The sequence below is a fragment of the Falsihalocynthiibacter sp. S25ZX9 genome, assembly GCF_041205405.1.
GTDB lineage: Bacteria > Pseudomonadota > Alphaproteobacteria > Rhodobacterales > Rhodobacteraceae > Falsihalocynthiibacter > Falsihalocynthiibacter arcticus.
The window spans coordinates 169062-281006 of sequence record NZ_JBGFCD010000003.1 but is presented as its reverse complement, the minus strand read 5'-3'; the positions used below and the strand labels follow the sequence as shown (position 1 = coordinate 281006).

Below are 111945 nucleotides of genomic sequence, written 5' to 3'. Positions count from 1 at the left end.
CCGCCGCCAAAGGCGAGCAATCAATCGCCAGACGTGGACGTAAACGGGCGCGGCTGGGGGTTTCAGGTTCTGCCGTGCGCGTCAGCATCAGGGGCAAAAGCGCCGCACAACAGAGGATAGCAAGCAGGTTGTAGGATATGTATGACGCAGGGGACAGGATTCCGATAATCATTTGCGCGGCCAGCGATCCCGTCATGTCCACGACGCGGTACACCCCCATCGTGCGGCCGCGTGTTTCATTGGTGACTCGCGCCTGCAACCACGCTTCGATCACGGTATAGCATCCCGCCACACAAAGCCCCGAGGCCACGCGCATCAAGGCCCACGCGTAGGGATCCAGCACCATCATATGTGCCATCAATCCGATGGAACCGCTGGCCGTGAAAGCGGCAAACGCGCGCGAGTGACCCACGTTGCCCATCAGGCGCGGTGCCCACCAGCAGCCTATGAAAAACCCCAGAAAATGGGCCGAGCCCAGCATTCCGATTTCCTGCTTGGAAAAGCCAAGGGTGAGCCCAGACAACACATCAAGAGGCCCCACGCCGCCGGACGAAAGTTGTAGCAAAATAACCGAGAGAAAAAGGGCGGCAAAAGAGATGAGTAATCGCATGTCGGGTTGAACTTGCCGCTTTTGTTTGAGCAATCCAAGAGGGATTGTGTGCTGTGATGAATTATTATGACGCGGAGTGCGAATTAGTAGAATTTCACCAAATCAGCTGACCAATACGAATACCCCTCGAACCCGCGCAAGCAACGGCTCACGTACCAGTAGAAACAAACTCCGTTATGGCCTTCGACAGCGCGTCCCAATCGGTAAACTCGCGGTCTTCCTTGCGTGGATCAATTGCCTGATGACGCAAGATCGCGTGCCGCAGTATTTGGGTTTCATAATAGCCATAGCTGCTGGGGTGCACCGCTCCGGCAACTAGCAACTCTGCATTTGGCTCAAGACCAGTTCGCAATTTCATTTCAACCAAATATTCCTGCGCCTCCTCGATTAACTCGGGAAATGCAGCGCCAAGGCTGACGGAGATCATAAATGTGCGACGGGTCGCCAAGGAGTCTTGGCTTGCGGTCAACAGCAGTTCAAAATTCGGGGGATGCCGACGCTCATGGACAGGCGCGGCCAAAATGACAGTATCAAACCCCGCAAACGTTACTTCCGCCATCTTGTCAGATGCATCCACCAACGTGGCCTCATACCCCGCATTGCGCACTTCGGCTTCAACAAACCGAGCAATCTTGCGAGTCTGCCCTTCGAGAGATGCAAACAGAATAAGTACCGACATTCGGTTTCTCCTTATCTCTAGTCGCGGCGCTCAAACATCAGCGCCACTCAAACGGTATCAGTGTCACGCTCGGCTGGCCTTGTCCGAAATCAAATGTGGGTGATTAATTATGACCTTACCTATCGCTGCCATCCGCACGGGCTAAATATTTCGACCAGAGTTGACCAACGTCAAATTAAAGAAAGAGCAGGGTTGATAGGGACATCTCAAGCAGTCTTGGGGTCCGATATCCGCAGTTTACCCACCTTTATTGATCTACGTGCCTTCCTTGCTTGGACCAAGGAAAAGGGCGATTTTCTTTGTCTCCCTGACAAGATCAACCTGCAACATGAAATGACCGCCGTGCAAATGGCAGCGTTGCGCGCCAAGGGTCCGGTTTTGCGCTTTGATGCTGCCATCGGAGCGGAGAATACTGCGTCTGCCATGCCTGTGATCGGCAATCTTTTCGGCACCTCAGAACGTGTCGCCGCCGGACTAGGACTTGCGCTTGATGAGGTTCCTGCCTTTGGCGACTTTCTCGCGGCCTTGCGCAGCCCGCCTCTAGTGGATGGCATGCGCGATGCGCTGTCCCGCTGGCCGATGCTCAAGGCGGCCCTGACGACACGCCCGAAACTTCTGCGCACAGCACCTGTGCAAGAAATTGACGCGCCGATTGATATGCATATGATCCCCGTCCAAACGCCGTGGCCCGAGGATGCGGGGCCGTTGATCACATGGCCAGTTGTCATCACGCGGCCCTATGGCACGACGCTGGACAGTTTGGCACAGTATAACTTGGGGGGTTACCGCGCTCAAGTTATTGGAGCAGATCGCTTAATCCTGCGCTGGCTGGCACATCGCGGCGGGGCGGCCCATGCCCGCAGCTGGGCGCAAGCTGGTGCGCCGATGCCGGTTGCAATTGCCCTCGGAGCGGACCCTGCAACGCTGCTTTCTGCGGCGCGTCCCCTACCCGAAAATATCTCGGAATTGATGTTTTCGGGCGTATTGCGCGGCGCGCGCACGCAACTTGTTCCCGCCCGCAGCGTACCGCTTTTGGTGCCCGCCCATGCGGAAATTATGATCGAAGGCTGGGTTCACCCCAATGATTTCGCCCCAGAGGGGCCGTTTGGCGATCACACCGGTTATTACAACTCAGTCGAAAACTTCCCTGTGTTGCGGATCAGCGCGATCACCCATCGCCGCAATCCGCTTTATCTGAGCACGGTTACGGGGCGCCCTCCTGATGAGCCGTCGGTAATTGGCGAAGTGTTCAATACTCTCGCCCTGCCCGTGATCCGCGCGCAAATCCCTGAAATCCGCGACCTTTGGTTACCACCCGCGGCATGCTCCTATCGGATGGCTGTGGTGCAGATTTCCAAACGCTATCCCGGTCAAGCTAAGCGCGTCATGATGGCGCTTTGGGGAATGTTGGCGCAGTTCTCTTATACCAAGACAATTATTGTGGTGGATGAAGACATTGACCCGCGCAATTGGGACGACGTTGCTTGGGCCATGGCCACCCGCATGGACCCCTCTCGTGATGTGACTGTGCTCGAAAATACGCCAATGGACTATCTGGATTTCTCCAGCCCCCGTGACGGGTTGGCGGGCAAACTTGGCATTGATGCCACAAATAAAATCGGCGCGGAAACCACGCGTGAATGGGGCCGCGTGATGGCGATTGATCCGGAACACGAGGCGCGCGCCACCGAATTGATTGCGCGGTATTTGGGCGGTGCGCGATGACCAGACGGGTGATTTTGGGCGTCTCTGGAGCGTCAGGCGCGGCTTTGGCGCTGGAAGCTGCGAAGGTTCTGCACTGCTCCGGTATTAAGGTTGATTTGGTGCTCTCGCGGATGGCGGAACGCACTTTGGAGCTAGAAATCGGGCCTAACGCACAAGCCGAACTGGTGGCTTTGGTAGACCGCCTACATCCGGTCGCCGATCTGGGGGCAACCATTGCTTCTGGCTCTTATCCCGTTGCGGGCATGATCGTCGCGCCTTGTTCGATGCGCAGTCTTGCCGCGATTGCGCAGGGGCTGGATGATAACCTGCTGACCCGCGCCGCCAGTGTGCAACTCAAAGAACGCCGCCCTTTGATTTTGCTGGCGCGTGAAGCACCGCTGACGCTGGCCCACTTGCGCAATATGACCGCGGTCACCGAAATGGGCGGTATCAATTTCCCGCCCGTGCCCGCGTTTTACCTGCGCCCCCAAACCACTCAAGACATCACCACCCAAATCGCCGCGCGCGCGGTTGATTTGTTGCGACTCGCCCCTGCCCAAGCCAAAGCCTGTGCTCCCTCAATCGGAGACGACCCAAAATGAAAATATCCCTAGATACGCAAGTGCGCGATATTGCCGCCGAGATGCCCGGTGCCGCCGAATTGTTCCGCCAAGCAGGCATCAGTTTCTGTTGCGGCGGTAAGATGCCGTTGGCCGAGGCTGCGGACGCCCAAGGATTGAAACCTGACACCCTGTTGGCGCAACTTATGGCGTTGCAAGAGGCCGCGAACCGCGATGCACCAAGCGAAACATCGGCGCTGATCGATCATCTGTTGGAACGCTACCATGAAACCCATCGCCGCGAATTGGAGAGCCTAATCCCCTTGGCGCAACGTGTGGAAACCGTGCATGGCGACCACGAAGAGGCCCCACTTGGGCTGACGGCCGCATCGATCGCTTTGTATGACGAACTGGACCCCCATATGCAGAAGGAGGAACAGGTTTTGTTCCCTTTGATGCGCGAAGGGAATGCCTCCGCGCTGGCTGCCCCACTCGCGATTATGCGTCAAGACCACGAGAATTCCACCAATCTTTTGCGGGGGATTGAGCATGCCAGCCATGGTCTAAACCTACCCGAAGGCGCTTGTGGCTCGTGGACGGCGCTTTACACTGGAGTGCGCAAATTGGGCGGCGATCTTGTGGCGCATATCCATCTGGAGGAAACTGTGCTGTTTCCACGGTTTGACGGCCAAGCGGCATAACCTGCCCGCGCTATGGGCCGAGGCTTTGTGGGCGAAGATAGTCCGGTTCGTGGCGTGGGCGCTATTTGTTGATGCGTTTGATTTGGTCGATATTGATTTCCACGATGCAGTCGCCACTGGGAGGCTGGTTGTCATCCGGCGGTTATACCGAAAATTTATGGTTCTGAATATCTCAATCACAATTAGCCGAGCCGCGATTGGAGTTGGAGACTGGGCGCAATAAAATGCGTTGCTACACAGTCTCGACCGAAGGGAAACCTAAATTTTGGGGCGAAGTTCGGCCATAACAAGATCATAGAGATCCCGTTTGAAGGGGACGATCGATTGGAGCAACTCATCGGGTGCCATCCAGCGCCATTCGCTAAATTCGGGGTGTTCGGTTTGGATGTTAATATCGGCATCCGTTCCGTTGAACCGCATTAGGAACCAAAGCTGTTCTTGGCCGCGATATTTGCCTTTCCAGAGGCGTTGGGACAGTTCCAGCGGCAAGTCATAGGGGAGCCATTCACTGGTTTGAGCCTCAATGGTTACGAGGTTTTTGGTCACGCCGGTTTCTTCCCAAAGCTCTCTTAGGACAGCGACTTCCGGCGCTTCGCCCTTATCAACGCCTCCTTGAGGCATTTGCCAAGCAGGCGGCTCAGATTCGGGGCGGTCGTTGCGTTGACCTGCAAAAATGTGACCGTCTTTATTGACCAGCATGACGCCAACACAGGGGCGGTAGGGGCGATTGTCTTGAGCATCGATGGTCATGGGAGGCAACACTTTGCATTTAGAAAAGAAACGGGGCAGCGGCTTTGAAACCACTGCCCCGAAATTTGTGTTCTCAAACTTACTTTTCGCCACTTAAGGCGGTAAGTCCGCGCAGGATATCGATGGCGTAGGAAAGCTGATAATCTTCGTCGCGCAACTTGGCTGCGTCTTCTTCAGCTTGTTGCTCCTCTTGCAGGAGGTGACGCTCATCGTCTGTCATCGAGTCATTGGAGAGGCTACCGCGCAGGTCTTCTTCTGTGCGGCGCTTAGGTGTATCCTCTTCCTCTTCTTCGACGGCTTCCGGATCGCGGCGGGGCTGTTCAACAACGATGTTTGGCGACACGCCGAGAGCTTGGATTGAGCGGCCAGACGGTGTGTAATACCGTGCCGTTGTTAGGCGCATGGCACCGTCGCCTTTGAGGGGCATGATCGTCTGAACAGATCCCTTGCCGAAGCTTTTGGTGCCGACAACAACGGCGCGACGGTGATCTTGGAGGGCTCCTGCGACGATTTCGGATGCCGATGCGGAGCCACCGTTGATTAAGACAACGATTGGTTTACCCTCAGCCAAATCGCCAGCGGTCGCATTGAAGCGCTCGCCATCTGCGGCAGCACGGCCACGAGTTGAAACGATTTCTCCGGCCTCTAGGAAGGCGTCGGAGACGCGGATCGCTTGCGTGAGGAGGCCACCTGGATTGTTGCGCAAATCGACGATAAACCCATTTACGTTTTCAATACCGCCAGCCTCTTCGACCTGTTCTTTGATCCCTTCAGCAAGATTGGGGTATGTTTGATCATTGAAGGTTGTGATCCGTAAAACGACGGTGTCGCCTTCGGTGCGCGAACGCACGGCTGTAAGCTTGATGATGTCTCGGATGATGGAAATATCAAAGGGTTCTGTTTCGCCTTCGCGCACGACGGTGATGATGATTTCACTGCCAACTTCACCGCGCATCGCTTCAACGGCTTCGTCGAGTGTTAGGCCGAGTATGCTTTCGCCATCAACGTGCGTAATAAAATCGCCTGCTTCGACGCCCGCTTCAAAGGCTGGTGTGTCGTCAATCGGAGAGACAACTTTAACGAAGCCCTCCTCTTGGGTCACTTCGATGCCAAGGCCGCCAAATTCGCCGCGGGTTTGTTCACGCATGTCGTCGAAATCGGTCGGGGGTAGGTAGCTTGAATGCGGGTCGAGGGATGTAAGCATCCCAGAGATAGCGGCTTCAATAAGTTCGGATTCGTCAACTTCTTCGACATATTGTGCGCGAATACGCTCAAAAGCTGCGCCGAATAAGTCGAGCTGCTCATAGACCGAAGATTTCGTTTCAGTTTCCTGTGCCAAAAGAGGGGCAGCAAGCTGTGTTGTCACCAAAACGGCCAAAAGCGAGCCACCGGCTGCTGCCATAAAGAATTTCTTCATATTGTCCTATTCCTTTGTCACTGCAAACCACGGGGCGGGATCCAGCGTGGATTTGCCCTGTCGTAACTCCATATAAAGCGTTTCCGAACGAGAAGCGCCACTCCCATTGCGCGTTTTCTGCAAAAACTCTTGCGCTTGAGGCGCGTTACCGCCCATGAGACCCAACGGATCCCCTGTCAGAACCACTTGGCCGACTTCGCCATATACCTCACTTAATCCAGCTATGACCAAAAGATAACCCGCTTGTGGCTCCAGAATGATCACATTTCCGTAGTCAAGCAGCGGACCGCGATAGCGAATGGTCGCCGGAGCCGGAGAAGTAACGACGGAAAGAGCGTTCGCCGCGATCAAAAAACCGGGACGACGGATGCCCGAGGCGTCGGCTTCGTCATACTTTCTCAAGACGCGCCCCAAGACGGGGAGGTTGAGGTTTCCCTGCATGGCTTCGAAATCCATGATGACCAAAGGCGCGGCGTCGACGCCTTGCACCAGTCCCGTGGCGAAGGCTTCAAGTGTTTCGCTGCCTTCGAGCAGGCTTTGCAGGCGCTCAGGGTCTTCAACAAAGCGGCGCGGTAGATCTGTGCGGTCCGAAATCGCCAGCGATAATTCGGTGCGCGCGTCTTGGGCGCCAAAAAGCCCTTCCTGAAGCGATTGCACGGCACTTTCCTGAAGCGAACGCAGCAGGGCAACTTCCTGAAGGCGGGCGCGTAATTCTTCGGCGTTCGCCTGAAGGCTTGGTGTGACGTCCGACAGGATCATCCCAGAGCGCGCGGTTCCAAGGGGGCCGGAGGGGTGGAGCAGTAAGAGAGGCGTCGGCGACGATTCCATTGATTGCAGAACTCCAATCAACTGGGCGACTTCTTCGCGGCGGGCTTCAAATTCAAGCGCAATGGCCTGTTCGCGAATGGTGGCACGTCGCAGGCCCTCGCGCATGGCTTCAAGGCCCGCTTCAAAGGCTTGCACCGCTTCGGTCAGGGCGGCAACGCGATCACTCGCGCTTTTGGCGTCGTCTAACGCCAAGGTTGCCGTGCTGATTTGTTGGGCCGCGCGGCGTGCCGCATGCGAAGGATCAACCTCCGCCATCGAAGGCGTAGCCATGCCCAACGTCAAAAGGCAGCCTATGATGCGCAGGGTTTTCATCGAATGATCAGCGTCTCGCCCGTCATTTCTGGCGGGAGATCAAGCCCCATCAGATCGAGGATCGTTGGCGCAAGATCGGAAAGGCGACCCGTCCGAAGTTTAGCGCCCGCGGGTCCACCAAACAGGGCGACGGGAACGGGATTGGTTGTATGGGCGGTGTGTGGCCCTCCGGTTACGGGGTCTACCATCGTTTCACAATTGCCGTGGTCCGCCGTGATAATCATCGCGCCGCCAACGGCCTCCAATGCCTCAAGCACCCGTCCGAGGCCGCGATCCACAGCTTCGCAGGCCTTAATCGCAGCCGCCAAGTCACCCGTATGACCAACCATATCGGGGTTCGCGTAATTGGTAACGATGAGGTCATAGCCCGCATTGATGGCCTCGACGAATTTGTCTGTGACCTCGACGGACGACATCTCAGGTTGCAAATCATAGGTCGCGACTTTGGGCGACTGGGGCATGAAGCGGTCTTCGCCGATTTCTGGCTCTTCTTTGCCACCGTTCAAAAAGAACGTCACATGTGGGTATTTTTCGGTTTCGGCAAGGCGGAATTGGCGCAAACCCTTTTGGGCGACCCAAGAGCCAAGGGTGTTCACAAGGTTTGCCTTGGGAAAACAGACGTCCATATAGGTGGTGTGGTCATCGGAATAACCGACCATCCCAAGGTAGCTTGAAAGTGTGGGCCGAGGTCCGGTTTCAAATCCGTTAAAGGCGGGTTGTCCGATGGCCGCAAGGATTTCGCGGGCGCGGTCTGCGCGGAAGTTGAGGCAATAAACCCCGTCGCCATCCCGAACGCCCACATAGGGTGCGATGACGGTCGGCAAGATGAATTCGTCGGTTTCGCCGCGCGCCCAAGCTGCGGAGACAGCCTCGATGGCTGTGTTCGCGGCTTCTCCCGTGGCATTTATTATTGCGCCATAGGCTTTGGAGACGCGTTCCCAGCGGTTGTCCCGATCCAAGGCGTAATAGCGTCCAGAAACCGTGCCGATCTGGACGGATTGGGGCAGGGCGGCCACAAATTCGGCCATAAAGTGATCTGCCGATTTAGGTGCAACATCGCGCCCGTCGGTGATTGCATGGATGACGCATGGCACGCCTGCGTCGCTGACCGCTTTGGCTGCCGCGACGACGTGGTTGAGATGCCCGTGCACGCCGCCGTCCGAAATGACACCGATCAAATGCGCGGTGCCGCCGTTGTTTTTTAGGGTGTCGATAAATCCGCGCAGGGCTTTGTTTTGGGCGAAACTTCCATTCTCAACCGCAAGGTCAATTTGTCCAAGGTCCATCGGCACCACGCGTCCGGCCCCGATATTTGTGTGCCCAACTTCCGAATTGCCCATCTGCCCCGTGGGGAGGCCCACATCGGGCCCGTATGTGGTCAGGGTCGCATGCGGGCTTTCACTCATGATGCGGTCGAAATTCGGCGTCGCGGCCATCGCTGGCGCGTTGTTCGCGGTTTCGTCGCGGTGTCCCCAACCATCAAGAATACAAAGAACAATCGGTTTTTTTGCTATCGTTTTCGCGGACATGGCTCTCTCGCTTTATGGATTTGCGTTAGGTTTAATCCGCAGCCCTGCGAAGAGCAAGGTCATGTGCGGTGGTAAGGGCTGCCCGAAAGGATTGTCGCGGCGCGATACAGCTGCTCAGAGAGCATAACGCGCGCCAACATATGCGGCCAGACCATAGCGCCGAACGATAGGCGAAAATTGGCCTTGGCGCGCAGGGATCTCGCAATGCCGTCCGCACCACCGATAATAAAGGCCACGTCGCTTTGTCCGTCATCGCGCCATTGCGCGAGAGTGTTGGCGAAATCGGGGCTTGGCATCACCTTGCCCCGTTCGTCCATAATCGCAATTAGCGCATTTTGGGGCAGGGCGCGTTCCAGAAGTACGGCTTCTGCATCGGAGCCCATCCCCTTTTTGTCTTCGACCTCATGCACCGTGACGGGCCCAAGACTAAGGGCGCGACCCGTACGCTCAAATCGGGTGAGGTAATCGTCCAAAAGGGCGCGTTCTGGCCCCGCCCGCATGCGGCCAACAGCACAGATATGAACGCGCATCCTTGAAACCTATGTTAAAGAGGTTGGATCGCTTGAGCCTGGAACGCCAGCCTGCCACATTTTTTCAAGCTGATAGAATTCGCGCACTTCAGGGCGGAATACATGCACAATCACGTCGCCCGCATCGACCAAAACCCAATCGCCGGGGCCTTTGCCTTCAAGCTTCGAAATGTAGCCGGTTTCTTGCTTGATACGATCCGCGAGCTTCTCGGAAATTGCCGAGACTTGGCGCGAGGAGCGACCCGAGCACACGATCATTTGGTCAGCCATTTCAGACTTGCCAGCAAGGTCGATTGTTACAACGTCTTCAGCTTTGTCATCTTCTAAAGACGACAAAATGAGCGCGAGCAAGGCTTCACTCGCGGCACTTTCGGATGCTGTTTTTTTCTTTGCCTTAACGGGTTTGTCGCCGTTGGCAGTGTCAGAAGAGTGAGACAGATTCCTGTCCTCCGTAATGCGCACCGGACCCTCCGATGCATGTATCGTCTAAAGATAACACCGCATATGTTAAATCTCAATGATAAGACGCGGGGTCATAGGACTTTGGCGCGGGATTAGCAACACCACAAAGCTTAATCGGGGCGGGAAAGCGCGAATTTTGGTGCTAGGGGCCGCATTTATAACCCTTGTCGTCTTGGGTTTTCGCGCGGGGAAGTATTGCGAGACTCATTCAAAGAGAGTATGGCAACGTTATGAAGCGTATATTTGACATCGATGACCATAGTTTTCTGCCTTGGCGGTTCTATGGACAACAGCTCTCGATCAACGCCTACCTCTAGGTTTGGCGCGCCACAGGTGCGTCCGCTTTGCAGCCCAAATGCCACAAATTTACCTAACGAACGGGAGTGGACCATGTCCGCCAAAACACTTTATGACAAAATCTGGGATGCCCATGTCGCCCAAGTTGACGAAGACGGCACAACCCTACTTTATATTGACCGCCACCTTGTCCACGAAGTGACAAGCCCGCAGGCCTTTGAAGGTTTGCGCCTAACGAATCGCAAAGTGCGCGCGCCGGATAAAACCATCGCTGTGCCTGATCACAACGTACCAACCACGCTGGATCGCGCCAAAGGTATCGAAAACGAAGAGAGCCGCATTCAAGTTGACGCTCTCGATAAGAACGCCAAGGATTTTGGCATTCACTACTATCCAGTTTCCGACGTGCGCCAAGGAATTGTGCACATCGTTGGCCCAGAGCAGGGTTGGACCCTTCCGGGCATGACTGTTGTTTGCGGCGACAGCCACACAGCAACCCACGGCGCGTTTGGCGCGTTGGCGCATGGCATCGGGACATCGGAAGTTGAGCATGTTTTGGCGACCCAAACGCTGATCCAGCAAAAATCCAAAAACATGAAGGTCGAAATCACAGGGAAATTGAATCCCGGTGTGACAGCCAAAGACATCACTATGGCCGTGATCGGCGTAACGGGCACCGCTGGCGGTACTGGTTATGTGATCGAATATTGTGGCGAAGCCATCCGCGCCCTTTCTATGGAAGGCCGTATGACTGTCTGTAATATGGCCATCGAAGGCGGCGCGCGCGCAGGTATGATTGCGCCCGACCAAACAACGTTTGACTATGTCAAAGGCCGTCCACATGCACCCAAAGGCGCGGAATTTGACGCGGCTCTGGCGTGGTGGAAAACGCTCTTTTCTGACGATGACGCGCATTTTGACAAAGTCATCACCCTTAAGGCCGAAGACATTCAGCCTGTTGTAACATGGGGCACTTCGCCCGAAGACGTGTTGCCGATTACGGCCACCGTGCCGTTCCCGTCGGATTTTACCGGTGGCAAAGTTGACGCCGTTGCGCGCTCACTGGAATACATGGGCCTCACGCCTGGTATGAAACTGACCGACATTGAAATCGACACAGTGTTCATTGGCTCCTGTACCAATGGCCGGATCGAAGATTTGCGCGCAGTTGCTGGCGTCGTGAAGGGCAAGAAAATTAAAGAAGGTATGCGGGCGATGATCGTTCCGGGTTCCGGCCTCGTGCGGGCGCAAGCCGAAGAAGAGGGCCTTGCTGCTATCTTCACGGACGCCGGTTTTGAATGGCGTTTGGCTGGGTGTTCCATGTGTTTGGCAATGAATCCAGATCAGCTTTCGGATGGTGAACGCTGTGCGGCAACATCCAACCGCAATTTCGAAGGTCGTCAGGGCCGTGGTGGGCGTACCCATCTCGTGTCTCCAGCTATGGCAGCAGCCGCTGCTTTGACTGGTAAATTGACCGACATCCGCGACCTTATTTAAGAGGAATACCCTAAATGGAAAAGTTCGAAAAACTGACCGGAATCGCGGCGCCAATGCCGTTGATCAATATCGACACTGATATGATCATCCCAAAAGTATTCCTGAAAACGATCAATCGCACGGGGCTTGGCGTCAATTTGTTCGCCGAAATGCGCTATAATAACGACGGCTCTGAAAAGGCGGATTTTGTGCTGAACAATCCCGCCTATCGGGACGCGGAAATCCTTATTGCGGGCGACAACTTTGGGTGTGGCTCGTCGCGGGAGCACGCACCTTGGGCGATCAAAGACTTCGGAATTCGGTGTGTTATTTCCACAAGCCTTGCGGATATTTTCTTCAGCAATTGCTTCAAAAACGGAATTTTGCCGATAATCCTCCCCAAGGAGCAAGTCGACATGTTGATGCAGGATGCCGGTAATGGCGCGAACGCACGCATGACTGTAGACCTTGAAGCGCAAGAGATCACGATGTCAGATGGAACGGTTGTTCCCTTCGATGTTGATGCCTTCAAAAAGCAATGTTTGCTCGAAGGTCTGGATGACATCAGCCTAACTTTGGCCAAAGAAGCGGCGATTGATTCTTTCGAATCTGCCGCGGCGATCTCTCGCCCTTGGGTATAACACTAGGCGGTAAAATTGCCGGTTCCACCACATCTAGGGGGTCGCAGTATATCTGCGACCCCCTTCGTGGTTAATGATGCAATCTCGCACCAGTTTCACCATGAAATTGCCTTAAACATTTAGTCATAGTTAACAGAGTGTTGCAGAACGTGGCGAAAGAAGGCAAAAATTGGGCAAGAATGAGGCAGACCGCCACAATGTGCGGAAAATCGTTGGAATAAGAGATCGGCTACGGATCGTTTTCGGCCAACCAAAGGGTAATTGGGCAGTGTTATCACAGCTAATTGGCGCGATCGTGCGCGGTATTTTGGTGGCTCTCTTAATTGCAGCGCCCTCCATAATCGTGCCCGGCAATCATTCAGATACGAGCCAAGTTGTGGCGCTTCTCGCGATTTTTGCAGGCCTGCTCACCACAATTGAATATGCTTCCGACTACCCAAGCCTGATGGAATTTCGCGACGCGCCCCCGTTTAATCGGATTCGCTATATCAGCTTGTTGCTGATGGTTGTTTTGCTGTCGTTGATTGTTGATGACGGCGCGGATGCCGCAACTTTGCAACGTTTCACGCATGCCGTCGGAACTGTTGTCGGCCAAGCTATGGATTTCCCCTACAGCCCTGTGCGCTTGTTTGTTTTGGCGCTGCCAGCGGACGCAAGTTCGAGCGACATAGAGTTTGTGCGCACAGCAGCCGGTCTTTGTTATTTGATCTCTCTCGTGTCCCTTGCTGTCTTTATGATTGGTCTGCGGATGGGGCGCTGGCCCGCTCGCGGTCAAAACTTTAATGTTTGGGTCAATTTGCCGACCTTTGATCCCACAGCGGGTCGCGATGTTGTCGATCGCCTTACGCGGGACGCGCGGTTTAATTCTGTGCTAGGCTTTCTTCTACCGTTTATTATTCCCGCGGCGATGCAGACGACTTCGACTGTCTTTCAAGCGTTCTCGCTGGATTCGCCACAAACTTTGGTCTGGACGATTTCCGCATGGGCTTTCTTACCTGCGTCTCTGTTTATGCGCGGCATCGCCATGGCGCGGATTGCATCGTTGATTCAAGCAAAACGCCAATCCTCCTTTACCCAACAGGATGGCTTGGTCGCTGCCTAATTGCCCTGCTGATGGCGGGGCCAGCAATGGGGCAAACACCCTTGCGAGTGGCGACATACGACGTTGATTTTTTCCGCAAAGGGCCGGGAATTCTGTTGCGCGATATTCTGCGTGAGTCCTCCGATGACGCGAATGCCGCTCTGGGTGTGATTGCCCATGTGAACCCCGATATCCTTCTGCTAACGGGCATAGATTACGATCTTTCAAATATAACGGTCCGCGCGTTTGCCGATGCGTTGGCAGGCGGGGGTGCCGACTATCCCCATGTTTTCGCCGCCCTTCCCAATTCTGGCATGGCCTCGGGTTTGGACCTGAATGGCGATGGCCGTTTGGGAAGCGCGCGCGACGCGCAGGGGTATGGGCGCTATGCGGGGGCCAATGGCATGGCAGTCCTTTCGCGCTATCCGATCGAGGATGCAGGGTTTCGCGACTTCTCGGATTTACTCTGGAAGGATTTCCCACAGGCGGATTTGCCACAGATCGACGGCGCTCCGTTTCCAAGTCAGACTGCACAAGACAGCCAGCGCCTTTCGACGACGGGGCATTGGGACCTTCCAATAACCACGCCAGATGGGGTACTTCATCTGTTTGCCTATTCGGCCACGCCGCCAGTTTTCGACGGCCCAGAAGATATGAACGGCAAACGTAGCGCCGATGAAACGCGATTTTGGGGCGCGTACCTTGACGGTGCTCTTGCCCGACCCGCGCCCAGCGGCCCGTTCGTAATCCTTGGGAACTCAAATCTTGACCCCGTAGATGGCGATGGCATCAAAGGCGTAATGCAAACTCTTTTGGACCATCCCCGCGTGTTTGACCCACGCCCCTCAAGCCTTGGCGGGAAAGCGGCCTCTGACCCAAGCCACCTCGGCGATCCCGCTTTGGATACGGCGGATTGGCCAGGCGACGGTTCCAGCCCCGGAAACCTGCGGGTTGATTACGTCTTGCCATCCTCGGACATCACCGTTGTCGGAAGCGGCGTTTTCTGGCCCCAAGAAGGCACCCCAGAAGCGGCCCTTTTGGCCGAGGGCGAGGGGATTACCCGCCATCGACTGGTTTGGGTGGACATCACGCTGCCATAAGTTGGGCGCGCTTGAGGTTAGACGGTAGTTCGCAAAGCATGATCTCTTGGCGGGGTGTCGGGTGAAAGTCCGGCAGGATTTCCGCTAAGCGTGCACCCGAAAGGCGGTGTGGAATCTCGCTCAAATACCGCATTTCAAGCAACTCATAAGCTAAGGTCCATACAGGGCTCGCGAGCCGCATCAGCCACCACGGAAAATTCGTAATCTTGATTTTCTGTCCCGTCGCCGCCGTGATCTCCTCACAAAGTTCCTGAATCGTGAAACTTTCACCGGGGAGAGGGATGTCTTCAAAGGCATTCAGAGTGGCTCGCGTCTCCGCCAAAGCAACCGCCACCCGCGCCCAGTCGGGAAGATAGCAATAGGCATGTTCGACGTCTGTTGGCCCCATCGTTGTGACAACGCCCTTGTCGATTTTGCCAAGGATCACGAGGCTCATCAATGTTCCGTCGCGATTGGGGTCGAGGAAATCGCCGCCGCGCAGAATGATTGTGCGCAGGCCGTCTTTGGCGGCTTGACGATAACTCTCTTCCATTTCGATCCGAAGGCGGCCTTTGCGCGTGGTTGCAGCTTGCGGTGTGGTTGGCCCCCACATTCCGGCGGTTGCGCCGAAATTATAAACGTTTCCTGGAATGATAACGGTGGCGCCGCTGGCTTTTGCCGCCGCGATAATTTCGGCGGTATATTTGGGAACAAGCGTCGCCCATCCCTTGTATCCGGCGGGATTGAAGCCGTTGACGATCACATCGGCCCCCATCGCCGATTGCATGAGGTCATCGGTGGAGCGGTTGAATTTGCGCACGGTCCATCCCGCCTTTGCAAAGGCCTTGGCCGCGTGGAGACCTATTTTTCCGCTCGCGCCGAGAATGAGAACTGTCTGGGTCATTTGTAAATCCTTTCTGAAGTGTTGAAACGAGCTTACCTATTCGTTATTGTGGGTTGTATTCGCAAAATTTGAATGTGTGGTATTCAAAAATGAATGTTAATTCTCTCGCGTCCTTGGACTGGTCCCTCATTCAAAGCTTTATCGCTGTAGCTGAGGCGGGGTCACTGACGGGCGCTGCCAAACGGTTGGGGCACAGCCAGCCAACCCTTGGGCGACATATCACACAGATCGAAAACGCCTTGGAGGTGCAGCTTTTTTCGCGCGTGGCGCGGGGGTATGAACTTACCGAATATGGCCACGCATTATTGCCCGCCGCACGGGATATGCAGGCCGCCGCCGCGCGGCTTTCGCTGGCGGCCGCCGGGCAGGCGCAAAGCCTCTCGGGGGTTGTTCGTGTCACAGCGTCGGTGATGTTCTCCCATCATATTCTTCCTCCAATTTTGGCACGTTTGCGCGCATTTGAGCCGGACATCGAAGTGGAATTGAACGCAAGCGACACGACGGACAACCTGCTTTTCCACGAAGCGGATATCGCCGTGCGCATGTTCCGCCCCGAGCAGTTGGACACGATAACGCGCCATATTGGCGATATGGATTTGGGAATATATGCGGCGAAATCCTATATTGAGCGCAAGGGAATGCCGATCACACACCTTGATCTTAATCATCACGATTGGGTCGGGTATGATCGCAGTGAACTTATTATAAAAGGGATGCGCGCTTTGGGGTGGCATGTGGACCGCCGTTTTTTTGCGACGCGATGTGACAACCAAACGGCATATTGGGAGTTGGTCCGCGCGGGTTGTGGGATTGGCATCGCGCTTAAAACTATTGCGAACAAGACGTCGGAAGTTGTCGAGATTTTGCCAGACACCGTCACTGACGCGCTGCCCATTTGGTTGACCGCCCCTGAGGCCTTGCGCAACACGCCGCGCATTCGTCGGGTCTATGATTATTTGGCCGAGGAGCTAAGTCGCGTCGCGGGTGCTTGAATTTTCGGAGCGCGCGCGATATTGCCAAGGCAACTTAGCAAATAGTCGAGGAATTCTCATGAGTAACCCATCCATTTTGATCCTTCCTGGTGACGGCATTGGCCCCGAAGTCATGGACGAAGTCCGCAAAGTCATCGCTTGGTATGGCGAGAAGCGTGACATGGCGTTTGATGTGTCCGAAGACCTCGTCGGCGGCGCGGCCTATGACAAACACGGCACACCGTTGCACGACGACACAATGGCGCGCGCCATGGAGGTTGACGCCGTGTTGCTCGGCGCCGTTGGTGGCCCGAAATACGACGTGTTGGATTTCTCGGTGAAGCCAGAGCGCGGCCTTTTGCGTCTGCGCAAGGAAATGGATTTGTTCTCGAACTTGCGCCCTGCGCAGTGTTTTGATGCGCTGGCCGATTTCTCAAGCTTGAAGAAAGAAGTAGTTGCCGGCCTCGACATTATGATCGTGCGCGAATTGACCTCCGGTATTTATTTCGGTGAGCCACGTGGCATTTTCAAAGAAGGCAACGAGCGGGTTGGCATCAACACGCAACGTTACACCGAAAGCGAAATCGCCCGCGTTGCGCGCAGTGCGTTTGAATTAGCACGCCTTCGGAGCAACCGTTTGTGTTCGATGGAAAAAGCCAACGTTATGGAGAGCGGCATTTTGTGGCGCGATGTCGTCACCGAGATCCACGCCGCGGAATATCCCGATGTTGAATTGAGCCACATGTATGCCGACAACGGCGCCATGCAACTGGTGCGCGCCCCTAAGCAATTTGACGTTATCGTAACGGACAACCTGTTTGGCGATATCCTTTCGGATGCTGCCGCGATGCTGACTGGCTCCTTGGGTATGTTGCCCTCGGCAAGCCTTGGCGCGCCGATGGAAAATGGTCGCCCTAAAGCGATGTATGAACCCGTTCACGGCTCCGCACCCGACATTGCGGGCCAAGGTAAAGCCAACCCCATCGCTTGTATCCTCAGCTTCGCAATGGCGTTGCGGTATTCCTTTGAGGCGGGCGAAGAAGCGGCGCGTTTGGAGGCGGCTATTGCAACCGTCTTGGCCAATGGCGCACGCACCGCAGACCTCTTGGGTCCAGAAGGTGGAACCCCGATCAGCACAGGCGAAATGGGCGACGCAATCATCGCCGCTCTCGACGCAAGCCTCTAAGCTGGTCGAAAATTCTGGAAATTGGGGGCTTTGTGTCCCCTTTTTTCGTTTCTAGGGGGCGGCGCCCTTGCGGCGAAGGCGTTTTTCCCTTCAGGTATGCGCTAAGAAGTATTCGCCGACGTCATACTCCCAAAATTGCTGAGATACCCAATGTTGAAAATATCCCCAAACGCCAAGGGCGCGTTATTTGCTCTTGTTGCTTTCGGCGTTTTTGCGACGCATGACGTGATCGTCAAGTCGCTTGGAGGTACATATTCGGCCTTCCAAATCGTGTTTTTTAGCGTGCTTTTAGGGTTCCCGTTTGTGACCGTGATGCTGATGCGTGATGCGACGCATGGCACGCTGCGCCCAGTGCATCCTTGGTGGATGCTTGTGCGGACTCTTTCAGCTGTCGTAACGGGTGCGAGTGCGTTTTATGCGTTTGCGCATTTGCCGCTCACACAGGTTTATGCAATCCTTTTCGCAACGCCCCTGATGATTACAGTGTTGGCGATTCCCATTTTGGGCGAGCGTGTTCGCTTGCGGCGCTGGATGGCGGTTATCGTGGGTTTGATCGGTGTTTTGATCGTTTTGCGTCCCGGAGATGCCGACCTTGGGCTTGGGCATCTCGCCGCCTTGATGGGCGCTATCGGTGGGTCCTTAAGCTCGATCATCGTGCGTAAAATCGGCCAAGAAGAACGCAGCGTTGTGCTTTTGCTCTATCCCATGATGGGGAATTTCTTGGTGATGGGCTGCTTGATGCCGTTCTATTATGTTCCTATGGCACCGCTCGATTTTGCGGCTGTGGGGGCGATTGCTTTACTCGCTTATATCGCCATGATGTTTCAAATCTTTGCGTACCGCAGCGGTGAAGCTGTGGTCGTGGCGCCGATGCAATATTCCCAGATTATTTGGGCCAGTATTTACGGATATTTCTTGTTCAACGAGCGGCTCGATACAGCGACAGTGGTTGGCGCAGGCGTGATTATTGCTAGTGGTCTTTATATTCTCATGCGCGAATCCTCGGCGCACACCTCTCAAAACACACCCGTTTTGCGCACCCGTAGCCGCGTTGGTTCTCCTGGTGGCCTTCGCGTGGGAACGGTGATCCGCCGCGAAGATAATGCGCGAGCGCGTGATGAGGATGCCCAATCTTAGGCGGGCGTCAAAACCGCAACAGCAAAAAGATCGTCTGCGTCTGTTAGGAACTCCGACACGCCCCACCCAGAAAGCGCGGCCATTTCGGAGAGGCTTTCTCGTGTGTATTTGCGGCTGTTCTCGGTGTGAATGGTTTCCCCTTTGGAAAATCTAATTTCCTCTGGGCCTATAGGCACAATCTGTTCCGACGTGCTTGCCAAATACATTTCGATCCGCGATGCCTCGTCGTTCCATCTGGCCTCATGTTCGAACTTATCAACGTCAAACACCGCGCCGATTTCACGGTTCATGCGATGCAGGAGGTTGAGGTTAAAGTCGGCAGTGATTCCTTGCGCATCATTATAGGCATCAAGCAAAATCTGCGTGTCCTTTACCAAATCGACGCCCAAGATAAAGCCCGTGACATTATGCCATTTGCGGATTCGGCTCAGCAGGGAGATGGCGTCGTCTCGCGACAGGTTGCCGAGGGTTGAACCCGGGAAAAACGCAGTTTTGACTGTATCGGCATATTTTGCGGAAAGGGGGATTGGACTGGTGAAATCAGCCACAATCGGGTCGATGATCAGGCGTGGATAGTCATGGCGCATCTGCTGTGCGACTTGGGTTAGAAATGGCCCCGAAATGTCGGTCGGTAGATAGGCCGCAAGCTGTGTGAACTTGTCGAGCAACACCCTAGTTTTGCGGCTTGCCCCGCTGCCAAGTTCCACAAGAACGCTTGCTGTGGGGACATATGTTTCCAAGAGCGCGGCATTATCGGTCAAAATCGCCAGCTCTGTGCGAGTTGGATAATACTCTTCCAACTCGGTGATTTCTTCAAACAAATGACTGCCAGCGTTGTCATAAAACCATTTGCTTTCGAGGGTTTTTGGCGTGCTGTTCAGCCCCTCAAGCGCGCTTTTAAGGAGCGCGGCATTTTGAATTGTTGGCAAGTCCATCATACGTTCCCTTGATCTTTGGCCAGTCGCAAGCCTAGCATTTGCCAGCGTTGGTGCGGATAGAAAAACGTGCGGTAACTTGGGCGCATTTGGGCGATTGCGGTGGCACAGGAACCGCCGCGCAGCACCATTTGGTTGATCATGAACTTGCCGTTGTACTCTCCAAGAGCGCCTTCGGGTGGTTTGAAGCCGGGGTAGGGGGTGAATGGGCTTTGGGTCCATTCCCACACATTTCCCCAAAGGGATTCTGTCGCCGCAGTTGGGCGGAAGTTTTTACTGTCTAGAAAGTTGCCCTTTAGAGGCGTGTCTCGCGCCGCAAGCTCCCATTCGGCTTCGGTTGCGAGGCGGGCACCGGCCCAACGGGCAAAGGCGTCGGCCTCATAATAGGACACATGCACGACGGGCGCATCAAGGTTAACGGGTTGCGCGCCGCGCAGGGAATAGCTCCAATATACGCCGTCCTGAAGCCACCAATAAAGAGGGCTGTCCCAACCTTCGCGTTGCTTAACGGCCCACCCTTCCATCAGCCAAAGTGTGGCGTCGTCATAGCCGCCGTCTTGCATAAATGCGATCCAGTCGCGGTTGGTGATGGCGCGGTTTCCCAGCTGGTACGGGGCGACATAGGTTTTGTGGCGCGGCCCTTCGCAATCATAGGCAAAGCCGTTTCCGTTGTGGCCGATCTCAACCAAGCCGCCTGCATGGGAGGTAAACCGATGCGCAATCTCTTGCGTTGTTTCAAGCGGTTCAGGTGCGCGATAAACGGGCATCAAGGGGTTGTAGGAAAACGCGTGCAAAAGGTCGGTCACGAGCAGTTCTTGATGCTGCATTTCGTGGTGACAACCAAGCTCTGTGATGCAGTGGATTGTTTCTGTGTCGCCCGTTCCGGATTGCAAAAGGGCTTGAAGTTGCGAATCAACGTGGGCGCGATAGGCCAGAACATCCTCAACTCCGGGCCGTGAAATCAGCCCCCGTTTGTCGCGCGCATGACGCGGACCTGCTTGCACGTAATAGGAGTTAAAAAGGAAGGCGAAACGATCGTCGGGCGAGCGGTAATTTGGCGCATGTGGTTTGAGAATGAATTCCTCAAAAAACCATGTGGTATGAGCAAGATGCCACTTCGCAGGGCTGGCATCTTCCATCGATTGAAGCGCCATATCCTCAGGGGTCAGTGGCGCCACAATAGCATGGGTGCGCGCCCGTGTTTCGGTAAAGAGTGTGGCATAATCGGGTGCGGATTGTGGGTGCATAGAAACGGTCATGGAACACCTTAAAATAATCGAGCGGGCAAATTTGACGGCCTACCTCTAAGATAAGGAGATGCCCAATTGATCGGTAGGTCAAGATATGTGCCGCTGTGGTTCATATTTGATCCACAATACACTTCGGCGCCAGAATTGGTGCTGTTTTAGCGTTTAAACAGGCTGGCGGCGCCTGACTGTAAAGTCGCAATCGCTTCACGGACCAATTTTGGCTCCACGTTATGCTTGCGTGCAATGGCCTCCGGCGACGCGTCCGTGCCCAGCCCTTCCAAGGCGAGGTCCGCTAGGAATTTGGCGTCTTTGGCGCGGGGGTCTTGTTTTACGATTTTGCGCGGTATGGGCGCATCGTCGCAAACAATCCCATGGCGCATAACGGCGTCGGCCATAAAGCTTCCCGCGTCTGGCGAGCCGCCCTCTTTTTCTTCTAGACGTGGCTTCATACGACGGGCCCAAAAATGCACCCCATAGGTGTCACTTCCCAATTGCCCCGCAACGTCGAAGCGTTTTTTGATCATGTGGTTTCGGTGACGGAATGAAATTGGATAGAAGGCCGCTTCGGGCTGCGCAAATTTGATTTCACCGCTCTCTTTCAGGAAATGCGTCACGGCTTCGGGGCCAGTGAACCCCCAATTTTGCGCTGTCATATGTACAGGGTTGCCCGCGTCGCGCTCTGCTTCCAATTCGCGCTGTTGCCATGGTTTGAGCCAAGGAGCGATAGCGTACTCATCTTTGAAAAACTCGAGCATATTCCCCAAAGCTTCGCTATCTTTTGGCAGACCCAGAACGGCATTGCACACGAGGCCGGGCTTTTCCCACCCAAAAACATGGGGGTTTTGGAAATCGAAAGGCTGATAGCAATACATATCGGCATCGACCCAGATTTTCCCCGTGTGTTGCAGCATGTTCAGCCGAAACAAATCCGCATGAATCGCGGGGCTTCCGGTGCGTGCGTGCCGCAACATCGGCTCGGCGGCAAAAATTGGATCGGCGGGGAGCTGCTCCACTTCTGCGGGGCAATTCGGGATCAGGCTGTAGCTATAGAGCGTCACTTTGTGGCCTGCATGGGCAAAGCTCACCAAACACAATTGTTCAAGCCATGAGAGCTGTCCGCCAATCCAAAGACTCGCGATTTCCGGTAATTTCGCCATGATTTGCCTTTTTGGTAATGCTTTTCGCGCGACGGATTTCTTTGTTGTATCGTGAAAATGTGTTCGGATAAATGAACGGAGCAAAAGAAGCTGGGAAAGTGCGCACCTGTGTTAGGATTGTCGCGGGGTAACTGCGCAACAGTTACCCCAGATTTCACGGGTCCCCTTGTTCCGGTCGTGGGGGACGCCTACATCCATTTAATGAAAAGATTTATTCCCTTTCTCAAATCCGAGCCAAAGGTCGCAGTCGTGCGCCTTCAAGGTGTGATTTCAGCGTCCGGCCGCGGCGCGCTCAACGAAGCGTCTATCGCGCCTGTTTTGGAGCGCGCTTTTCGGCGTGGAAAACCAGTGGCGGTTGCGCTTTTGATTAACTCGCCGGGCGGATCGCCCGTGCAGAGCGCGTTGATCGGCCAGCGTATTCGCAGCCTTGCGGCCGAGATGAAAATTCCAGTTTACGCGTTTGTCGAAGATGTTGCGGCTTCTGGTGGCTATTGGCTGGCATCCGCTGCCGATGAAATCTGGGCAGATGCGGCGTCTATTGTGGGGTCCATTGGCGTGATCTCTTCGAGTTTTGGCCTGTCGGGCCTGATCGAAAAACACGGGATTGAACGGCGGGTTTATACGGCGGGAAAATCGAAATCGACAAATGATCCTTTCCTTCCGGAAAAGCCTGCAGACGTGAAGCGCCTGAAGGTGGTGCTGGATCAAATGCACGATGTGTTCAAAGAACAGATCACGTCGCGGCGCGGTGATAAGCTTGCGGATCAAGATTTGTTTACGGGCGAATATTGGATCGGGAAACAGGCACTTGAACTGGGGTTGATCGACGGAATCGGGCACATGATGCCCAAAATGCGCGAGCAATATGGCGAGAAAGTTATCTTCATACCCTACGGTCAGAAAAAACCGTTTCTGCGCCGCCTCGGTGCGCAAATCCTTGGGGATACGATCGGGCAAATCGAAGAACGCAGTGAGTTTTCTCGGTTTGGGTTGTAGTTGTGATTAAAATAGTCAGCTTATTTTTGATTGGGATGTTGGTTTTGGCGATGTTTGGTCGCCTGAAATATCCCGGTCATAAGCAGGTTGCGCGGGCAAGATGTAATAATTGTGGACGTATTCGGCTTCGGAAGTCGCCATGTCGTTGCCAATTGGATAAGGGATAAACGATGCTCGATTGGTTCTTGGTGGGTTTGGGGCTCACCATCCTTTTGCTGTCTGGCGATTTGTTGGTACGTGGAGCAGTAAACCTGTCGTTGCGCCTCGGGATTCCGCCCCTCCTTGTCAGCCTAACAATCGTTGCCTTTGGAACATCCGCACCGGAACTATTGATCACCATTGAGGCCGTCGGGAATGGATTTCCGGGCATGGCCTTGGGGAATATCATTGGTTCAAATATCGCCAATGTGTTGCTCGTTTTGGGAATTCCCGCCCTGATTACCACGATGCATACTGCTGAATGTAATACCCGAAAAAGCTATATATTTATGCTGGGGGCAACCGGCCTTTTCATAGTCATGTGCTTCTTTGGGCCCTTAAGTTGGCCGCATGGGCTTATCATGCTCGGTGTGCTCGTCTTAATCCTAATTGACGCTGGTCGCGATGCGATGCGCCACCGGTCGGACAGCCATGCTTGCGCTTTGGATTTGGAAGAGGTCGAGGGCGCGGACCCTAAGATTACGGGAAAATCCATCGCATTTTTCTTGGTTATTGGGTTGATCGGCCTGCCTCTCGGGGCGGATCTGTTCATTGATGGCGCCGTAAATATTGCAGAGCAATTTGGGGTGAGTGATACGGTCATTGGCCTAACTCTCGTCGCGATCGGAACCTCCTTGCCGGAGCTTGCAACGACCGTGATGGCGGCCCTGCGTCGGCAGGCGGACGTCGCTTTAGGCAACGTGATTGGCAGCAATATGTTTAACATTCTTGCGATTATGGGGGTTGGCTCGCTGATTGGAACAATTCCTGTTCCCCATGAAATTCTGACTTTCGATTTATGGGTCATGTTGGCCGCGTCCCTTGTGCTCTTTCCTTTCGTCTTGTTGGGGTGGAACCTGTCACGAATCTGGGGCATCGTTTTGTCGAGCGCCTACCTTGTGTATATGGGCGTCGTCCTGATCAACTAGGGAGATATCTATGCAACCACGTGCATTGGTGACGGGTGCCGGCGCGCGTCTTGGACAGTCGATGGCCGTTTATCTTGCGGGGCGAGGATTTGATGTGGCGGTGCATTTCGCGGGGTCCGAAGAGGGTGCGCAGGACACTGTTGGCATGGTCCAAGCTCTTGGCCAACAAGCGGTTTCACTTCAAGCCGACCTTTTGGATTTGTATCACTGTGAAGGCCTGGTTGAGCGCGCAGCACTTGCCCTTGGCGGGCCACTAAGTTGCCTCGTCAATAACGCATCAATATTCGAATATGATACTATCAAAACCGCCACTCGCGACAGTTGGGACCGCCATATGACGTCCAATTTGCGGGCTCCATTTATCCTGACACAGGCTTTTGCCGCGCAAGTTCCGGAGGGCGATTTTCCGGCAATGATCGTGAATATGGTCGATCAACGCGTACGCAAACTGACTCCGGAGTTTATGACGTATTCGTTGGCCAAACAGGCACTGTGGAACCTGACCCAGACCTCCGCTCAGGCGCTCGCGCCGCGTATTCGGGTGAATGCCATCGGGCCGGGAACCACCTTAAGGGGCGCACGTCAAACACAGGAGCACTTCGACGCACAGAGGCGAAATAGTTTGCTTGAGCGCGGTGCGAATGCGGCGGACATCACAGCGGCGCTCGGCTACTTCCTAGACGCTCCAGCAGTGACAGGTCAGCTCCTTTGCGTGGATGGAGGACAGCATCTGACATGGCAAACCAGAGATGTTCAAGGAAAGCCAGAGAGCAAATAGCCAAGCGGCTGCGACAAGTTGTGCACCCGTCGCGGAAAGTTAACAAAAACGTTACAAATTCCTTAATGTTTTCAGTTGCTTGCTAGATTTTTAGAAAAGTTTCTTTTGATATCAGTGTGTTGAGATTTTGCCTAAAAATTAAGCAATGCGGAGATAATGCCCAAAACAAAGGGAAAAATGGCGATCACGGAAACTTATCAACCTAGTTATCCACAGAAACCGTGGACATGTTTTCTCTTGCTCCCATAGCGAATAGATTGCAGGGCAGAATGGAATCACAATGAAAAAAGAAGCATCCCCCCAAGCTGTCCCAGTGTCAGCAATTAGTGACGCTGCTGATGTCGCTAAGCCTCTTGTGGGGCATGCACGCGTGCAGGGGTATCTGCATACTCTGGATGGCTCGCCGGGGGTCTATCGGATGCTCGATAGCGAGGCGCGGGTGCTCTATGTGGGCAAGGCGCGCAACCTACGCAAACGTGTGAGCAACTACGCCAATCCTAACGGTCACACGGGGCGGATTTTGCGGATGATTTCGGAAACCGCCGAGATGATGTTCCTGACGACGCGTACCGAAACCGAGGCGTTGTTGCTTGAGCAAAACCTGATCAAACAACTCAAACCTAAGTACAACGTGTTGTTGCGCGACGATAAAAGTTTTGCCAATATTTTTGTCTCAGCAGAGCATGATTTTCCGCCGGTTAAGAAGCACCGCGGGCGAAAGGGGGCGAAAGGAAACTACTATGGACCCTTTGCCAGCGCGAGTTCCGTAAACCGGACGCTCAACCAACTTCAGAAGGTTTTCTTGCTGCGTGATTGCACGGATGCCACCTTTGAAGGGCGAACGCGACCCTGCTTGCAATATCAAATTAAACGCTGCTCGGCCCCCTGTGTGGGGTTGGTCAGTAAGTCGGATTATGCGCAATTGGTCAGTGATGCGGAGCGGTTCTTGCAAGGCAAATCGACCAATGTTCAGACCACACTGGCAGCAGAAATGGCGGCGGCGAGCGAAGCGCTTGAGTTTGAACGGGCGGCTGCGTTGCGGGACCGGATCAAGGCGCTAACACAAGTGCAGCAGAACCAAGGCATCAATCCGCGCGGTGTTGCGGAGGCGGATATTGTCGCTCTCCATATGGAGGGCGGGCAGGCCTGTGTGCAGGTGTTTTTTATTCGGGCCAACCAAAATTGGGGCAACCGCGATTTCTACCCACGGGTCGGATTGGATATTTCCCCCGCCGAGGCGCTGCAGGCGTTTTTGGGCCAGTTTTACGACAACAAGCAGCCGCCCAAGCAGGTGATCCTGTCGCATGATATAGAAGACAAAGACTTGATGACGGAAGCTTTGAGCCAAAGAGCCGAGCGTCGGGTCGAGGTGCTTATCCCGCAACGCGGCGAAAAATACGAACTTGTAGTGAACGCCAGTCGCAACGCCCGTGAAAGCCTCGCGCGCAAGATGTCCGAGACGGCGGCGCAGAGCAAATTGCTGGCGGGGGTGGCCGAAGCCTTTGATTTACCTGCAACGCCCAAACGCATCGAAGTTTACGACAACTCGCATATTTCGGGCACCAACGCCGTGGGCGGAATGATCGTTTCGGGGCCAGAAGGATTTATCAAAAGCCAGTACCGGAAATTTAATATCAAAGATACGGAGATCACGCCGGGCGATGACTTTGGCATGATGAAAGAGGTGCTCTCGCGCCGCTTTAAACGCTTGCTGAAGGAAGACCCAGAGCGCACGAGCGGAACGTGGCCCGACCTTTTGTTGATTGATGGCGGCGCGGGGCAGGTTAGTGCAGTCCGCGAAATCATGACCGAATATGGCGTCGGGGATATTCCGATGGTGGGCGTGGCCAAGGGGGTTGATCGCGACCACGGCAAAGAAGAATTCTACCGCACGGGCAAACGGCCAATGGCGCTGCGCCACAACGACCCCGTTTTGTATTTTATTCAGCGCATGCGTGACGAAGTTCACCGTTTTGCAATTGGAACCCACCGCGCCAAACGCTCCAAAGCCTTTAGTGCGACGCCTCTTGATGATGTTCCAGGCGTGGGCGCGGCGAGGAAACGTGCGCTTTTGGCGCATTTCGGCAGCGCAAAGGCCGTGTCACGGGCTGGTTTGTCCGATTTAAAGGCAGTAGAAGGAATTTCGGGCGCAATGGCCGAAACCCTCTATGATTTTTTCCACGAAAAAGGGTAACAAGGTCACATGACTTGGAACATACCAAATATTCTCACGGTTGTCCGCCTCTTGGCCGCGCCGTTTCTCGCCCTCGGGTTTATTTTCTTGCCGCGCGGGTTTGCCGATTGGTTTGCCTTGACGCTTTTTGTGGGCGCGGCCCTGACCGATTATATCGACGGCTATCTTGCCCGTAAGTGGAAGCAGATCAGCAAATTTGGCACCATGCTTGATCCCATCGCGGACAAGGCTATGGTCGTTATTGCCTTGATGGTGCTTGTCGGGGTCTGGAATATGAATCCCTTTGTAGTGTTCCCCGCGACGATCATCATGTTCCGCGAGGTTTTTGTCAGTGGGCTGCGCGAGTTTTTGGGCGCGGACGCGGGCAAACTCAAGGTCACCAAGCTGGCGAAATGGAAAACCACGGCGCAAATGGTGGCAATCTCAGTGTTGCTTGCTCAGGGTATTTTCGAGCATTATTTTTGGGCGTTTACGATTGGTATGGATCAAGGGATTATTTCCAGCATCCTCGCTGGTGATACGGCCGATCACATGGGCCTTTGGTGGCTACGCTTTGGCGCGCTCGCGACGCATTATGCAGGCCTTTGGATTTTGTGGATTGCTGCGGTACTGACCCTGATTACGGGGTGGGATTATTTCAATAAATCGCGGCCCTATCTTGCGGATGAGCCAAAATGATTGATGTGATGTATTTCGCATGGGTGCGCGAGCGGATTGGTCTGCCCAAGGAACAGATCGAAACCTCGGCCAAAACCGTGATGGATTTGGTTGAGGAATTGCGTGGCCGCGAAGAACGTTATGCCCTAGCTTTTGAGGACCTTGCGTCGCTCAGAGTCGCAATTGACCAAGAACTTACCGAGTTTGACGCGCCCTTAGCTGGCGCACGGGAAGTGGCTTTCTTCCCGCCGATGACTGGGGGCTAGGCCGTGGATATCCGCGTGCAGGAGCTTGAGTTTGACGCAGGCGTCGAGCTTGCGCGCTTTACCGCGGCATCGCGTTCCGCAGGGGCCATCGTGACATTCACAGGCATCGTGCGGGATACGCCGAACGGTGATTTGGATCGGATGGAAATCGAGCATTATCCGGGAATGACCGAACGCTCGCTGGGCGAGATCGCACAAAAGGCGCGGACGCGTTGGGACTTGAGCAACCTTCTTATCCTGCACCGTTTTGGCGACCTAAAAGCGGGGGAAACCATCATGATGGTCGCCACGGCGTCGCGCCATCGGGTCGCTGCCTTTGAAGCCGCAGAGTACCTTATGGATTATTTGAAATCCCGCGCACCGTTTTGGAAAAAAGAATTCACAAAATCCGGTGCAACTTGGGTTGCGTCCAAAAGGGACGATGAAGATGCCCTCAACCGCTGGAAGCCTTAAGCGCCGTTGGTTTTTTCAATATAGATGCGGAGTTCTTCGGCTTCGTGACGAGCGGTCCGAAGGCCATCCATCGCCGCGCTCAATTCCGCCTCTGTCTGGGAAATATGGCTGTTCAGTTCGGATTCGCGTTGTTCCAAATAGGTGATGGCCTGATCGCGCAATTCCTCGGCCTCATGCAAGGCCTGCGCCATTTTCTCAAGCTCGCCGATGTCAGCTTTTGACACGCGACTAAACCGATGGACCAACCAATTGGCAAACCATCCCAGTGCAAAAGCCACAAATAGGATAATTGCCGTCGCGGCAATAAACTCAATTCCGTTCATTCAGTGGCCTCTTGCTCGGTTTCTTCTGTCGCGCCTTCTTGGGGAGCGTCGGTTTCTGGGTCTAGCGCGGATGCCGGACCCTCTTCTTGTGTGGCGTCATCTTCTGGAAGTATCAATGTAAATTCAATACGTCGATTGTCTTCGCGGCCTTCTTCTGTGTCATTACTAGCGATGGGTGTTGTTTCGCCATACCCTAGAGCTTTCAGATTTCCGGTCAACACGCGCCGCGCCATCAGGGCGTTAACGACGGCCTCTGCGCGGGCTTGTGAGAGGTCATAGTTCATGCCGTCGCTACCTTGGCTGTCTGTGTGACCCGCGATTTCCAAGGGGACGCCTTCGCATTCCTTCATGAGGGCGGCAATTTGATCAATCGAAGATCTAGACTCAGGGGCGATGGTATCCGCGCCCGGTGCAAAATTGATTTTGTTGGCTTGAATGACGGCGTTGATCGAGGTCACACATTCTTTTGGCGTGGGAAGGGCGGCGACCGGATCTAAGGCCTCGTTATAGACCACATCAAAGGTGACGTCTGTGCCTTCGGGGAGTTGGGTTGCCAGCATGGCCGCGAGTTGTGCATTCGTGTCCAGATTGCCCGTGACCCCTTTGACGGTCAGGCTGTTTGCCCCGACCACAACAGAGCCATTGTTGAGTTCTGCGAGGGCCGCGAGGCCTGAGAAAACCCGCATTGGCCAGCCTGCTGGTAGATCCGGATCAAGGCTAAGGGGGGCATAAACCTCGTCCCGTCCAAAGCGTGCCCGCGCATAGCTTTGCGCCGCTTTGCGAACGCGTTCAGTCGGAACACGACCGCGCAGCTGAACCTGCCCCTCGGGGCTTAGGGTGGCCACAAAATCAATCGGGCCTTCAAGGCGCGTGGTGGTCTCCTCGGATTCAGGCAATGTAGCGGATAATGAGAATAGCAGCGGGAGGTCGGCCTCTAGCTCGGCAATTGTAGTGTTGAAAAGCTCCACATCGGTGCCTTCGTCTGCGATTACGGTAACATCCGCATCCGCGAAACTAAGCGAGCCGCCACCAAGTTTTACCAGCGCGCGGATACCTGTTTCAACGGCCTCTCCCCAATGTGTGGTGGGGACGCCAAGGCCAAGCGTGCAATTGGAAACCCCTTTAAGGCCTGCCGCCTGAGCCGCCGCGAGGATACGCGCCTGCGTAGGGATTGTGTCTGCGGCGCAAGCGTCAAAACGAGCGACGCCATCCTTGAGGACGAACCGAAGCGAGAAGGGAGTCAAGACGGGGCGCGGGGCAGAAATTGACAGGTAAAGTTTGGCGGTCTGGGGGGCGGCACGGCGCAGCGTTTTTTCAAGTTCCGCCCGCTCACCTTGGGATTCACTCACGGCGGTAATCGAGATACTATTCGCCGAAAGGGATATTTTTGAACGCTTAAGCTGCGCAAGGGCGCGGTAGCTATAGAGGAGTGCTTGATCCCAGCCTTCGGGTGCCGGGTACGGGGCCGATTGAAGAAAGTCGACGATTGGTGTGCCTTTGGTCGCGTCGCGAAGGGCCTCAAGGAAGGCTTCGCGATCAAACTCTTCGGGGATAAGCCCGATGAGGGAGATGCCATCGGTGTTTTGAAGAATCTCAATTGTGAAATCGGGCGCGGCAATGCTTTCGGCTTCGGCAACGTCAATAAAGTCCGCAATGCGCGACGGATCAACAACGTTCCCCGCACTTGTCAGCGCTCTAAAACGTGCAGCTTCGGTGGGGGCAGTGCCCGTCAATATGACTTGCAGGCCGTCAACGTCCACATTTGTCCAATTCATTTGCTGCTCACTCAGAGCTTCGCCAACGGCGGCCCCAGAGTATTTTTCGATAGCTCCGACGGCGAAATAGGCTGCCATGATGGCCAAAACGGCCGCTGCGAGAAAGGCGAAGACGCCTGCCAATGTGGAAAGTGAGCGCATGAAGACCCTGTCTTGGATGAGAGTTGCCCTTGTTTAGGCGCTTCGTCCCATGGGTTCAATCACAGGAATAAGCATGCGGCGAAAAACAGCACAGGCAACAACCCCGCTTCGCGATTGGAACGGAAAAGCCGCAGGCACATTGACACGTCATCCCCGTCAAATAAGCGCATTTGCCACGCGAGATGCCATCCCAACGCCCAAGGCCCACCCAAAGCGACAACAAGCAAGAGTAGGTTTTCGCGCGGCGCGGTTGCAAGGATAACCGCCAGCCCCATCAAACCAACGGTGCCCATTAAGAAATACCGAAGCGCAAAACGGGTGCGATCGCCAAAAAGAAGCGCTGTGGATTTGATGCCAATCATGGCGTCATCCTCCTTGTCTTGATGCGCATAGATCGTGTCGTAAAACAGCGTCCACGTGATCCCAGCAAGATAAAGCGCAATCACCGCGCCGTCGATCACGCCAGTATGCGCGACATAGGCCACCAATGCGCCCCAGTTAAAAGCGATCCCGAGGAAAACCTGCGGCCACCAAGTGAACCGTTTGGCAAAAGGATAAATCGCCACGGGCACAAGCGCCACGATCCCAAGAATGATCGCCGGCAGCGGGAAACTAAACAGGATCAAGGCGGAAATTGCCACCTGTGCCACCATCCAGATCAAAGCGCCGCGCACGCTGACTTGGCCTGACGGGATGGGGCGGGACTTGGTGCGCTCAACGAGGCCATCGAAGTTGCGGTCGCTGATATCGTTCCATGTACACCCCGCGCCGCGCATCAAAAACGCGCCAAGCCCGCAGCCCACCGCGATCCAAAGATCGGCAAATGATGCGCTGCCCGATGACAGCATCGCCAAACACACGCCCCACAGGCAGGGAATATACAAAAGCCACGCACCGATTGGCCGATCCGCCCGTGACAACCGCAAATAGGGGCGAGTGGCTTCTGGTGCAAAGAGGTCCACCCAATTGCCAACTGGCGCATCCTGAACGGGCGCCGCAGATTTAGGGGCATTGGCCTCTGGAATTTCGGGTGTGTCGGGCATAAGTTAAGTCCATGAAAGCAAAGATTAGACTTTATGTAGAACAGGGCCTAGGGGTTGGGCAATCAATTCCTCTAGATCGCGATCAGGCGCATTACCTTTTTGGAGTGATGCGGCAACCTGTTGGTTCCTATATCGCGCTGTTTAATGGCCGCGACGGTGAGTATTTGGCGCGTATTGTTGAGGCAGGAAAACGCGGGGGCGTGTTGGAATGCGAGACGCAGAGCCGCCTTCTGCAAATGCCGCCCGACCTGTGGCTTTGTTTTGCTCCGATCAAAAAGGCGCGCACGGATTTTATCGTCGAGAAAGCCGCCGAAATGGGCGCGATGCGCATTTGCCCCATTCAAACAGAATTCACCAATTCGGAACGGATTCGCCGCGACCGCCTTCAAGCCCATGCGGTTGAGGCGGCCGAGCAATGTGGCGGCACATATGTGCCCGAAGTCGCCGATTTACAGCGGCTTGACCGTCTGCTCGACGCGTGGCCTGAGGACCGCAATATCATGTTTTGCGATGAAAACCTTGCGGGAGCTGGCGAAGTTCTAGGCAAGGCTGCGGGTGACAAATGGGCGATCCTCATCGGCCCTGAGGGTGGTTTTTCCGAAGCCGAACGCAAACGCCTCCATGCGCTCCCCTTTACGCATGCTGTAAGTCTTGGGCCACGAATTTTGCGCGCAGATACCGCCGCGGTTGCGGCACTCACCCTTTGGCAAACACATCTCGGAGACTGGTGATATGAGTTTTGTTCGGCCTGAAGTTCTCGAAAGACTCAAGCAGTATCAGGAAGTTGCTTGGGGAATCGCCGCGGTGGTTCTCGGAGTGATCGGATTTCTGGCGGGCGGCTTCATAACGTTCATTTCCATTCCGCTCCTATTAGCGGGGGCGGCGTTTGTCTTCTTGGGTTTGCGCCGTGCACGGTTTCGTATCCTACGCGCAAAGGCCCCTATCTCCGACGGCGTCGTGGAAATGGTGGAGCAAGAAGTGACCTTCTTCTCCAGCGGAATTGGCGGCACCATCGCGATGGATCAAGTCGTCAAAATTGAGATTCAAACCATCGACAAAGGCCCAAATACGCAGGCTATGCATTGGATCTTCTATCAACGCGACGGTCAACCCGTACGTATTCCTTCGGGGGCGGTTGGGGCCGAAGGCCTTTTTGATGCGCTTGTCGCTTTTCCGGGGGCTGACTACGAAAAAGTGATCGCCGCCAGCCAATCAACCCAGAATAGCCGTTTCCTAATCTGGCAGGATGAGGGCTATATCTCGCGGCGAATGTTGCATTGACATCCCCTAATTTTCACCTCACGACTTAAACCCCAATAACCCACTGGAGCCCGTCTCATGTCTATCCCACAAACCGGCGCAGGCCCCATCGAAAGCCATGACCAATTGGCGCAACTCTTGGAAGACGGCTGTAAGCCCAAATCTGATTGGCGCATTGGTACGGAACACGAGAAATTCGGGTTTTGCCAAGACAGTTACAAGCCACTTCCCTATGAAGGCGAGCGTTCGATCTTGGCCGTTTTGGGCGGATTGCGCGATAAATTCGGCTGGGCTCCGATGGAAGAGGGCGGCAAACTGATCGGCCTCACCAAGAATGGCGCTAATGTTTCGCTGGAACCCGGAGGCGCGTTGGAGCTTTCCGGTGCCCCGCTTGAGACCATTCACGAAACCTGTGACGAGGTGAATGACCACCTGCGCGAAGTCAAAGAAATAGCTGATCATATTGGAGTCAAATTCATCGGCCTCGGGGCCGCACCAATTTGGATGCACGAGGAAATGCCCTTAATGCCCAAAGGGCGTTATAAGCTGATGGACGCTTATATGAACAAAGTGGGCACGATGGGCACGACGATGATGCGCCGCACCTGTACGGTTCAAGTGAACATCGATTTCGGCTCTGAGGCGGATATGGTTCAAAAGCTGCGGGTGGCCCTCGCGCTCCAACCCGTTGCAACCGCGCTTTTCGCGAATTCGCCGTTTTTTGAGAACAAAATCAACGGTCATAAATCTTGGCGCAGCCGCGTTTGGCGCGATCTTGACCCTGATCGCACAGGCACGTTGCCGTTTGTCTTTGAGGACGGCATGGGGTTTGAAGCTTGGGTGCAATACGCGCTCGATGTGCCGATGTATTTTGTCTATCGCGACGGAAAATACATCAACGCGCTGGGCCAAAGTTTCCGCGACTTCCTCAAGGGCCAACTTCCCGCACTGCCGGGTGAAAAGCCAAGCCTGTCTGATTGGGCAGATCACCTAACAACGATTTTCCCCGAAGCGCGGATCAAACAATTCCTTGAAATGCGTGGTGCCGATGGCGGCCCGTGGCGTCGTCTCTGTGCGTTGCCCGCGTTTTGGGTGGGCATGTGTTACGAGCAATCCTCGTTGGATGCGGCATGGGATTTGGCCAAAGATTGGGATACGGAAACCCGCGAAGGCCTGCGCGTTGCGGCCTCGGTTGATGGACTTCAAGGCGAATTTAATGGCATCAAAATGCTCGATCTCGCGCGTGAATGTGTGGCCATTGCCGATGCGGGTCTTAAGGCGCGTGCGCGTCCCGGTGCGGGTGGATTGATTCCTGATGAAACCCACTTCCTGAACACCCTCAAAGAGAGCGTCGAAACAGGACGTACCCCCGCCGATGAATTGCTAGAGAAGTATCACGGCGAATGGGGTGGTGATTTGACCCGTATTTACGACGAGTACAGCTACTAGTCCGCGGATTTTCTTGCCTTAGAGGAATTTGTAGCGCAAATTTGTGGTATAAATTTCACAGGAAGGATTAGATATGCGCGATTTCTTTATTAATTCGTTTGAGAAGCTTATTGGCGTTCTCGTTGTTTTGATGGCGCTAGGCGTGCTTGTGGGAAGTGTGGTGGCGATGCTCGCCCCCGGCCAAGGTGGGATTTTCGCGGGCTTGCTTTTCCTAGTTTTTGGGTCTCTTTACGTCATCCTAATGGGCGGATTTTTCTATATGGCCCTCGGCATTTATCATAACACACGCCGCTCCGCTGAAGCTTTGGAGCGCCTTGGAAATAAATAGAATAGACTCTTAACAGAATAAAAAACCCGCCGATTTATTTCGGTGGGTTTTCTTGAGACGTTTGGAAAATGTTGACTTAGGCGCCCGTTTTTGGCGACTTTTTTTGCCCGATTTTCGGCTCACTGCCGACCCGCAAGCGCGCGACGTTGGCGCGGTGTCGCCAATAGATCAGAATGGCAAGCACAACGCCGAGGATGAAGGTCGTGTCACGGCTCAGAATAACCATCCACACGGGCGCAAATCCCGCCGCCATAAGTGCTGCGAGCGAAGAATAGCGGAGCAAAACGGCAAATGCCAACCATGTGCCACAGGCCGCGAGGCCGATTATGGGGTTTAGGGCGAGCATGATCCCAAGATAAGTTGCCACACCTTTGCCGCCCGCGAATTTCAGCCAAACCGGATAGCAATGGCCTAAAAACGCAGCCAGTCCAGCGATTTGTGCCGCACCTTCGCCCCAAAGTGCGTGTGCGATAAGAACGGCCACGGCACCTTTTCCGCCGTCCAAAATTAGTGTGAGGGCTGCGGCGGTTTTATTGCCTGTGCGCAAAACGTTGGTGGCGCCGATGTTGCCTGAGCCGATTTCCCGCAAGTTCCCAAGCCCCATAACTCGGGCCAAAATCATCCCGAAGGGGATGGACCCAAGGAGATAGCCAAGGATTGCGGCAAGGGCCAAAACGGCTGCGGAAGTCTCAATGATCGGCATAGTCAGCTCCAAAAATGGCGTGTCCGGCGACAAAACTCATCCGTACCTTGCCCTGCATTCGCTGTCCGTCAAAGGGGGTATTTTTAGATTTTGACTTGAGGGAAAAACGATCCAGCACAAAAGGTGCATTGATATCAAATAGAACGAGGTCCGCAGGCGCGCCAATCGCGAGGCGTCCACAGGGAAGCCCGAGGCGTTTTGCGGGATTAAGCGCGAGTGCCGCGAATAGTGTCGGTAGGTCGATTAACTCGCTATGGACCAAACGGAGGGCGGCAGGCAGCAGGGTTTCGAGCGCGACAGCGCCTGATGCGGCCTCTTGAAACGGCAAGCGTTTACTCTCTTCGTCCTGCGGGGTGTGCATCGAGGAGATGATGTCGATCAGGCCGGTGGCTACGGCATCCACCATCGCAAGACGATCATCCTCGGAGCGCAACGGCGGCTTAACCTTAAAGAACGTGCGATAATCGCCGACATCAAGTTCGTTGAGTGTGAGGTGATGGATACTGACCCCTGCGGTCACATCAAGCCCCGCGTCTTTGGCACGTTGCAGTGCGGGCAGGGCGGCGGCAGTAGAGAGTGTGTCGGCGTGGTAACGGGCACCGGTCATTTCAACCAACGCGAGGTCGCGCTCAAGCCCCATCCGTTCGGCCATCGGCGACACGGCGGGCAAGCCGCGCAGCGACGCGAATTTTCCGGAGGTGACAGCCGCGCCTTTTGACATGTTCGGATCTTGGGGGTGGGCAATAACCAAGGCGCCGAGGCTTTTGGCATAAGTCAGCGCGCGTGAGAAAACTTTGTTATCAGCGACGACATGATCGCAATCGGAAAAGGCAATGGCCCCCGCATCCGTGAGGAAGCCGATTTCAACCATTTCATGGCCCAAGCGACCTTTGGTCAGGGCGGCCATGGGGAGGATATTTACGGGGGCGGCCTCGTTGGCGCGACGTGTCACAAATTCCAGCGCTTCGGGCGTGTCGAGGGCAGGGGATGTATCGGGGCGGGTGATCATTGTGGTAACTCCACCCGCCGCCGCCGCTGCGCCTGCGGTGCGGAAACTTTCCTTGTGACGCTCGCCCGGTTCGCCGATTTTAACGCCGATATCCACAATCCCGGGCGCAAGGTGCAGGCCACGACAATCGATCGTGTTCGCGCAGGCGGGAGGCGTCCCTGTGCCTTTGTCCGTAATCAAACCCGCGTCGAGCAGCAACCAACCGAGGGCTTCGGTTTTGTCTTCGGGGTCTATCAAAATCGCGTTGGCGAGCAGAGTTTTCATGTTTGGCTTCCTAGGCTTAGAAGATTAGGCGGCGGAACGATTGCGCAAATTTCGGGCCAAAAGGTCCATCGCGGCCATGCGCACGGCGACGCCCATCTCGACCTGTTCCTGAATGACACTGCGGTTGATGTCGTCGGCGATAGTGCCGTCGATCTCGACACCGCGATTCATCGGGCCAGGGTGCATGACAATGGCATCGGGTTTGGCATAGGACAGCTTCTCGGCGTCAAGGCCGTAGCGGTGGTAATATTCGCGCTCGCTTGGGATAAATCCGCCGTCCATGCGTTCTTTCTGAAGGCGCAGCATCATCACGACGTCAACGTCCGCAAGGCCTTCGCGCATATCATCAAAGACTTCGACGCCAAACTCGGAAATCTGACTGGGCATCAGAGTTGTGGGTCCAACGAGGCGCACACGATTTTCCATTTTCCCAAGCAGGATCAGGTTACTGCGGGCAACCCGCGAGTGGGCAATATCGCCACAGATGGCAATAGAGAGCCGATGCAAACGCCCCTTGGCGCGGCGGATCGTCAGTGCGTCCAGCAAGGCCTGAGTCGGGTGCTCGTGAAAGCCATCACCCGCGTTCAAAACGGCACAATTCACCTTTTCCGCCAGCAGGTTAACCGCTCCAGAATGTGGATGGCGCACCACCAGCAAATCGGGGTGCATGGCATTCAGGGTGAGCGCCGTGTCGATCAGGGTTTCGCCCTTTTTCGTGCTGCTGGCCTGCATTGCCATATTCATCACGTCCGCCCCCAAACGCTTGCCTGCAAGCTCAAAGCTGGCCTGAGTGCGCGTCGAGTTTTCAAAGAACATATTGATCTGGGTCAGACCCGCCAAAACATCGGAATGTTTGGTTTTGGAGCGGTTTAATTCGACATAGGTCTCGGCCAAATCTAAAAGTGTGGTGATCTCATCTGGGGCGAGATATTCGATCCCCAAAAGATGCTTGGCGCGGAAAGTCATGGCTAGCCCCTGTGTCGATTTTCTCGCTTATAGAAACTACGGCGCGCGGGGGCAATTTATTCTTTTCTACGCTTTACCCTTTGCCCCCCGCAGCATACTTTAAACGGATGGAGACAGAACTCGGATATTATGAGGCGAAAGCCTTGTTGGAATGGCAGATCGAGCTCGGAGCCGATGAGGCGATCGAAGATTCTCCGATTGATCGCTATGAAATTCCGGCGACACTGGCCCCCCCTGCGGCACTTGCGAAAAAAACCGCGAAACCTGCGCCTATTATTCATACCGAAGTGAGCGCAGCCGATCTCTTGGAAGAAGCACGTCGCAGGGCGGTTGCTGCGGCACAAGGGGCTTCGACCCTCGCAGAACTTGCATCCGCAACCGAGGCATTTGAAGGCTGTGACCTGAAAAAAGGCGCACGCGGATTTTGTTTTTCGGACGGAAACCCACAAGCGCGCATCATGGTGATTGGCGAAGTGCCCAGCGTCGACGAAGATCGCAACAAATCGCCGTTTTATGGTGCGCAAGGCCAGCTTTTGGACCGAATGTTTGCCGCCATCGGTCACGTTCGTGGTACGCCCGACCCGCAAACAGCGCTTTACCTCACCACGGTATTGCCTTGGCCCACGCCACAGGATCGCGAACCTACGATGGATGAACTCACTTTGATGCGTCCGTTTTTGGCCCGTCATATCGAGCTTGCAGACCCCGATGTGGTTGTGTTGATGGGGAATTCGCCGTGCCTTGCGCTTTTGGGAAAAGGGAATATCAACCGCCAGCGTGGTCAATGGACAACGGCCCAAGAACGGCCAGCGCTCCCTATGTTGCACCCGTCGAAACTGTTGCGTTCCCCAGAGAGTAAACGCGAAGCATGGGCGGACCTCTTGGCGTTGCAAGCCCGCCTTCGGGAGTTAAGTCATGTCTGAACGCGCATTTTTACCCGTCCGCATTGCTGTTTTAACGGTGTCAGACAGCCGCTCCCTCGCAGAGGACCGCTCGGGGCAAACTCTAGTGGATCGGCTTACAGCGGCTGGACATATTTTGGCCGCGCGCGAAATCATCCACGACGAGCGGGACCAAATCGCGGCACGATTGCGCGAGTGGTGTGCGGATCCTGAAATTGACGTGATTATTTCCACGGGCGGCACGGGCCTCACGGGGCGCGATGTGACTGTCGAGGCGCATCGCGACGTCTATGAAAAAGAGATCGAGGCCTTTGGCTCGGTCTTTACAATCGTTTCGATGAGGAAAATTGGCACATCCGCGGTCCAAAGCCGCGCCACCGGAGGCGTTGCACAGGGGACCTATTTGTTCGCGCTCCCCGGAAGTCCCGGCGCGTGCAAGGATGCATGGGATGAAATTTTGGTGCACCAGCTCGATTATCGTCACATGCCGTGCAATTTTGTTGAAATATTTCCGCGATTAACGGAAAAAATGCGACGGAAGTAGGTTTCTGCTACGTATACCTTTTATCCGCCCTTGTTGGTCGGCACACGAATTCTTGATTCTGGCGCCATTCCCATTGTGGTAAAATGCGCCAACGGAGACGATTTATGCGATTTCTTGGCCGGAGCCTGATTGGCGTCCTTTTACTGTCCCTCACCCTTGGGATTTTGGCATGGGCGGGGCAAGTTGTGTTTTCTGCTGTGCGATCCTTGGCCGAGCAAGAAGATCGTCAAAGACCCGTCCGCGAGCGGGCATTTGCCGCGAATGTCCTTGATGTGGTTGCGGGCGAGCATACCCCTGTGTTTACCGCGTTTGGCGAAGTGCGCAGCCGGCGTATTCTAGACGTGCGTGCGGCATCTGGCGGGACTGTTGTTTTCATGGACGAGGCGTTTGAGGAAGGTGGGCGTGTCACGCAAGGCCAGCTTCTTTTGCGTATTGATCCCGCAGATGCCCAAGACACGGTGAAGCGGGTTGCGGCGGATATTTTGGAAGCAAATGCGGAATTGAGCGAGGCGGAAGCGGCGCTGATTTTGGCGAACGAAGACCTCGCGGCGGTACAGGCACAAGCGGACCTGCGCGAAGCGGCCCTCACGCGGCAAAACGATTTGCGAAAGCGGGGGGTTGGCACTGATGCTTCTGTTGAAACCGCAGCCCTTGCGGTCGCGGCGGCCAATCAAGCGATTGTGTCGCGCCGCCAAGCCATCGCGCAGGCCGTGGCGCGGGTGAGTACAGCAAAAACATCTCTCGTGCGGCAAGATATTGAGAAAATCGAAGCCGAACGCCGCCTTGCAGAGACCGAAATCTATGCAGCCTTTACAGGGACGCTTTCGGGGGTAACCCTCGTTGAGGGAGGGTTGGTTACAAATAATGAGCAGATCGCGCAACTGATTGATCCCACGCTTCTTGAGGTCGCGTTTCGCGTCTCCACCGGCCAATACGCGCGGCTTTTGGATGGGCAAGGGCGCCTGATTGGATCGAATATTTCGGTGAGCCTCAATGTCTTGGACCTTGATTTAGAGGTCTCGGGTGAAATTACCCGCGAAAGCGCGAGCGTCGGCGAGGGCCAAACGGGCCGCGTGCTTTATGCCAGTCTTGAAGACGCGCCCGGTTTCCGCCCCGGGGATTTCGTGACTGTACATGCGGACGAGCCTGTTTTGCGGCGCGCCGCCCTTATCCCCGCTCTCGCCATAAATGCCGCTTCTGAAGTTTTGGCCGTTGGGGAAGAGGACCGTCTTGAGTCTGTTGTCGTGAATGTTTTGCGGCGGCAGGGCGATGATATTTTGATCGAAGCAGAGGCGCTTTATGGACGGCAAATCGTCGCCGAACGTTCGCCGCTTTTGGGGGCGGGAATTAAGATAACACCAGCGCGACCTTTAGGCGTGCAAGACACCGAGCAAGCCGCCAAGCCCGAACCAGAGTTGGTTGAACTTACGGACGAGCGACGCGGCAAGTTGATCGCTTTTGTCGAAAGCAATCAACGGATGCCCGCCGACGCGCGGGAACGCATTCTTGGCCAGCTGTCCCAACCTAAAGTCCCGTCAAGTGTGGTCGAGCGACTTGAAGGTCGGATGGGGGGCTGATCATGGCGCGTAAACTTTCCGGATCTGCGAGTGGTGTGTTGTCCTATTTCACGCGTCACGCCACCGCAGCAAATCTCCTTTTGGTGGTCATGATTGCCCTTGGATTGGCCGCAGCACCCCGTATGCGTGCGCAGTTTTTCCCCGATATCGTCATTGATAACGTAAGCGTCTCGGTGCGATGGGAGGGGGCCGGATCAGAGGATGTGGACTCCGCGATTATCCAATTATTGGAGCCAGTGTTGCTGTCAGTGGAGGGGGTTGAAACCTCGACGTCGACATCAAGAGAAGGTAGTGCTTCGGTCTCGCTCGATTTTGAAGACGACTGGGACATGGCCCGCGCGACGGATGATGTTCAGTCCGCCGTGAATACGATTTCCAACCTCCCTGAGGGGGCTGACGATCCCGTTGTCCGGCGCGGTGCATGGCGCGATCGCGTCACGGATGTGGTTCTAACTGGGCCGGTAGACGCCGAGCAACTCGGGCGTTTGGCCGATGAATTCGTCGCACGCCTATTCGCTGAGGGCGTTACACGCGCAAGTATCCGCGGCCTTTCTGCGCCAGAAACCATCGTTGAGGTTACGGCGACCTCGCTGATTCAGAATGACCTTTCGATGGCTCAAATCGCTTCGGTCATTGCCGCAGAGGCCGCCGCTGATCCCGCAGGGGATGTTGAGGGTGCCAATATTCGGGTCCGCACGGGGGTCGCGAAAAAGAGCATTGATGAAATCTCATCCGTGGTGATTGAGAGCAAATCTGACGGCACCCAACTCACAGTGGGCGACGTGGCAACGATCACCACGTACGGCGTCGATCATGATCGGGCCTATTTTGTCGGTGACAATCCCGCAATTGTTGTCCGCGTGGATCGTTCGGCCCAAGGGGATGCAATCGGTATACAAAAACAGGTTGAGACGGTCGCCGCCGAGATGCGGACGGTGGTTCCACAGGGGGTGACCGTCGCCCTGATCAACACCCGCGCCGAGGCGATTACGGGGCGGTTAAACCTGTTGCTTGAGAATGGTTTGATGGGCCTCGCCCTCGTTGTTACACTGTTGTTTTTGTTCCTCAATGCACGCACAGCGATTTGGGTTGCCGCGGGTATTCCCGTCGCGATGTTGGCGGCGGTCGCGATCATGTATGCGGGTGGATTGACCTTCAACATGATCTCGCTATTTGCGTTGATTATCACGTTGGGCATCGTTGTGGATGACGCGATTGTTGTTGGCGAACATGCGGATTTTCGGGCGCGGCGTCTTGGGGAATCCCCTGTTGAGGCCGCAGAGAACGCCGCGCGGCGGATGGCTCCGCCTGTTTTTTCTGCAACCATCACGACGGTGATTGCCTTTTTCGGATTGGTGGCGATTGGCGGGCGGTTTGGCAGCTTGATTGCGGATATTCCGTTTACCGTTATCGCCGTTTTGATTGCGTCACTTGTTGAGTGCTTTTTGATCCTGCCCAATCACCTCAGCCATGCTCTGGCCCATTCCGGTAAAAAACATTGGTACGACGCGCCAAGTCGAGTGGTGAACCGTGGCTTTGGCTATGTACGCGATAATTTTTTCCGCCCGATGATGCGATTGGTGGTTCGCCTTCGCTATCCTGTGTTTGCGGCAGGCATCCTTTTGCTGGCGTCGCAGGCTGCGGTTTTTATCAGAGGCGATGTGCAATGGCGGTTTTTTAATGCGCCAGAACTTTCGACCATCACGGGGAATTTCGCCATGGTGGACGGTGCCACGCGCGACGACACCAAGGTGATGATGCAAGAAATGCAACGCGCTGTGGAGGTGCTGGGCACGCGGTACGAGGTCGAACATGGTACCAATCCTGTGGCCTATTCCCTCGCCGAAATTGGCGGGAATGCAGGGCGTGGATTTTCTGGGGTCGAGTCTAAGGATTCATCGCTTTTGGGGGCAATTTCCGTCGAACTCATCGACGCGGATCTGCGCCCTTACAGCAGCTTTACCTTCCTCGCCGATTTGCAGGACGAGATGGTTCAAACACCTCGCACCGAACTTGTGAGCTTTAGAGGCGGGCGGTCAGGCCCAGGTGGTGATGCGCTGGATGTTCAGTTTTATGGCGCCTCTGCGGTGACCCTCAAAGAGGCCGCGGAAGCCTTGAAAACCGCGCTCATCTCTTTCCCTGAAGTCTCGGCGCTTGAAGATACGCTGTCTTATGACAAGGAAGAACTCATTCTTGAGTTGACCCCACAAGGCCAGTCACTTGGCTTTGCCATCGATGATCTGGGGCGCATTTTGCGCGACCGTTTAAATGGTATTGAGGCGGCGACCTATCCAGACGGACCTCGGAGCGCAATAATCCGCGTGGAACTTCCAAAAGGGGAGCTTGGTGCGGACTTCTTGGAACAGTCCTACCTGCGGGCCGAAAGCGGTAGTTATGTGCCTTTGGGAGATATTGTAACGGTAAAACGCCAGACTGGTTTTTCGACCGTGCGGCGCGAAAATGGCCTGCGCGTTGTCACGGTGACGGGGGATATCTCCGACGATGATCCTGCGCGGGCTGTGGCTATCTCGGCGCAATTGCGCGATGAAATTCTACCGCAAATTGAGTCCGACTTCGGGGTTGGGTGGAATCAATCTGGCTTGGATGAACAGGGTCGCGATTTTCTGAATGATGCGTTTCTGGGTTTGATTTTGTGCCTGACGGGCATCTACCTCGTGTTGGCTTGGGTGTTCTCGAGTTGGACGCGCCCGATTGTTGTGATGGCGATTATTCCCTTCGGCCTCGTGGGGACGATTTATGGCCATGCTGTATGGGATGTGCCACTGTCGATGTTCTCGGTTGTGGGGCTGATAGGGATGACGGGCATTATCATCAACGACTCGATCGTTCTGATCACAACGATTGACGAATACGCCGATGAGCGCGGTTTGTTTCCTGCGATTGTTGATGGGGTTGCAGATCGATTGCGGCCAGTGATGCTCACGACACTGACAACCGTTTTGGGCCTCTCGCCGTTGTTGTTTGAAACCTCAAGCCAAGCGCAATTCCTGAAACCAACGGTGATTACATTGGTGTATGGGCTCGGATTTGGCATGGTGCTTGTTTTGTTGGTTGTGCCGTCTTTGGTCGCCATTCAGAGCGACACCGCGCGCCACGTTGCGGCGTTTAAACGCGCGATCCGGTTTCCTGTGGGTGGGGCCGTTGCGTCTTGGAGCGTGGCTATTTTGGTGGGGTTGTCCGCTGTGATTTTTGCTGCCACTTTGGGGGCCGCTCTCCTGACGGGCGCGCTTTGGGCGCCTTTGCTTGCGGCCGTTCCTAGACTCGCAGATGGACCCGTTATGCCAACGGCTTTTGGGGTGTTTGTCGCGGGAATTTTGCTGGCTACTTTGGCAGTTTACCTCATTGGCGCGGTGGTTATGGCGCGGCAAGTTAATCGCAAACTAGCTGGGTGATCGACAGCCGATAAACTCTACCATATCGCTCTCGCCCAGAACCGTGAGGCGCAGATCACTGCGTTGTAGCCCTGTCGGGAGGCCTGTGTCGCTAGCAAGGGATGTTTCCACACTGAGGGTGTTTCCATTGCGTGAAACGCGGGTCGGACTCACCCAGAGTGATTGATTGCTGTGTTCAACGACGGCAATTTCCTGCCCTTTGAGGGGGGGGAGTTTCGCTGTGATCCGCACTCCCATGCCCGCGGCACTGGGGATAAAATCACATGTCGCGGTTGTATTGGATGCGCGCGCACCTTGTGAGAGGGCGTGTTTGATCGCTTCGGTTCCCACGGCCCCATTTGCGGGCAGGTCAGCATCAAACGAAAGCTGTACGGGAATGCAGACATCCGCACAGACTCCGATCTGAATTTCACCCGCAAGGCGCGTAGGTGCGCTTGGGTTTTTGAGGGTCACTGTCATCGGCACAATGACTTGATCGTGGTACACAAATGATTGCAAACCGAATTTTGTTTCGGCTTTGGGGCGTGGCCAAGAAAAAGAAATCCCCGAGATATTCTCGCTTTGCGTCAGGCTAAATTGCGGGGGAATTCCGGCTTCACCCGGCACACGCCAATAGGTCACCCAATCTGGTGCAAGCGCGATTTTCATTGCCGCGATTTGGGTGCCATCCTGCGCCCGCCACCCCGTTAGTATTTCCAACGAAACCATTTTGTCGCCATCCAAGCTAGATTGTGCGGAGCCTTGAGACGCCGCTGACGTAAGGGCAAGGACCGCAGAGAAAAACGCACGACGAAAGAGGGAAAAATGTTTCATATAACCAGATATAGGGCACACCCCCTTTTTGGAAAATCACATTTCAGCGAAAACACCGTGACTGCGCCATTTAATCCACTTGAAACGCGCCAACTTTCTAAGCAAACTAACCAGATGATAAGTGTGACGGAAAGCTTAAGCGGTAAACTTCTGATTGCGATGCCCGGAATGGGGGATACGCGATTTGACCACAGTGTTGTGTACCTCTGTGCCCATTCCTCCGAGGGCGCGATGGGGATCATCGTTAACAAGCCTTCCTTTAACGTGAAATTTGACACGCTGATAGACCAACTCGGGATTGCTCCCAGTGATCGTGGCGAAGACATTCATGTGCATTTTGGCGGTCCTGTTGAACACGCGCGCGGATTTGTGCTGCACTCTAATGATTACGATGGCGGCGAAACGACCCTTCAAGTGGATCAAAATTTTGGAATGACCGCCACGCTAAATATTCTTGAGGATCTATGTACTGGCAATGGTCCGCAAAGTGCTTTGTTAGCCTTGGGGTATGCGGGATGGGGACCGGGGCAGTTAGAGAATGAAATCCTCGCCAACGGATGGTTGACCTCAGATGCGGACCCAGACGTGGTTTTTGAAGCAGACAACATGGAAAAATGGGAAGCGGCTCTTGCCAAGCTTGGGGTGAGTCCGTTGATGCTGTCTTCGGTGTCTGGCAACGCTTAACGCGGGGCGGCAGCGCGGCGCAGGCGGTCGTTTATCGCTTGTCCAAGTCCAACTTCTGGTATCGGTGCGAAGGCGATTTTTTCGGCATTTAAGGCGTTGGCTTGATGCAAGATATCAAACAAATTCGCCGCCGCCTCATGCAAGTCCCCACTGTGGGAAAGCGTAAGGTCAGCGTCTTTGGTTGCGCCAAACCCAATTAAAACCTCGCCCGCAAGTTTTCCGGTCGCATTTAGGCGCACTGGTGCGCTGGGCGCATAGTGGCTCAAAAGTTGGCCCGGTGCAGAAATCTCGCCCTTTTTTGCGTCGGCGAGGTCGTGCCCGAGGCACTGTTCGATCGCTTCTTTGGGCAGCCCACCGTGCCGTAAAAGGGTTGGGGCCGCGACGCATCCAACAATCGTACTTTCGAGGCCAACTTCGCAGGAGCCGCCGTCTAAAATCGCGTCGATACGTCCCGATAGGCCGTCCACAACATGCGCCGCAGTTGTGGGGCTGATCTTGCCTGAGGGGTTCGCAGAGGGGGCGGCGACGGGGCCTTGGAAGGTTTGCAAAAGATCATGCGCCAAAGGAGCCGCAGGGACGCGCAACCCAACGGAGCCAAGCCCCGCCGTGACCAAGCTCGACAGCCCTGCATCCGCGCGCAGAGGTACAACAAGCGTGAGTGGGCCGGGCCAAAAGGCCTGTGCAAGCGCGCGTGCATCCTCATTAAACACCCCGTATTTTTCGGCCGCCTCAAGGGAGGCGACGTGGACGATCAGCGGATTGAACTGGGGCCGTCCTTTGGCGTGGAAAATACCCGCAACTGCCGCGCTATTGCGCGCATCGGCGCCAAGCCCGTAAACCGTTTCGGTCGGAAAGGCGCAAAGCCCTCCGTGCGTCAAGATTTTCGCTGCTTGATTGACGCCGTCTGGCGTTTCTGGGAGGAGAAGGGTTTGAATAACAAGTCTTTCTGACGTGGCGTTTTTATTGATGGTCGCGCGGGATGTACTAGGTTCGATCTTGAATTCACAAGACATAACGGCGTCGGGCGTTTTTGCCAAGCTGTTGAACGGAGGCCAAATGCCCTATCGCGCGCCGACTGCTGATTTTCAGTTTATTTTCGACAATATTGTGGGCCTTGAGCAAACATACGCAACCGGGAAGTTCGCCGAAGCGACGCCCGATGTTGTGGAAGCGATTCTCCTCGAGGCGGGTAAATTATGCGACGATGTGATTGCGCCGTTGAATCGGATTGGGGATTTGGAACCTGCACGCCTTGAGAATGGTGTCGTGCGTACATCAACTGGTTTCGCAGAAGGCTATGCCGCGATTGCCGAAGGTGGCTGGATTGGCGCGGCGGCCTCGGAGGAGTTTGGCGGTATGGGCCTGCCGTTTGCGGTTTTGACCGCCGTGAACGACATGATGTCGGGCGCGTGTTTGGCGCTTCAGTTGAATCCATTGCTTACCCAAGGGCAAATCGAAGCGCTGGAACATCACGCCAGCGACACCATCAAAGCCCTCTACCTCCCCAAGCTGATTTCCGGCGAATGGAGTGGCACGATGAACCTGACTGAATCTGCGGCGGGAAGCGATGTTGGCGCTTTGTCGACCAAAGCCGTGGCTATGGGCGACGGCGAATATGCCATTACAGGCGAGAAAATATACATCAGCTGGGCCGACAATGATTTTACCCAAAACGTCTGTCATCTCGTTTTGGCACGTTTGCCGGATGCTCCTGCAGGGACGCGCGGGATTAGCCTGTTTATGGTGCCTAAGCTGATACCCGATGAAAACGGTGTGCCTGGGATAGCGAATACGCTGAAGGTTGTGTCGCTTGAGCATAAAACAGGTTTGCACGGTTCGCCGACCGCCGTTTTGAGTTTTGATGGCGCGAAAGGCTGGATCGTCGGGCAGGAAAATGGCGGCATGAAAGCCATGTTCACCATGATGAACAACGCCCGTTTGGGAGTTGCTGTTGAGGGCATCGGGGTTGCGGAAGCGGCGTTCCAACATGCTTTGGCCTATGCCGTTGAGCGCAAGCAAGGTCGCACACCTGTTGAAGGGGGCCGCGGCACAATCGTGGAGCACGCGGATGTGCGCCGGATGCTTGCCACAATGAAATCACAAGTGTTTGCGGCCCGTTCCATCGCCCTGTCTTGCGCGGTTGCGATCGACATGGGGAATGCGACGGGCGAGGCGGATTGGCGCGATCGGGCGGCCTTTTTGACCCCTATTTCCAAGGCCTATGGCACGGACGTCGGGATCGAAGTTTCGACGATGGGCGTTCAGGTACACGGCGGCATGGGCTATGTCGAGGAAACGGGCGCGGGGCAATTTACCCGCGATGTGCGCGTCACCGCGATTTACGAAGGCACGAACGGCATTCAGGCGATGGACCTTGTGGCCCGCAAAATGATGGATGGCGGCGACGCGGCCTTCCGTTTGCTCGAAGAAGTTGAAAATAACGCCGAGTCCGCCCGTGGCCAGTTCCCGCAAATGGCAGGTGCGGTTTGGGCTTCCGCCGAGACCCTGCGAGAAGCAACGGAATGGCTTGTCGCCCAAGATGATATGAGTGACCGTTTCGCGGGGGCTGTCCCTTTCCTGAAGGCTTTCGCGCTTGTTTTAGGCAGTCATGCTCACCTTAAAGCGGCGATGGCGGAGGAGGGCGAAGGCCCGCGTACACGCCTTGCGCGCTTCTATGTGAAACGATTGCTACCCGAGCATGTGGCCCTGCTTCAGCATGTCCGCGAAGGGAAAAAGGACCTCTTTGCGATCACCGCCGAGGACCTTGGAGCGTGAACGCGCAGGGGCGTCAAATCGCGACTGGAATCAGATATCCGTTTGAAACGCCGCCTGCTGAGGGGGCGGCAATTACGGTTGCGCCGGGGGTGTTATGGATGCGCCTGCCTTTGCCGATGAAGCTGGATCACGTGAACGTCTATGCCTTTGACGACGGGGAAAGCTGGACGATTGTTGACACAGGGTTTGATACAAAAAGAACCCGCGAGATTTGGCGAGACTTGATGGCGGGGCCCTTGGAAGGTAAACCCGTGGCGCGCCTTTTGGTGACCCATCATCACCCCGACCATGTGGGGCTTGCGGGGTGGTTCCAAACGGAATGCGGTACAGAATTGATCACTACACGCACGGCGTGGCTGTCCGCGCGCATGTTAACGCTTGATAATCAGGAGCTTCCAACCGAGGAAAACCTGACGTTTTGGCGGCAGGCGGGGATGGAAGCCGCGACCTATGCGAAACGCTCCCAAGAACGTCCGTTTAATTTTGCCGATATCGTCACGCCAATGCCGGTTGGGTACACGCGTATCCAAGAAGGGGACACGTTGGAAATTGGCGGGCGAATGTGGGATGTGCGTATCGGCAATGGCCATGCGCCGGAGCATGCGTGTCTGTTTAGTCGCGACGATGATTTGGTGATCGGGGGCGATCAACTCCTGCCGTCAATCTCACCTAATATTGGTGTTTATGCCACCGAACCGATGGCCGACCCTCTCGGTGAGTGGCTTGAAGCGTGCGAACGTTTGAGCGCCTATGCGCGCGCGGACCAGTTCATTTTGGGCGGGCACAAGCTGCCTTATACGGGCCTTCCTACGCGGCTTAAGCAATTGATAAAAAACCATCATAGTGGTTTGGAGCGTTTGTTGGACTTCCTTGAAACCCCCAAAACGGCACATGAATGTTTCCCTCCGCTGTATAAACGAACAATCGGCGAGGGCGAATACGGGCTTGCATTGGTTGAAGCAATCGCGCACGTAAATCACCTATACTTGGCGGGGAAAGTTACCCGATCAGCCCGCGAAAACGACGCGTGGGAGTATTGCGTGAAGGAGAATTTCGATGGACGGGAAAATTAAAACAACTGCTGAAGCTGTAGAAGCAGAAGCCTTGCCGCGCGCGCATGTGGTGCATTGTGGCCCCAATCCACCTAAAACAATTGAGCAGAAGCCGGTGCCAAAGGGCGTATCGAAAACCCCAATGGGGCAAAAAACACCCGCTCACTGGGCCTATGAGCGCTTGATTATGTATATCAAAAACTTCGAAGAGCAGCTCGACAATGAGCACGAAGTGGCCATGGGATTTGTTGGTGGCGACGCAGGGGTGTTGCGAATTGAGGGGCTTGGCTATTATGATCCTGATATCATTACATTCTATGGAACCGAAACTTCGGGTGCCAAAACGCAATTGATCCAACATGTATCTCAACTCTCGGTCATGCTCCGCGCCCTTCCCAAGCTGAAGGCTGCCGCCGCGCCAAATAGAATTGGCTTTCGATTGGCGGCAGATTTAGAAGAAGGCGCCAAGTGAATGTCAGAGGGTGACATGCCGCTCTGAATCGTTTAATTGGTCGATAATCATGACATGTGACACAAAAAAGGAATAACCAGATGGCCGAACATAAGCACGGTGAAGCGGACGTTGAAGTTCAAGAAAACACCTTTGCCGGATTTATTAAATTGGTGACTTGGGGAGGCGGAATTTCGATCGGGATTCTGATCTTTTTAGCGCTTTTCAACACATAAGTGCAGACTCAAAACGGCGGCTCATGGGCCGCCGTTTGTACGTATTTTAAGGCCCATTCGCTCTAGTTAAGTAAGTAGAGCGAAAGATACAGCGCAATGCCGCCGCAAAAGAACGCGGCGAGGAAATTCTTGCTGAAATACCCCACCGAGAGCGTGACACCAGCCGCGATTAAACGTGCGGGATCAAGATCGCCGCCCGTGGCGTTGGGCCAAAGAACCAGCGGAGCCACAAGCCCGGGCATCACGGCAACAGGTGTATAACGCAAATGGCGCAGCAACCATTCTGGTAATTCACGCCCGCCAATGAGGCCAAGGAACGAGAAGCGGATTAAGTAGGTTCCGAGCCCCAAACCAACGATGATGAACCAAATATTTGCGTCCGAATAGGTCATGTGGCGTTCCTTTTCATCCAGACTTCAATTTGCGCGCCTACGATCATGGCAGCAAAGGCGGCGACCAACAGGCCGGTTCCCGCGGGCATAAAGCCCAGAAGCAACGAGAGGATGATGGAAACTACCGCTGCGGCCACATGGGCTGCTGTGCGCAACATTGGGGCGACCATGGCCAAAAACGTGATGGGAACCGCGAAATCCAAGGCGAACGCGGGCGGGATTTCCGAGCCGACCTTTGCCCCGACGAAGGTGAAAATATACCAAACAGGCGTGAGGAGGGTCATTGTCCCAGCAAAATACGCAAACCGCTCTGGGACGCTCATTTTCGGGCGCTTTTCGTATTCCGAGATGCTGACAGAATATCCCTGATCCACCAACAAATAGCTGACGGTTGCGCGTTGCCATAGGGGGGCTTTGCCAAGGTAAGGCACAAGTGACGCGGAATACATTGTCATCCGCAAGTTGACCGCGAGGCTGGTCAGAAGCACGATAATTGTGGGGGCGTTTTCATCCATCAAGGAGACGGCCGTGAATTGCGCCGCCCCCGCGATCACCAAAATGGAGAAGGACATGACATGGAGGATGTCCAACCCGCTCTCGGTCGCGACGACGCCAAAAAGCAATGCAAACGGCGCGCCGACGACGAGAAAAGGCGATCCGTCGCGAAGACCACGCCAAAACGCGGATTTGATGGTGGAGTTGGGCATGGACTGGCTCTAAGCTATCGGAAAATTAAGCTAAACCTATAGAGGGACGGTCTGTGGCAACAACCCCAAATATTGTACCAATGTTGATTGCGCCGGATCCGGAGCGCGTAGGCTTGACCCGCAAAGTCGTGGGATTTGATCAGGCCGGATTGCCTGTGGAAATCGATGTCGTCGAGGAACGACCGTTAACGATTTACCTCAACAGTCAAGAGATCGTTACGGCCATGACAATTGGTGATTACCCCGATTATTTGGCACTTGGGTTTCTGCGTAATCAGGGGATGTTGAACGCGGATGATGTTGTGACGGGCGTCGATTATGATGAGGACTTGCAGGTCGTCGTTGTACGTACAGAACGCAAGACCGACTATGAGGAAAAAATGCGCAAGAAGACCCGCACAAGTGGCTGTGCCGTGGGGACCGTATTTGGCGATATGATGGAGGGGCTGGAGGCGCTTGAGTTGCCCAAAGTCGAGGTGAGGACGAGTTGGCTCTATGCCTTGGCGGACAGTATTAATCGCATGCCAAGCCTGTATTTGACGGCTGGAGCCATTCATGGAACGGTGCTGTGCCATCAGGATAAGCCGTTGGTTTATATGGAAGATGTTGGGCGGCACAACGCCGTGGATAAGGTTGCAGGGTGGATTTTTTCCACGGGGGCCGATCCGTCGGACAAAATTATGTACACGACGGGACGTCTTACCAGCGAGATGGTTATTAAGTGCGCGCAAATGGGCATTCCAACCCTTGTGTCGCGTTCGGGATTTACCGCTTGGGGTGTTGAGATTGCACAGTCGATTGGGCTTACTTTGATCGGGCGCATGCGTGGGCAACGCTTTACGTGTTTGTCGGGGGAAGAGCGCCTTATTCGGGATGTAAAACCCGTGATGCGCAACAAGGAGGCGGCGAAATGAAAGCACCATTAGGCGTGATTTTGGCGGGCGGGGAATCGCGGAGAATGGGGGGCGGGGACAAGTGTTTGACCCACCTTGGTGACGTGCCATTGTTGACGCATGTGATTGAGCGTCTCGAGCCTCAAGTTGCCGAACTTTCCCTCAATGCGAATGGCGACCCGGTTCGGTTTTCGGCGTTCAACCTCACGATTCTCGGCGACACGATTGAGGGCTTTGCTGGGCCATTGGCGGGGGTGCTTGCGGGGCTAGATTGGGCCGCATTGCAGGGGGCGGATCATATCGTTACCGCCGCCGCCGACACACCATTTTTCCCTGCGGACATTGTACCAAGACTGTTGCTCGCGTCGGAAACCGAAAACTTGCCGATTGCGATGGCGGCGACACCAAATGAAACGGGCAAAGTGATGTTGCATCCGGTTTTCGGGCTTTGGCCGGTTGCCCTGCGGGAGGATTTGCGTGCAGCGCTAAGCGGTGGAGTGCGCAAAGTCATCCTTTGGGCCGATGTGCACGGAGTGGCAAAGGCCGTTTTCCCAACCGACCCGTTTGATCCCTTTTTTAACGTGAATACCCCAGGAGATTTGGCACAAGCGCGTGCATTTTTGGCGGCCAGCGCATGAGGGTTTTTGGAATCACGGGTTGGAAAAACAACGGCAAAACGGGCCTGATGGAGCGACTGATCGCCGAGATTACACGGCGGGGGTTCTCAGTTTCCACGACCAAACACGCCCATCATCGGTTTGATATCGATCAGGAAGGCAAAGACAGCCATCGGCACCGAACCGCAGGCGCAAAGCAGGTGCTGCTTTCATCGTCCCAACGCTGGGCGTTGATGGACGAATTACGTGGAGAACAGGAGCCGGACCTCGCGGTACATTTGGCGCGACTAGATACTGTTGATTTGGTTTTGGTTGAAGGGTTTAAGGCGTCACCCCACCCCAAAATAGAAGTGCATCGCGCGGAGGTGGCGCGGGAGGCGCTCATTTGCCTAAAGGATGCGAGCATTGTTGGCGTGGCTTCAGATCAACCGCAGAATTTGCACCTCCCTGTTTTCGATTTGGACGACACGGCAGGGATAGCGGATTTTATTCTAGCACATGTCGGACTAGGGGGCAGCGTGGTTCCCCCGCTCAAAGACGATTGCTTTGCCTTGCCAGAAGGAATGCATTGGACGCCGGTTCAGGAGGCATTGGACCGCTTGAAGGGGCAGTTATCAACGGTGGTTGGCGTTGAGAAAATTCCGTTGGACGCAGCTTTGGGGCGCATTTTGGCTTTGGATCAAGTGGCTTTGCGGGCCAATCCGCCCGCGGCAAACTCGGCGGTTGATGGGTATGGGTTTTCCAATTCTCGCGGTGCGGGTTTTCAAGAATTGCAAGTGCTGGACGGGCGTGCCGCTGCGGGTGCCCCGTATGAGGGATCTGTCGCGGCGGGTCAGGCCGTGCGCATTTTGACGGGGGCAGTTTTGCCCGCCGGAGTGGATAGTGTGGTGATGCAAGAAGACGTCACTTTCGAACGGGGCACGATCAGATTTAACGGTCCACTCAAGCCTCGGGCGAATACACGTCGCGCAGGCGAGGACGTGGATAAAGGCGAAGTCATTTTGCGCGCGGGGCAAAAATTGTCCGCGCCCGAGATCGCCATTCTGGCAGCGACAGGCACACAGAATGTTAAGGTTTTTCAGCAGCTGCGTGTTGGTGTACTTTCGACGGGGGACGAGATTGTCACGCCGGGGATTACGCAAAATCCGTCGGCAACCTATGATGCCAATCGCCCGATGTTGTTGTCGCTGGCGGCGGCATGGGGCCACGTTGCCGTGGACCTTGGGCATGTGGAGGATAATCGTGTTGTGCTTGAGGCCGCGTTGGATGCTGCGGCCTCCCAAGTCGATGTTGTTTTTACCTCAGGCGGCGCGTCGGGGGGGGATGAGGATCATGTGGGGGCCCTTTTGGCCGAGAAAGGTGCACTGCAAACTTGGCGCATTGCGATAAAACCTGGGCGGCCATTGGCGTTGGCGCTGTGGAAGGGCGTGCCGGTTTTTGGCCTTCCAGGCAACCCTGTAGCGGCCTTTGTTTGCGCCTTGATTTTTGCGCGTCCGTCGCTGGCCGTTTTGTCTGGGGCGGAATGGGTTGTGCCGCTTGGCTTTAATGTTCCGGCGGCGTTTTCCAAACGAAAGAAACCTGGTAGGCGGGAGTTTTTGCGTGCGCGTTTGGCGGAGGATGGACGGGTTGAAGCTTTTGCCTCGGAAGGGTCAGGGCGGATATCTGGGCTGAGCTGGGCGAATGGATTGATCGAACTTTCAGAAGATCAGACCGAAATCAAAGAGGGTTCGCCCGTTCGGTTTTTACCATTTTCGGGTTTTGGAATTTAGTCGAAGGTACCCGAGACGCGGCCCAAAAGCATAAATGCCCGCGCGGTTCTTGTATCAGTAATTTCGGCGATTTCCATGTCGGTGGCGTCGGCCTCAAAGACGGAAAAGGTTTTGTCGAACTGGCGCAAAAAATGATGTGACGTGTCGCGGAAAATGGGGTCCTGACGCATACGTCCCGCAGTTAACGCCAAGCAAGACCGATCCCGAATGCCGCCAATAACCGCCACTGTCCGACCACGTTCCCCATTGGCAAACTGGCGCCAGATGTCGGGGCGCGCCCGATCCGGGCGCAGGTCGTCCATGTAAATCCCGTCTTGACTGAGCAGGGTCAAAACGTCTTGTGCGGACTGGATGAGGCGGGAGGCTTCGCGATCTTTGAGGGCACGACGCAGGGCGGCGAAACCTTCTTTGTCCTCGGCATTTTCGGGGAAATTCACGGCCCGAATAAAATCAGCTTTGGACAAGGGCGGCGCGATGTCCTCAGAGGATGTGCCGAGGGCCAACGTTGGTTGCGCGTCATAGGATTGTCGGGCAGTGGTCAGGGTCGCAGACTTGATCAACATTGGGGCAGGCGCACTCGCTGGGCGAGATGTGGCAAAGGTTGCGATCGTGGATTCGGTTTGTCGCTGCGCGGAAACGATCTGGTCCAATTTCTCAACCACGGACGGAATATTGGCCAGCGTGACGCTCTGCTGTTGGGCAACATAGCTAAGGCGCATGGCGTCGATTGAAGCTTGGAGGCGCGCACCCTCGTCGCGGATGGTCCGCGCGCTGCGCGCTGATAAAACACCTACCCAAACAACCGCGACGGGCAGGAAAACGGCTACCAAAGTCATGATAAACCGCAACGACTCAAGTTGAGCTGCTGCGGTGTCGCCTTGAGACATCAAGACAATAGCTGCAACGCCGACCATCCATACAGCCGACAACGCGACAGCAAGCTTTTCTGGTCTCGAAAGGCCCGCTGCTGTGGCGCGTTGGGAGCTAACTCCCAAGTCCAGTGTCTCTTGTTTTTCGGTACCCGCCATGGAGAACTTTCCGCTTTGGTATTACTGAAAGACGATTTTCAGGATTTCGTAATCACGTGTCCCACCAGGAGCGTTAAAAACAATACTGTCGCCTTCTTCCTTGCCGATGAGGGCGCGAGCGAGCGGGGATTTAATGTTGAGAAGGCCTTTTTCAAGGTTCGCCTCCGGCTCCCCAACGATCTGGTAAGTTTTTTCCTCGTCCGTGTCTTCGTCCACAATTGTGACGGTGGCACCGAATTTAATCGTGCCCGACAAGGCGGCAACATTGATGACTTCGGCAAGCGAAATTATGGCCTCAAGTTCTTTGACACGGCCTTCAATAAAACTATGTTTTTCGCGGGCGGAGTGGTACTCGGCGTTTTCAGAAAGATCACCGTGCTCACGCGCTTCGGCAATCGCACTAATTATGAGCGGCCGTTCAACAGTTTTCAATTTCTTTAATTCTACTTCAAGCCGAGAGAACCCAGCTTGGGTCATTGGTATTTTTTCCATGGGTGCCCTATGTGAATGAATGGGTTATTGGCAACACATACTTGTTAATTCAAGCTTGGCATAAAAAGTCAATAGTGCGTCAGCAGAAGTACCACTAATAACGAACGAAAAATAGTATTTAAAACAGGCAGTTTAGTGCGAGTATATTTCTATCTAGTTGCGGGCCATTTATTTGCGGGCTTTGCGATCGTTTGGTTTTTCACGGATGTTCCGCTCGAGATCTACAGAAATTTTTGGCATGAAGTTTTACTGGCACCCCTAAGCCTCTTGCTTGATGGAAGTTGGGCTTTTCTGGGAATTATTGTTTTCGGGCTTATTTTTGCACGAGACCTGTTGCGCGAGCGGTTGCCGTTAGCGTTTGTCGTCGGAATTCTCGCTGGAATTCAACACTTGGTGTTTACCCTTATCAAGACAACGATGGTAAATATTAGTCCATTTTATGCTGATCCATTCTTGATTGAGGTCGACGAGCTTCTTTCTTTTGGCAGGACACCGTGGGAGCTGACGCACCAATTTCAGGCCTATATCCCTGAAGCTTTGACAACCTTTATTTACCTGAAAGTTTGGCTGGCAATCGGCGTCATTTTTCCAGTAATTTTGCTGGTTGTGGACAGTAATAAAGAGCGGGTGGGCCGATTTTTAATTTTGTACTTCGCATCTTGGGTTGTGCTTGGGAATGTAATCGCGCTCGTTTTCATGTCCTGTGGTCCGATCTTCTTTGACCGCGTTTACGGTGGAAATGACTTTGCGCCGCTGCTCGAAGCCCTCAATACTTCGGGGACAATGGGCGGAGCTGTGGGTTTCATTCAGGAATACTTGTGGGAAAATTATGTGGAGGGAAATCAGCACCTCGGGACGGGAATTTCCGCCTTCCCAAGCGTTCACATCGGAGTTGCAACAATGTTTGCGCTTTATATTTACGAGCGCTTCCCCAAAACATTGCCCATTTGCATCGCCTTCGTACTCACCTATTTGTTTTTGTCGGTTTTTCTGGGGTGGCATTACGTGGTGGACGGATATGTTTCGATCCTGTTCATCGTCCTGCTTTGGAAATTTTTGCTATGGCAATCGCGCAAAACTGGCGAAGTCGTGGTTTAGTCCATGAAATTTTTGTGGTCGTTGCCGATCATTCCGTTGCTTGGGCGCGGTTTAACGTGGTGTCACGATTGACCCTTTTCCCTCTCACGGGTATCGCTAAAAGCGAGAGAGCAAGAATGTGAGGCGCCTTAGGGGTGCGGGAAGGGATGAAATGGCCGATATTGAACGCGAATCCATGGAGTATGATGTTGTGATTGTTGGCGCGGGACCTGCGGGTCTGTCAGCGGCAATCAGGCTCAAGCAATTGGACGCAGATCTTAACGTTGTTGTGTTGGAAAAAGGCAGCGAAGTCGGGGCTCATATTCTTTCGGGCGCGGTTTTAGACCCAGCAGGCTTAAACGCATTGATCCCCGACTGGAAAGAACGCGGCGCGCCGATCACGGTTCCGGTCAAAAAGGACAACTTCCTGTTTTTGGGCGAAGCAGGCTCCGTCCGTATTCCTAATTTCCTCATGCCACCCTTGATGAACAATCATGGCAATTACATTGTTTCGATGGCGAACGTGTGCCGCTGGCTGGCGGAGCAGGCCGAAGAGTTGGGCGTCGAAATTTTCCCCGGCATGGCGTGTTCGCAATTGATTTACGGCGAGAACGACGAACTCGTGGGTGTTGTTGCAGGCGAATTTGGCAAAAACCCCGATGGCTCCATTGGCAGTGATTACGAACCCGGAATGGAGTTGCATGGGAAGTATGTTTTCCTTTCGGAAGGTGCGCGTGGCAGTCTCTCAAAGGAAATTATCGCGAAATACGACCTCGCCAAAGACTCCGATGTGGCAAAATTCGGTCTTGGCATGAAGGAAATCTGGGAGGTTGACCCCGCCCTGCACCGCGAAGGCACCGTCACCCATACAATGGGTTGGCCGCTTAACGGCAACGCGGGCGGTGGCTCGTTTATCTATCACTTGGAAAATAAACAAGTTTACGTCGGCTTTGTTGTGCACTTGAATTACGTAAACCCCTATGTTTTCCCCTATATGGAATTCCAACGGTTCAAGCACCATCCTGAAATCGCAAAACTTCTCAAAGGTGGCCGTCGCGTGGCTTATGGCGCACGGGTGATTTCCGAAGGCGGCTATCAGTCGATGCCCAAGGCCGTTTTCCCAGGCGGCGCGCTTTTGGGATGTTCTGTCGGGCTGGTGAATTTGCCGCGCATCAAGGGCAATCATAACGCCATGTTCTCTGGGAAATTCGCCGCTGAAGCTGCTTTTGATGCGATCAAAGGCGGGCGTTCGGGCGACGAGTTAACTGAATACAACGCCGAATTGCACACTGGCGTCATCGCAAAGGACCTTAAGAAAGTGCGCAACGTGAAGCCGCTTTGGTCAAAATTTGGCCTGATCGCTTCGCTGACACTTGGCGGGTTTGATATGTGGACCAATACGCTTTTCGGGCTTTCCCTTTTTGGGACACTAAAGCACGGAAAGAATGATGCGGAGGCCACAGGACTTGCGGCGGATCACAAAGAAATCGCCTATCCAAAACCGGATGGAACGCTCTCTTTTGATCGCCTCACAAACGTGAGTTTTTCGGCGACCAACCATGAGGAAAGCCAACCAAGCCACTTGCACTTGGCCGATCCAAGCCTGCCAATTTCGGTGAACTTACCGAAATACGCAGAGCCTGCCCAAAGATACTGTCCGGCGGGGGTCTATGAGGTGATCGAGGACGCAAACACAGGCCCCAGATTCCAAGTGAACTTCCAAAACTGTGTCCATTGCAAAACTTGTGACATCAAAGACCCGAGCCAAAATATCACGTGGGTAACTCCCCAAGGCGGCGACGGGCCTAACTACCCAAATATGTGAGCAATTATTCTCACAAGACTGTGCGGAGGCCGTTGATTGCGCGCCTCCGCATTGCGTTGCGGCATGTGAATGTTTAAGTTCAGGGTAACGCAACGAATTGTCAAAGGCCTGATTGTTTGAAACACTCCTTTTTGCGCACCGCGCTTCTCTCCACCGCTCTGTTTTTCTCTGGTTTTTCGGCGCAATCCGAAGGACTTTCTGGAGCCTATCTTGCCGCCAGAAGCGCCAGTACCGCCGCTGATTTTGAGGAAGCCGTCGTGTATTTTACACGCGCCCTCGCGCTGGACCCCGACAACACTTTCCTGTTGAATAACGCTGCGGCGTCTTTCCTGTCCTTAGGGCAAATCGAAAGTGCGATCCCGATTGCGACGACCCTCGAAGAGCAAGGTATTCATTCACAAATAGCGGACCTTGTTTTGACGATAGAGGAGATCAGAAACGGCGAGTACGACACCGTTTCCAAGCGCATTAAAGATGGCGCTGATCTTGGCCCCGTTCTAACGCAACTCATTGATGCATGGGCAGAACTTGGCAGTGGTAAAATGTCGGTTGCGCTCGAGAAGTTTGATGCGCTTGAGGCACAACCCAGCTTTGAGGGTATAGCGAACTTCCATAGAGCCTTGGCACTCGGCTCAGTGGGCGACTACGGCGCAGCACTAGAAGTATTTGAAAGCATTGAGGAAAAAGGCTTTTCGCATACACGTTCAACCCTGATTGCCTATGTGGAAATTTTGAGCCAAATGGAGCGGAATGACGACGCGCTCGTAGCGCTTGGGAAGGCCTATAATCTTGGGGATGCGGACCCTGAGTTCGCCGATCTTTATGCACGTTTAGAAAACGGTGAAACGCTTGCGTTTACTGCCGCTCCATCGGCCCGTGAAGGCGTAGCCCAAGCGGCGTTTACCCTTGCTGAAATCTTGTCGGTTGAAGGCACGCCTGACCAAACGATCCTTTATTCCCGTATGGCAGAAATTCTGGACCCCAGTTTTATTCCAGCGGTATTGCTCACGGCTGAAATGCTAGAAGGATTGGAGCAATTTGACTTAGCGACCAAGGCGTACGCAAAAGTGCCCACCGACCATCCTTCGTTCCATCTGGCCGAAATTGGCCGCGCAGAAACTTTAAGGCGGGCCGGAAAGCCAGAGGCTGCGGTCGAAGTATTGCGTACCCTGTCTAAAAACCGCCCAGAATTGCCAGCTGTCCTGATCGGGCTGGGTGATCTATTGCGCAGCCAAGAGGAGTATTTGGGCGCGATTGAGGCTTATGACGGGGCCTTGGAGCTCTTTCCTGAGATTACACCGAACTTGTGGTTTGTGTTCTATTCTCGTGGAATTTCGCACGAACGCTCGCAGGATTGGGAAAAGGCTGAGGCTGACTTCCGTCAAGCATTGGCACTCTACCCAGATCAACCTCAAGTGCTGAATTATCTCGGATACTCGATGGTTGAGAAAAACGAAAACCTCGATGAAGCTCTTGAAATGATTGAAAAAGCCGTGGAGGCGCGCCCCGAAGATGGCTATATAATAGATTCTCTCGCGTGGGCCTATTACAAGCTCGGACGCTATGAAGAGGCAGCCGAATTGATGGAAAAGGCTGCGCAATTAGAACCCGTAGATCCCGTTGTAAGCGATCATTTGGGCGACGCGCTTTGGATGGTTGACCGCAAGATTGAAGCCGAATTTCAATGGCGTCGGGCACTGTCGTTTGAACCCGAAGAAAAGGATGCCGATCGCATCCGTCGCAAACTAGAAGTCGGATTGGACGAGGTCTTGGCGGATGAAGAAATTGCGACCGAAGACTAGGTTGAAATGGAATTCGCTCCCGCAAAAATAAACCTGACACTGCATGTCACAGGGCGGCGTGCGGATGGGTACCACCTTCTCGATAGCCTCGTGGTGTTCGCAGATATCGGCGACTATGTTGGAGCCACGAATTCAGACATACTTTCCCTGGCGGTTGAAGGGCCAGAGGGGGCGGGGCTTGCCAAGGAAAAAGACAACCTTGTCTTGCGTGCTGCGCGTTTGTTGAATCCTGGGCAACCGGTCGCTTTGACACTGCAAAAAAATCTGCCAACGGCTTCTGGGATTGGAGGTGGGTCTGCCGATGCTGCGGCAACTCTGCGGTTGCTTGCTCGTCATTGGGCGCTGCCTTTGCCAAAGAGTTCCGATGTGCTTCAACTCGGGGCGGACGTGCCCGTGTGTTTGTCGTCTACTACGGCTAGAATGCAAGGAATTGGCGAAGTCTTAACCGCCGTTCCCAAACTGCCTGATATGGCCCTTTTATTGATCAATCCACGTCAGAGTGTAGCAACACCAGATATTTTCAAGGCATTGGAAAACAGCCATAATACAGCAATGGATTACGTGCCGGACTGTTCCAGTTTGGACGAGTTTTGTAGATGGCTTGCGCACCAGCGCAATGATCTTCAGGCACCCGCAATCGCGGTTCAGCCTGTCATTTCCCGAGTACTTGAAGCGATTTCTCAGACTGGTGCGCTCCTCTCCCGAATGTCGGGTTCTGGGGCGACGTGTTTTGGCGTGTTTCCTGATTCTGCGGCCGCCTCAAAGGCCGCAGAAAAAATCTCCGAAGCGTATCCAACTTGGTGGGTGAAATCCGCTCGTATCCTAGAATAGGTTCCTAAAACTCAACGCCGATCTGCGCTTTGATACCCGCGCGGAAGGGGTGTTTGATAAGTTCCATTTCCGTCACCAGATCAGCGGCTTCAATGAGGGCTTCCTTGGCGTTGCGCCCTGTCAGAACAACATGGGTCATCGGCGGTTTCTCGGTCGTCAAAAACTCGACCACATCGTTCACATCAATATAGTCGTACCGCATCGCGATGTTGATTTCATCAAGCAAAACCATTTTGTTTTCGGGATTACGAATGAGTTCTTTTGCCTTTTCCCAAGCGGCGGTCGCCATTTCGATATCGCGTGATTTATCTTGGGTTTCCCAGGTAAACCCTTCGCCCATCGTATAAAACTCGCAAGCGTCGCTAAATTTATCGAGGATAAGGTCGCGTTCACCAGTGCTCATCCCGCCTTTGATGAATTGCACAACGGCGCATTTCATATCATGGGCAATACAGCGAAAAATCATCCCGAATGCCGCGCTGGATTTGCCTTTTCCCTTGCCCGTATGGACGATGATCAGGCCTTTCTGGTCGGTTTTTGTCGCCATGATTTTATCACGAGCGGCCTTCTTTTTAACCATTTTCATCGCGTGGCGTTCGGTGTCTTCGCTCATGGGTTTCTCCTGTTTTCCGGAACGACTTTGGAGGCAGATGGCACGGGTTGCAAGGGTGCTTTTCCGCTCAATCCTGCGCGCGAAGTAAGGCTTTGTTAACCACGTCGCATTAGCCTTACTCACACCAGATTAGGAAACCTCCATATGCGTGCTCTCGCAATCTTATTTTCTGCCCTTTTGGCTGTGACAGGCTGTGACAGTCCACACCCCCGCACGAAGGGTTTTGATGTCAAAAAGGTAAGCGTCGAGGGCAGCGATTTTACCGTTCGTTCCAATGGGGAAGTTGTCGAAGCTATTCGGACCAATTATGCCCCCCGCCGCGATTTCGGGCGGGTTTTATTGCGTGCCGTTGTCGCCATAGAGGTCGCAACAGGGTGTGTTGTCGACCAAACGACGGTGAAGGGCGACCCCGCGCTCGTTGCCGCGCGGATTGATTGTTAGCCCGATTTAAGATTGTCCAATAACGCGCGTGCAGAGTTGGAGCGCGGAGTCCAAAGCCCACGTTCAATCGCCTCATCCAGGCGTTGTGCGATCTCTAGCAACGCAGGCGCATTATGCTCGACAATGAACGCACGCACGTTTTCATCCTCTAAAAACGCTTGATGGACGGCATCAAAATGGTGGCTTTTTACGGCACCCGTTGTCGCGGCAAACGCAAACATATAGTCCACGGTCGCGGCCATCTCGAAGGCGCCTTTATATCCGTGACGCATCACGCCATTAATCCATTTCGGATTAACAACACGGCTGCGCACGACGCGCCCGATTTCGTCTTCTAGGCGGCGAATAACTGGGCGTTCCGGCCGCGAGTGATCGTTATGATAGATCGGCCGATCAACGCCTTGAAGGGTATGCACGGCTGCCGCAGCCCCTCCCTCAAATTGATAATAATCGTCGCTATCAAGTAGGTCGTGCTCACGGTTGTCTTGATTTTGAACGATGGCTTCGGTCTGTGAGAGGCGGGTTTCAAATTGCGCACGTGCACGCGTTCCCTCGGCCCCTTTGCCATAGGCATAGCTGCCCCATTCTAGGTAGGCCTCCGCGAGATCGGATTTATTTGCCCAGAGTTGCTCATCAATCAAAGCCTGAAGGCCCGCGCCATAGGCCCCCGGTTTTGAGCCGAATACGCGGTGTGAATTCTCAAGCCCTTCCGCCAACATGCGTGCCCGTGCAGGGTTGGTTGCTGCGGGTTCGTCAAGCGCCATAACCGCGCGCGCGGCACTGTCGATGAGCGCAATAAGTTGTGGAAACGCGTCGCGGAAAAACCCTGACACTCGGAGGGTGACATCCACGCGAGGCCGCCCCAAGACCCCCTGTGGAAGGACTTCAAATCCCGTAACACGCCGATTTGCCGCGTCCCACGTCGGCTTGACCCCCATGAGCGCCAAGGCTTGGGCAATATCGTCCCCACCCGTGCGCATATTTGCGGTTCCCCACGCGGTCAAAAGCATGGTTTGGGGCCAGTCTCCGTGATCTTGTAGGTGGCGCTCAATCAATAGGTTTGCGGATTTCCATCCCAAGGCCCAAGCCGTCGGCGTGGGGACCGCTCGCCCGTCAACACTATAGAAATTGCGTCCGGTTGGAAGGGTATCAAGCCGCCCACGTGTGGGAGCGCCGGATGGCGCCGGGGCAACGAATTGCCCTGCAAGGGCGGTGAGGAGGCCCGTCATTTCCGCCGGGCCACAGGCCGCAACTTTTGGACGTACGCTCGTTCTAACTTCCTGCAAAACTGCTTCCGACTGTGGGCCGGGAGCGTCTTTTCCATCTAACATCGCGCTCGCGAATAACTCTAACCGCTCGACAGTATCCCCAAGGCTTCGCCAAGTATCCGTCGTGATCTCCGCGAGTTCGCTGGGTTTCTCTACAGCATGGGGCGCCGCCATATCACAATCCAAGGGATCGAATTCAAATCCAAAATCCACAGCAAGTGCACGGATCAGAGACGCATTCCCCCCCCGACCATCCCCGCGCGGCACCCGAACAAGTGCCTGCACTAGATCCCTCTCAAGGCGCCCAATCGGACTCTCGCCAAAAACGTGCAGCCCATCGCGAATTTGCGCTTCTTTTAGATCGCATAAATAGGCATCGAGTTTGGCCAAATCGCCGTCTTCGTCAGTTCCAGTAAGCCCTGCGTCTTCGCCCAATCCAGTGCTGCTGGTCAGGCTTAAAATTTCGCGTCTTAGATACTCAATCCGCCGTGGATCAACCCCCGCCGCCTCATAGTATTCGTCAACAAGACCCTCCAGATCACGCATTGGCCCATAGCTTTCGGCGCGGGTAAGCGGCGGTGTTAGGTGGTCAATAATGACGGCCTGCGCACGGCGTTTTGCTTGTGTGCCTTCGCCCGGATCGTTGACGATAAACGGGTAAATATGCGGTATGGGGCCAAACACGGCCTCGGGGTAGCATTCCTGAGAAAGGGCAACGGCCTTTCCTGGAAGCCATTCCATATTTCCGTGCTTGCCCATGTGAACAATCGCATGTGCTCCAAAGGTTTCACGTAGCCAAAAGTAGAACGCAAAATAATTGTGGGGCGGTACTAAGTCGGGCGAATGGTAGGTCTCTTTAGGGTCAATATTATACCCCCGCGCAGGCTGAATACCCACGACAACATTGTCATACTCCAAAACCGAAAGGGCAAAGCTTCCGCCCTCAAAGAAAGGGTCCGTTTCGGGAGCGCCCCAACGGTCTTCAATCTGGCGGCGCATGTCATAGGGAAGTGCGTCATAGAGCGTGCGATAGTCGGGGAGGGCAAGGCGGACACCACCGTCTCGTCGGGCGCGATCCGTTAGCCAATTCGTGGGTCCCGCGAGGATCGATTGCATCAACGCGTCGCTGTCTTGAGGCGCATTTCGTACCGTATATCCCGCGTCATTTAAGGAGGCGAGTGTACCGCAAGTCGCTGCTGGGGCATCTAAACCCACGCCATTGGCGAGGCGTCCGTCCTTGTTCGGATAATTCGCCAAAACCAACGCTACTTTGCGTTTTTCGACAGGCGCATTGCGCAACCGCGCCCAATTTGCCGCAAGTTTTGCCACAAATTCCACACGGTCGCCCTGTGCGCGATATCCCGCGATGGCGCATTCGGTCTCCTCGTCAAAAAATGCTTCGCCCTTGAAACTGACAGCGCGGCTCAAAATGCGTCCATCCACTTCGGGAAGCGCGACATTCATTGCGATATCGCGTGCGGCGAGACCAAACATTCCCTCACTCCAAGCCGCTTCTGAGCTGGCTGAGAACACCACTTGGAAAACGGGCGAGGCATTTGCAGCAGGCATTACAAGGGGGTTCGATGCCCCGTTGGAATGCTCTCCTTCTTGTGGCGATCCTGTGGCAAAGGAGGTCGCGTTCAAAATAACACTTGGTGTCGCTTGGGTGAATAAATACTCAAGGGTTTCCACGGAAACTGGATCTTTGAGGGAGGCCACGAAGATCGGCAGTGGGTTTAGCCCTTGGCGCAGAAGGGATTTCACCAACCGATTTACAGGATTTAGGCCCGCGCCTTGAACCAAAGCACGATAAAACACTAGCGGTACAACGGGCGCGTTTTCCGTCCATGCCGCTTGCGCAGTTGGGAGATCAGAGATTCCAGCTCCGGGCCAATAAACGCCCGCCCGCAACAAGGGCCGCGCGGCTTCTGGGCGGGGGGCGTCGGAGAGCATTGCCTGCGCATAGTCCAAGAAATGTGTCGCGTTTTCGGGGCCGCCTTCCACGAGGTAGGCCCAAAGCGCATTGTAATCGTCACGAGAAACGGTCGAGAGGTCCCGCAATTCGTCATCGGGTTTGTCGTCTCCGGGAAGGGCGACGAATGCCACCCCCGCCGCGTGTAAATGTGCGGCGTATTGCACAAGGCCGTATTTCCAATAGCCCGCTCCGCCCAAAACCCGCGCGATCACCAATTTACACTTACGCGCACAGGCGTCGATATGGAGGTCCACCGACATCGGGTGTTGCAGATGCATCAGACTCGCAAGGCGCAAACTTGGCGGATTCTGCATTTCCCGCCGCGCTTCTGAAAGGGCTGCTAGCTCTGTGTCCGCCGCCGAGATGAACAGAATATCAGCGGGCGTTTGCCCTAGATCAACGGGTTCGGTTCCGTCGTCGACATTCCCGGGAGTGGCGGCCAAAAGATGCATTAAAGGGTAAGCTCCATAAAATAGCTCATGGGATCAGGGGCATAGTCGCCAAAGGGGCCACAATAGGTAAACCCATGTTTTTCGTAGAGCGCGTGCGCGGCGCGCAGGCTGTCACCGGTTTCGAGGTACAGCTTTGAGAGGCCGGACGCGCGTGCGTTGGAAATTAGCTCCGTCAAGATCAGGTTCGCGACACCTTTGCCCCTTGCCGCTTCCGAGACGAACATCGATTTTATTTCGCCATAGCTGCCCTTGTTCGCCAAGGCGCCACATCCCAAATGTTGCGCCCCTTCGCTTGCGACCAGAAAGGTTATTTCGGGAACGCAAAGCGCATCCACCGACAAAAAGTGGTTCGATTCCGCCGGAAAGAGCGACTGCATCAGACTGTGATGCGCCGTAAGGAGTGCTACGGTGCGCGGGTCTTTTGGGTCGCCTATTCCGACGGAGATTTTCACGCGCTTAGGGCCGCGCGGATCGCGCCCTGATCTAGGCCTGCTTCGCCAATGACCACGAGTTTGGTTTCGCGTTTTTGATCGCCAAAGGGTTGATCGAAATAGGTATCAACACGAGGGCCAACCGCTTGCAGCGTCAGGCGCATGGGCTTGCCCTGGACCGCAACGAAGCCTTTTAGGCGTAGAATATTGTGGGTGCGAATGACGTCAGAGACCCTCTGTGCAAAACCCGCATGATCGGTGATCTCATCAAGGGTGACGATGAAGCTTTCGAATTCGTCATGACCGTGCGTGTGCTCATCATGGTGATCGTCGTCGTCATCCTCATCGTGGTGGTGATGATGGTGATGGATTTCATGGCGCGCAGAAAGGTCCGCCTCGGCACCAACGCCTTGTCCAAGTAAAACATCAACGGGCAACGCGCCCAATGTTGACTTCAACACTTGGACTCCGTCACGGCTTTCACCGCGCAACTTGGCGACAAGATTCTCGACTTCTTCAGCACTCAAAAGGTCGGCTTTGTTGACAACAATCATGTCGGCGCAAGCAATTTGATCCTCGAACAATTCCGAAAGCGGTGTTTCGTGATCTAGGTTCTCATCTTGTTTGCGTTGCGCATCTACGGCGGCAATGTTGTGGGCAAATTGCCCGTCCACAACGGCACGACCATCCACAACGGTGACGACGCCATCAACCGTTACTTTGGTGGCAATCGCGGGCCAATTGAACGCCCGCACGAGGGGTTGAGGCAGCGCAAGGCCGGAGGTTTCAATCACGATATGATCGGGCGCATTTTCCCGCGCGAGGAGTTTTTCCATAGTGGGTACAAAATCCTCTGCGACCGTACAGCAGATACAGCCGTTGGACAGTTCCATGATGTCGTCTTCGGTGCAGGTCTCTTCGCCACAGCCTTTGAGGATATCGCCGTCCACGCCCAGATCACCGAATTCGTTGATGATCAACGCAATCCGTTTGCCATTAGCGTTTTGTAAAATGTGGCGAATAAGGGTGGTTTTGCCCGAGCCAAGGAAGCCAGTGACGATCGTAGCGGGAATTTTTTGTGCCATTGATGGCCTCACTTTCAGATTTGGAAAGCTGCGCAAGGAACACGCCCCTGCGCAGGTTGTTTATACCGTTTGCCGATGCCAGACCGCGCCAGCAACACCACCCATGATGGCCCAACTCGCACAGGCAACCGCAAGGGAGCGACTGACGAAAAGCGCCGAGAGTTCGGGGGGGGCAACGCCCGCATAGAACTCAAGGTGAGGCGCGCCGATGATATGGGGCGCGGCGACGAAGGCCGCGCCTAATACCATCCAATAGGCGCGGTTCCCAAAGGCAATAAGCGCAAGGCCCACGAGGGTTGCGACGACGGCTGTGATCCACCACATCTGTCGCAGAATTATGTCCTCGGCTGGGGTGCCCGGCAATTCAGGGAATAGTCCCGCAGCGGGGGCGAGTTGAACGGCAATAAAGCCTGCCAATCCCCAAACTATCCCCGATTTGGCCGTGACCTCATGCCCAGAGGACGCCGCTGTCGCGATACCTGCGACAAGGATGAGCGCAAAGCCCGTGAACACAATGATGTTCATCGCCACGGTCATGCCGTGCCGCACAATAAGTTCGCTGGTGGTCGGGGGCGTTTCCACTTCAACTTCAACAGGAGCAGGGTCTTCGCCCTCTACAATCAAAACGCCAGCGTAATGGTTTTTCGCACCAGTTTCATATTCCTCACCCTCAAGAAGTACGGGGGTGACAAGCCAAAATTGCAGCAGAGCCGAAAGCAGCCCTGCAGCAATACCAGCGAACAACGCGCTGGTAAAAATCTGTTTAAACATTGGTTAGTGGCAGGGGAACGCGATGGCGTGGCGTGTGTCGTGGGCCGAGTCATGCAACACGGAAGCCTGTGCGAAACCAGCGAGAGAAATCAGCAATACGCCTGCGAGAGCCGCTGCAAAAATTGGCAGAACACCAGTTTGGACGTGGGCAATAGGAGCCGCGAGAACTTTTGCATCTGTGCGTGTTTTGTTTTGTTCGTTCATTCTATCATTCCTTTTTCCGTCACACCCGACGGTTCGGTTACGTTGCTGCAAGGCTGGTCTCCTGGCTCGCGGGTCAAAGTGCGATGTCACCTTCCCAGATTGTTAGTTTCCCAACGCTCCAGTGGTATTCGACATCCACTCACCGCTTACAGTCGCGGGGGCGGCTGCGGCATCAGGCCCCTGATTGGGTCACCCTCACCGCATTCCCATTTATCCCCTGCCGCTTGGCGGCATGAATGGGGATACCATGCCGTTTCTTTCTGAGGGGGATACGGGGGGTGGGTCAAGTAGAATCCTGCCGGCCTCTGAATTTTCTGGGATTTTGGGCGCAAACCAGCCATTATTCGTTGGGTGCCCGCAAATAAAGTTAGAACACACTCCTCAAGCTTGCCAGCAAAACAGATTCGCCGTCGATACCCATACAATCAGCACGCCACAGCACCTTCAGGGCGATTACAGGGTAGAAAATGCGCAATATCTTGTGGATAACTCGCCAAAATACGCCATTTGTGGTGTTTTTCGTTGACTTAATAGGGCTGTCTCCGAAACCCTGTTGCAAAGGAATCAAACAGGGACAATTTTTTGCAGTTTTCTAGGCTCCGTCTGAATGGCTTCAAAAGCTTTGTCGATCCCACCGATCTTGTGATTGCGCATGGTCTTACGGGGGTTGTCGGCCCAAATGGCTGTGGAAAATCGAACTTGCTTGAGGCGTTGCGCTGGGTGATGGGGGAAACCCGCCCGAAGGCGATGCGCGGTGGCGGCATGGAAGACGTGATTTTTGCGGGAACCGCAACGCGACCCGCGCGCAATTTTGCCGAAGTCGCGATCACGATCGACAACAGCGATCGCCTCGCCCCCGCTGGTTTTAACGATCAGGATTCACTCGAGGTGGTGCGGCGCATTACCCGCGATGCGGGGTCTGCGTTCAAGGCAAATTCCAAGGATGCCCGCGCGCGAGACATCCAGATGCTGTTTGCCGATGCCTCGACGGGGTCCCATTCGCCAGCGCTTGTACGTCAGGGGCAGATCAGCGAATTGATCAACGCGAAACCCAAAGATCGTCGCCGAATTTTGGAGGAGGCTGCGGGCATTTCGGGGCTATATCAACGCCGCCACGAGGCGGAGCTGAAGCTCAAAGGGACCGAAACCAATCTCTCGCGGATCGAAGACGTTATTGAGGCCTTGGCCGCGCAATTGGCGCAACTCGAACGCCAAGCGCGTCAGGCCCAGAGATACCGCACCATTGGCGAGGAATTGCGCAAGTCTGAGGGACTTTTACTGTATCGCCGTTGGAAAGAAGCGGATGAATTGCGTGCGGCGGCGCAAGCAGAACTGACCGAACTCACGCGCCTTGCTGGGGCGAGCGAAGGGGCGGCACGTTCGGCCACCAAGGCCCGCGCAAAAAACGAAGAAACCCTGCCACCTTTGCGCGAAGAAGAAACTATTGCTGCTGCCGTATTGACGCGTTTGGAAAATCAGCGAGATACCCTGTCCGAGCAAGAGGACCGCGCGCTTGATACAATCAAAACGCTCACCGCACGCATTGAACAGTTGGCCAAAGATAAGGCGCGGGAACAGGAGCTTAACAAGGACGCAGGCGAGACGATTTCCGGTCTTGAATGGGAGCAAGCGCAACTAGCGAAGGCCGCTGAAGGCTATCAAGAACGCCTTGAAATCAGCAATGAAGCCGCACAGGATGCGGCAAGTATCCTCCAAGATCGAGAAGCCGCCATCGGCCAGCTCACCGAAGACGTTGCACGCCTTGCAGCGCGACATCAATCGGCGCGGAGACTTGTCGAGGACCACCAAAAAACACTGGATCGAAACGAAGGAGATGCTGTCCGTGCGCGGGAAGCTTCGGCGCATTCTCAAGCCGCATTGTCAAAATCCTCCCTAGATTTTGAAGCCGCAGAGGACGCGCAAAATTTGGCAGCGAAGGCCACGGAAGCGGCCGAGGAGGCCCTGATTATGGCGGACAACGCGCGCGCCGATGCGCAGGCCCGTGAAGCGGATGCCCGCGCCGAGCGCAGCGAAGCCGAAGGCGAGGCAAACGCGCTGCGAGCCGAGGTTGGGGCGTTGGCACGATTGGTCGAACGTGACACCGCAGAGGGCGGGCAAGTTTTGGACGCCCTACAGGTTAAATCTGGCTATGAAAAAGCGCTTGGTGCGGCGCTTGCCGACGATTTGCGCGCTCCCGAAGTGCAGGATGAGATGCCTTCTGGCTGGGTGACTTTACCAGATTATGCCACACTACAATCTTTGCCCTCTGGCGTGCAAGTTTTGACGCATTTTGTGACCTCGCCAAACGTATTACTTCGCCGTATGAGGCAAGTCGGTCTTGTGGAGGCCGGCGACGGGGCGCGCCTGCAAAAAGATTTGAAACCCGGGCAGCGGCTGGTCAGTATAGAAGGCGATTTATGGCGTTGGGATGGGTTTCGCGCGGGAGCAGAAGACGCCCCAAGTGCCGCCGCCTTGCGCCTCCAACAACTCAATCGTTTGGTGGAATTGAAGCGAGATTTGGAGGAAGTGAGTGCGCGGGCGGATGGCGCGAGCCGTGCGCATGACGTCTTGTCGTCGGACCTTCAGCGTCTAACCCGCGAGGACCAAGAGGCCCGCAACGCACGCCGCGATGCAGACCGTGCACTTACGGACGCGGGCCGCGCTCTTTCGCGGGCCGAAGCAGATCGCAATATCGCAGAAGGCAAGCTTGAGAGTCTGCGGCTTGCGGTCGTGCGCCACGAAGAAGAAGCGTTGGGGGCACGCAATCGGGTGAATGACGCGGCGGCGATCCTTGCGGACTTGGATGATTTGGATCAAGCGCGTGAGGAAGTCGAAGACGTGAAAATGACGGTTGAGGCGGCACGGATGACGATGATGTCAAAACGGTCGGCCTTTGACGAGGTGCGCCGCGAAGGCGATGCACGCACCAAGCGCCGCCAAGAGGTTCTCAAGGAAATCAGCGGTTGGCGGCTTCGTTTGGAGAATGCGGAAAAACGCATTGGAGAATTGGAAGAACGGCGGCTTGAAAATGAGGCTGAACTTCAGGAAGCACAGACCGCGCCAGACGAAATCGCTGCGAAACGGATGGCTTTAGCGGAAGCCATTGCTACGGCGGAAATAAGGTGTCGGGGAGCGTCTGACAAGCTTGCAGAGGCCGAGACAGCATTGCGAGAGGCGCTTCTTGCGGAACGTGACGCGGAGCGGGCCGCAGGCGAAGCGCGAGAAGTGCGCGCGCGGGCCGACGCGCGGGCCGATGCCACGCGCGAGACCGCGATTCATGCCGCAGAGCGCATTGCCGAAGCCATGGAAACTACGCCCGAGAACTTGCTTGAGACGCTGGGCGTTCTGCCCGAAAATATGCCAGATTCCGAGGCCGTGGAGGCGGATGTGAACCGTCTAAAACGTCAACGTGATGCTCTGGGTGCGGTGAACCTTCGGGCCGAGGAGGACGCGCGGGGCGTTCAGGAAGAGCACGACCACCTGGCAAGCGAGAAAGCCGATTTGGATGAAGCCATCAAGAAGCTTCGTACCGGAATTGCCAGCTTGAATAAAGAGGGTCGTGAGCGGCTTTTGACCGCGTTTGAGCAAGTGAACAGCAACTTTACCTTGTTGTTCAAACATCTGTTTGGCGGCGGCGAAGCGAACCTTGTATTGGTTGAATCTGACGACCCACTTGAAGCGGGCCTTGAGATTATGTGCCAACCTCCTGGTAAAAAACTTAGCACGATGAGCCTCCTGTCTGGGGGCGAGCAGACCCTGACGGCCATGGCACTTATCTTTGCGGTATTTCTTGCTAATCCAGCGCCGATTTGCGTTCTTGATGAAGTCGACGCGCCGCTTGATGATGCCAATGTGACGCGGTTCTGCGACCTGTTGGACGAGATGACGCGCCGGACCGAAACACGGTTTTTGATCATCACCCACCATGCGGTCACGATGGCGCGCATGGATCGACTGTTCGGTGTGACAATGGCCGAACAGGGCATAAGCCAGCTGGTTTCTGTGGACCTCAAAAAGGCTGAGGCGCTGGTCGCTTAAACCAGCCCTCAACCGTTTTCTTAAAGCTTGTTCACCAAGTCATTTGTGGGCCAAGCGTCTGCGGGTAATCCAAGACGCTGTTGTTCTAGCTGAACCCCAGCGCGCGTTTTTGCCCCAAGGATGCCGTCAATTTTACCCACATCGTGCCCCCTTGCTGAAAGCTTTTTCTGGAGCGATTTCATTTGTGCATCCGATAGCGAAGGATCCGGGGACCCCAAGTTGAAAACGGGGGCACCTTCAAGACGCGTGGCAAAATAGGCGGCGGTCGTGACATAGACGAAACTCTTGTTCCACTCGAAGTACACGTGAAAATTGGGGTAAGCTAAAAATGCAGGGCCGTTGCGCCCCATCGGCAAAAGAATAGAGGCCTCTAAATTGTCAGAGCCAAGGTTTGCACTTCTAGCTTTTACACCCATGCGCTTCCAATCGGAGACTTTGTAGGATTTATCAAGGCCAGTCTTGCTCCAGTCAAGATTGCTGGGCACGACGATCTCTTGCAACCAAGGTTGTCCTGCATTCCAGCCTAGGCCTTTGAGCATTTTCGCGCCCGACAGAAGCGCATCTGGCGGGGAGGTTTTTAGTGATACTTTGCCATCGCCGTCGCCGTCTACACCATTGCGGATGATGTCTTCGGGGAGCATTTGCACCATGCCGACTTCTCCGGCCCATGCACCGGTTGTATTCGTGGGGCTAAAATTGCCGCGTTCAAAGAGTTCGATTGCAGCAAAAACTTGGGGGCGAAACAGGTTCGGACGGCGACAATCATGCGAGAGCGTGACGAGGGAGTTGAGGGTGTTAAAGTCGCCTTGTACCGCGCCGTAATCGGTTTCCAACGCCCAGAATGCCAGCAAAACGCCTCGTGAAACGCCGTATTGCTGTTCCATTTGGTCAAAGACTGCATCGTATTTTTTCTCGTTGTTACGGCCATGATCCATACGATTTTTGCTAATGACGGCGCGTGCGAATTCGTTGAAGTCTTTCTTGAAAATGCCCTGTGAACGGTCGGCCTTTAGGGTGCGCGGATCTTGTTTTACGCTGGCGAAAAACGCGTCGACCGTTGATTTCGAGTGGCCGCGTGCGGTGGCTTCTTGTTTCATGTTGGCAACAAATTGCCCGAAATCCCCCCCGCACTGGTTTTGAGCCATTGCAGTTGTGGACAGCAAGCTCAGAAAGAAGGCAGCAAGTGGGGCGCGAAAAAACATTAGGTACTCCGAGTATGAAATTTTCCGGCAGCCTAACAGGCCTTTGGATTCAGGCAAGGTTCAAAACAGGGCGAGGACAGCGCATAGGCCGATTGCCGCGCCCCAAGTTTTCCAAAGGACGCGAACGGTTGCGTCGATTTCGTCAGGTCCAATTGAGTGGTTTCCAGTGGGATTTACATAGGGGAAATCACGCGCTTCCCCATCGTAACTTCTTGGGCCAGCGAGCGCGATATTGAGGCATTGTGCCATAGCGGCTTCGGGCCAGCCCGCGTTGGGTGAACGATGTTTCGGCGCATCAATTCGCACCGGCTTCAACGCATGCATGTTGCCGCAAACGACGAGGATGAGGAGCGCGGTAATCCGCGCGGGGAGGTAGTTGAGCAGGTCGTCAAACCGCGCTGCCGCCCAACCGAATTCCGCGTGGCGAGGGGTGCGATAGCCGATCATGCTGTCGGCGGTATTAGTAATTTTATACAGAAATAGACCAGGCAGGCCGAAGAGGAGGAACCAGAAAACTGGGGCAATCACACCGTCTGAGAGGTTTTCCGCGGCGCTCTCGATCGCGGCGCGGCTGATTTGGGAGTCGTCCATATCGGTGGTGTCTCGGCCAACGATCCGCGCCACAGAAATCCGCGCATTCACGTTTGACAGACGAAGTGCGTTGGCAACGGCGGACACATGCTCGGTCAGGCTTTTCTGCGCTACGAGGATCGCGGCACAGAGGAGTTCAATCAACCAGCCAAACGGGAGCGCCGAAAGTACGAGGCCAGCAGAGATGGCACCAAGGCAAAGCCCGCCAAAAACCACCGTGCCTTTAAGTTTTCGATTATCCCCGTAGTTTGCGCGTTCATCCGCGAATCCGATCAGCTTTCCAAACAGGACGGCGGGGTGCGTGAACCGGTCCCATAACAGTCGAGGCTCGCCAAATACCGCATCCAAGAGGAGGGCTAAAAGGAGGATTAACGGAAGGCTCATAGGGCACTTTCGAGTTGGTCCCATTGGTTGGGCGCAGGCATTCCAAGACGCAGCCAATGGTTTGAATACGGAAAAATCCGCGAGAGAACGTGATTATGGGCAAGCTTCTCGAACCACTTTTGCGCGTCGTCAACATGATAGAGTTGAAACAGCGTGGTGCCTGCGACGGATTCGGCACCCGCAGTTTGCAACAGCGCGTTCATACGGCCGGCATCTTGTGCAAGTCGAGAGCGGGTTTTCTCTGCCCAATCAAAATCTGCGAGAGCGGCAATTCCTGTGGTGATTGCGGGACCGGAAATCTGCCAAGGCCCGAGGGTTTCGCGAAGCTCATTTATGAGTCCCGGATCGCCAATAACAAACCCAAGACGCAGCCCAGCAAGTCCCCAGAACTTGCCGAAACTCTTGAGGATGAGTGTTCCGGGTTCGCATGCTTTTGCGATATGACTTTGAGCGGGCGCAACATCGCAAAAGCTTTCGTCAATGATGGTGAGGGGCGTGTGAGGCAGGGAGGCGGTGAAGGCACCTGTGGGGTTATTCGGGTGCACCGTGACCGAGGCGTCGATGCCGTCCTCCTCGATGTTCCACCCTGCAGTGCGAAAAGCGGCGGCGTGTTCGTTATACGTTTTCTGGATGATACGAACCGCGCCTTTTTTAACCGACAAATGCGGGATGCGCGCGATCAGGGCACTGGCTCCGGGGGCGGCAAGAACGGCGGCAGAGTCGGGAACATTCCAAAAGGCGCGGGCGGCCTTCTCTAGCGCGGCAAAAGCGCTGTGATCAGGGAGGGACATCCATGCGTTGGCGGGGAACGACGGCAAGGGAAAGGGCACGGGGTTTATGCCGGTGGACAGGTCGAGCCAATCGCCCCTCGTACCGCCGAACTGTTCCATTGCAGCATCAATTCCGCCGCCGTGGTCCCGCTGCGTTTTCATGCGTCAGAATTAGAGGGTTTGAGGGACGGTAACGGAGGATGGCGCGTAATAAAGTGCCCCTTCACGCCCGCGGGCCATGTGCGATAGGGAATCTGTCCCGTTTCGCTCGCTTGATGCAGAGCCGCGTATTCCACGATGGCTTCGGCGGCATCTAGGGTGGCTTCAAATTTCCCGAGCGTATAGGCCAACTTTCCTTCCGCTTGGATCGCGATATTACAACCGTGGGTGCAGCCCATCAAGCAGCTTACACGCCGTGTTTGTACCTGCTCGGCTGCGACTGATTCGATTAATTCAGCCAAAGCGGCGCCGTCGGTGACGTCTGCACCGGTTTCTGCCCAACCTTCGCGCTTACAGGTGTCGCAAATTGTAATGAATGTCGTCATCTCATACCCCTTTTGCGTGTACCTCAATCGGATTCTCGCCGGAATTTCAACCCGTAGATGTAAGTTAACATTTCGAGGCAAGATATTAACCTGTTGTTAGTCTTTCGGGCGGAAAATAGTTAACGGTGGGATGTCTGGTGGGTAATAATGAATTTAGCAGTTGAGCAGTGCAATCCACTGATTGGAGGTTGTATGCGTATTTTAATCGTTGAGGGTAATCCAAACCTTGGGCGCATTTGGCAGGACCATTTAGAACGGCTTGATTTTGAAGTTGTCCTTGTTTCTGGGCAAAGTGGTGCCGTGAAATCCTTGGAGGAAGAAAACTTCAACGCGATTGTTCTCAACCTTGTTTTAAAGGGTGAAAGCGCATTTGCAGTCGCGGATTATGCCAGCTACAAACGCCCCGATGCGAAGGTGATTTTCGTAACTGACACGAGTTTCTTCTCGGACGGTTCTATTTTTGCTTTGGCCCCAAATGCCTGCGCCTATGTGCGCGAGCAAACGCCGCCAAACGATTTGGCGGCGATTGTGGCCCATTATGCGGGAGACCGATCCTAACAGATTAGAGCTCGTCGCGTCCGTGTTTTTGGTTAAAATCAAGGATCGGATTGATCGGGATAATCCGGTTCGGGTTAATCGTTTCGTGGCTATAATGGTAGTGGCGCACGATGTGATCCATGTTGGTTGTTTCTGTAACACCAGGCACTTGATAGAGTTCACGCGTATAGGCCCAAAGGTTGGGATAATCGATCAGGCGTTTACGGTTACATTTGAAATGTAGGTGATAAACCGAGTCAAAGCGGAACAGCGTTGTTGCCAGCCGCCAGTCCGCTTCTGTGAGGCGATCCCCCATCAAATACCGGTGCGTTGAGAGGCGGTCTTCGAGCCAGTCAAGCGTGTCGAAAAGCGATGCGACAGGCGCGTCATAAGCCGCTTGGGAGGTTGCAAAACCAGCTTTATAGACGCCGTTATTCACGTTGGAATAAACTCGCGCGTTAATTTCTTCGATGTCGCCGCGCATCTCGTCAGGCCAGAAATCCAGCGTGTTTCCTGTGATCCCGTCAAAGGCGGAATTGAACATGCGGATGATTTCGCTGCTTTCGTTGCTTACAATGGTTTCGCGCTGTTTGTCCCAGAGAATAGGCACCGTCACGCGGCCCGACACGTCGGCTTGCGCCTTCGTATAAATATCGCGTGCAAAGGGCAGGTTATAGAGCGTGTCGCCGGTCGCGCCAAAGTCGTCCTTCTCAAAGGTCCATCCTTCGGTCAGCATATCAGGGTGCACAACGCTTATAGATATGTGTTCCTCTAGCCCTTTGAGGGCACGGAAAATGAGGGTGCGATGGGCCCATGGGCAGGCATAGGACACATAAAGATGATAGCGCCCACTTTCTGCAGGAAAGCCGCCATCGCCACTGGGCCCTGCGGCGCCGTCGGGCGTAATCCAATTGCGAAAACCGGCAGTGGAGCGCTTAAAGGCGCCGCCTGTGGATTTCGTATCGTACCATTCGCTGTGCCATTTTCCGTCTACAAGTTGTCCCACGCGGTGCTCCTATAAATATGTCTCCTTTAACCTAGTTTTTGTGGCACGGGGATTAAACCCACATAGGGGCGCAGGGAGGGTGCGAGTGCGCACAAAGGCGCCAGACGCAAAACACTCCGCCGTCATGTTAGAATCTGATTGCACCGAGTAAGGTGAGGGCATACGTTGCCCGTAACGAAGCCCACAGGGCCAGAGAGGTTGGTTGTCGCGGTTTGACCCAGATAGGGGAACCAAAGCAACATCGTTAAGCGCAGTTTCTGCGGTCCTTCTCCTCTGCCCAAACAAGGAGAATGGACATGACATCGCGTACTTCAATAGTTTCCCTTTCGGCCGTTTTGGTTATGACTGGTTTGCCCGTATTGGCACATCCCGGGCATTTGATTGAGGCCGCAGGGCACACCCATTGGGGCGCGGCGATAGCATTGGGCGGGGCGATTGCGATTGGTCTTTGGGCGGCGAAGGGTCGGAAAAAACCTGAGGCGGAAGAAGCCGAAGCCGAAGAAAAAATTTCCGACGCCGAACCCCAAGAAGCCTGAAGGAATTCCGATATGTCAAAAGTAGGTGTGATGATTTGCGGCCATGGGTCGCGCAGCCAAGCCGCCGTGGACCAGTTTGCGGTTCTGGCCGAAAAGCTTCCTGCGTTGTTGCCGTCAGATTGGATGGTGGACTACGGATATCTTGAGTTCGCAAACCCTGTAATCCGCGATGGTCTTGATCGTTTGCGGGCTGGCGGATGTGACCGGATCGTAGCGGTTCCGGGAATGCTTTTTGCCGCGATGCACGCCAAGAATGACATTCCGACCGTGCTGAATACTTATGCCGCAAAACACGGCGTTGAAATTTCCTATGGCCGCGAACTTGGCGTTGATCCCAAGATGATCGCAGCCGCAGGCGAGCGTATTCAGGAAGCGGTAGATCGGGCGAATTCGGAACTGGGTGCAGTGCCGCTGGAGGAAACCTGTCTGGTTGTGATCGGGCGCGGCGCGTCCGACCCAGATGCCAACGGAAATGTGAGCAAAATCGCAAGGATGTTGTGGGAAGGCATGGGGTTTGGCTGGTGCGAAGTTGGCTATTCCGGCGTGACATTCCCGCTAGTGGAACCCTGCCTGACGCATGTGGCGAAGCTTGGGTACAAGCGGGTTATTGTGTTTCCGTATTTCTTGTTTACCGGAATTTTAATCGACCGTATTTACGGCTTTACGGACCAAGTTGCCGCCGCGCATCCTGATATCGAGTTTGTGAAAGCTGGGTATTTGAATGACCATGCCAAAGTTTTGGAAACCTTTGCGGAGCGTGTGACCGAACAGCTCGGAGAGATCGTTCCGCCGACGTGTGGAACGTGCAAATATCGTACGCAAGTCTTGGGCTTTGAAGCCGAGGTAGGCGCGGTTCAGGAAAGCCACCATCACCACGTTGAGGGACAAGGGGCCAATGCGCCAGGCAGTAATGTCGAGGATTGTACGCTGTGCGCTGACTTCTGTACGGGGGAATGTCGGTTGGAAATGTTGGCCCATTCGCATGATCATACTCACGACCACGCGCATGACCATTCTCATACACACGACCATGTTCACGCGGAATACCCGCACCCCAAACATCCCCACGGACCAGAAAGCGCCCGCAAGAAATGAGCGGGGAAGACCGAACCTCGAGCCCGCTAGCGGGCCACTCTGCTCGGCCTGCGCTCAGGTATGAGCGCGCGCCCGCCGAAATCTATGCGCAGAGTTTTGCCACCGTCGCCAAGGAGGCCCGTTTGGAGCGCTTTGACGCAGGCATGACGGCCCTTGCGACCCGCGTTATTCATGCCTGTGGTATGATCGAGGTCGCGGATCGCCTTGCGTTTTCGCCCAATGCTTATGCGGCAGGGCAGGCCGCATTACAGGCCGGTGCGCCAGTTTTGTGCGATTGTGAGATGGTTGGGGCGGGGATAATTCGCCGGTATTTACCTGCTGGCAATGAGGTGATTGTGACGCTGAACAATGCAGAGGTTCCTGATCGTGCGCAGGCCATCCAAAACACACGGTCGGCGGCGGCGGTTGAGCTTTGGCTAGAACACCTAGACGGCGCTGTGGTCGCGATTGGCAACGCGCCAACAGCCCTTTTCCATTTGCTTGAGTTGATAGATCAAGGAGCGCCAAAACCCGCTGTTATCCTCGGATTTCCCGTGGGATTTGTGGGGGCCGCTGAAAGTAAGGCGGAACTCGCTGCGCGCCCACGTGGATGTGAATTTGTAGCGCTGCGCGGACGTCGGGGCGGGTCGGCCATTGCCTCGGCAGCGGTGAATGCGCTCGCCGCGGGATTACCGGAGGTTGCAACATGAGTGCTTGGCTCCATATCGTCGGAATTGGCGAAGACGGATTGGAAGGGCTTACCCCCGCAACACGCGCGGTTGTTGAGGCGGCAGAGGTCATCGTCGGCGGTGATCGGCATCAAGCTTTGGCAAATGTTGGATCGGCAAAACGTGTGGCTTGGCCCTCGCCATTTGATGCGTTGATCGGCGTTTTAAAGGCCCACAAGGGGCGGCGTGTTGTCGTTTTGGCGACGGGCGATCCGCTTTGGTATTCCGTGGGCGCACGGATTGGGCGCTCGATTGATCCAAGCGAAATTACCTATCATCCGCAAGTCGGCGCGTTTCAACTTGCGGCGGCGCGGATGGGCTGGAGCATGGCCGATTTGGAAACGCTGACAGTGCATGGTCGCCCCGTCGAGCAGATGATTGCGTTTATTCAGCCCGACCAGCGTTTGTTGATCCTGACCACGGGGGCGGAAACGCCCGCGCAAATCGCGCAATTCCTGGCGGCGCGTGGTTATGGGCGCAGTCGCATGGTTGTTTTGGCGGCAATGGGTGGCGAAAATGAGAAACGTTTCGAAGGGGTTGCCGCGAGTTGGGATCACGAAGTGCCCCCCTTTAACACGCTAGCGGTTGAATGTGTGGCGGCACCGAATGCGGCACTTCTTCCACGCGTTCCGGGCCTTGCGGACGATATGTTTGAGCACGATGGCACCATGACTAAGCAAGAGGTGCGTGCGGCAACCTTGTCCAAACTGATGCCGATGCGCGGCGCGTTGTTGTGGGATGTGGGAACCGGCTGTGGTTCGGTGGCCGTTGAGTGGATGCGGTCGGCGCGCTATGCGCGGGCCATCGGGATTGAGCCACGGGCGGATCGACGCGCGATGGCGGCGGCGAATGCGCTGGCGCTGGGCGTCCCGAAACTAGAATTGGTGGACGGGCGTGTGCCCCAAGCTCTCGCGGATCTCCCCGCTCCAGATGCGGTGTTTATCGGCGGGGGGTTAAGCCGCGAAACCTTTGATGCCGCGTGGAGTGCCTTGCGTCCATTGGGGCGGCTGGTTGCCAATGCGGTGACGCTTGAGAGTGAGGCCATACTCGTGTCGCTTTACAAGGAATTTGGTGGGCAGTTGGTGAAGCTTTCTGTGCATCGCGTTCAGACACTTGGGGGCGAAGGCTCTGGGCATACCGGCTGGAAACCACTGATGCCCGTGACACAGTTGAGTTTGGTTAAACGATGACCGGAAAACTTTACGGAGTTGGGCTGGGTCCGGGCGACCCAGAACTGATGACATTGCGTGCGGCAAAACTCATTGCAGCAGCCGAAGTTGTGGCCTATCCCGCGCTCGCGGGTGGGGCGAGTTTCGCGCGATCGATTGCGGCTGAATACATCCCCGCTGGCGCCCATGAAATCGTCATGGATGTGCCGATGACGGTTGAACGCGGCCCCGCCCAAGCAGCCTATGATGAGGGGGCCGCCCAAATCGCCAAAGAGCTTGAGCAAGGGCGCAATGTTGTGTGTTTGTGCGAAGGGGACCCGTTTTTCTATGGCTCCTTTATGTATCTTTTTGCGCGCTTATCCGGCCGTTTTGAATGCGAAGTTGTGCCAGGTGTGACCAGTGTGACGGCCTGTGCTGCGCGGGCAAAAATGCCTTTGGCGGCGCGTAATGAACGGGTTACGATTCTGCCCGGCCCACTGCCCGAGGCCGAGTTACGCCTGCGAATTGAAGGCGCGGAAAGCGTCGCGATTATGAAAGTCGGACGGCACCTTGCGAAAATTCGCAACGTGATCTCCGATTTGGGCCTGCTTGCCCAAGCCACCTATATCGAGCGTGCGAGCCTTCCCCAAGAAGTGGTCGTTCCGCTCAAGGATGCGCCCGAAAACGCACCCTATTTTTCAATGATTTTGCTGACGAAGGGAGCTGATCCATGGCTCTAACGACTTCCCCCAAATCCACCCCGAACCCTGTTGTAGTTTGCCTCTCTAAATCTGGCGAAGCAACGGCGCATCGTGTAGCTGAAATCCTTGGTGCGGCGGTACATGGCCGCGCAGATCGCGTGACAAAGGCCGATGCATTTTTCGCCGATGCGCTGGAACATGTGCGCACGCTTTTCGCCAGTGGCACCCCAGTTGTCGGCGTTTGTGCGAGCGGTATCCTTATCCGTGCGGTGGCGCCATTACTGGCCGATAAAACAACCGAGCCACCCGTTATTTCGGTCGCGGATGATGGCAGCGTTGTCGTGCCATTGTTGGGTGGGCATCGCGGGGCCAATCGGTTGACGCAACAAATTGCAACGGCCCTTAACAGCCATGCCGCGATCACAACGGCGGGCGATGTGGCTATGGGAGTCGCCCTTGATGCGCCGCCCGTTGGCTATCGCTTGGCCAATCCGCAAGATGCGAAATCCGTCATGGCGGCGCTGTTGAATGGCGCCACGGCCTCGCGTCAGGGCGAAGCGATCTTCGACCTTGAGAATGACGTTGACGGCGCGGTTCAGCTTTACGTGACCGAAGCTCCGGTTGACGGAAATGAAACCAAGCTGGTTTACCATCCACAACGTTTTGCGCTGGGCCTTGGATGTGCGCGAAACGCCGATCCAGAGGAAATGTGGGCGTTGGTGACAGAAACCCTGACGCGCGAAGGGATTGCGCAAGGGGCGATTGCCTGTGTGAATTCCATCGACCTCAAGGGAGACGAACCCGCGATGAACGTTGTCGCGGCGCGCCTCGGTGTGCCGTTGCGCTTGTTCACGGCTGCCGAACTTGAAGCCCAAAGCCCACGGCTCGAAAATCCTTCCGACGTGGTCTTTGCCGAAGTCGGCTGTCATGGCGTGTGCGAGGGGGCTGCATTGGCCGCGGCTGGAGCCACAAGTGAGCTGATCGTTGCGAAACAAAAAACGGCGAATGCGACATGCGCCTTGGCGCGCTCTGAGGATCCGATTGTTGAGTTCGCTGGCCGTTCCCGTGGTCGCCTGTCGATTATCGGGATCGGACCCGGACAGCATAGTTGGCGCACCCCAGAGGCCAGTCGCCTCGTTGCCGAAGCCGAAGAACTCGTTGGCTACGGCCTTTATATCGACCTGCTCGGGCCGCTTGCCTATGGCAAAACACGGTCGGATTTCCCGCTCGGCGGCGAAGAAGATCGCTGTCGTTTCGCGCTTGAACAGGCCGCGTTGGGCAAGAATGTTGCGCTGATTTGCTCAGGTGATGCAGGCATTTATGCCATGGGCGCCTTGGTGTTTGAACTCTTGGATCGCGGCCCCGATGAGATGGGCGTCAGCGATGCAGCCCACCGCGTCGATGTTGTCTCAACCCCAGGCATTTCGGCGCTTCAAGGTGCGGCGGCCCGCGCAGGCGCGCCCCTTGGGCATGACTTCTGCGCCATCTCGCTCTCGGATTTACTCACCCCTCGCGAAGATATCGTGAAACGGCTTCATGCCGCAGCCGAGGGTGATTTTGTCATCGCGTTTTACAATCCCGTCTCAATGCGCCGACGTACCCTGTTGGCCGAAGCCCGCGATATCCTGCTCAAACATCGCCCCGCAGACACGCCCGTAATGCTCGCCAGTTCGCTTGGTCGCCCCGAAGAAAACGTGCGCTACAGACGACTCGCGGATTTGGAAGTGGACGAAGTGGATATGTTGACCGTTGTTTTGGTGGGGTCCAGCAACTCAAAACTCGCCCAACTCGGCGAAGGCCCGCGCATGTATACTCCCCGTGGCTATGCCCGAAAAATTGACGGCGATTTAGCCAAGAAAGTAGTGTGATATGACAGTCTTTTTTATCGGGGCAGGCCCCGGCGATCCGGAACTTTTGACCCTAAAAGCCGCGCGTGTGATTGGTGAATGTCCCGTGTGCTTGTATGCGGGTTCGCTGGTGCCGCCACAGGTCGTTGAATGTGCCCCAGAAGGCGCACGCGTTTTGGACACAGCGCCAATGACCTTGGACGACACCCACGCCGAAATCTTGGCGGCCCACAAACGGGGCGAAAACGTCGCGCGGGTTCATTCAGGCGATCCGTCGCTTTACGGGGCGATTGCCGAGCAAATACGGCGATTGAAAGCCGATGGAATCGATTATCAGATCATTCCGGGTGTGCCAGCCTATGCCGCCGCCGCCGCCGCCCTTGGTCAAGAGTTAACTATTCCTGAAATCGCGCAATCCATTGTTTTGACACGGATGTCGATGCAGTCGACCTCTATGCCTGCGGGCGAAACCCTTGATAATTTTGCCCGTACGGGGGCCACTTTGGCGATCCATTTGGCGGTCCGTAATATGCGGGAAATCGAACGGGTTTTGGTGCCGCATTACGGTGAAGACTGTCCTGTGGTAGTGGCATATCGCGTTGGCTGGCCCGACGAGATGATGTTGCGCGGAACTTTGGCGGATATTCGCAAGAAGGTCCGTGCTGCGAAAATTACGCGAACCGCCCTTATTCTCGTTGGTCCAGCCCTTGGAGAAGTGCGCGACTTTAAGGACTCCGCCCTTTATGATCCCACCATGCCGCATGTGCTGCGCCCTGTAACTGGTGTTGATTTGGTCGAAGACATCAACACCTAGGGGAAACAGTTTTGAGGGTTAAGGTTAACTTGACCTACACGTCCTCTGTGGCATGCTTAACGGAAGCGGCGCTGTGTCGTAATTTGATTCTCGGAGTTGTGATGTCTGATTTTCTACCCAAAGAAGTACGCGAAGGCCTTGAACGGGCCCGTATGGCCGCTTTAAGAAAGCGGAGCCGTTTGTGTGTGCACACGGGGCCGGATGTCTTCCCGATTCTTAAGTTTTGGGATCGTGGCTTCTCTTTGGAGGCAAAAAACGCGCCGCATATTCGTGGGTTGGTGGATGTTTTTGATGGAAGTCGGCACCTGTATCAATGTCTGATTGTCGCTTCAGAAACGCATGACGATGAAATCCATTTTGATTTTAAGCGCGCCACCGTCGCCGCAGATCGGGCCGCGCTCGATTTTGCTGTCTCGGATAACGCCCCCGTCGCCTTGATCGGTCACGCTAGATAGCATTGGGGAGGGCGCAACCTTACTTGCCACGCCCGTCCAACCTATTGCAAATCCCCAAAGGCCGCTTGCATCCGCGATACAGCTTCTTGAACGCGGGATCGCTGCGTTCCGATGTTGAACCGCAGGTGAACCTCTCCACCTGTACCAAATGTGGGCCCCTGATTTGTGGCAATGCGGGCAACTTTTGCCACCCTCTCCGAAATTTCGCTCATCGACATTCCCGTACCAGAAAAATCGACCCAAGCCAGATATGTCGCTTCGAGGTGCATTGATTTTAGGCCCGGAATCGTATTGATGCCTTCGTCGAAAATACGTTTATTTTCAGCAATGTAGGCCACAAGTGAATCCACCCATTCGGCCCCTTCTGGTGAATAGGCGGCCGTTGTCGCGACAAGGCCAAAACTATTTGGCGACAGACCGAGCGCGCTCATTCTTGCGGCAAACTTCTGATGCAAATCTGGGTCTTCGATAATTGCGTTTCCCGTGTAGGCCCCAGCGATATTGAAGGTTTTTGACGGGGCAGTCAGCATCACAAGACGATCCGTTACCCCCTTAATCAGCGGCATTGCCGTGTGTTTTGCTCCGTCAAAAACCACATCATGGTGAATTTCATCACAGACAAGCGTAAGATCGTGCCGGATAGCAAATGCGACCACGGCTTCCAACTCGCCACGCGTCCAGACACGCCCCCCGGGATTGTGCGGCGAACAGAGGATCAACATGGTTTCTTTGCCAGTCATTTTGGCGTCATGGGCCGCAAAATCCATTTCATAGCGACCGTTATTGTCCACCAATGGACATTCAACCACTTTGCGGCCCGATGCGGAAATGATCCGTGCAAAAGCATGGTAAACGGGGGTGAAAATTACCACACCGTCGTCTGGAGCTGTGTAAGCTTCCAAACAAATACCAACTGCGTTCACGAGGCCATGGGTTGTAAAAATAGCTTTGGGATCAAAACTCCAGCCATGGCGGTTTTTCATCCACCAACAAATTGCCGCTCGATAGTCAGTTTCATCCGAGAAATAGCCAAAAACGCCATGGTCAATCATTCCCTGAAGCGCGTCGCCGACACATTTTGGGGGTCGAAAATCGGTATCGGCGACCCACATTGACAAACCGTCCTCTGGCGACACGCCGTATATCTTTTCCATGCCATCCCATTTTGAGGAATGGGTGCCGCGTCGATCGATTATGGTGTCAAATTTCATTTTGGTTCCTTGACGTTTCCAGTTTTTTGCAAAGCTATCGAAATGAAAGGCAGTTGCAAGGGGGTAGAAAGATTGCAACGGCGCGCATCATGCCCTAAATGACAAATATGAGCATACGCCCAATCCTTATTCATCCCGATCCGCGCCTCAAAAAGACTGCTGAGGCCATCGAAACCGTCACGCCAGCGTTGAAATCCCTCGCGGAAGATATGCTTGAAACGATGTATAACGCGCCCGGTATTGGCCTTGCCGCGCCGCAAATCGGCATTTTAAAACGGTTGATCGTTTTGGATTGCGTGAAGGAAGACGGCGCAGACCCCGAGCCTATGATCATGTTCAACCCAGAAGTGGTGTGGAAATCAGAGGCGCTCAACACCTATGAAGAAGGTTGCCTTTCGATTCCTGAGCAGTTTGGCGATGTGGAACGCTCCGCCGAAGTTGGCGTGAAATGGATCGATGCCGAAGGGGCCGCACGTGAGGCGAAATTTGATGCGCTTTGGGCGACATGTGTGCAACATGAAATTGATCATTTGAATGGTACATTGTTCATTGATTACCTCAAGCCGTTACGCCGCCAAATGATCACGCGTCGGATGCAGAAACTTAAACGAGAGAGGGCACGCGAATGAGTGTGCGCCCGTTCGTTGCGTGGCCCGATAAACGCCTGCGCACCGTTGCCCAACCGGTGGCCGAAATTACCGATGCCACCCGTGCCATTTGGGCAGATATGGTTGAGACAATGGAAGCGATGCCTGGTTTGGGGCTTGCTGCCGTTCAGATCGGCGTGTTGCAACGCCTTGCCGTTGTGGATTGCTCTCAGGAACGGGGGCAGGTTGTTTTGCTCGCTAATCCCGAGGTTTTGCATGCCAGTGGCAAGATGCGCGACCACGAAGAAGCCAGCCCAAATTTACCCGGCGTTTCGGCGACGATCACCAGACCACGCGCTGTTACGGTACGGTTTTTGAATTCCGAAGGCCTTGAACAAGAGCGCGATTTCGTGGGCGTCTGGGCAACTTCGGTTCAGCATCAAATCGACCATCTGAATGGTAGAATGTATTTTGACCACCTGTCAAAAATGAAACGAGACATGCTGCTGCGCAAGGCCAAAAAACTGCAAGGCTAGCGAGAGGACACTGCTATGCGCGTTATTTTTATGGGGACACCGGAATTTTCGGTTCCCGTCCTTGAGGCTTTGGTTGCTGCGGGCCACGAGATCGCCGCAGTGTATTGCCAGCCGCCGCGCCCTGCGGGACGTGGTAAAAAAGACCGTCCTAGCCCCGTGCAACAAAAAGCGGAAGCCCTTGGCCTTGAGGTGCGCACGCCTGTTTCCCTCAAAACGCCCGAAGCCCAAGAGGACTTTGCGGCGCTTGGGGCGGATATCGCCGTTGTGGTTGCCTATGGTCTAATCCTACCGCAAGCCATTTTGGATGCGCCGAAAAAGGGATGCCTTAATATTCACGCGTCGCTTTTACCCCGTTGGCGCGGGGCGGCACCAATCCATCGGGCGATTATGGCGGGTGATCCAGAGACGGGTATTTGCATCATGCAGATGGACGCGGGTCTTGATACCGGCGCTGTTTTGTTGCGCGAAGCGACGGCCATTGGTGTCGAGGAAACGACCGTGCAATTGCATGACCGTCTTTGCGAAATAGGCGCGCGCCTGATTGTGACCGCACTCGAAAAATTGCCAAAACTTGAAGCCGTTGCGCAATCTGATATTGGCGTAACCTATGCCTCGAAAATCGACAAATCCGAAGCGCGGATTGACTGGGGCCAAAGCGCCGAAGAGGTTGACCGTAAAATCCGTGGTTTGTCGCCCTTTCCGGGAGCATGGTGCGACGTGAGCGGCGAGCGCCTCAAGCTTTTAGCATCTCGTACGAAAGTGGGTGCGGCCCCTGCTGGAACAGTTTTGGACGGTATGACAATTGCCTGTGCGACGGGGGCGGTTGAAATCCTTTTGGCGCAGAGACAGGGTAAAAAACCCATGTCTCCAGCCGATATTTTGCGCGGCCTTACCCTGCCAGAAGTGCTGATCTAGGCCCGAAAATCTAGCGCTTTTTCTTGAAAGGTTCCATGCCTTGGCGGGCAAGTTCGTCGGCGCGTTCGTTTTCTGGGTGGCCCGCGTGGCCTTTAACCCATTGCCACGAAACGTCGTGACGGGCGTTTGCCGCGTCTAAACGCTTCCAAAGGTCTTCGTTTTTTACGGGTTTTTTGGCCGCAGTTTTCCAGCCGTTTTTCTTCCAGCCAAAGATCCATTTCGTGAGGCCATCTTTGACATAATTGCTGTCGGTCACGAGGGTAAGCTTTGACGGACGCTCCAGCGCTTCGAGGGCGCTAATAGCTGCCATAAGTTCCATGCGATTGTTCGTGGTATCGGCGGCCCCGCCACAAAGAGGGCGTTCTTTGACAACGGTTTTGCCTTCGCGGGCAATGAGAATAGCGCCCCAGCCACCCGGCCCTGGATTTCCACTGCAAGCGCCGTCGGTATAAGCATATAGTTCAGACATGGGCGGTTATAAGTATCCAAGGTGCAGTGACGCCATCCAGTCCCACGTCTTGGCCAAAGGCACAGCGCGAGATTTGAAAGCCGACGTTTGTTAAAATGTGGTCGAGTTCTTCTTGGGTATAAAGCGCATAAAACCGGCCAATGCCATCGCGAATTTCTGCTGTTCCGGTTTTCATTCCAAGATGCAGATGCCCTGTGGGTTTTAGGGCGCGGTGGAGGGCCACGAGGTGCCGTGGTAAATCAGCTTTGGAGGCGTGGAGAAGTGAGAAGTTCGCCCAAACGCCGTCGTAAATATCATCGCCGGAAATGTCGTCAAAGGTCGCGAGTTGCGCTTCAACACCATGAAGTGCGCGTGCCTGTGCAATCATGGCAGGGCTTGCGTCGCGGGCGTCGACGTTCAAACCTGCGGCGATCATGCGGGCCGATGCGCGCCCTGAGCCACATCCCAAATCCAAAACGGTTGCGCCCATTGGCAGTCGCGCAATGAACGCGTCTAGGGCGGGGAAGGGCGCGTCAGTTTCCACCATTTTGGCGTAGTCGCTGGCACGGGCTTCATAGACGGCGAGGGTTTCTTTGTCGACGCTCACACGGCCTCGCGCAACACGCGGGGGACCTTAAATTCAACGTTTTCTTCGGCGGTCTCAACGAATTTTACGGTGACGTCATAGCGGGTTTTGAAGGCGTCGATGACCTCATTGACCAGAATTTCCGGCGCACTCGCACCCGCCGTCACGCCGACCGACTTGATGCCCTCAAGGGCACGCCAATCGATGTCATGGGCACGCTGAACAAGTTGCGCATAGGAGCAGCCAGCAGCTGCTGCAACCTCTACAAGGCGTTTGGAATTGGAGCTGTTTGGAGCGCCGATTACAAGGATCGCGTCCGAACTTGGTGCCATCGCCTTGACCGCTTCTTGGCGATTGGTCGTGGCGTAGCAGATGTCTTCTTTGTGGGGGGCAATGATGGCGGGGAAGCGCGTTTTGAGGGCTTCTACGATGAGGGCCGTGTCATCGACTGAGAGCGTTGTTTGCGTAATATATGCCAGCTTTTCCACGTCGCGCACAACGAGGTGCGCTACGTCTTCGGGAGTTTCCACAAGGAGCACTTCGCCCTCGGGCAATTGCCCCATTGTACCGACGGTTTCGGGGTGGCCTTTGTGGCCGATCATGACCATTTGCAAGCCGCGTTCGGCATGGCGCTCGGCCTCAATGTGAACTTTGCTCACGAGGGGGCAGGTGGCATCGACAAACAACATGTCGCGGGCTTGGGCGGCGGCAGGTACGGATTTTGCAACGCCATGCGCCGAAAAGATAACGGGACGATCATCGGGACATTCCGCCAGAGTTTCGACAAAGACGGCGCCTTTGGCCCGAAGCTCATCTACAACATATTTGTTGTGAACAATTTCGTGGCGCATATAAACAGGAGCACCCCATTTTTCGAGGGCCATTTCGACGATTTTGATCGCACGTACAACCCCCGCACAGAATCCGCGCGGTGCGGCAAGATAAAGGGTAAGGGGAGGTTTTTGCATGGGTGCCTCATTGGTTGATGTCCCAGAGGTATGCGTTCGTGCGTTATTGGTAAAGAGGCGCGTGGGTAAAAAGCATCAGCTTGAAACGAAAACCGGGGCCCAATGGATCCCGGTTCAGTTTATTCTTGCTCTGCCATCATCGTCGGAGCCGCATCTTCTTCAGAGTTGGGCTCACGAGGTGGGCGCCCAACCACATCCTTAAGCTCATCAAGTTCGATGAAGTTGTCGGCTTGACGACGCAACTCGTCCGAAATCATCGGAGGTTGGCTGCGGATTGTCGAAACAACCGAAACACGCACGCCTTGACGCTGCAAGCTCTCAACGAGGGGGCGAAAATCACCGTCCCCCGAAAAGAGAACAACATGGTCGACATGTGGTGCAAGTTCCATGGCATCAACAGTGAGTTCGATGTCCATGTTGCCTTTGACTTTCCGGCGCCCCATGGAATCAGTATATTCCTTCGCCGGTTTTGTCACCATCGTGAAGCCGTTGTAATGAAGCCAATCTACGAGCGGACGAATGGGTGAATATTCGTCGTTTTCAAGCAGGGCCGTGTAGTAAAAGGCCCGAAGTAGTTTTCCCCGGCGCATAAATTCTTGACGCAAGAGTCTATAGTCAATGTCAAACCCAAGTGATTTAGCAGCGGCATACAGATTCGAGCCATCAATGAACAACGCCAGTCGTTCGTCTCGATAAAACATAAAATATGTCCTTCCAAAAATACTTTGCTCTGGTTTCCGTGAGTGAGTGATTAGGATATTGTGCGAGCAAAGGTTATGTAAATTTAAGGATTTTAACGAATGCCGCAACCCACAGAGTGTCACAATGCTGAAACAATAGGCATAGTATCCTTGGGTTCGAACGTTATTACGCCGCAATTTCAACCGCTAGAGCGATTGCGGCGCGCCTTGGTTGATTTAGGTGACGTAGGGATAACTCTTAAAAAAACCAGCCAATTTTATCACTCACCGTTTTTTCCCGCGAATCAGGGGGCGGATTTTGTGAATGCAGTTGCCGTGGTCTCGGGGCCACTTATCGCGCGAGAGGTTCTGAGCCGGTTGCACGCTATCGAGGCTAAACATGATCGTACGCGTGAAAGCAGGTGGGCTGACCGCACTTTGGATATTGACCTCATCGCATGGGGAGACGGAATTCAACCTGATGTGGAAACCTTCTCATACTGGCGGGATTTGCCAATGGAGAGGCAAAAAGCACTGACGCCGGACCAACTCATCTTGCCCCATCCACGGCTGCAGGATCGCGCCTTCGTTCTGGTGCCGTTAAACGACGTTTTTCCGACTTGGAAACACCCCGTGACAGGCGAATCAGTCGCCGAGATGCTGAATGCTCTATCAGAAAGCGAAAAATCCGCTATTATTCCCCTTAGAACCTAGGGTTTTCGGGCTTGTCATTGCCGCGTCAAGCTACTAAATAGACCTCTTCTAAACCCCGATTTGCATTGGAGTGCCCATGGCCCGCGTTACGGTTGAAGATTGCGTTGATAAAGTTCCTAACCGCTTTGAGTTGGTGATGCTTGCATCCCATCGCGCACGTGAAATTACGGCTGGGTCTGCGATCACAGTTGATCGCGACAATGACAAAAACCCCGTGGTTGCGCTGCGTGAAATCGCAGATGAGACACAGTCCGCTGAGGATTTGCGCGAACGGATGATCGAGAGCAACCAAACTCAGATCGAAGTCGATGAGCCTGAAGCTGACGATATGGCGTTGTTGATGGGGGCTGAGCCTGCTGACAAACCAGCTGAGGACGATATGTCTGAAGAAAACTTGCTGCGCGCTCTTATGGAAGCGCAAGGGCAGCAATAAGCAAGACGCGAAAGAGGCGGACTGGATGATCGAAGTCGACGACCTGATCCAACTGGTCCGCAACTACAATCCAAACACTGACGAAGCCAAGATCGCCGCGGCCTATGCCTATGGCCGCGAGATGCACGTCGGTCAAATGCGTCAGTCGGGCGAGGAATATTTCACACATCCCGTTTCTGTTGCCGCAATTTTAACCGAGCAACAATTGGATGATGCCACGATCATCACCGCCCTGCTGCATGATACGATCGAAGACACCAAAGCCACCTATTCAGAAATTCAGGAACTGTTCGGAACGGAAGTTGCCGAGCTTGTGGACGGCGTTACCAAGCTGACCAACTTGCAGCTTTCCAGCAGTGAAACCAAACAGTCCGAGAATTTTCGCAAGCTGTTTATGGCGATGTCTAAGGACATGCGCGTCATCCTGATTAAACTCGCAGACCGTCTCCACAATATGCGGACGATCAAGGCGATGCGCGCAGAAAAACAGGCCCAAAAAGCGCGCGAAACCATGGATATTTTTGCCCCCCTCGCAGGCCGCATGGGGATGCAATGGATGCGCGAAGAGTTGGAAGACTTGGCTTTCCGCGTACTCAACCCCGATGCGCGCAATTCGATCATTCGCCGCTTTGTGATGTTGCAGCGTGAAACGGGCGACGTGATCCAAAAAATTACCCATGACATTCGTACGGAGCTTGAGGCGGAGGGAATAGAGGCCGACGTTTATGGTCGAGCGAAAAAACCCTACTCAATCTGGCGAAAAATGGAGGAAAAGGGCATAGGTTTCTCGCGCCTTTCCGACATCTATGGTTTCCGCGTTATTACGCGGCAAGACGCAGATTGTTATCGGGTTTTGGGGGCTATTCACCGACGGTGGCGCGCGGTTCCTGAACGGTTCAAAGATTACATTAGTCAGCCAAAATCAAATGGTTACCGATCGATTCATACCACTGTCTCGGGGCGGGACGCCAAGCGCGTTGAAGTTCAAATTCGCAGTCGCCAAATGCACGATGTTGCCGAAAGCGGCGTCGCGGCGCATTGGTCGTATCGCGATGGTGTGCGCACCGAAAACCCCTTCGCCATCGATCCGGCGAAATGGATTTCCGGCCTTGCCGAGCGGTTTTCCAACGCCGAGGATCACGACGAATTTCTAGAGCATGTGAAGCTCGAAATGTACTCGGATCAGGTCTTTTGTTTTACACCAAAAGGCGCGGTTGAGAAATTACCTCGTGGCGCGACACCGCTTGATTTTGCCTATGCCATCCACACGCGCATTGGCGATAGTTGTGTGGGTGCCAAGGTGGACGGATTACGCGTACCGCTTTGGACACGCCTTAAGAACGGACAATCGGTTGAGATTATAACGGCCGAGGGTCAACGCCCGCAAGCGACTTGGTTGGATATTGCGGTCACTGGACGGGCCCGCGCCGCAATCCGTCGGAGCCTTCGCGTCGAAGATCGGGATCGGTTTATTAAGCTCGGGCGAGAACTTGCCCGCGTTGCGTTTGATCATATTGGCAAGCGCGCCACAGAAAAAACGTTGCAGCGCGCCGCGGTCCAGCTTGGCCTTGCGAATTCTTCAGAACTTCTCGCACGTTTGGGCAGTGCCGAACTTTCCGCAAGTGACGCCGTTTCCATCGTCTTCCCTGAACTAGCGGCTAGTTCGGGTGATGAAATTGACGTGGCGCGCGCCGTTGTCGGCCTGTCCCCTGGGCAAAGTTTTCGCCGCGCGAAATGTTGTCAGCCTGTTCCGGGCGAGCGCATCGTCGGGATCACATATCGTGGCGAAGGTGTTGTTGTGCACGGCATCGACTGTCCGGTGTTGTCCGAATATGAAGAGCAAACTGATCGGTGGGTTGATCTTCATTGGCACTCCGGGCGCCACCCCGCCGTGCATACGGTGACGATAAATATTACCATTACCAACGACGCTGGCGTGCTGGGACGCATGTGCACACTAATTGGAGCGCAAGGTGCAAATATCTCGGATATGCACTTCTCGGACAAGAATTCAGATTTCTTCCGCCTTCTGATAGATATAGATGTGCGGGACGCTGAACACTTGCACATGGTGATGAATGCCTTAGAGGTCGAAGAGAACGTTGCTTCTTTGAAACGTCATCGCGATCCGTCGCGTAAACCGGCCTAGAGCTAAGACAGAGGAACGCAACTTGGTTTTTAAACGCCGTGATAGACGCCCCATATGGCAGGCCGTCGCGGATTTCTTTTATCCCAAGGGCGGCTGGTCGCGCGCGTTTCGCTACGTTCGGCATCGGCTTCACAGGCTACCCGACCCCCCGCATAAAATTGCGCGCGGGTTGTTCGCAGGTGTTCTCACAAGCTTTACCCCATTGTTTGGCATGCATTTTCTGATTGCTGTTATTTTGGCCAAACTTATGCGCGGTAATATTATGGCCGCGCTTCTGGGCACGTTTTTCGGCAATCCCCTCACCTTTCCAATTATCGCACCGCTCTGCATTCAGCTTGGCAAATGGATGTTGGGTCACCCGTTTCGCCAGCCCGATCAAGCGGATCTTTTGGCGAGGTTTTCGGCAGTAGGCCGAGAAATTAAAACGAATATTTGGGCAATTTTTACCGATGCAGAGCCGCATTGGTCCAGTATTGATGGGTTTTACCACTCCTTGTTCCTACCGTATTTGATTGGTGGTATTATCCCAGGGATCATCTCTGGTGTGGTTGTGTACTACCTTTCGGTGCCCTTGATCGCGGTCTATCAAAAGCGTCGGCGCGGACGGCTTAAGAAAAAACTTGATGAGTTGCGCAAGAAGGCGGCAAAGAAGGCTGACGGCTCGGCTTGATCTCGTTAACGTGCTGCGTAAATCGGTTTAGGGAATCACGAAATGGCGCAAGTAGAGAAACTTAGATTAGGTATAAATATCGACCACGTCGCGACGGTGCGTAATGCTCGCGGCGGGGACACACCCGATCCCGTACGCGCCGCAGTTTTGGCACAGCAAGCGGGTGCCGACGGTATCACAGCGCATTTGCGCGAAGATCGCCGCCATATTGGCGATGCCGATATTGACGGGTTGATGGAAGCACTCTCGATTCCGCTGAATTTTGAAATGGCCGCGACGAAAGAAATGCAAGATATCGCGCTTCGTCACAAACCGCATGCCGTTTGTATCGTGCCGGAAAAACGCGAAGAACGCACGACTGAGGGGGGGCTCGAAGTTGCCCGCGAGGAAAATGCACTGGCGCATTTTATAGCTCCTTTGCGGGATGCGGGCTGTCGCGTTTCTATCTTTATCGCCGCAGAGCCACGTCAAATCGAAGCGGCCCACCGCATTGGTGCAGCCGTTATTGAGCTGCACACTGGCGCCTATTGTGATGCCCACGCCGAAGGGCGCTTTGACGCTCGCGATGTTGAACTTGAGCGCTTGCGGGAAATGTCACAGTTTGCCCATTCGCTGGGTCTTGAGGTGCATGCGGGCCACGGGCTGACCTATGAAACCGTCAAACCGATTGCGGCGTTCCCCGAGGTTGTCGAGCTTAATATCGGCCACTTTCTGATTGGCGAAAGCATCTTTCGTGGCCTTACGCCCGCCATGGCAGAAATGCGGCGGTTGATGGATGAGGCAAGAGCTTGAACGATTGCATTGTGGTAAGTGACGGCAAAGTGGTGCCCCTATGATACTGGGGATCGGAAGCGACCTCGCGAATATCGAGCGTATTCAAGGGACTTTGGATCGGTTTGGTGATCGCTTCAAAAATCGCGTTTTTACCGAAGTTGAGCAAAGAAAAGCTGAGCGACGGCGCGATGTTGCTGGCACTTATGCCAAGCGCTGGGCTGCCAAGGAAGCCTGTTCCAAGGCGCTCGGAACGGGGCTTGCTATGGGCATCAGTTGGAAAGATATGGCCGTGAGCAATCTTCGCACTGGTCAACCGGTGATGGAAGTGACCGGTTGGGCCAAAGAGCGGCTCGCGAAAATGACCCCCGCGGGACACACGGCGATCATTCACGTCACCTTAACCGACGATCACCCGTGGGCACAGGCGTTCGTTGTGATCGAAGCACACCCAAATAATGTGTAAACGCGGCTAAAACTTGACACTCAACCGCGCGGGCCGCATGTAGCGCTAAGATATTTTGAACAGAACAGGCACGAAAATGAAAACCATCGAGAAAAAAGAAGACGGCATTCTGGAAACCGTGAAAACCGTTTTTTGGGCGCTGATCATCGCGGGCATTTTTCGGACCTTGTTTTTTCAACCATTTTGGATTCCGTCGGGTTCGATGAAAGACACGCTTTTAATCGGTGACTTCCTATTTGTGAACAAAATGGCGTATGGGTATTCGCGCTATTCCTGCCCCTTTTCTGCCTGTCCGATTACGGGGCGCATTTTGGGGTCTGAACCTGATCGCGGCGATGTGATTGTGTTCCGCCACCCGACATCAGGCGTGGATTACATTAAGCGTCTTATCGGCCTTCCTGGCGACAAGGTTCAAGTGATTGATAGTGTTGTGTTCATCAACGACGAAGAGGCGGTTCAGGTTCCTGATGGCCTATTTGTAGAAAACTATGCGCCACAAGGCTCCGCTGGCAATTTGCCTGCATGTATTACGCGCCCCGGCCCCGACGGCGAGTGTGTGAAAGATAAATTCCTTGAAACGCTTCCCGGCGGTGTGACCCACTCGATCTTGAATTTCACCGATCAACAATTGGATAATACGCAAGCGTCTATTGTACCCGAAGGGCATTATTTCTTTATGGGTGACAACCGCGATAATTCAAGCGACAGCCGCGTTCCGCAGAATGCTGGTGGTGTTGGTATGGTACCGTTTGAAAATCTGGTTGGTCGTGCGGATCGGATTGTTTTCTCGTCGGCAGGGAAATCGTTGTTTGCATTTTGGACATGGCGCGGCGACCGTTTCTTTAAAGCGGTTGAATAACGCGACACTTGTCATGTGTGGTTTAAACTTGGTCTAGAAACTGATAGGCCATCCCATCGCCCGTGGAGCGATTCCAAAAGGCATCTCGTGAGGTTTTAGTAATTTGAAGGACGATCGGTGAAAATAGCCGCAGAATTAAAGGCCTTTTGCGCCCTAATAGAGCATGATTTTGCAGACCCCGCCCTATTGTTGCGGGCTGTGACGCATAGCTCGATGTCCTCAGTTACCCGTGATGATAACCAGCGAGACGAGTTTCTTGGGGACCGTATCTTGGGTTTGGTGATCGCCGAGGCCCTGCTGCAAGCGGATAAAAATGCCAGCGAAGGCGTTCTTGCGCCGCGTTTCAATGCGCTCGTGCGCAAAGAAACCTGCGCCGATGTTGCGCGTGAAATTGGCCTTGGAACCGTTTTGAAGCTTGGCCGTTCAGAGATGATTTCCGGTGGCCGTCGCAAAGAAGCCCTCCTCGCAGATGCCATGGAAGCCTTGATCGCGGCCGTCTATCAGGACGCCGGATTTGAGGTGGGCCGTGCGTTTGTTTTGCGTCACTGGGGCAAACGTATCACAACGGTTGAGGCTGACGCGCGCGATGCAAAAACTTCGCTCCAAGAGTGGGCACAGGCTCGCAAACAGCATCCCCCAAAATATGTCGAGATCGCGCGCTCAGGCCCCGATCACGCCCCGATTTTTACAATAGAAGTTCAGCTTCAAAGCGGCGACGCCTATCGCGCGACCGCTGGATCAAAACGGCAAGCTGAACAAGCCGCTGCCACCGCGCTGCTCATGCAGCTGGAAGGAAAGTCATGACCGAAAAACGCGCCGGATTTGTTGCCCTGATTGGCGAACCAAACGCGGGAAAATCCACACTTCTTAACTTCATGGTTGGGGCCAAAATCTCAATCGTAACGCATAAGGTTCAAACGACCCGAACCCGTATTCGCGGCGTAGCCATCGAAGGCGATAGCCAGATTGTCTTTATCGACACGCCGGGCGTATTTCGCCCCCGTCGCCGTCTGGACCGCGCAATGGTTGCTGCGGCTTGGGGGGGCGCTGCCGATGCCGAGGTTGTGGTGCTGTTGATTGAGGCGAACCGTGGTTTGACCGAGGGCGTCGCCATGATGCTCGAAACCCTCTCTGAATTCGCAGAAGGCCGCCGCATTGCGCTTGCGATCAATAAAATTGACCGCGTTAAGGCCGAAACCCTCCTTGGTTTGGCCGCCGAAATGAACGAAAAATTCCCCTTCACCGAGACGTTCATGATCTCAGCTGAAAAAGGTCACGGGGTTGGCGCGTTACGCAAGTGGCTCGCCGATGAAATGCCTGTTGGCCCGTGGCTTTACCCCGAAGACCAAATTGCCGATCTTCCGTTGCGGATGATCGTCGCCGAAATGACGCGCGAGAAACTGACTCTGCGGATGCATCAGGAATTGCCGTATCAGCTGACGGTTGAAACGGAAAAATGGGAAGACCGCAAAGATGGATCGGTGCGCATTGATCAACTGATTTACGTGATGCGCGACGGCCACAAAGGCATCGTTCTGGGCAATAAAGGCGAGTCGATCAAAGCCATCGGGACCGCCGCCCGCGAAGAGATGGAAGCCTTCCTTGATCGCAAAGTGCATCTGTTTCTTCAGATTAAAGTACGGCCAAATTGGCTTGAAGAATCAGAGCGTTACGATGAAATGGGTCTGTCCTTCAAAGATGGGAACGTATGACACGACTCACGGCAGATTTTTGGGTCGCGGCGTATCTGACGCGGCTTCGACTTAAGGATATTCCAGCGTTTGTTACCTCAAAAGGGGACCTAACCGCTGGGGCCGTACTGGTGAAGCTCAATACCCTCGATGGTCAGGCTGAGGTTTTTCAGAAAAGTTTTGACCTGATGACAGGTGAACGGGCTTGGATTTCCCTCCGCAAGGGGGATGAACCCGGCGTCGATAAAGCGATTAAAAAACAATGCAGTTTTGATCCAGACCTTTGGGTGATCGAAGTCGAGGACCGCGCCGGTCGTCATTTGCTCGACGAACCGGGATTTGCGGACTAGTTTAAGCGCATGGAATGGCGTGACCAAGGCACAGTATTGACGGTTCGTCGGCACGGGGAAACCTCCGCGATTATCGACGTGCTTACGCCGGAGCGTGGGCGCTATACAGGCGTTGTGCGTGGCGGGACGAGCCGCAAGCTTGCACCCATTCTCCAGCCGGGAGCCGAGCTATCTCTGACGTGGCGCGCGCGATTGGAGCAGCATATGGGGGCGTTTACAGTCGAGCCCATTCGGACGCGCGCAGCCCTTGTGATGGACGACCGATTGGCCCTAGCAGGGCTCAACGCGATCACCGCGCTCTTGGCTTTCTGTCTCCCTGAACGAGAGCCGCATAAGCCAATATATTCGACGTCTATATCCCTCTTGGATTTACTGTCCATGACAGACGCGTGGCCGCTTGCCTATCTCAGATGGGAGGCGAATTTACTCGAAGAAATGGGGTTTGGTATGGACTTGCGCCGCTGTGCTGTGACGGGCAGTCGTGACGATCTGATCTATGTTTCGCCTAAATCTGCGCGGGCGGTCAGTCGTGCAGGTGCTGGGGAATGGGCCAGCCGTTTATTGCCATTGCCGCAATGTCTTTTGGGGCAAAGCTCGGTGACGGATGAGGAAATCATGCAAGGTCTAGAAACGACGGGATACTTTCTAAAGAACCGTTTGGCAGTGGCTCTCGGTGATAGGGATTTGCCCGCCGCGCGCCAAAGACTGATCGACCTTTTGAAGCGCTAGTCACCCTTAAAAACCATTTCGCCGCCATCGTCGTTAGTGAGGATCAGTGTGCTGCCAGCGACCTCGGCGATCGTCATTGCCGCAAGTGCTGTGAAGTACGCGCTTTCTTGGTCCATGTCGGCACAGGCCATTTTAGTGCTTCCAAAGTCTTCGAGTGCGAACCACGGATAGGGCGCTGTTTGCGCGCCAAAGTAGGCGTTGCAGGGGGCTTTCCCCGCAATTTCCCCTTCTCCAGGAAAAGTCAGATTCGCCGAGGCTGTAAATGCGACGCCATTTAGGCTTTCTAAAACCCATGTGACGCCAGTGGCGCTGTAGCCGCTGATCGTTTCATCCCCTTGGCAGGAGGATAGTCCGAATAACATTACAAAAACGGCACGTATCATCGCCCAAGATTGCCACCAAACTTAGCTTTCGGCAAGGGCGACAATTGCGGCAAGCAGGCTGGTTAGGGCGGAGCGATCTTGATCGAAATTTCCAGTCGAGAGGGCCTTTAGGCCGATCATGGTTGCATAAATAGCGCGTGGAAAATCAGGATTGGTCAGGTCGAGGTCCGCAAGAATTTCGGCAAGATCGTTGATCCGACTTTGATCGACGCGCGCGAGTGTCTCTTGGGCCATCTGGTCCTCACGGGCCCAGGCGCGCATTGCGAGTGCTGCGTTTGCAAAGAGCGCATTCGGAGCGCTCGCCGATTCCTGAGTATTCGCCAGTGCGAGAAGGCGCTCGGCAGGTGTGCTTGAGTTCTCAGGCTCGGGGTGCTGCGTTGTACTGCGCTCCCAATATTGAAGAAGTGCAGTTTTAAAATCCGCTACATCTTTGAAATGCCAATAGAAAGACCCCTTTGTTGCCCCAATATCGCGTGCAAGGCGTTCTGCACGCAGGGCTTGTGGGCCGCTGGTCGTCAGTGAATGGAGGCCCAGAACGAGCCAATCTTCGATGGTGAGGCGCTTGGGTTTTTCAGCCATAAGTGAGCGTACGATGTCGTATACTACTGCGCAACGACAATCGACAACGTACGCTTGCGTATGGAGTGGAAGCGTCGGGCACCCTTTTGGAAATGCCCGACGGGTGTTCTAGCTTAGATGCCTACGTCAATGATTGCTTTCGCAAGGATCGAGACGGATTCTTCGTTCAGGCCAGCGATGTTCATACGGCTGTCACTGACCATGTAAATGCCGTGTTGATCACGCAGTTTGGCGACCATTTCAGGCGAGGTTCCAAGGCGTGAAAACATGCCGCGATGTTGAGCAAGGAAACCGAAGCGGTCAGAATTGGCAAGTGTTTGCAATTCTAGTGCCAATTGTTTGCGCAGGGACAACATATTCAAACGAACTTCTTCAAGTTCCGCCTGCCAATCTGCACGCAATTCCGGATCAGTCAGAATCATCGTCACCAAACGTGCGCCGTGGTCGGGGGGGAAGCTAAAGTTTTGGCGATTTAGGAACGCCAAGTTGCCCTGTGTGACGGCCGTGTTTTTTGGGTCCTCACTAATGGCCATGAGGATGCCAGTGCGCTCACGGTAAACGCCGAAGTTTTTGGAACAACTTGCAGCAATCAGGCATTCTGGCATTTCAGAGGCCACCATCCGCACGCCAGCAGCGTCGTCTTCGAGACCGTCGCCAAAGCCCTGATAGGCGATGTCGATCATCGGCGTTGCGCCTGTCTCCTGAAGGACGGAAATCACCCCAGCCCATTCAGGGAGGGTCAAATTTGCGCCAGTTGGGTTGTGACAGCAGCCATGCAACAACACGACATCACCGGGTTTTGCGTTGGCCAAATCTTCGGCCATCCCTGCAAAATCAACACCACCAGTTTCGGCATCAAAGTAGCGATATTCCCGCATGGAAAGCCCGACGTATTTGACAATAGAGGGATGGTTTGGCCATGTTGGATTCGAAAGCCAAATTGTCGCGTCTGGGCTCATCATTTTGATGAGTTCCATAGCTTGGCGAATAGCGCCCGTGCCACCTGGCGTAGCAGCCGCTGCGATACGATCCCGAGCAACCGACGTGCCAAGGACGAGGTCAATCATCGCATCGTGAAACGCAGGATCCCCCGCGAGGCCCGTGTAAGACTTCGTGGTTTCGCGTTCCCAGAGTTGCTTTTCAGCGATCTTTACGGCGCGCATAACGGGCGTGTTGCCGCTCGCGTCCTTATAGACGCCGACGCCGAGATCGATTTTGGTGTCGCGCGGATCAGCGCGATACATGCCGACCAGTTCAAGGATTTTGTCTGCGGGTTGTGCGGTTAAGTTGGTGAGCATTCTAGGCCCCTGTTTCAGCTTTGAGATAATCGAACATGCCCCATTCGGCCCAAGAACCGTCATAAAGCGCGTGGTTTCGGTGCCCGATCACTTCGAGCGCCAGAGAGAGAATCGCGGCAGTCACACCAGACCCGCAGGTCGTAATCGCGGGGCGCGAAAGGTCCACACCGGCTGCTTGGAAAACGGCCTTGATCGCGGTGGGATCCTTCATTGTGCCATCGGGTTTTAACAGGGTGGCATAATGCACGTTGCTTGAATTTGGAATATGCCCCGCGCGCAGGCCTTTGCGTGGCTCGGGTGAATCGCCGCGAAAACGGGCGGGACTGCGGGCGTCAATGATCTCGTGGTCCTCAAGTTTGGAGGCCGAGGCAACCTGCGTTACGTCGCGCACGAGGTGGTTTTGTCGTGAGGTTGTCATATGGCGGTCGCGAACAATTGGCGGGCTGTCGTCCACGGGGTGGCCTTGGGAAATCCACTTTGCCAAGCCGCCATCCAGCACGGCGATATCGGTCTTGCCCATCAAGCGGAACAACCACCATATGCGGGCCGCCGAAAACAAGCCTGCTCCGTCGTAAACCACAACTTGATGCCCGTCACCCACGCCCATCGCGCGCATGCGACTCATGAATTTCTCAACGGGGGGCGCCATATGGGGCAAGGCGCTGCGCTGGTCCGAAATCTCTTCGATGTCGAAAAACCGGGCGCCTGGAATATGGGCTTTGTCGTACTCGGCTTTGGGATCGCGCCCCATATCGGGCAGGTACCATGAAGCATCCAGAATGCGCAGGTCAGGGTCGTTCAAATGCTGGGCGAGCCAGTCCGTAGACACGAGCGTTTTGGGATCATTATATGGCATTGGTACCCCTTAATCTTCTACTCTACAGGCTGCGTGATCGGGCCATGTTAGCCGCGGTCTCGCAATATGCGTTGTTGTTGGCGGCCCCAGTCGCGTTTAGCGTCAGAGGCACGTTTGTCGTGATTTTGCTTGCCTTTACCGACGCCGATTTTGATCTTCACATGGCCTTTATGGTTGAAATACATCACCAGTGGAATAAGCGTCATCCCCTTGCGCGATGTTGCCTGCCAGAGGCGCACCAATTCTTTCTTTTTAACCATTAGTTTGCGGCGACGTTTCTCGTCGTGTCCCCAAGTAACGGCCGGTTTGTAGGGCGCGATATAGCTGTTCACGAGCCAGAGTTCGTTATCCTCAACGGCGGCATAGCTTTCGGCGATGTTACTTTGACCAATGCGCAAAGACTTGACTTCAGAGCCTTGCAATATAATGCCGCACTCAATGTCGTCCTCAATCGCGTAATCATACCGCGCGCGGCGGTTTTCAGCGATGATTTTGTAGTTTCTGTCTTCAGCGGTTTCTTTTTTAGCCATGGGAATGATCTAATGTGCGTGGTCTAGGATGTCTAGATGCGCGAGGAAATGTCCCGCCGAAAGAAATCCATCGGCGGGAGAGGGATTTAGGCCAAAATACCAGCGAATTGCATTGCAGCTTTGATTTGCAGCTTTGTGTCGTCCAACAGGCCGGTCAAAGGCGAGCGTACGTCTTCGGTGCATTTGCCCAAAAGCGACAGCGCATATTTTGCACCCACAAGGCCTGGCTCGACAAAGAGCGCGGTGTGAAGCGGCATCAGGCGGTCTTGAAAGGTTAGCGCTTTGGCGAAATCGCCTTGTGCCAGCGCTGCTTGAAATTCCGCACAGAGGCGCGGCGCGACATTGGCCGTCACCGAAATACAGCCAACGGCCCCATGCGCATAATACCCTAGCGCCATAGCGTCTTCGCCCGAAAGCTGAACAAAATCAGCGCCACAGGTTCCGCGATTTTCGGAAATCCGCGACACGTCGCCTGTGCTATCTTTCACGCCGATGATCATGGGCAACTTGCTCAATTCACCCATCGTTTCCGCCGTCATATCCACCACAGAACGACCGGGGATGTTATAGATGACGATCGGCAAACCTTCTTGGGCCGCTGCCGTGAAATGGGCGATCAAGCCACGCTGTGTGGGTTTGTTGTAATAAGGGGTCACAACAAGGGCCGCGTCGGCGCCAACGTTCTTGGCGAATTGCACAAAGCGGGTCATTTCGGTGGTATTGTTGGAGCCAGCGCCCGCAATCACAGGAATACGCCCCGCGCTCGCTTTTACAACGACCTCAATAACCATTTCGTGCTCTTCGTGGCTTAACGTGGGGCTTTCGCCCGTTGTACCCACAGGAACAAGGCCCGTTGAGCCTTCTTCGATGTGCCACTCAACCAAATGTTTGAGCGCGTCGAGATCCAGTTGGCCACCCTTAAGCGGCGTCACCAGAGCGGGAAGGGAACCCTTGAACATGACACGTCTCCTTTTTGATTGAGGGCGCGAGTCGCCCTGATGATCGTGTGTAATCGCGGCGGAACCTAGCCGCCTCACGGGCAATTGCCAAGTTGTGTGTTGCTGATGGATGCGAATCCGTTAAACTTTATCAAAATAGATCCAAAAAGGACGATATCGTGCGGCAAATCCATCGAGTATTTTTTTCTACCCTTCTCACATTAGTTGTAACGTCTCAATCTGTTGCGGCGCAGGCCGACACGGCATTGGCGCAGGCCATGGATTTGGTGCGTTTACAGGATTGGCCCGCGGCCGAATTTGCGGCAAAGCCAGCGGGGGCCACAGCGCAAACAATTGTTGAGTGGCACTACCTCAGGGCGGGCAAAGGGACGTTGGACGAATACGAAGCCTTTTTGCGGGACCACGCGGATTGGCCCGGAATGCCGTACCTAAGCGAAAGGGGCGAAAAAACGCTGTACACCGACACGTCGCCGCAACGGGTTCTGGCGTATTTCAAAACCGATGGTCCGCAAACGGGCACGGGGGCTCTCGCCTATGCTGCGGCCTTGTCCAAAACGGGGGAAACCGCACGCGCCTCTGCAACGATAACCGATGCATGGCGCACAATGCCGCTCACTTCGGCCGAGCAACTCTCGTTTTTAGCAACTTATAGCGACCTGCTGAAACCTTATCATCAAGAGCGCATGGATATGCTTTTGTGGCAGGGGGCATCAAACGAAGCCCAAGCGCTTATGCCCTATGTGAGTGACGGCTGGCAGAAACTGGCAGCTGCTCGGATTGGGTTACGTCAGCAAGTTGACGGGGTGGACGGAATGATTTCTGCCATTCCCGTTGGTTTGGCCAGCGATCCGGGTTTGGCCTATGAGCGCTTTGTTTGGCGCGCCCGCAAAGACCGCTATGACGATGCCCTCGTGCTTTTGAATGAACGCTCTAATTCGGCAGCATCACTGGGACGGCCCGAAGAATGGGCGCGGCGTCGTGCCCTGATTGCGCGGTACGAAATGCGTGCGGGTCGTTATGAGAGTGCCTATACAGCCGCGTCCCGACATCACCTGTCGCAGGGCGATTATTTTGCCGATTTGGAGTGGCTTTCGGGCTATATCGCGCTGCGGTTCCTTAACCGACCTTCCGATGCGCTAAAGCATTTCAAAGCGTTCCAAGCCGGAGTGGATTCCCCGATTAGCCTTGGACGAGCAGGCTATTGGGAGGGGCGTGCCTATGAAGCAATGGGCGACGCGACTCGCGCGCAGGCGGCTTATGTCTTTGGTGGTGGCTTCCAAACCAGTTTTTACGGCCAACTTGCCGCCCAAGAAGCGGGCATGGCGATGGATCCAGCGCTTTTGGGTCAGGAAAAATTCCCCGATTGGAAAACCACAAGCTTTGCCAACTCCAGCGTGTTTGAGGCTGGGCGACTTCTCGATGACGCAGGTGAAAGTCGCATTTCGGCACGGTTTATCTCGCATCTTGCCGAAAGCCTCAATCGCAGCGAACGCGGCTCGCTTGCCGCTTGGGCGATCGAAAACGAAAATCCGTATACTGCGCTTCATGTGGCTAAGCGCGCCGCACAATTTGGCGATACCTTGCACGCGTCCATGTACCCAATGCATCCCGTTGCCACAAAATCACCCCTCGTGGTTTCACCTGAATTGGCGCTCGCTATTTCCCGTCGCGAAAGCGAATTCAATTCACGGGTGGTGTCTGGCGCAGGGGCGCAGGGCCTGATGCAAGTCATGCCCGGAACGGCGGAACTTGTGAGTAGAAAAATCGGGATCGAGTATGAACCGTCCAAAGTTTTGAGTGATTGGGATTATAACGCAACGCTGGGAACCAACTATTTGGCGGGGCTCATTGAGGAGTTTGGCGACAACGTGATCCTTGTTTCTGCGGGGTACAACGCAGGGCCTGGACGCCCCCGCCGCTGGCTTTCTGAACGGGGTGATCCGCGGGCTAACAGTGCGCAAGTTGTCGATTGGATCGAACATATCCAATATGATGAGACGCGGAATTACACCATGCGCGTGTCAGAAGCGCTGTTGCCTTATCGGGCGCAATTGGCGGGAAAATCCCAAAACATACGGCTTATTGAGGATTTAACACAGCGTTAGATTTGCGCCGTTCGCGCCAAAAGGTAAACAGGCCAGCCGCGATAACAACCGAGACCCCGATCGCTACGTTGACGGGCAATGTTTCGCCCAAAAAGAAGATGCCCGCCATCGAAGCAAAGACCAATTGCAGATAGGCAAACGGCTGAACTGCGCTGGCTTCGGCAACCTCATAGGTGCGGATCAAAAGCCAGTGCCCCAAAGCGCCAGAAACGCAGAGCACCGCCATCCAGAAATAATGGGTGGTGGTCATGTTTTGCCAAAACCAAACGCCCACGGCAGATGAGAAAACCATACCAACGGTTCCCGTCCAGAAAAAGCTAGTCGCCGCGGTGTCCTTGCGCCCAGCATAGCGGGTAAGCAGGCTGTAGAGCGCAAAGCCAATGGCGGCGACGAGTGGAACAATGGCCGCAGGCGAGAACACTTTTACGCCGGGTTGAAGGATGATTACGATGCCGACAAATCCAGCCATGATGGCGAAAACACGTGGCCAACCAACTTTTTCACCCAATATAGGCCCCGATAGGGCGGCGATAATCAGCGGGTAACTCGCAAAAATTGCGTGACTTTCCACAAGTCCCAGCAATACGAACGCAAGCACCATGACGTTGATCTGCGCGCTGAGCAGCAGGCCACGGATGATTTGTACAACCGGCTGTTTGGTTTTCGCCACGGCCCGAACGCCACCCGGTTTACGCGCGGCAATTGCCACAACAAAGGCCGCGAAAAACCAATAGCGGATCATCACAACCATCATCACATTATACTCGCTCGCCAAAACACGCGAAATCACGTCTTGGAGGGCAAATACAAAGGTTGTCGCCGTCATCAACATAATGCCAAGGCGGGTGTCTGATCGTTGAATCATGTGAGGGTATCCAGTCTTCCGATGCTCATGTGTCGTTTGCGGGCAAAGCCTTTGACGCGCTCGACGGTGAAGCCCCCCTCGGCCAGCCCTTTGCGAACAAATCCGGCGGCGGTATAGGTTGCAAAGGTTCCGTTGGGATGGGTGTGATCGGCGACGGCCGACATAAGGTTGGCTTCCCAAAGTTCGGGGTTTTTAGCGGGGGAAAACCCGTCCAAAAACCACGCGTCCGCCTTGTGGGGCCACTTGGGGAGGGTCTCTCGCGCATCGCCGATTATAATTTCGGCGTGCAGGTCAGGGAGGTCAATCGTCGTTTTCCCATCGGCCAGTTGCGCCAAAATTGGAGGGGCCACGCGTAGGGCCTCTGGAAAGGCCCGCAAGGCACGCTCCATTTCGGCGGCTGTCATCGGGTAGGCTTCAAAACTTGTGAAGCGCAGGGGCGTGGTCCTGCCCGCTTCGCGCCATGAAAGGAGTGCCGCACAGAGATTAAGGCCCGTACCAAACCCAAGTTCAGCGATTTGAAACCCCTCGCAAAACCGCGCGGGGAGGTCATTTCCGCCTAAAAACACGTGCCGTGTTTCCTCAAGCCCGTTGCCAAGCGAGAAATACGGATCGTCAAAGCGCAACGACACTGGGATTTCATCATCGCGCCATTCCAAATCTGCTTGCTGGTTCTTCATGCACGATTGTCCTAAACACGGGCGAGAAACCGGAGAATGTAGAAGGGCGCGGACTTTGGCAATGGCAGAAATAACAGTAATGGGGGCGGGCGCGTTTGGCCTGTCTGTCGCCTATGTTTGTGCCAAGGCGGGCGCGAAAGTTCAAGTTGTTGAGCGGGCCTCGGTCGGGGCAGGGGCCAGCGGTGGCTTCGTTGGCGCCCTTGCGCCACATACGCCCGAGCGCTGGGAGGCCAAAAAACAGTTTCAATTCGAAAGCCTCTGTATGGCGCCCGCGTTTTGGCGCGGGGTCGAGGAGGTGTCAGGTTTTGCGACGGGCTATGGCCGCGTTGGACGCCTTCAGCCGATTAACACCGCCCGCATATTGGAGCTGTCCCATGAACGCCACGAGGCCGCCAAGGAGTTCTGGCACGGCGAGGCAAGCTGGGATGTGGTCAAGGCCGAAGAACATGCTGGTTGGGCACCGGAAAGCAAAACGGGGTACCTCGTGCATGATACGCTTTCCGCGCGCTTGCATCCGCGATTGGCGACCATGGCATTGGCACAGGCGGTAACAAAACTTGGCGGCGAAATCATTCTTGGCAAAGACGTGCCGCAAACGCCCAATACGAAAGTCATTTGGGCAACGGGCGTCGCGGGGCTTTTTGCAATGGCCAAAGAATTCGACGCCCCCATCGGCAATGGCGAAAAAGGCCAAGCGGCGCTTTTGGGATATGACGCCACAGGCAAGAACCAGCTGTTCTCAGATGGAATTTACGTTGTTCCCCATTCCAATGGAACAACCGCGATTGGCTCGACAACTGAGCGATATTTCGACGACGCTAATGCAACAGATGACTTGCTCGAAGACCTCATCGCTCGGGCATTTACTGCGTTTCCGATGCTGGCGCAGGCTCCTGTGATTGAGCGTTGGGCTCGCGCGCGGCCGCGCTCCTTTACCCGTGCACCCATGATTGGTGCCTATCCCGGACGTCCGAATAATTTTATCGCAAACGGAGGGTTTAAAATTGGCTTTGGCATGACCCCAAAACTCGCGACAACCCTTGCCGAGCTTGTTTTGAACGGGAACGATACAATCCCCGACCATTTCCGCGTTGAGGCCAATTTGGCGGGCTAGTTGCGCCTCGTTGCACATAATTTTCTTGAGGCTTGCACCCCAGTGAAAACTCCAGCAAAGTCGCTGCGAAACGCAATGAAATGGGCACATAGAATGAAACGTCACGGTGGAAAAATTCTCGTAGATCAACTGGTTGCCCAAGGCGTGGAGCGAGTTTTTTCTGTTCCGGGGGAAAGCTTTTTAGCCGCGCTGGATGGCCTGTACGAAAGCGGTATTGAAAACCACGTTTGCCGCCAAGAAGGCGGCGCTGCAATGATGGCCGAAGCGCAAGGTAAGCTCACAGGCAAGCCTGGAATCGCTTTCGTGACACGCGGCCCGGGTGCGACAAATGCTGCAGCGGGCGTGCATATCGCCCGTCAAGATAGCACGCCGATGATCCTATTTGTCGGGCAAATCGCCCGAGGGCACCGCGATCGGGAAGCGTTTCAGGAAGTTGATTATAGGGCCGTTTTTGGGACACTCGCCAAATGGGTGACTGAGGTGGATCAAATCGAGCGCCTCCCCGAATACATCAGTCGCGCGTTTCATGTCGCAACCTCCGGACGGCCCGGCCCTGTGGTTCTGGCATTGCCCGAAGACATGCTCAGTTCGATTGCGGACGTTCCAGATATTGCACCCATTGCCCCCCGTCTAGTCGGTGTTGCTGATGCTTCGATTTCGGCAATTCGCACTGAAATTGCCCGCGCCAAACGTCCTTTGGTAATCCTCGGTGGCAGTAAATGGTCTAAGCAGGCCGCAGCCGATATCGCGCAGTTTGCAAAGGCCTCCGACCTGCCTATTGCTGTTGATTTTCGCCGCCAAGATTACATCGATAACCGCCACCAAAACTACATTGGCGACTTGAACGTTGGCATCAATCCCGCGCTAAAAACTCGTCTTGCAGAGGCTGATCTTTTGGTCATTCTCGGGGCGCGTTTGGGAGATATTGCGACCTCAGGGTATACAACAATTGACCCCACCAACATCACCACGCGCATTGTGCATGTGCACCCCGATCCCGATAGCTTGGGACAGGTGTACCGCCCTGATTTGGGTTTGGTAGCGGACACGGGCGAGGTTGTTGCCGCACTTGCGGCTTGCCCCCCAATTACGGGTCCTTGGAGTGAGTGGCGCGCAGCGGCTCGTGCCGATTATGAGGCATGGTCGAAGCCCAGAACGACACCGGGGGACGTGAAAATGGAAGAGGTCATCGCGCATCTTTCTGAGGTTCTGCCTGAGGACGCGATCCTGACCAATGGCGCGGGCAATTATGCGGCCTTCCTGCACCGCTACTTTGTTTACAAACAGCACGGAACCCAACTGGCTCCAACTTCTGGGAGCATGGGGTATGGCTTCCCCGCCGCCATTTCCGCAGCGATTTCCTTTCCGGAAAAAACAGTTGTGTGCCTTGCAGGGGATGGATGTTTTCAAATGACGTGCAACGAGTTGTCAACGGCCATGCAATCAGGGGCGAATGTCATCACGATAGTTGCAAATAACGGCCGCTATGGGACCATTCGGATGCATCAGGAAATGCACTATCCCGCGCGGGTTTCTGGGACCGATTTGGTTAGTCCTGATTTCGCCGCCCTTGCGCGTGCCTATGGCGGGCATGGCGAATTGGTTACCAGAACCGAAGATTTCCCCGCCGCCTTTGAGCGGGCACGAAACTGTGGGACTCCCGCCATTATCGAATTGAAACTCGACAGCGAAGCACTTGCCCCTGGAGCGACATTGAGTGAAGTCAGGGCGCGTGCAAAAGCTTAGTTAAGGCGCTCAACAACATAGTCGGCGATATCGGCAAGCATATCTTTGATCGGGTCCTCAGGAAGCCCGATCAACGCTGACTTGGCTTTCGCAGACCATTGCAGCGCCTCTTGGCGAGTCTCTTGCAGGGAATTGTGGCTGGCCAAAAGTGCGAGGGCAGTGTCAAGATCGCCGTCGCGCTGGTCGCCCTTTTCAATCGTCCGTTTCCAAAAGGCCCGCTCTTCATCGGTCGCTTTTGCAATCGCTTTGATGACCGGCAGGGTGAGTTTGCGCTCACGGAAATCGTCGCCAATATTTTTGCCCGTGGCGTCGCCGCCCCAATAATCCAGCAAGTCGTCGACAATTTGGAAGCAAATGCCCAACGCGTCGCCAAAGTCATATAGGGCGCCGGTGGTCACCTCATTTGCGCCCGCTATCACGCCCCCAACTTCTGTCGCCGCAGAAAATAGCGCTGCCGTTTTGCCGCGCACAACTTTGAAGTAAATCTCTTCGGTTGTGGCCAAATCTTGGGCGGCCGTAAGCTGCAAGACTTCGCCTTCAGCAATGGTCGCGGACGCATTTGCGAGAATATCAAGGGCGCGCATATTGCCTGTCTCGACCATCAATTGGAAACTGCGCGCAAAAAGATAGTCGCCGACAAGGATGC

At 54.9% G+C, this 111945-nt stretch carries 114 protein-coding genes and 1 riboswitch (2 of these 115 running past the window's edge); of the genes, 65 read left to right on the top strand and 49 right to left on the bottom strand.

The genetic code is table 11. The features are described 5' to 3' along the window. Positions 1-610, bottom strand: partial view of an MFS transporter gene (locus tag AB9F29_RS05510; RefSeq protein ID WP_369754873.1) — the 5' end (the start) only. The gene continues 638 nt to the left of window position 1, outside the view; only the first 610 of its 1248 coding nucleotides appear in the window; its start codon is at positions 608-610; its stop codon lies off the left edge, out of view. Positions 611-758: 148 nt separating this feature from the next. Beyond that, positions 759-1289, bottom strand: coding sequence for a flavodoxin domain-containing protein (locus AB9F29_RS05505; protein ID WP_369754872.1), 531 nt, complete (start codon positions 1287-1289; stop codon positions 759-761). A gap of 228 nt (positions 1290-1517) precedes the next feature. Between AB9F29_RS05505 and AB9F29_RS05500 the strand changes: the two genes are divergently transcribed. Genes AB9F29_RS05500 through ric form a run of 3 tightly spaced genes read left to right on the top strand, consistent with a single transcriptional unit; the run spans position 1518 to position 4254 of the window. Further along, positions 1518-3014, top strand: a complete 1497-nt coding sequence (locus AB9F29_RS05500; protein ID WP_369754926.1) for a UbiD family decarboxylase — start codon at positions 1518-1520, stop codon at positions 3012-3014. Beyond that, positions 3011-3595 (top strand): UbiX family flavin prenyltransferase, encoded by a 585-nt coding sequence (locus AB9F29_RS05495; protein ID WP_369754871.1) that lies wholly within the window; start codon positions 3011-3013, stop codon positions 3593-3595. The genes AB9F29_RS05500 and AB9F29_RS05495 overlap by 4 nt, the downstream gene beginning before the upstream one ends. Next, positions 3592-4254 (top strand): iron-sulfur cluster repair di-iron protein, encoded by a 663-nt coding sequence (ric, locus tag AB9F29_RS05490; protein WP_369754870.1) that lies wholly within the window; start codon positions 3592-3594, stop codon positions 4252-4254. Before AB9F29_RS05495 ends, ric begins: the two co-directional genes overlap by 4 nt. A gap of 258 nt (positions 4255-4512) precedes the next feature. Here ric and AB9F29_RS05485 read toward each other — a convergent pair whose 3' ends face one another. The 6 genes from AB9F29_RS05485 to rsfS all read right to left on the bottom strand — a co-directional run bounded on the left by AB9F29_RS05485 (position 4513) and on the right by rsfS (position 10082). Next, entirely contained in the window at positions 4513-5004 is a 492-nt protein-coding gene (locus tag AB9F29_RS05485) for an RNA pyrophosphohydrolase (protein ID WP_369754869.1), read from the bottom strand. A 79-nt stretch (positions 5005-5083) separates the two neighbouring features. Then, on the bottom strand, positions 5084-6421 hold the full coding sequence (locus tag AB9F29_RS05480; protein WP_335583850.1) for a S41 family peptidase: 1338 nt from the start codon (positions 6419-6421) through the stop codon (positions 5084-5086). Between the two features lie 6 nt (positions 6422-6427). Next, a complete protein-coding gene (locus AB9F29_RS05475) occupies positions 6428-7519 on the bottom strand; it encodes a murein hydrolase activator EnvC (protein WP_369754868.1) in 1092 nt (363 codons plus the stop codon). Between the two features lie 38 nt (positions 7520-7557). Then, positions 7558-9090, bottom strand: coding sequence for a 2,3-bisphosphoglycerate-independent phosphoglycerate mutase (gene gpmI / locus AB9F29_RS05470; RefSeq protein ID WP_369754867.1), 1533 nt, complete (start codon positions 9088-9090; stop codon positions 7558-7560). Positions 9091-9149: 59 nt separating this feature from the next. Continuing rightward, the gene (gene rlmH, locus AB9F29_RS05465; protein ID WP_039001755.1) at positions 9150-9620 is read right to left on the bottom strand and encodes a 23S rRNA (pseudouridine(1915)-N(3))-methyltransferase RlmH; all 471 of its coding nucleotides are present in this window, start codon (positions 9618-9620) and stop codon (positions 9150-9152) included. Between the two features lie 9 nt (positions 9621-9629). After that, the gene (gene rsfS, locus AB9F29_RS05460; RefSeq protein ID WP_369754866.1) at positions 9630-10082 is read right to left on the bottom strand and encodes a ribosome silencing factor; all 453 of its coding nucleotides are present in this window, start codon (positions 10080-10082) and stop codon (positions 9630-9632) included. A 390-nt stretch (positions 10083-10472) separates the two neighbouring features. Between rsfS and leuC the strand changes: the two genes are divergently transcribed. The 4 genes from leuC to AB9F29_RS05440 all read left to right on the top strand — a co-directional run bounded on the left by leuC (position 10473) and on the right by AB9F29_RS05440 (position 14677). Continuing rightward, the gene (leuC, locus tag AB9F29_RS05455) at positions 10473-11876 is read left to right on the top strand and encodes a 3-isopropylmalate dehydratase large subunit (protein ID WP_369754865.1); all 1404 of its coding nucleotides are present in this window, start codon (positions 10473-10475) and stop codon (positions 11874-11876) included. 14 nt (positions 11877-11890) lie between these two features. Beyond that, positions 11891-12496, top strand: coding sequence for a 3-isopropylmalate dehydratase small subunit (gene leuD / locus AB9F29_RS05450; protein ID WP_335583846.1), 606 nt, complete (start codon positions 11891-11893; stop codon positions 12494-12496). A 268-nt stretch (positions 12497-12764) separates the two neighbouring features. After that, positions 12765-13598 carry a hypothetical protein gene (locus AB9F29_RS05445; RefSeq protein WP_335583845.1) on the top strand — a complete coding sequence of 278 codons (834 nt, stop codon included), beginning with the start codon at positions 12765-12767 and terminating at the stop codon, positions 13596-13598. A gap of 26 nt (positions 13599-13624) precedes the next feature. Next, positions 13625-14677, top strand: coding sequence for an endonuclease/exonuclease/phosphatase family protein (locus AB9F29_RS05440; RefSeq protein ID WP_369754864.1), 1053 nt, complete (start codon positions 13625-13627; stop codon positions 14675-14677). On the opposite strand, the gene AB9F29_RS05435 is transcribed toward AB9F29_RS05440, so the two are convergent. Beyond that, positions 14664-15560, bottom strand: coding sequence for an epimerase (locus AB9F29_RS05435; RefSeq protein ID WP_369754863.1), 897 nt, complete (start codon positions 15558-15560; stop codon positions 14664-14666). The two genes, AB9F29_RS05440 and AB9F29_RS05435, sit on opposite strands and share 14 nt — an antisense overlap. 89 nt (positions 15561-15649) lie before the next feature. Between AB9F29_RS05435 and AB9F29_RS05430 the strand changes: the two genes are divergently transcribed. The 3 genes from AB9F29_RS05430 (at position 15650) to AB9F29_RS05420 (ending at position 18854) form a co-directional block, all read left to right on the top strand. Further along, positions 15650-16552, top strand: coding sequence for a LysR family transcriptional regulator (locus AB9F29_RS05430; protein WP_335583842.1), 903 nt, complete (start codon positions 15650-15652; stop codon positions 16550-16552). Between the two features lie 58 nt (positions 16553-16610). Continuing rightward, a complete protein-coding gene (leuB, locus tag AB9F29_RS05425; RefSeq protein ID WP_369754862.1) occupies positions 16611-17717 on the top strand; it encodes a 3-isopropylmalate dehydrogenase in 1107 nt (368 codons plus the stop codon). A gap of 159 nt (positions 17718-17876) precedes the next feature. Next, complete coding sequence (locus tag AB9F29_RS05420) at positions 17877-18854, top strand: DMT family transporter (RefSeq protein ID WP_369754924.1); 978 nt, start codon at positions 17877-17879, stop codon at positions 18852-18854. On the opposite strand, the gene egtD is transcribed toward AB9F29_RS05420, so the two are convergent. The 3 genes from egtD to AB9F29_RS05405 all read right to left on the bottom strand — a co-directional run bounded on the left by egtD (position 18851) and on the right by AB9F29_RS05405 (position 22196). Continuing rightward, the gene (gene egtD, locus AB9F29_RS05415) at positions 18851-19789 is read right to left on the bottom strand and encodes an L-histidine N(alpha)-methyltransferase (RefSeq protein ID WP_369754861.1); all 939 of its coding nucleotides are present in this window, start codon (positions 19787-19789) and stop codon (positions 18851-18853) included. The genes AB9F29_RS05420 and egtD overlap by 4 nt on opposite strands. Next, positions 19789-21048, bottom strand: coding sequence for an ergothioneine biosynthesis protein EgtB (gene egtB, locus AB9F29_RS05410; protein ID WP_369754860.1), 1260 nt, complete (start codon positions 21046-21048; stop codon positions 19789-19791). Before egtB ends, egtD begins: the two co-directional genes overlap by 1 nt. 146 nt (positions 21049-21194) lie before the next feature. After that, positions 21195-22196: a hypothetical protein gene (locus tag AB9F29_RS05405; RefSeq protein WP_369754859.1), complete on the bottom strand. Its 1002-nt coding sequence runs from the start codon at positions 22194-22196 to the stop codon at positions 21195-21197. 201 nt (positions 22197-22397) lie between these two features. Between AB9F29_RS05405 and AB9F29_RS05400 the strand changes: the two genes are divergently transcribed. From AB9F29_RS05400 to AB9F29_RS05370, 7 genes are all read left to right on the top strand, one after another. Further along, positions 22398-23192: a S49 family peptidase gene (locus AB9F29_RS05400; RefSeq protein WP_369754858.1), complete on the top strand. Its 795-nt coding sequence runs from the start codon at positions 22398-22400 to the stop codon at positions 23190-23192. 170 nt (positions 23193-23362) lie between these two features. Beyond that, entirely contained in the window at positions 23363-24319 is a 957-nt protein-coding gene (locus AB9F29_RS05395; RefSeq protein WP_039001764.1) for a calcium/sodium antiporter, read from the top strand. A 10-nt stretch (positions 24320-24329) separates the two neighbouring features. Next, complete coding sequence (locus AB9F29_RS05390) at positions 24330-25097, top strand: SDR family oxidoreductase (protein ID WP_369754857.1); 768 nt, start codon at positions 24330-24332, stop codon at positions 25095-25097. 280 nt (positions 25098-25377) lie between these two features. Beyond that, a complete protein-coding gene (gene uvrC / locus AB9F29_RS05385) occupies positions 25378-27291 on the top strand; it encodes an excinuclease ABC subunit UvrC (RefSeq protein WP_369754856.1) in 1914 nt (637 codons plus the stop codon). A gap of 9 nt (positions 27292-27300) precedes the next feature. After that, entirely contained in the window at positions 27301-27969 is a 669-nt protein-coding gene (gene pgsA / locus AB9F29_RS05380) for a CDP-diacylglycerol--glycerol-3-phosphate 3-phosphatidyltransferase (protein ID WP_039001766.1), read from the top strand. Continuing rightward, the gene (moaD, locus tag AB9F29_RS05375; RefSeq protein WP_039001767.1) at positions 27966-28214 is read left to right on the top strand and encodes a molybdopterin converting factor subunit 1; all 249 of its coding nucleotides are present in this window, start codon (positions 27966-27968) and stop codon (positions 28212-28214) included. Before pgsA ends, moaD begins: the two co-directional genes overlap by 4 nt. A 3-nt stretch (positions 28215-28217) precedes the next feature. Beyond that, a complete protein-coding gene (locus AB9F29_RS05370) occupies positions 28218-28667 on the top strand; it encodes a molybdenum cofactor biosynthesis protein MoaE (RefSeq protein ID WP_369754855.1) in 450 nt (149 codons plus the stop codon). Here AB9F29_RS05370 and AB9F29_RS05365 read toward each other — a convergent pair. The 3 genes from AB9F29_RS05365 to ubiA are packed head-to-tail and all read right to left on the bottom strand — an operon-like array spanning position 28664 to position 31949. Further along, on the bottom strand, positions 28664-28990 hold the full coding sequence (locus AB9F29_RS05365) for a hypothetical protein (protein WP_335583832.1): 327 nt from the start codon (positions 28988-28990) through the stop codon (positions 28664-28666). The two genes, AB9F29_RS05370 and AB9F29_RS05365, sit on opposite strands and share 4 nt — an antisense overlap. Further along, a complete protein-coding gene (locus AB9F29_RS05360; protein ID WP_369754854.1) occupies positions 28987-30906 on the bottom strand; it encodes an OmpA family protein in 1920 nt (639 codons plus the stop codon). The genes AB9F29_RS05365 and AB9F29_RS05360 overlap by 4 nt, the downstream gene beginning before the upstream one ends. A 59-nt stretch (positions 30907-30965) precedes the next feature. Continuing rightward, positions 30966-31949, bottom strand: a complete 984-nt coding sequence (gene ubiA, locus AB9F29_RS05355; protein ID WP_369754853.1) for a 4-hydroxybenzoate octaprenyltransferase — start codon at positions 31947-31949, stop codon at positions 30966-30968. 11 nt (positions 31950-31960) lie between these two features. Between ubiA and AB9F29_RS05350 the strand changes: the two genes are divergently transcribed. The 4 genes from AB9F29_RS05350 (at position 31961) to AB9F29_RS05335 (ending at position 34986) form a co-directional block, all read left to right on the top strand. Continuing rightward, complete coding sequence (locus tag AB9F29_RS05350; protein ID WP_369754852.1) at positions 31961-32680, top strand: 16S rRNA (uracil(1498)-N(3))-methyltransferase; 720 nt, start codon at positions 31961-31963, stop codon at positions 32678-32680. A gap of 1 nt (position 32681) precedes the next feature. Beyond that, positions 32682-33230, top strand: coding sequence for a hypothetical protein (locus AB9F29_RS05345; RefSeq protein WP_039001773.1), 549 nt, complete (start codon positions 32682-32684; stop codon positions 33228-33230). A 57-nt stretch (positions 33231-33287) separates the two neighbouring features. After that, on the top strand, positions 33288-34658 hold the full coding sequence (locus tag AB9F29_RS05340; protein ID WP_369754851.1) for a glutamate--cysteine ligase: 1371 nt from the start codon (positions 33288-33290) through the stop codon (positions 34656-34658). A 73-nt stretch (positions 34659-34731) separates the two neighbouring features. Then, entirely contained in the window at positions 34732-34986 is a 255-nt protein-coding gene (locus AB9F29_RS05335) for a hypothetical protein (RefSeq protein ID WP_039001775.1), read from the top strand. A gap of 76 nt (positions 34987-35062) precedes the next feature. On the opposite strand, the gene plsY is transcribed toward AB9F29_RS05335, so the two are convergent. From plsY to AB9F29_RS05320, 3 genes are read right to left on the bottom strand one after another with little or no spacing between them, the layout of a single operon-like run. After that, entirely contained in the window at positions 35063-35689 is a 627-nt protein-coding gene (gene plsY, locus AB9F29_RS05330) for a glycerol-3-phosphate 1-O-acyltransferase PlsY (protein ID WP_369754850.1), read from the bottom strand. After that, positions 35676-36962: a dihydroorotase gene (pyrC, locus tag AB9F29_RS05325; protein ID WP_369754849.1), complete on the bottom strand. Its 1287-nt coding sequence runs from the start codon at positions 36960-36962 to the stop codon at positions 35676-35678. The genes plsY and pyrC overlap by 14 nt, the downstream gene beginning before the upstream one ends. 24 nt (positions 36963-36986) lie before the next feature. Then, a complete protein-coding gene (locus AB9F29_RS05320; protein WP_039001778.1) occupies positions 36987-37928 on the bottom strand; it encodes an aspartate carbamoyltransferase catalytic subunit in 942 nt (313 codons plus the stop codon). Between the two features lie 107 nt (positions 37929-38035). On the opposite strand from AB9F29_RS05320, the gene AB9F29_RS05315 reads away from it, so the two are divergent. The 4 genes from AB9F29_RS05315 (at position 38036) to AB9F29_RS05300 (ending at position 44364) form a co-directional block, all read left to right on the top strand. Next, on the top strand, positions 38036-38851 hold the full coding sequence (locus tag AB9F29_RS05315; protein WP_335583824.1) for a uracil-DNA glycosylase: 816 nt from the start codon (positions 38036-38038) through the stop codon (positions 38849-38851). A gap of 37 nt (positions 38852-38888) precedes the next feature. After that, a complete protein-coding gene (locus tag AB9F29_RS05310; RefSeq protein ID WP_369754848.1) occupies positions 38889-39374 on the top strand; it encodes a molybdenum cofactor synthesis domain-containing protein in 486 nt (161 codons plus the stop codon). Between the two features lie 104 nt (positions 39375-39478). Beyond that, on the top strand, positions 39479-40951 hold the full coding sequence (locus AB9F29_RS05305; protein ID WP_369754847.1) for an efflux RND transporter periplasmic adaptor subunit: 1473 nt from the start codon (positions 39479-39481) through the stop codon (positions 40949-40951). A gap of 2 nt (positions 40952-40953) precedes the next feature. Then, positions 40954-44364, top strand: coding sequence for an efflux RND transporter permease subunit (locus tag AB9F29_RS05300; protein ID WP_369754846.1), 3411 nt, complete (start codon positions 40954-40956; stop codon positions 44362-44364). On the opposite strand, the gene AB9F29_RS05295 is transcribed toward AB9F29_RS05300, so the two are convergent. Beyond that, entirely contained in the window at positions 44353-45177 is an 825-nt protein-coding gene (locus AB9F29_RS05295; protein WP_369754845.1) for a protein-disulfide reductase DsbD domain-containing protein, read from the bottom strand. The two genes, AB9F29_RS05300 and AB9F29_RS05295, sit on opposite strands and share 12 nt — an antisense overlap. A gap of 114 nt (positions 45178-45291) precedes the next feature. Between AB9F29_RS05295 and AB9F29_RS05290 the strand changes: the two genes are divergently transcribed. Continuing rightward, positions 45292-45861: a YqgE/AlgH family protein gene (locus tag AB9F29_RS05290; protein WP_369754923.1), complete on the top strand. Its 570-nt coding sequence runs from the start codon at positions 45292-45294 to the stop codon at positions 45859-45861. Here AB9F29_RS05290 and AB9F29_RS05285 read toward each other — a convergent pair. Beyond that, the gene (locus AB9F29_RS05285; protein ID WP_369754844.1) at positions 45858-46874 is read right to left on the bottom strand and encodes an L-threonylcarbamoyladenylate synthase; all 1017 of its coding nucleotides are present in this window, start codon (positions 46872-46874) and stop codon (positions 45858-45860) included. The two genes, AB9F29_RS05290 and AB9F29_RS05285, sit on opposite strands and share 4 nt — an antisense overlap. A 43-nt stretch (positions 46875-46917) precedes the next feature. Here AB9F29_RS05285 and AB9F29_RS05280 point away from each other — a divergent pair, with 43 nt between their 5' ends. From AB9F29_RS05280 to AB9F29_RS05265, 4 genes are all read left to right on the top strand, one after another. Beyond that, on the top strand, positions 46918-48636 hold the full coding sequence (locus AB9F29_RS05280) for an acyl-CoA dehydrogenase (RefSeq protein WP_369754922.1): 1719 nt from the start codon (positions 46918-46920) through the stop codon (positions 48634-48636). Beyond that, positions 48633-49709, top strand: coding sequence for an MBL fold metallo-hydrolase (locus AB9F29_RS05275; protein ID WP_369754843.1), 1077 nt, complete (start codon positions 48633-48635; stop codon positions 49707-49709). Before AB9F29_RS05280 ends, AB9F29_RS05275 begins: the two co-directional genes overlap by 4 nt. Then, a complete protein-coding gene (locus tag AB9F29_RS05270; RefSeq protein WP_335583816.1) occupies positions 49693-50160 on the top strand; it encodes a DUF6173 family protein in 468 nt (155 codons plus the stop codon). The genes AB9F29_RS05275 and AB9F29_RS05270 overlap by 17 nt, the downstream gene beginning before the upstream one ends. Before the next feature lie 80 nt (positions 50161-50240). After that, the gene (locus AB9F29_RS05265) at positions 50241-50375 is read left to right on the top strand and encodes an aa3-type cytochrome c oxidase subunit IV (RefSeq protein WP_039001785.1); all 135 of its coding nucleotides are present in this window, start codon (positions 50241-50243) and stop codon (positions 50373-50375) included. Between the two features lie 62 nt (positions 50376-50437). On the opposite strand, the gene AB9F29_RS05260 is transcribed toward AB9F29_RS05265, so the two are convergent. Both AB9F29_RS05260 and AB9F29_RS05255 read right to left on the bottom strand, forming a co-directional pair. After that, positions 50438-50767, bottom strand: a complete 330-nt coding sequence (locus tag AB9F29_RS05260; protein ID WP_039001786.1) for an AzlD domain-containing protein — start codon at positions 50765-50767, stop codon at positions 50438-50440. Further along, positions 50764-51474 (bottom strand): AzlC family ABC transporter permease, encoded by a 711-nt coding sequence (locus AB9F29_RS05255; protein WP_335583815.1) that lies wholly within the window; start codon positions 51472-51474, stop codon positions 50764-50766. The genes AB9F29_RS05260 and AB9F29_RS05255 overlap by 4 nt, the downstream gene beginning before the upstream one ends. Before the next feature lie 80 nt (positions 51475-51554). Here AB9F29_RS05255 and AB9F29_RS05250 point away from each other — a divergent pair, with 80 nt between their 5' ends. From AB9F29_RS05250 to AB9F29_RS05240, 3 genes are read left to right on the top strand one after another with little or no spacing between them, the layout of a single operon-like run. Then, positions 51555-52388 carry a formate dehydrogenase accessory sulfurtransferase FdhD gene (locus AB9F29_RS05250; RefSeq protein ID WP_369754921.1) on the top strand — a complete coding sequence of 278 codons (834 nt, stop codon included), beginning with the start codon at positions 51555-51557 and terminating at the stop codon, positions 52386-52388. Continuing rightward, entirely contained in the window at positions 52385-53005 is a 621-nt protein-coding gene (gene mobA / locus AB9F29_RS05245; protein ID WP_369754842.1) for a molybdenum cofactor guanylyltransferase MobA, read from the top strand. The genes AB9F29_RS05250 and mobA overlap by 4 nt, the downstream gene beginning before the upstream one ends. Next, a complete protein-coding gene (locus AB9F29_RS05240; RefSeq protein ID WP_369754841.1) occupies positions 53002-54753 on the top strand; it encodes a bifunctional molybdopterin-guanine dinucleotide biosynthesis adaptor protein MobB/molybdopterin molybdotransferase MoeA in 1752 nt (583 codons plus the stop codon). Before mobA ends, AB9F29_RS05240 begins: the two co-directional genes overlap by 4 nt. Here the strand turns inward: AB9F29_RS05240 and AB9F29_RS05235 are convergent. Both AB9F29_RS05235 and greA read right to left on the bottom strand, forming a co-directional pair. Further along, positions 54750-55781 (bottom strand): hypothetical protein, encoded by a 1032-nt coding sequence (locus AB9F29_RS05235; RefSeq protein WP_335583812.1) that lies wholly within the window; start codon positions 55779-55781, stop codon positions 54750-54752. The two genes, AB9F29_RS05240 and AB9F29_RS05235, sit on opposite strands and share 4 nt — an antisense overlap. A 21-nt stretch (positions 55782-55802) precedes the next feature. Continuing rightward, positions 55803-56273: a transcription elongation factor GreA gene (gene greA, locus AB9F29_RS05230; RefSeq protein WP_335583811.1), complete on the bottom strand. Its 471-nt coding sequence runs from the start codon at positions 56271-56273 to the stop codon at positions 55803-55805. A gap of 111 nt (positions 56274-56384) precedes the next feature. Here greA and AB9F29_RS05225 point away from each other — a divergent pair, with 111 nt between their 5' ends. From AB9F29_RS05225 to AB9F29_RS05210, 4 genes are all read left to right on the top strand, one after another. Next, a complete protein-coding gene (locus AB9F29_RS05225) occupies positions 56385-57371 on the top strand; it encodes a phosphatase PAP2 family protein (protein ID WP_369754920.1) in 987 nt (328 codons plus the stop codon). A 151-nt stretch (positions 57372-57522) separates the two neighbouring features. Continuing rightward, on the top strand, positions 57523-59175 hold the full coding sequence (locus AB9F29_RS05220; protein WP_369754840.1) for an electron transfer flavoprotein-ubiquinone oxidoreductase: 1653 nt from the start codon (positions 57523-57525) through the stop codon (positions 59173-59175). Between the two features lie 116 nt (positions 59176-59291). Next, positions 59292-60977, top strand: coding sequence for a tetratricopeptide repeat protein (locus AB9F29_RS05215; RefSeq protein WP_369754839.1), 1686 nt, complete (start codon positions 59292-59294; stop codon positions 60975-60977). 6 nt (positions 60978-60983) lie between these two features. Beyond that, positions 60984-61808 (top strand): 4-(cytidine 5'-diphospho)-2-C-methyl-D-erythritol kinase, encoded by an 825-nt coding sequence (locus AB9F29_RS05210; protein ID WP_369754838.1) that lies wholly within the window; start codon positions 60984-60986, stop codon positions 61806-61808. 4 nt (positions 61809-61812) lie between these two features. Here AB9F29_RS05210 and cobO read toward each other — a convergent pair whose 3' ends face one another. Continuing rightward, positions 61813-62421 (bottom strand): cob(I)yrinic acid a,c-diamide adenosyltransferase, encoded by a 609-nt coding sequence (cobO, locus tag AB9F29_RS05205; RefSeq protein ID WP_369754837.1) that lies wholly within the window; start codon positions 62419-62421, stop codon positions 61813-61815. Positions 62422-62565: 144 nt separating this feature from the next. Here cobO and AB9F29_RS05200 point away from each other — a divergent pair, with 144 nt between their 5' ends. Beyond that, positions 62566-62862, top strand: a complete 297-nt coding sequence (locus tag AB9F29_RS05200; RefSeq protein ID WP_335583806.1) for a hypothetical protein — start codon at positions 62566-62568, stop codon at positions 62860-62862. Here the strand turns inward: AB9F29_RS05200 and cobN are convergent. From cobN to AB9F29_RS05175, 5 genes are read right to left on the bottom strand one after another with little or no spacing between them, the layout of a single operon-like run. Next, positions 62859-66557 (bottom strand): cobaltochelatase subunit CobN, encoded by a 3699-nt coding sequence (gene cobN / locus AB9F29_RS05195; RefSeq protein WP_369754836.1) that lies wholly within the window; start codon positions 66555-66557, stop codon positions 62859-62861. The genes AB9F29_RS05200 and cobN overlap by 4 nt on opposite strands. Then, positions 66557-67009, bottom strand: a complete 453-nt coding sequence (locus AB9F29_RS05190; RefSeq protein WP_369754834.1) for a GNAT family N-acetyltransferase — start codon at positions 67007-67009, stop codon at positions 66557-66559. The genes cobN and AB9F29_RS05190 overlap by 1 nt, the downstream gene beginning before the upstream one ends. Beyond that, positions 67006-68073: a cobalamin biosynthesis protein CobW gene (gene cobW, locus AB9F29_RS05185; protein ID WP_369754833.1), complete on the bottom strand. Its 1068-nt coding sequence runs from the start codon at positions 68071-68073 to the stop codon at positions 67006-67008. Before cobW ends, AB9F29_RS05190 begins: the two co-directional genes overlap by 4 nt. 60 nt (positions 68074-68133) lie before the next feature. Further along, positions 68134-68844: a CbtA family protein gene (locus AB9F29_RS05180; protein WP_369754832.1), complete on the bottom strand. Its 711-nt coding sequence runs from the start codon at positions 68842-68844 to the stop codon at positions 68134-68136. A 3-nt stretch (positions 68845-68847) separates the two neighbouring features. Then, a complete protein-coding gene (locus AB9F29_RS05175) occupies positions 68848-69048 on the bottom strand; it encodes a CbtB domain-containing protein (RefSeq protein ID WP_369754831.1) in 201 nt (66 codons plus the stop codon). Between the two features lie 33 nt (positions 69049-69081). After that, positions 69082-69313: riboswitch (cobalamin riboswitch) on the bottom strand. A gap of 317 nt (positions 69314-69630) precedes the next feature. Between AB9F29_RS05175 and smc the strand changes: the two genes are divergently transcribed. After that, complete coding sequence (gene smc / locus AB9F29_RS05170; protein ID WP_369754830.1) at positions 69631-73086, top strand: chromosome segregation protein SMC; 3456 nt, start codon at positions 69631-69633, stop codon at positions 73084-73086. Positions 73087-73106: 20 nt separating this feature from the next. Here the strand turns inward: smc and AB9F29_RS05165 are convergent, their stop codons facing one another. From AB9F29_RS05165 to AB9F29_RS05150, 4 genes are read right to left on the bottom strand one after another with little or no spacing between them, the layout of a single operon-like run. Further along, entirely contained in the window at positions 73107-74288 is a 1182-nt protein-coding gene (locus AB9F29_RS05165) for a lytic murein transglycosylase (protein WP_369754829.1), read from the bottom strand. A 60-nt stretch (positions 74289-74348) separates the two neighbouring features. Beyond that, entirely contained in the window at positions 74349-75263 is a 915-nt protein-coding gene (gene cbiB, locus AB9F29_RS05160) for an adenosylcobinamide-phosphate synthase CbiB (protein WP_335583798.1), read from the bottom strand. After that, positions 75260-76195 carry a threonine-phosphate decarboxylase gene (locus tag AB9F29_RS05155; protein WP_369754828.1) on the bottom strand — a complete coding sequence of 312 codons (936 nt, stop codon included), beginning with the start codon at positions 76193-76195 and terminating at the stop codon, positions 75260-75262. Before AB9F29_RS05155 ends, cbiB begins: the two co-directional genes overlap by 4 nt. Further along, complete coding sequence (locus tag AB9F29_RS05150; RefSeq protein WP_039001805.1) at positions 76192-76578, bottom strand: DUF1636 domain-containing protein; 387 nt, start codon at positions 76576-76578, stop codon at positions 76192-76194. The genes AB9F29_RS05155 and AB9F29_RS05150 overlap by 4 nt, the downstream gene beginning before the upstream one ends. Positions 76579-76770: 192 nt before the next feature. Between AB9F29_RS05150 and AB9F29_RS05145 the strand changes: the two genes are divergently transcribed. After that, complete coding sequence (locus AB9F29_RS05145; RefSeq protein ID WP_335583796.1) at positions 76771-77136, top strand: response regulator; 366 nt, start codon at positions 76771-76773, stop codon at positions 77134-77136. 4 nt (positions 77137-77140) lie between these two features. On the opposite strand, the gene AB9F29_RS05140 is transcribed toward AB9F29_RS05145, so the two are convergent. Continuing rightward, entirely contained in the window at positions 77141-78121 is a 981-nt protein-coding gene (locus AB9F29_RS05140; protein ID WP_369754827.1) for a glutathione S-transferase family protein, read from the bottom strand. A gap of 296 nt (positions 78122-78417) precedes the next feature. On the opposite strand from AB9F29_RS05140, the gene AB9F29_RS05135 reads away from it, so the two are divergent. The 8 genes from AB9F29_RS05135 (at position 78418) to AB9F29_RS05100 (ending at position 85424) form a co-directional block, all read left to right on the top strand. After that, a complete protein-coding gene (locus tag AB9F29_RS05135) occupies positions 78418-78657 on the top strand; it encodes a DUF6732 family protein (RefSeq protein ID WP_335583794.1) in 240 nt (79 codons plus the stop codon). 12 nt (positions 78658-78669) lie between these two features. Continuing rightward, on the top strand, positions 78670-79752 hold the full coding sequence (locus tag AB9F29_RS05130; RefSeq protein ID WP_369754826.1) for a sirohydrochlorin chelatase: 1083 nt from the start codon (positions 78670-78672) through the stop codon (positions 79750-79752). Continuing rightward, entirely contained in the window at positions 79749-80441 is a 693-nt protein-coding gene (locus tag AB9F29_RS05125; protein WP_369754825.1) for a precorrin-8X methylmutase, read from the top strand. The genes AB9F29_RS05130 and AB9F29_RS05125 overlap by 4 nt, the downstream gene beginning before the upstream one ends. Continuing rightward, complete coding sequence (cbiE, locus tag AB9F29_RS05120; RefSeq protein ID WP_369754824.1) at positions 80438-81649, top strand: precorrin-6y C5,15-methyltransferase (decarboxylating) subunit CbiE; 1212 nt, start codon at positions 80438-80440, stop codon at positions 81647-81649. Before AB9F29_RS05125 ends, cbiE begins: the two co-directional genes overlap by 4 nt. Beyond that, the gene (gene cobI, locus AB9F29_RS05115) at positions 81646-82347 is read left to right on the top strand and encodes a precorrin-2 C(20)-methyltransferase (protein WP_335583790.1); all 702 of its coding nucleotides are present in this window, start codon (positions 81646-81648) and stop codon (positions 82345-82347) included. The genes cbiE and cobI overlap by 4 nt, the downstream gene beginning before the upstream one ends. After that, positions 82338-84176 carry a precorrin-3B C(17)-methyltransferase gene (gene cobJ / locus AB9F29_RS05110; protein WP_369754823.1) on the top strand — a complete coding sequence of 613 codons (1839 nt, stop codon included), beginning with the start codon at positions 82338-82340 and terminating at the stop codon, positions 84174-84176. Before cobI ends, cobJ begins: the two co-directional genes overlap by 10 nt. A gap of 1 nt (position 84177) precedes the next feature. Beyond that, a complete protein-coding gene (gene cobM / locus AB9F29_RS05105; protein WP_335583788.1) occupies positions 84178-84969 on the top strand; it encodes a precorrin-4 C(11)-methyltransferase in 792 nt (263 codons plus the stop codon). Positions 84970-85070: 101 nt separating this feature from the next. After that, positions 85071-85424, top strand: a complete 354-nt coding sequence (locus AB9F29_RS05100; RefSeq protein ID WP_369754822.1) for a hypothetical protein — start codon at positions 85071-85073, stop codon at positions 85422-85424. 41 nt (positions 85425-85465) lie between these two features. Here the strand turns inward: AB9F29_RS05100 and AB9F29_RS05095 are convergent, their stop codons facing one another. Then, positions 85466-86635 carry a MalY/PatB family protein gene (locus AB9F29_RS05095; RefSeq protein WP_369754821.1) on the bottom strand — a complete coding sequence of 390 codons (1170 nt, stop codon included), beginning with the start codon at positions 86633-86635 and terminating at the stop codon, positions 85466-85468. A 107-nt stretch (positions 86636-86742) separates the two neighbouring features. On the opposite strand from AB9F29_RS05095, the gene def (AB9F29_RS05090) reads away from it, so the two are divergent. The 3 genes from def (AB9F29_RS05090) to fmt are packed head-to-tail and all read left to right on the top strand — an operon-like array spanning position 86743 to position 88673. After that, the gene (def, locus tag AB9F29_RS05090; protein ID WP_369754820.1) at positions 86743-87264 is read left to right on the top strand and encodes a peptide deformylase; all 522 of its coding nucleotides are present in this window, start codon (positions 86743-86745) and stop codon (positions 87262-87264) included. Further along, positions 87261-87758 (top strand): peptide deformylase, encoded by a 498-nt coding sequence (gene def, locus AB9F29_RS05085; protein ID WP_039001815.1) that lies wholly within the window; start codon positions 87261-87263, stop codon positions 87756-87758. Before def (AB9F29_RS05090) ends, def (AB9F29_RS05085) begins: the two co-directional genes overlap by 4 nt. Before the next feature lie 15 nt (positions 87759-87773). Continuing rightward, entirely contained in the window at positions 87774-88673 is a 900-nt protein-coding gene (gene fmt / locus AB9F29_RS05080; protein ID WP_369754819.1) for a methionyl-tRNA formyltransferase, read from the top strand. A gap of 10 nt (positions 88674-88683) precedes the next feature. Here the strand turns inward: fmt and rnhA are convergent, their stop codons facing one another. From rnhA to AB9F29_RS05060, 4 genes are all read right to left on the bottom strand, one after another. Then, positions 88684-89142: a ribonuclease HI gene (rnhA, locus tag AB9F29_RS05075; RefSeq protein ID WP_335583782.1), complete on the bottom strand. Its 459-nt coding sequence runs from the start codon at positions 89140-89142 to the stop codon at positions 88684-88686. Then, positions 89135-89728 (bottom strand): class I SAM-dependent methyltransferase, encoded by a 594-nt coding sequence (locus AB9F29_RS05070; protein ID WP_335583781.1) that lies wholly within the window; start codon positions 89726-89728, stop codon positions 89135-89137. Before AB9F29_RS05070 ends, rnhA begins: the two co-directional genes overlap by 8 nt. Further along, positions 89725-90675: a 4-hydroxy-3-methylbut-2-enyl diphosphate reductase gene (gene ispH / locus AB9F29_RS05065; RefSeq protein WP_369754818.1), complete on the bottom strand. Its 951-nt coding sequence runs from the start codon at positions 90673-90675 to the stop codon at positions 89725-89727. Before ispH ends, AB9F29_RS05070 begins: the two co-directional genes overlap by 4 nt. Before the next feature lie 119 nt (positions 90676-90794). Continuing rightward, positions 90795-91376: an NYN domain-containing protein gene (locus AB9F29_RS05060; protein WP_039001819.1), complete on the bottom strand. Its 582-nt coding sequence runs from the start codon at positions 91374-91376 to the stop codon at positions 90795-90797. A gap of 99 nt (positions 91377-91475) precedes the next feature. Between AB9F29_RS05060 and folK the strand changes: the two genes are divergently transcribed. The 11 genes from folK (at position 91476) to recO (ending at position 100187) form a co-directional block, all read left to right on the top strand. Continuing rightward, the gene (gene folK, locus AB9F29_RS05055; RefSeq protein ID WP_335583779.1) at positions 91476-92069 is read left to right on the top strand and encodes a 2-amino-4-hydroxy-6-hydroxymethyldihydropteridine diphosphokinase; all 594 of its coding nucleotides are present in this window, start codon (positions 91476-91478) and stop codon (positions 92067-92069) included. Positions 92070-92145: 76 nt separating this feature from the next. Then, on the top strand, positions 92146-92502 hold the full coding sequence (rpoZ, locus tag AB9F29_RS05050) for a DNA-directed RNA polymerase subunit omega (RefSeq protein ID WP_039001820.1): 357 nt from the start codon (positions 92146-92148) through the stop codon (positions 92500-92502). 25 nt (positions 92503-92527) lie between these two features. Next, positions 92528-94651: a bifunctional (p)ppGpp synthetase/guanosine-3',5'-bis(diphosphate) 3'-pyrophosphohydrolase gene (locus AB9F29_RS05045; protein ID WP_335583778.1), complete on the top strand. Its 2124-nt coding sequence runs from the start codon at positions 92528-92530 to the stop codon at positions 94649-94651. A gap of 22 nt (positions 94652-94673) precedes the next feature. After that, entirely contained in the window at positions 94674-95321 is a 648-nt protein-coding gene (locus AB9F29_RS05040) for a DUF2062 domain-containing protein (protein ID WP_039001822.1), read from the top strand. A gap of 42 nt (positions 95322-95363) precedes the next feature. Next, positions 95364-96113 carry a pyridoxine 5'-phosphate synthase gene (locus tag AB9F29_RS05035; protein WP_369754817.1) on the top strand — a complete coding sequence of 250 codons (750 nt, stop codon included), beginning with the start codon at positions 95364-95366 and terminating at the stop codon, positions 96111-96113. 40 nt (positions 96114-96153) lie between these two features. Continuing rightward, positions 96154-96558, top strand: coding sequence for a holo-ACP synthase (gene acpS, locus AB9F29_RS05030; protein ID WP_369754816.1), 405 nt, complete (start codon positions 96154-96156; stop codon positions 96556-96558). A gap of 76 nt (positions 96559-96634) precedes the next feature. Continuing rightward, entirely contained in the window at positions 96635-97417 is a 783-nt protein-coding gene (lepB, locus tag AB9F29_RS05025) for a signal peptidase I (RefSeq protein ID WP_039001825.1), read from the top strand. Between the two features lie 117 nt (positions 97418-97534). Further along, positions 97535-98221 (top strand): ribonuclease III, encoded by a 687-nt coding sequence (gene rnc / locus AB9F29_RS05020; protein ID WP_369754815.1) that lies wholly within the window; start codon positions 97535-97537, stop codon positions 98219-98221. Beyond that, positions 98218-99129 (top strand): GTPase Era, encoded by a 912-nt coding sequence (gene era, locus AB9F29_RS05015; protein ID WP_039001827.1) that lies wholly within the window; start codon positions 98218-98220, stop codon positions 99127-99129. Before rnc ends, era begins: the two co-directional genes overlap by 4 nt. Continuing rightward, positions 99126-99458 carry a DUF1491 family protein gene (locus AB9F29_RS05010; protein WP_369754814.1) on the top strand — a complete coding sequence of 111 codons (333 nt, stop codon included), beginning with the start codon at positions 99126-99128 and terminating at the stop codon, positions 99456-99458. The genes era and AB9F29_RS05010 overlap by 4 nt, the downstream gene beginning before the upstream one ends. A gap of 9 nt (positions 99459-99467) precedes the next feature. Continuing rightward, the gene (recO, locus tag AB9F29_RS05005) at positions 99468-100187 is read left to right on the top strand and encodes a DNA repair protein RecO (RefSeq protein ID WP_369754813.1); all 720 of its coding nucleotides are present in this window, start codon (positions 99468-99470) and stop codon (positions 100185-100187) included. Here the strand turns inward: recO and AB9F29_RS05000 are convergent. From AB9F29_RS05000 to dapA, 6 genes are all read right to left on the bottom strand, one after another. Continuing rightward, positions 100184-100549, bottom strand: coding sequence for an META domain-containing protein (locus tag AB9F29_RS05000; RefSeq protein ID WP_369754812.1), 366 nt, complete (start codon positions 100547-100549; stop codon positions 100184-100186). The genes recO and AB9F29_RS05000 overlap by 4 nt on opposite strands. A gap of 42 nt (positions 100550-100591) precedes the next feature. Continuing rightward, a complete protein-coding gene (locus AB9F29_RS04995) occupies positions 100592-101149 on the bottom strand; it encodes a TetR/AcrR family transcriptional regulator (RefSeq protein WP_369754811.1) in 558 nt (185 codons plus the stop codon). Between the two features lie 113 nt (positions 101150-101262). Beyond that, on the bottom strand, positions 101263-102447 hold the full coding sequence (locus AB9F29_RS04990; protein ID WP_369754810.1) for an aromatic amino acid transaminase: 1185 nt from the start codon (positions 102445-102447) through the stop codon (positions 101263-101265). A 1-nt stretch (position 102448) separates the two neighbouring features. After that, positions 102449-103303 carry a 3-mercaptopyruvate sulfurtransferase gene (gene sseA / locus AB9F29_RS04985; protein WP_369754809.1) on the bottom strand — a complete coding sequence of 285 codons (855 nt, stop codon included), beginning with the start codon at positions 103301-103303 and terminating at the stop codon, positions 102449-102451. A 47-nt stretch (positions 103304-103350) separates the two neighbouring features. After that, on the bottom strand, positions 103351-103833 hold the full coding sequence (gene smpB, locus AB9F29_RS04980) for an SsrA-binding protein SmpB (protein WP_335583769.1): 483 nt from the start codon (positions 103831-103833) through the stop codon (positions 103351-103353). Positions 103834-103919: 86 nt separating this feature from the next. Further along, positions 103920-104792, bottom strand: a complete 873-nt coding sequence (gene dapA / locus AB9F29_RS04975; RefSeq protein WP_335583768.1) for a 4-hydroxy-tetrahydrodipicolinate synthase — start codon at positions 104790-104792, stop codon at positions 103920-103922. 158 nt (positions 104793-104950) lie between these two features. Between dapA and AB9F29_RS04970 the strand changes: the two genes are divergently transcribed. Further along, complete coding sequence (locus tag AB9F29_RS04970; RefSeq protein ID WP_369754808.1) at positions 104951-106897, top strand: transglycosylase SLT domain-containing protein; 1947 nt, start codon at positions 104951-104953, stop codon at positions 106895-106897. Here the strand turns inward: AB9F29_RS04970 and AB9F29_RS04965 are convergent. Beyond that, complete coding sequence (locus tag AB9F29_RS04965) at positions 106872-107762, bottom strand: DMT family transporter (protein ID WP_369754807.1); 891 nt, start codon at positions 107760-107762, stop codon at positions 106872-106874. The genes AB9F29_RS04970 and AB9F29_RS04965 overlap by 26 nt on opposite strands. Then, entirely contained in the window at positions 107759-108439 is a 681-nt protein-coding gene (gene mnmD, locus AB9F29_RS04960) for a tRNA (5-methylaminomethyl-2-thiouridine)(34)-methyltransferase MnmD (RefSeq protein ID WP_369754806.1), read from the bottom strand. The genes AB9F29_RS04965 and mnmD overlap by 4 nt, the downstream gene beginning before the upstream one ends. A gap of 61 nt (positions 108440-108500) precedes the next feature. Between mnmD and AB9F29_RS04955 the strand changes: the two genes are divergently transcribed. Together AB9F29_RS04955 and AB9F29_RS04950 are read left to right on the top strand one after the other, a co-directional pair. Next, positions 108501-109553 (top strand): NAD(P)/FAD-dependent oxidoreductase, encoded by a 1053-nt coding sequence (locus AB9F29_RS04955; protein WP_369754805.1) that lies wholly within the window; start codon positions 108501-108503, stop codon positions 109551-109553. A 93-nt stretch (positions 109554-109646) separates the two neighbouring features. Beyond that, entirely contained in the window at positions 109647-111299 is a 1653-nt protein-coding gene (locus tag AB9F29_RS04950) for a thiamine pyrophosphate-binding protein (protein ID WP_369754804.1), read from the top strand. Here AB9F29_RS04950 and AB9F29_RS04945 read toward each other — a convergent pair. Then, positions 111296-111945 carry the 3' portion of a polyprenyl synthetase family protein gene (locus AB9F29_RS04945; protein WP_335583763.1) on the bottom strand. It continues 349 nt past the right edge of the window, so 650 of the gene's 999 nt are visible here — the last part of the coding sequence; its start codon lies beyond the right edge, outside the window — the gene reads right to left on this strand; it ends in the stop codon at positions 111296-111298. The two genes, AB9F29_RS04950 and AB9F29_RS04945, sit on opposite strands and share 4 nt — an antisense overlap.

Excerpts from the sequence above, each read along its gene's own strand:
- AB9F29_RS05505 (WP_369754872.1), bottom strand. The coding sequence starts at position 1,289 with ATGTCGGTACTTATTCTGTTTGCATCTCTCGAAGGGCAGACTCGCAAG.
- AB9F29_RS05495 (WP_369754871.1), top strand. The coding sequence starts at position 3,011 with ATGACCAGACGGGTGATTTTGGGCGTCTCTGGAGCGTCAGGCGCGGCT.
- ric (WP_369754870.1), top strand. The coding sequence starts at position 3,592 with ATGAAAATATCCCTAGATACGCAAGTGCGCGATATTGCCGCCGAGATG.
- AB9F29_RS05485 (WP_369754869.1), bottom strand. The coding sequence starts at position 5,004 with ATGACCATCGATGCTCAAGACAATCGCCCCTACCGCCCCTGTGTTGGC.
- AB9F29_RS05480 (WP_335583850.1), bottom strand. The coding sequence starts at position 6,421 with ATGAAGAAATTCTTTATGGCAGCAGCCGGTGGCTCGCTTTTGGCCGTT.
- AB9F29_RS05475 (WP_369754868.1), bottom strand. The coding sequence starts at position 7,519 with ATGGCTACGCCTTCGATGGCGGAGGTTGATCCTTCGCATGCGGCACGC.
- gpmI (WP_369754867.1), bottom strand. The coding sequence starts at position 9,090 with ATGTCCGCGAAAACGATAGCAAAAAAACCGATTGTTCTTTGTATTCTT.
- rlmH (WP_039001755.1), bottom strand. The coding sequence starts at position 9,620 with ATGCGCGTTCATATCTGTGCTGTTGGCCGCATGCGGGCGGGGCCAGAA.
- leuC (WP_369754865.1), top strand. The coding sequence starts at position 10,473 with ATGTCCGCCAAAACACTTTATGACAAAATCTGGGATGCCCATGTCGCC.
- leuD (WP_335583846.1), top strand. The coding sequence starts at position 11,891 with ATGGAAAAGTTCGAAAAACTGACCGGAATCGCGGCGCCAATGCCGTTG.
- AB9F29_RS05440 (WP_369754864.1), top strand. The coding sequence starts at position 13,625 with ATGGGGCAAACACCCTTGCGAGTGGCGACATACGACGTTGATTTTTTC.
- AB9F29_RS05435 (WP_369754863.1), bottom strand. The coding sequence starts at position 15,560 with ATGACCCAGACAGTTCTCATTCTCGGCGCGAGCGGAAAAATAGGTCTC.
- AB9F29_RS05430 (WP_335583842.1), top strand. The coding sequence starts at position 15,650 with ATGAATGTTAATTCTCTCGCGTCCTTGGACTGGTCCCTCATTCAAAGC.
- leuB (WP_369754862.1), top strand. The coding sequence starts at position 16,611 with ATGAGTAACCCATCCATTTTGATCCTTCCTGGTGACGGCATTGGCCCC.
- egtD (WP_369754861.1), bottom strand. The coding sequence starts at position 19,789 with ATGGACTTGCCAACAATTCAAAATGCCGCGCTCCTTAAAAGCGCGCTT.
- egtB (WP_369754860.1), bottom strand. The coding sequence starts at position 21,048 with ATGACCGTTTCTATGCACCCACAATCCGCACCCGATTATGCCACACTC.
- AB9F29_RS05405 (WP_369754859.1), bottom strand. The coding sequence starts at position 22,196 with ATGGCGAAATTACCGGAAATCGCGAGTCTTTGGATTGGCGGACAGCTC.
- AB9F29_RS05400 (WP_369754858.1), top strand. The coding sequence starts at position 22,398 with ATGAAAAGATTTATTCCCTTTCTCAAATCCGAGCCAAAGGTCGCAGTC.
- AB9F29_RS05395 (WP_039001764.1), top strand. The coding sequence starts at position 23,363 with ATGCTCGATTGGTTCTTGGTGGGTTTGGGGCTCACCATCCTTTTGCTG.
- AB9F29_RS05390 (WP_369754857.1), top strand. The coding sequence starts at position 24,330 with ATGCAACCACGTGCATTGGTGACGGGTGCCGGCGCGCGTCTTGGACAG.
- uvrC (WP_369754856.1), top strand. The coding sequence starts at position 25,378 with ATGAAAAAAGAAGCATCCCCCCAAGCTGTCCCAGTGTCAGCAATTAGT.
- pgsA (WP_039001766.1), top strand. The coding sequence starts at position 27,301 with ATGACTTGGAACATACCAAATATTCTCACGGTTGTCCGCCTCTTGGCC.
- moaD (WP_039001767.1), top strand. The coding sequence starts at position 27,966 with ATGATTGATGTGATGTATTTCGCATGGGTGCGCGAGCGGATTGGTCTG.
- AB9F29_RS05365 (WP_335583832.1), bottom strand. The coding sequence starts at position 28,990 with ATGAACGGAATTGAGTTTATTGCCGCGACGGCAATTATCCTATTTGTG.
- AB9F29_RS05360 (WP_369754854.1), bottom strand. The coding sequence starts at position 30,906 with ATGCGCTCACTTTCCACATTGGCAGGCGTCTTCGCCTTTCTCGCAGCG.
- ubiA (WP_369754853.1), bottom strand. The coding sequence starts at position 31,949 with ATGCCCGACACACCCGAAATTCCAGAGGCCAATGCCCCTAAATCTGCG.
- AB9F29_RS05350 (WP_369754852.1), top strand. The coding sequence starts at position 31,961 with ATGAAAGCAAAGATTAGACTTTATGTAGAACAGGGCCTAGGGGTTGGG.
- AB9F29_RS05345 (WP_039001773.1), top strand. The coding sequence starts at position 32,682 with ATGAGTTTTGTTCGGCCTGAAGTTCTCGAAAGACTCAAGCAGTATCAG.
- AB9F29_RS05340 (WP_369754851.1), top strand. The coding sequence starts at position 33,288 with ATGTCTATCCCACAAACCGGCGCAGGCCCCATCGAAAGCCATGACCAA.
- AB9F29_RS05335 (WP_039001775.1), top strand. The coding sequence starts at position 34,732 with ATGCGCGATTTCTTTATTAATTCGTTTGAGAAGCTTATTGGCGTTCTC.
- plsY (WP_369754850.1), bottom strand. The coding sequence starts at position 35,689 with ATGCCGATCATTGAGACTTCCGCAGCCGTTTTGGCCCTTGCCGCAATC.
- pyrC (WP_369754849.1), bottom strand. The coding sequence starts at position 36,962 with ATGAAAACTCTGCTCGCCAACGCGATTTTGATAGACCCCGAAGACAAA.
- AB9F29_RS05320 (WP_039001778.1), bottom strand. The coding sequence starts at position 37,928 with ATGACTTTCCGCGCCAAGCATCTTTTGGGGATCGAATATCTCGCCCCA.
- AB9F29_RS05315 (WP_335583824.1), top strand. The coding sequence starts at position 38,036 with ATGGAGACAGAACTCGGATATTATGAGGCGAAAGCCTTGTTGGAATGG.
- AB9F29_RS05305 (WP_369754847.1), top strand. The coding sequence starts at position 39,479 with ATGCGATTTCTTGGCCGGAGCCTGATTGGCGTCCTTTTACTGTCCCTC.
- AB9F29_RS05300 (WP_369754846.1), top strand. The coding sequence starts at position 40,954 with ATGGCGCGTAAACTTTCCGGATCTGCGAGTGGTGTGTTGTCCTATTTC.
- AB9F29_RS05295 (WP_369754845.1), bottom strand. The coding sequence starts at position 45,177 with ATGAAACATTTTTCCCTCTTTCGTCGTGCGTTTTTCTCTGCGGTCCTT.
- AB9F29_RS05290 (WP_369754923.1), top strand. The coding sequence starts at position 45,292 with ATGATAAGTGTGACGGAAAGCTTAAGCGGTAAACTTCTGATTGCGATG.
- AB9F29_RS05285 (WP_369754844.1), bottom strand. The coding sequence starts at position 46,874 with ATGTCTTGTGAATTCAAGATCGAACCTAGTACATCCCGCGCGACCATC.
- AB9F29_RS05280 (WP_369754922.1), top strand. The coding sequence starts at position 46,918 with ATGCCCTATCGCGCGCCGACTGCTGATTTTCAGTTTATTTTCGACAAT.
- AB9F29_RS05270 (WP_335583816.1), top strand. The coding sequence starts at position 49,693 with ATGGACGGGAAAATTAAAACAACTGCTGAAGCTGTAGAAGCAGAAGCC.
- AB9F29_RS05265 (WP_039001785.1), top strand. The coding sequence starts at position 50,241 with ATGGCCGAACATAAGCACGGTGAAGCGGACGTTGAAGTTCAAGAAAAC.
- AB9F29_RS05260 (WP_039001786.1), bottom strand. The coding sequence starts at position 50,767 with ATGACCTATTCGGACGCAAATATTTGGTTCATCATCGTTGGTTTGGGG.
- AB9F29_RS05255 (WP_335583815.1), bottom strand. The coding sequence starts at position 51,474 with ATGCCCAACTCCACCATCAAATCCGCGTTTTGGCGTGGTCTTCGCGAC.
- AB9F29_RS05250 (WP_369754921.1), top strand. The coding sequence starts at position 51,555 with ATGTTGATTGCGCCGGATCCGGAGCGCGTAGGCTTGACCCGCAAAGTC.
- mobA (WP_369754842.1), top strand. The coding sequence starts at position 52,385 with ATGAAAGCACCATTAGGCGTGATTTTGGCGGGCGGGGAATCGCGGAGA.
- AB9F29_RS05240 (WP_369754841.1), top strand. The coding sequence starts at position 53,002 with ATGAGGGTTTTTGGAATCACGGGTTGGAAAAACAACGGCAAAACGGGC.
- AB9F29_RS05235 (WP_335583812.1), bottom strand. The coding sequence starts at position 55,781 with ATGGCGGGTACCGAAAAACAAGAGACACTGGACTTGGGAGTTAGCTCC.
- greA (WP_335583811.1), bottom strand. The coding sequence starts at position 56,273 with ATGGAAAAAATACCAATGACCCAAGCTGGGTTCTCTCGGCTTGAAGTA.
- AB9F29_RS05220 (WP_369754840.1), top strand. The coding sequence starts at position 57,523 with ATGGCCGATATTGAACGCGAATCCATGGAGTATGATGTTGTGATTGTT.
- AB9F29_RS05210 (WP_369754838.1), top strand. The coding sequence starts at position 60,984 with ATGGAATTCGCTCCCGCAAAAATAAACCTGACACTGCATGTCACAGGG.
- cobO (WP_369754837.1), bottom strand. The coding sequence starts at position 62,421 with ATGAGCGAAGACACCGAACGCCACGCGATGAAAATGGTTAAAAAGAAG.
- AB9F29_RS05200 (WP_335583806.1), top strand. The coding sequence starts at position 62,566 with ATGCGTGCTCTCGCAATCTTATTTTCTGCCCTTTTGGCTGTGACAGGC.
- cobN (WP_369754836.1), bottom strand. The coding sequence starts at position 66,557 with ATGCATCTTTTGGCCGCCACTCCCGGGAATGTCGACGACGGAACCGAA.
- cobW (WP_369754833.1), bottom strand. The coding sequence starts at position 68,073 with ATGGCACAAAAAATTCCCGCTACGATCGTCACTGGCTTCCTTGGCTCG.
- AB9F29_RS05180 (WP_369754832.1), bottom strand. The coding sequence starts at position 68,844 with ATGTTTAAACAGATTTTTACCAGCGCGTTGTTCGCTGGTATTGCTGCA.
- AB9F29_RS05175 (WP_369754831.1), bottom strand. The coding sequence starts at position 69,048 with ATGAACGAACAAAACAAAACACGCACAGATGCAAAAGTTCTCGCGGCT.
- AB9F29_RS05165 (WP_369754829.1), bottom strand. The coding sequence starts at position 74,288 with ATGTTTTTTCGCGCCCCACTTGCTGCCTTCTTTCTGAGCTTGCTGTCC.
- cbiB (WP_335583798.1), bottom strand. The coding sequence starts at position 75,263 with ATGAGCCTTCCGTTAATCCTCCTTTTAGCCCTCCTCTTGGATGCGGTA.
- AB9F29_RS05155 (WP_369754828.1), bottom strand. The coding sequence starts at position 76,195 with ATGAAAACGCAGCGGGACCACGGCGGCGGAATTGATGCTGCAATGGAA.
- AB9F29_RS05150 (WP_039001805.1), bottom strand. The coding sequence starts at position 76,578 with ATGACGACATTCATTACAATTTGCGACACCTGTAAGCGCGAAGGTTGG.
- AB9F29_RS05145 (WP_335583796.1), top strand. The coding sequence starts at position 76,771 with ATGCGTATTTTAATCGTTGAGGGTAATCCAAACCTTGGGCGCATTTGG.
- AB9F29_RS05135 (WP_335583794.1), top strand. The coding sequence starts at position 78,418 with ATGACATCGCGTACTTCAATAGTTTCCCTTTCGGCCGTTTTGGTTATG.
- AB9F29_RS05130 (WP_369754826.1), top strand. The coding sequence starts at position 78,670 with ATGTCAAAAGTAGGTGTGATGATTTGCGGCCATGGGTCGCGCAGCCAA.
- AB9F29_RS05125 (WP_369754825.1), top strand. The coding sequence starts at position 79,749 with ATGAGCGGGGAAGACCGAACCTCGAGCCCGCTAGCGGGCCACTCTGCT.
- cbiE (WP_369754824.1), top strand. The coding sequence starts at position 80,438 with ATGAGTGCTTGGCTCCATATCGTCGGAATTGGCGAAGACGGATTGGAA.
- cobI (WP_335583790.1), top strand. The coding sequence starts at position 81,646 with ATGACCGGAAAACTTTACGGAGTTGGGCTGGGTCCGGGCGACCCAGAA.
- cobJ (WP_369754823.1), top strand. The coding sequence starts at position 82,338 with ATGGCTCTAACGACTTCCCCCAAATCCACCCCGAACCCTGTTGTAGTT.
- cobM (WP_335583788.1), top strand. The coding sequence starts at position 84,178 with ATGACAGTCTTTTTTATCGGGGCAGGCCCCGGCGATCCGGAACTTTTG.
- AB9F29_RS05100 (WP_369754822.1), top strand. The coding sequence starts at position 85,071 with ATGTCTGATTTTCTACCCAAAGAAGTACGCGAAGGCCTTGAACGGGCC.
- AB9F29_RS05095 (WP_369754821.1), bottom strand. The coding sequence starts at position 86,635 with ATGAAATTTGACACCATAATCGATCGACGCGGCACCCATTCCTCAAAA.
- def (WP_369754820.1), top strand. The coding sequence starts at position 86,743 with ATGAGCATACGCCCAATCCTTATTCATCCCGATCCGCGCCTCAAAAAG.
- def (WP_039001815.1), top strand. The coding sequence starts at position 87,261 with ATGAGTGTGCGCCCGTTCGTTGCGTGGCCCGATAAACGCCTGCGCACC.
- fmt (WP_369754819.1), top strand. The coding sequence starts at position 87,774 with ATGCGCGTTATTTTTATGGGGACACCGGAATTTTCGGTTCCCGTCCTT.
- rnhA (WP_335583782.1), bottom strand. The coding sequence starts at position 89,142 with ATGTCTGAACTATATGCTTATACCGACGGCGCTTGCAGTGGAAATCCA.
- ispH (WP_369754818.1), bottom strand. The coding sequence starts at position 90,675 with ATGCAAAAACCTCCCCTTACCCTTTATCTTGCCGCACCGCGCGGATTC.
- AB9F29_RS05060 (WP_039001819.1), bottom strand. The coding sequence starts at position 91,376 with ATGTTTTATCGAGACGAACGACTGGCGTTGTTCATTGATGGCTCGAAT.
- folK (WP_335583779.1), top strand. The coding sequence starts at position 91,476 with ATGCCGCAACCCACAGAGTGTCACAATGCTGAAACAATAGGCATAGTA.
- rpoZ (WP_039001820.1), top strand. The coding sequence starts at position 92,146 with ATGGCCCGCGTTACGGTTGAAGATTGCGTTGATAAAGTTCCTAACCGC.
- AB9F29_RS05045 (WP_335583778.1), top strand. The coding sequence starts at position 92,528 with ATGATCGAAGTCGACGACCTGATCCAACTGGTCCGCAACTACAATCCA.
- AB9F29_RS05035 (WP_369754817.1), top strand. The coding sequence starts at position 95,364 with ATGGCGCAAGTAGAGAAACTTAGATTAGGTATAAATATCGACCACGTC.
- acpS (WP_369754816.1), top strand. The coding sequence starts at position 96,154 with ATGATACTGGGGATCGGAAGCGACCTCGCGAATATCGAGCGTATTCAA.
- lepB (WP_039001825.1), top strand. The coding sequence starts at position 96,635 with ATGAAAACCATCGAGAAAAAAGAAGACGGCATTCTGGAAACCGTGAAA.
- era (WP_039001827.1), top strand. The coding sequence starts at position 98,218 with ATGACCGAAAAACGCGCCGGATTTGTTGCCCTGATTGGCGAACCAAAC.
- AB9F29_RS05010 (WP_369754814.1), top strand. The coding sequence starts at position 99,126 with ATGACACGACTCACGGCAGATTTTTGGGTCGCGGCGTATCTGACGCGG.
- recO (WP_369754813.1), top strand. The coding sequence starts at position 99,468 with ATGGAATGGCGTGACCAAGGCACAGTATTGACGGTTCGTCGGCACGGG.
- AB9F29_RS05000 (WP_369754812.1), bottom strand. The coding sequence starts at position 100,549 with ATGTTATTCGGACTATCCTCCTGCCAAGGGGATGAAACGATCAGCGGC.
- AB9F29_RS04995 (WP_369754811.1), bottom strand. The coding sequence starts at position 101,149 with ATGGCTGAAAAACCCAAGCGCCTCACCATCGAAGATTGGCTCGTTCTG.
- AB9F29_RS04990 (WP_369754810.1), bottom strand. The coding sequence starts at position 102,447 with ATGCTCACCAACTTAACCGCACAACCCGCAGACAAAATCCTTGAACTG.
- sseA (WP_369754809.1), bottom strand. The coding sequence starts at position 103,303 with ATGCCATATAATGATCCCAAAACGCTCGTGTCTACGGACTGGCTCGCC.
- smpB (WP_335583769.1), bottom strand. The coding sequence starts at position 103,833 with ATGGCTAAAAAAGAAACCGCTGAAGACAGAAACTACAAAATCATCGCT.
- dapA (WP_335583768.1), bottom strand. The coding sequence starts at position 104,792 with ATGTTCAAGGGTTCCCTTCCCGCTCTGGTGACGCCGCTTAAGGGTGGC.
- AB9F29_RS04965 (WP_369754807.1), bottom strand. The coding sequence starts at position 107,762 with ATGATTCAACGATCAGACACCCGCCTTGGCATTATGTTGATGACGGCG.
- mnmD (WP_369754806.1), bottom strand. The coding sequence starts at position 108,439 with ATGAAGAACCAGCAAGCAGATTTGGAATGGCGCGATGATGAAATCCCA.
- AB9F29_RS04955 (WP_369754805.1), top strand. The coding sequence starts at position 108,501 with ATGGCAGAAATAACAGTAATGGGGGCGGGCGCGTTTGGCCTGTCTGTC.
- AB9F29_RS04950 (WP_369754804.1), top strand. The coding sequence starts at position 109,647 with ATGAAACGTCACGGTGGAAAAATTCTCGTAGATCAACTGGTTGCCCAA.